The sequence below is a fragment of the Pseudarthrobacter sp. NPDC055928 genome (assembly GCF_042270935.1).
In the GTDB taxonomy this organism is placed as follows: domain Bacteria; phylum Actinomycetota; class Actinomycetes; order Actinomycetales; family Micrococcaceae; genus Arthrobacter.
In genome coordinates this window covers 1-112391 of record NZ_JBHJZH010000010.1, presented here as the reverse complement: position 1 = coordinate 112391, position 112391 = coordinate 1, and the positions used below count along the sequence as shown (strand labels likewise).

The 112391-nt window shown below is 62.9% G+C and carries 107 protein-coding genes, 7 tRNA genes, 2 pseudogenes and 1 riboswitch (1 of these 117 running past the window's edge); of the genes and pseudogenes, 74 read left to right on the top strand and 42 right to left on the bottom strand.

Annotated features, from left to right (window positions below; genetic code table 11):
• The 3 genes in view from ACFC25_RS13830 to ACFC25_RS13820 are tightly spaced (at most 10 nt apart) and all read left to right on the top strand, a layout consistent with a single transcriptional unit that may run on beyond the window.
• Positions 1-699: the 3' portion of an ECF transporter S component gene (locus ACFC25_RS13830; protein WP_376046023.1), read on the top strand. 156 nt of this gene lie to the left of the window's left edge; only the last 699 of its 855 coding nucleotides appear in the window; the start codon falls outside the window, past its left edge; its stop codon occupies positions 697-699.
• 10 nt (positions 700-709) lie between these two features.
• Positions 710-1453 (top strand): energy-coupling factor transporter transmembrane component T, encoded by a 744-nt coding sequence (locus ACFC25_RS13825; protein WP_376046020.1) that lies wholly within the window; start codon positions 710-712, stop codon positions 1451-1453.
• Positions 1454-1455: 2 nt separating this feature from the next.
• Positions 1456-3126 (top strand): ABC transporter ATP-binding protein, encoded by a 1671-nt coding sequence (locus tag ACFC25_RS13820; RefSeq protein WP_376046017.1) that lies wholly within the window; start codon positions 1456-1458, stop codon positions 3124-3126.
• Positions 3127-3179: 53 nt separating this feature from the next.
• Here ACFC25_RS13820 and ACFC25_RS13815 read toward each other — a convergent pair whose 3' ends face one another.
• From ACFC25_RS13815 to ACFC25_RS13775, 9 genes are all read right to left on the bottom strand, one after another.
• Complete coding sequence (locus ACFC25_RS13815) at positions 3180-5354, bottom strand: 3-hydroxyacyl-CoA dehydrogenase NAD-binding domain-containing protein (RefSeq protein WP_376046014.1); 2175 nt, start codon at positions 5352-5354, stop codon at positions 3180-3182.
• The gene (locus ACFC25_RS13810) at positions 5351-6628 is read right to left on the bottom strand and encodes a thiolase family protein (protein WP_376046011.1); all 1278 of its coding nucleotides are present in this window, start codon (positions 6626-6628) and stop codon (positions 5351-5353) included. Before ACFC25_RS13810 ends, ACFC25_RS13815 begins: the two co-directional genes overlap by 4 nt.
• 121 nt (positions 6629-6749) lie before the next feature.
• Complete coding sequence (locus ACFC25_RS13805; protein ID WP_337347823.1) at positions 6750-8096, bottom strand: HRDC domain-containing protein; 1347 nt, start codon at positions 8094-8096, stop codon at positions 6750-6752.
• A 39-nt stretch (positions 8097-8135) separates the two neighbouring features.
• A complete protein-coding gene (locus ACFC25_RS13800) occupies positions 8136-8786 on the bottom strand; it encodes a DUF3000 domain-containing protein (RefSeq protein WP_337347824.1) in 651 nt (216 codons plus the stop codon).
• A gap of 61 nt (positions 8787-8847) precedes the next feature.
• Positions 8848-9954, bottom strand: coding sequence for a low specificity L-threonine aldolase (locus ACFC25_RS13795; protein ID WP_337347860.1), 1107 nt, complete (start codon positions 9952-9954; stop codon positions 8848-8850).
• 30 nt (positions 9955-9984) lie between these two features.
• On the bottom strand, positions 9985-10734 hold the full coding sequence (locus ACFC25_RS13790) for an SDR family oxidoreductase (RefSeq protein WP_376046135.1): 750 nt from the start codon (positions 10732-10734) through the stop codon (positions 9985-9987).
• 14 nt (positions 10735-10748) lie between these two features.
• Positions 10749-12116 carry a DUF6421 family protein gene (locus ACFC25_RS13785; protein WP_376046007.1) on the bottom strand — a complete coding sequence of 456 codons (1368 nt, stop codon included), beginning with the start codon at positions 12114-12116 and terminating at the stop codon, positions 10749-10751.
• A 166-nt stretch (positions 12117-12282) separates the two neighbouring features.
• Entirely contained in the window at positions 12283-12831 is a 549-nt protein-coding gene (msrB, locus tag ACFC25_RS13780; protein WP_376046004.1) for a peptide-methionine (R)-S-oxide reductase MsrB, read from the bottom strand.
• Positions 12832-12845: 14 nt separating this feature from the next.
• Positions 12846-13337, bottom strand: coding sequence for a hypothetical protein (locus ACFC25_RS13775; RefSeq protein ID WP_337347827.1), 492 nt, complete (start codon positions 13335-13337; stop codon positions 12846-12848).
• A gap of 134 nt (positions 13338-13471) precedes the next feature.
• Between ACFC25_RS13775 and ACFC25_RS13770 the strand changes: the two genes are divergently transcribed.
• On the top strand, positions 13472-14758 hold the full coding sequence (locus tag ACFC25_RS13770; RefSeq protein ID WP_376046001.1) for an alpha/beta hydrolase family protein: 1287 nt from the start codon (positions 13472-13474) through the stop codon (positions 14756-14758).
• Positions 14759-14845: 87 nt separating this feature from the next.
• Here the strand turns inward: ACFC25_RS13770 and ybaK are convergent, their stop codons facing one another.
• The 3 genes from ybaK to ACFC25_RS13755 are packed head-to-tail and all read right to left on the bottom strand — an operon-like array spanning position 14846 to position 16742.
• Positions 14846-15343: a Cys-tRNA(Pro) deacylase gene (gene ybaK, locus ACFC25_RS13765; RefSeq protein ID WP_337351425.1), complete on the bottom strand. Its 498-nt coding sequence runs from the start codon at positions 15341-15343 to the stop codon at positions 14846-14848.
• 15 nt (positions 15344-15358) lie between these two features.
• A complete protein-coding gene (locus ACFC25_RS13760; protein WP_376045997.1) occupies positions 15359-15820 on the bottom strand; it encodes a SufE family protein in 462 nt (153 codons plus the stop codon).
• Positions 15821-15830: 10 nt separating this feature from the next.
• A complete protein-coding gene (locus tag ACFC25_RS13755) occupies positions 15831-16742 on the bottom strand; it encodes a sulfurtransferase (protein ID WP_337351423.1) in 912 nt (303 codons plus the stop codon).
• A gap of 219 nt (positions 16743-16961) precedes the next feature.
• Here ACFC25_RS13755 and zapE point away from each other — a divergent pair, with 219 nt between their 5' ends.
• Positions 16962-17999 (top strand): cell division protein ZapE, encoded by a 1038-nt coding sequence (gene zapE / locus ACFC25_RS13750; protein ID WP_337347862.1) that lies wholly within the window; start codon positions 16962-16964, stop codon positions 17997-17999.
• Here the strand turns inward: zapE and ACFC25_RS13745 are convergent.
• The 7 genes from ACFC25_RS13745 to ACFC25_RS13715 all read right to left on the bottom strand — a co-directional run bounded on the left by ACFC25_RS13745 (position 17996) and on the right by ACFC25_RS13715 (position 20351).
• Positions 17996-19225 carry a benzoate/H(+) symporter BenE family transporter gene (locus tag ACFC25_RS13745; protein ID WP_376045994.1) on the bottom strand — a complete coding sequence of 410 codons (1230 nt, stop codon included), beginning with the start codon at positions 19223-19225 and terminating at the stop codon, positions 17996-17998. The two genes, zapE and ACFC25_RS13745, sit on opposite strands and share 4 nt — an antisense overlap.
• A gap of 131 nt (positions 19226-19356) precedes the next feature.
• Positions 19357-19620 carry an antitoxin gene (locus ACFC25_RS13740; protein WP_337351421.1) on the bottom strand — a complete coding sequence of 88 codons (264 nt, stop codon included), beginning with the start codon at positions 19618-19620 and terminating at the stop codon, positions 19357-19359.
• Between the two features lie 177 nt (positions 19621-19797).
• A tRNA-Val gene (locus ACFC25_RS13735) sits at positions 19798-19869 on the bottom strand.
• A gap of 46 nt (positions 19870-19915) precedes the next feature.
• Positions 19916-19988 (bottom strand) — tRNA-Gly (locus ACFC25_RS13730).
• 56 nt (positions 19989-20044) lie between these two features.
• Positions 20045-20119: transfer RNA gene (locus tag ACFC25_RS13725), tRNA-Val, on the bottom strand.
• A gap of 40 nt (positions 20120-20159) precedes the next feature.
• Positions 20160-20230: transfer RNA gene (locus ACFC25_RS13720), tRNA-Cys, on the bottom strand.
• Between the two features lie 48 nt (positions 20231-20278).
• Positions 20279-20351: transfer RNA gene (locus ACFC25_RS13715), tRNA-Gly, on the bottom strand.
• A 237-nt stretch (positions 20352-20588) separates the two neighbouring features.
• Here ACFC25_RS13715 and ACFC25_RS13710 point away from each other — a divergent pair.
• From ACFC25_RS13710 to hisF, 14 genes are all read left to right on the top strand, one after another.
• A tRNA-Val gene (locus tag ACFC25_RS13710) sits at positions 20589-20660 on the top strand.
• A gap of 104 nt (positions 20661-20764) precedes the next feature.
• Positions 20765-21622 carry a cytochrome gene (locus ACFC25_RS13705; protein ID WP_376045991.1) on the top strand — a complete coding sequence of 286 codons (858 nt, stop codon included), beginning with the start codon at positions 20765-20767 and terminating at the stop codon, positions 21620-21622.
• A gap of 64 nt (positions 21623-21686) precedes the next feature.
• Positions 21687-22289, top strand: coding sequence for a peptide deformylase (gene def, locus ACFC25_RS13700; RefSeq protein ID WP_376045988.1), 603 nt, complete (start codon positions 21687-21689; stop codon positions 22287-22289).
• Entirely contained in the window at positions 22286-23206 is a 921-nt protein-coding gene (gene fmt, locus ACFC25_RS13695; RefSeq protein ID WP_376045985.1) for a methionyl-tRNA formyltransferase, read from the top strand. The genes def and fmt overlap by 4 nt, the downstream gene beginning before the upstream one ends.
• Complete coding sequence (locus ACFC25_RS13690) at positions 23203-24753, top strand: RsmB/NOP family class I SAM-dependent RNA methyltransferase (RefSeq protein WP_376045982.1); 1551 nt, start codon at positions 23203-23205, stop codon at positions 24751-24753. Before fmt ends, ACFC25_RS13690 begins: the two co-directional genes overlap by 4 nt.
• 19 nt (positions 24754-24772) lie before the next feature.
• Entirely contained in the window at positions 24773-25453 is a 681-nt protein-coding gene (gene rpe / locus ACFC25_RS13685) for a ribulose-phosphate 3-epimerase (protein ID WP_337347863.1), read from the top strand.
• Positions 25454-25493: 40 nt separating this feature from the next.
• A riboswitch (FMN riboswitch) is annotated at positions 25494-25646 on the top strand.
• A gap of 174 nt (positions 25647-25820) precedes the next feature.
• A complete protein-coding gene (ribD, locus tag ACFC25_RS13680; protein WP_376045979.1) occupies positions 25821-26969 on the top strand; it encodes a bifunctional diaminohydroxyphosphoribosylaminopyrimidine deaminase/5-amino-6-(5-phosphoribosylamino)uracil reductase RibD in 1149 nt (382 codons plus the stop codon).
• Entirely contained in the window at positions 26969-27604 is a 636-nt protein-coding gene (locus tag ACFC25_RS13675; RefSeq protein ID WP_376045976.1) for a riboflavin synthase, read from the top strand. Before ribD ends, ACFC25_RS13675 begins: the two co-directional genes overlap by 1 nt.
• Positions 27601-28311, top strand: a complete 711-nt coding sequence (gene ribB / locus ACFC25_RS13670; RefSeq protein ID WP_376045973.1) for a 3,4-dihydroxy-2-butanone-4-phosphate synthase — start codon at positions 27601-27603, stop codon at positions 28309-28311. Before ACFC25_RS13675 ends, ribB begins: the two co-directional genes overlap by 4 nt.
• Positions 28308-29051 carry a GTP cyclohydrolase II gene (gene ribA / locus ACFC25_RS13665; protein ID WP_376045970.1) on the top strand — a complete coding sequence of 248 codons (744 nt, stop codon included), beginning with the start codon at positions 28308-28310 and terminating at the stop codon, positions 29049-29051. The genes ribB and ribA overlap by 4 nt, the downstream gene beginning before the upstream one ends.
• A gap of 18 nt (positions 29052-29069) precedes the next feature.
• The gene (ribH, locus tag ACFC25_RS13660; protein ID WP_337347842.1) at positions 29070-29555 is read left to right on the top strand and encodes a 6,7-dimethyl-8-ribityllumazine synthase; all 486 of its coding nucleotides are present in this window, start codon (positions 29070-29072) and stop codon (positions 29553-29555) included.
• 96 nt (positions 29556-29651) lie between these two features.
• Positions 29652-29915 carry a phosphoribosyl-ATP diphosphatase gene (locus ACFC25_RS13655; protein ID WP_028270786.1) on the top strand — a complete coding sequence of 88 codons (264 nt, stop codon included), beginning with the start codon at positions 29652-29654 and terminating at the stop codon, positions 29913-29915.
• A 92-nt stretch (positions 29916-30007) separates the two neighbouring features.
• The gene (gene hisG / locus ACFC25_RS13650; protein WP_337347843.1) at positions 30008-30868 is read left to right on the top strand and encodes an ATP phosphoribosyltransferase; all 861 of its coding nucleotides are present in this window, start codon (positions 30008-30010) and stop codon (positions 30866-30868) included.
• Between the two features lie 54 nt (positions 30869-30922).
• The gene (gene hisF, locus ACFC25_RS13645; RefSeq protein ID WP_337347844.1) at positions 30923-31699 is read left to right on the top strand and encodes an imidazole glycerol phosphate synthase subunit HisF; all 777 of its coding nucleotides are present in this window, start codon (positions 30923-30925) and stop codon (positions 31697-31699) included.
• A 54-nt stretch (positions 31700-31753) separates the two neighbouring features.
• Here hisF and ACFC25_RS13640 read toward each other — a convergent pair whose 3' ends face one another.
• Entirely contained in the window at positions 31754-32398 is a 645-nt protein-coding gene (locus ACFC25_RS13640; RefSeq protein WP_337347845.1) for a TIGR03085 family metal-binding protein, read from the bottom strand.
• 112 nt (positions 32399-32510) lie between these two features.
• Here ACFC25_RS13640 and hisI point away from each other — a divergent pair, with 112 nt between their 5' ends.
• The 11 genes from hisI (at position 32511) to pyk (ending at position 47679) form a co-directional block, all read left to right on the top strand.
• Positions 32511-32903, top strand: a complete 393-nt coding sequence (hisI, locus tag ACFC25_RS13635; RefSeq protein WP_337347846.1) for a phosphoribosyl-AMP cyclohydrolase — start codon at positions 32511-32513, stop codon at positions 32901-32903.
• A 119-nt stretch (positions 32904-33022) separates the two neighbouring features.
• Positions 33023-34600 carry an anthranilate synthase component I gene (locus tag ACFC25_RS13630; RefSeq protein WP_376045964.1) on the top strand — a complete coding sequence of 526 codons (1578 nt, stop codon included), beginning with the start codon at positions 33023-33025 and terminating at the stop codon, positions 34598-34600.
• Positions 34600-35235 carry a Trp biosynthesis-associated membrane protein gene (locus ACFC25_RS13625; protein WP_376045961.1) on the top strand — a complete coding sequence of 212 codons (636 nt, stop codon included), beginning with the start codon at positions 34600-34602 and terminating at the stop codon, positions 35233-35235. Before ACFC25_RS13630 ends, ACFC25_RS13625 begins: the two co-directional genes overlap by 1 nt.
• A 71-nt stretch (positions 35236-35306) precedes the next feature.
• Complete coding sequence (locus tag ACFC25_RS13620) at positions 35307-35594, top strand: HGxxPAAW family protein (RefSeq protein ID WP_337347849.1); 288 nt, start codon at positions 35307-35309, stop codon at positions 35592-35594.
• Complete coding sequence (gene trpC / locus ACFC25_RS13615) at positions 35594-36415, top strand: indole-3-glycerol phosphate synthase TrpC (protein ID WP_376045958.1); 822 nt, start codon at positions 35594-35596, stop codon at positions 36413-36415. The genes ACFC25_RS13620 and trpC overlap by 1 nt, the downstream gene beginning before the upstream one ends.
• Before the next feature lie 93 nt (positions 36416-36508).
• On the top strand, positions 36509-37831 hold the full coding sequence (gene trpB / locus ACFC25_RS13610) for a tryptophan synthase subunit beta (RefSeq protein ID WP_376046131.1): 1323 nt from the start codon (positions 36509-36511) through the stop codon (positions 37829-37831).
• Positions 37828-38640, top strand: coding sequence for a tryptophan synthase subunit alpha (trpA, locus tag ACFC25_RS13605; protein ID WP_376045955.1), 813 nt, complete (start codon positions 37828-37830; stop codon positions 38638-38640). The genes trpB and trpA overlap by 4 nt, the downstream gene beginning before the upstream one ends.
• A gap of 5 nt (positions 38641-38645) precedes the next feature.
• Positions 38646-39788: a prolipoprotein diacylglyceryl transferase gene (gene lgt / locus ACFC25_RS13600; protein WP_337349203.1), complete on the top strand. Its 1143-nt coding sequence runs from the start codon at positions 38646-38648 to the stop codon at positions 39786-39788.
• Positions 39789-40052: 264 nt separating this feature from the next.
• Positions 40053-44666, top strand: a complete 4614-nt coding sequence (gltB, locus tag ACFC25_RS13595; RefSeq protein ID WP_337349202.1) for a glutamate synthase large subunit — start codon at positions 40053-40055, stop codon at positions 44664-44666.
• A complete protein-coding gene (locus tag ACFC25_RS13590) occupies positions 44659-46116 on the top strand; it encodes a glutamate synthase subunit beta (RefSeq protein ID WP_337349201.1) in 1458 nt (485 codons plus the stop codon). The genes gltB and ACFC25_RS13590 overlap by 8 nt, the downstream gene beginning before the upstream one ends.
• Before the next feature lie 72 nt (positions 46117-46188).
• Positions 46189-47679, top strand: coding sequence for a pyruvate kinase (gene pyk, locus ACFC25_RS13585; RefSeq protein ID WP_376045950.1), 1491 nt, complete (start codon positions 46189-46191; stop codon positions 47677-47679).
• A 135-nt stretch (positions 47680-47814) separates the two neighbouring features.
• On the opposite strand, the gene ACFC25_RS13580 is transcribed toward pyk, so the two are convergent.
• Positions 47815-48420 carry an ANTAR domain-containing response regulator gene (locus ACFC25_RS13580; protein WP_066285573.1) on the bottom strand — a complete coding sequence of 202 codons (606 nt, stop codon included), beginning with the start codon at positions 48418-48420 and terminating at the stop codon, positions 47815-47817.
• 204 nt (positions 48421-48624) lie between these two features.
• Between ACFC25_RS13580 and ACFC25_RS13575 the strand changes: the two genes are divergently transcribed.
• The 6 genes from ACFC25_RS13575 (at position 48625) to ACFC25_RS13550 (ending at position 54360) form a co-directional block, all read left to right on the top strand.
• Positions 48625-48706 (top strand) — tRNA-Leu (locus ACFC25_RS13575).
• Positions 48707-48793: 87 nt separating this feature from the next.
• On the top strand, positions 48794-49924 hold the full coding sequence (locus tag ACFC25_RS13570; RefSeq protein ID WP_376045947.1) for a tyrosine-type recombinase/integrase: 1131 nt from the start codon (positions 48794-48796) through the stop codon (positions 49922-49924).
• Between the two features lie 88 nt (positions 49925-50012).
• Positions 50013-50324: a hypothetical protein gene (locus ACFC25_RS13565; protein ID WP_376045945.1), complete on the top strand. Its 312-nt coding sequence runs from the start codon at positions 50013-50015 to the stop codon at positions 50322-50324.
• A gap of 179 nt (positions 50325-50503) precedes the next feature.
• On the top strand, positions 50504-51217 hold the full coding sequence (locus tag ACFC25_RS13560; protein WP_376045943.1) for an HNH endonuclease family protein: 714 nt from the start codon (positions 50504-50506) through the stop codon (positions 51215-51217).
• 815 nt (positions 51218-52032) lie between these two features.
• Entirely contained in the window at positions 52033-53919 is a 1887-nt protein-coding gene (locus tag ACFC25_RS13555; RefSeq protein ID WP_376045940.1) for an ATP-dependent endonuclease, read from the top strand.
• Between the two features lie 294 nt (positions 53920-54213).
• Positions 54214-54360, top strand: coding sequence for a hypothetical protein (locus ACFC25_RS13550; protein WP_376045937.1), 147 nt, complete (start codon positions 54214-54216; stop codon positions 54358-54360).
• 197 nt (positions 54361-54557) lie between these two features.
• On the opposite strand, the gene ACFC25_RS13545 is transcribed toward ACFC25_RS13550, so the two are convergent.
• A complete protein-coding gene (locus ACFC25_RS13545) occupies positions 54558-55907 on the bottom strand; it encodes a competence protein CoiA (RefSeq protein WP_376045934.1) in 1350 nt (449 codons plus the stop codon).
• 350 nt (positions 55908-56257) lie between these two features.
• Between ACFC25_RS13545 and ACFC25_RS13540 the strand changes: the two genes are divergently transcribed.
• Positions 56258-57022 carry an NYN domain-containing protein gene (locus ACFC25_RS13540; protein ID WP_376045931.1) on the top strand — a complete coding sequence of 255 codons (765 nt, stop codon included), beginning with the start codon at positions 56258-56260 and terminating at the stop codon, positions 57020-57022.
• A 272-nt stretch (positions 57023-57294) separates the two neighbouring features.
• Here ACFC25_RS13540 and ACFC25_RS13535 read toward each other — a convergent pair whose 3' ends face one another.
• Positions 57295-57780: a recombinase family protein gene (locus ACFC25_RS13535; RefSeq protein WP_376045929.1), complete on the bottom strand. Its 486-nt coding sequence runs from the start codon at positions 57778-57780 to the stop codon at positions 57295-57297.
• Between the two features lie 265 nt (positions 57781-58045).
• Here ACFC25_RS13535 and ACFC25_RS13530 point away from each other — a divergent pair, with 265 nt between their 5' ends.
• The gene (locus ACFC25_RS13530) at positions 58046-58573 is read left to right on the top strand and encodes a hypothetical protein (RefSeq protein WP_376045926.1); all 528 of its coding nucleotides are present in this window, start codon (positions 58046-58048) and stop codon (positions 58571-58573) included.
• 500 nt (positions 58574-59073) lie between these two features.
• On the opposite strand, the gene ACFC25_RS13525 is transcribed toward ACFC25_RS13530, so the two are convergent.
• Entirely contained in the window at positions 59074-59778 is a 705-nt protein-coding gene (locus tag ACFC25_RS13525; RefSeq protein ID WP_376045923.1) for a hypothetical protein, read from the bottom strand.
• Between the two features lie 251 nt (positions 59779-60029).
• Here ACFC25_RS13525 and ACFC25_RS13520 point away from each other — a divergent pair, with 251 nt between their 5' ends.
• Together ACFC25_RS13520 and ACFC25_RS13515 are read left to right on the top strand one after the other, a co-directional pair.
• The gene (locus ACFC25_RS13520; RefSeq protein WP_376045920.1) at positions 60030-60350 is read left to right on the top strand and encodes an Lsr2 family protein; all 321 of its coding nucleotides are present in this window, start codon (positions 60030-60032) and stop codon (positions 60348-60350) included.
• A gap of 438 nt (positions 60351-60788) precedes the next feature.
• Positions 60789-61274: a hypothetical protein gene (locus tag ACFC25_RS13515; RefSeq protein WP_376045918.1), complete on the top strand. Its 486-nt coding sequence runs from the start codon at positions 60789-60791 to the stop codon at positions 61272-61274.
• Between the two features lie 6 nt (positions 61275-61280).
• Here the strand turns inward: ACFC25_RS13515 and ACFC25_RS13510 are convergent, their stop codons facing one another.
• On the bottom strand, positions 61281-61535 hold the full coding sequence (locus tag ACFC25_RS13510; RefSeq protein ID WP_376045914.1) for a hypothetical protein: 255 nt from the start codon (positions 61533-61535) through the stop codon (positions 61281-61283).
• A gap of 765 nt (positions 61536-62300) precedes the next feature.
• Here ACFC25_RS13510 and ACFC25_RS13505 point away from each other — a divergent pair.
• From ACFC25_RS13505 to ACFC25_RS13490, 4 genes are all read left to right on the top strand, one after another.
• On the top strand, positions 62301-62789 hold the full coding sequence (locus ACFC25_RS13505) for a hypothetical protein (RefSeq protein WP_376045912.1): 489 nt from the start codon (positions 62301-62303) through the stop codon (positions 62787-62789).
• Positions 62786-63823: a hypothetical protein gene (locus ACFC25_RS13500; RefSeq protein ID WP_376045911.1), complete on the top strand. Its 1038-nt coding sequence runs from the start codon at positions 62786-62788 to the stop codon at positions 63821-63823. Before ACFC25_RS13505 ends, ACFC25_RS13500 begins: the two co-directional genes overlap by 4 nt.
• 163 nt (positions 63824-63986) lie before the next feature.
• Positions 63987-64256 (top strand): hypothetical protein, encoded by a 270-nt coding sequence (locus ACFC25_RS13495; protein ID WP_376045908.1) that lies wholly within the window; start codon positions 63987-63989, stop codon positions 64254-64256.
• 277 nt (positions 64257-64533) lie between these two features.
• Positions 64534-65418: an alpha/beta hydrolase family protein gene (locus ACFC25_RS13490; RefSeq protein WP_376045906.1), complete on the top strand. Its 885-nt coding sequence runs from the start codon at positions 64534-64536 to the stop codon at positions 65416-65418.
• Here the strand turns inward: ACFC25_RS13490 and ACFC25_RS13485 are convergent.
• Positions 65310-65633 (bottom strand): helix-turn-helix domain-containing protein, encoded by a 324-nt coding sequence (locus ACFC25_RS13485; RefSeq protein ID WP_376046128.1) that lies wholly within the window; start codon positions 65631-65633, stop codon positions 65310-65312. The two genes, ACFC25_RS13490 and ACFC25_RS13485, sit on opposite strands and share 109 nt — an antisense overlap.
• Before the next feature lie 209 nt (positions 65634-65842).
• Here ACFC25_RS13485 and ACFC25_RS13480 point away from each other — a divergent pair, with 209 nt between their 5' ends.
• Positions 65843-66352 carry a hypothetical protein gene (locus ACFC25_RS13480; RefSeq protein WP_376045903.1) on the top strand — a complete coding sequence of 170 codons (510 nt, stop codon included), beginning with the start codon at positions 65843-65845 and terminating at the stop codon, positions 66350-66352.
• Between the two features lie 31 nt (positions 66353-66383).
• Here the strand turns inward: ACFC25_RS13480 and ACFC25_RS13475 are convergent, their stop codons facing one another.
• On the bottom strand, positions 66384-66707 hold the full coding sequence (locus ACFC25_RS13475) for an ArsR/SmtB family transcription factor (RefSeq protein WP_376045900.1): 324 nt from the start codon (positions 66705-66707) through the stop codon (positions 66384-66386).
• A 185-nt stretch (positions 66708-66892) separates the two neighbouring features.
• On the opposite strand from ACFC25_RS13475, the gene ACFC25_RS13470 reads away from it, so the two are divergent.
• Both ACFC25_RS13470 and ACFC25_RS13465 read left to right on the top strand, forming a co-directional pair.
• Positions 66893-67792, top strand: a complete 900-nt coding sequence (locus ACFC25_RS13470) for a hypothetical protein (protein ID WP_376045898.1) — start codon at positions 66893-66895, stop codon at positions 67790-67792.
• A gap of 748 nt (positions 67793-68540) precedes the next feature.
• Positions 68541-69662 (top strand): C40 family peptidase, encoded by a 1122-nt coding sequence (locus tag ACFC25_RS13465; RefSeq protein WP_376045895.1) that lies wholly within the window; start codon positions 68541-68543, stop codon positions 69660-69662.
• Positions 69663-69938: 276 nt separating this feature from the next.
• On the opposite strand, the gene ACFC25_RS13460 is transcribed toward ACFC25_RS13465, so the two are convergent.
• On the bottom strand, positions 69939-71072 hold the full coding sequence (locus tag ACFC25_RS13460) for a hypothetical protein (RefSeq protein ID WP_376045892.1): 1134 nt from the start codon (positions 71070-71072) through the stop codon (positions 69939-69941).
• A gap of 85 nt (positions 71073-71157) precedes the next feature.
• On the opposite strand from ACFC25_RS13460, the gene ACFC25_RS13455 reads away from it, so the two are divergent.
• The 11 genes from ACFC25_RS13455 (at position 71158) to ACFC25_RS13405 (ending at position 81945) form a co-directional block, all read left to right on the top strand.
• Positions 71158-71757: an HIRAN domain-containing protein gene (locus tag ACFC25_RS13455; protein WP_376045889.1), complete on the top strand. Its 600-nt coding sequence runs from the start codon at positions 71158-71160 to the stop codon at positions 71755-71757.
• Entirely contained in the window at positions 71754-72356 is a 603-nt protein-coding gene (locus tag ACFC25_RS13450) for a hypothetical protein (protein ID WP_376045887.1), read from the top strand. Before ACFC25_RS13455 ends, ACFC25_RS13450 begins: the two co-directional genes overlap by 4 nt.
• 243 nt (positions 72357-72599) lie before the next feature.
• Positions 72600-72764 carry a DUF2326 domain-containing protein gene (locus ACFC25_RS13445; RefSeq protein WP_376045885.1) on the top strand — a complete coding sequence of 55 codons (165 nt, stop codon included), beginning with the start codon at positions 72600-72602 and terminating at the stop codon, positions 72762-72764.
• Between the two features lie 460 nt (positions 72765-73224).
• A complete protein-coding gene (locus ACFC25_RS13440; RefSeq protein ID WP_376045882.1) occupies positions 73225-73512 on the top strand; it encodes a hypothetical protein in 288 nt (95 codons plus the stop codon).
• A 3-nt stretch (positions 73513-73515) separates the two neighbouring features.
• Positions 73516-74889, top strand: coding sequence for a type IV secretion system protein (locus ACFC25_RS13435; protein WP_376045879.1), 1374 nt, complete (start codon positions 73516-73518; stop codon positions 74887-74889).
• A complete protein-coding gene (locus ACFC25_RS13430) occupies positions 74882-76378 on the top strand; it encodes an SCO6880 family protein (RefSeq protein ID WP_376045876.1) in 1497 nt (498 codons plus the stop codon). The genes ACFC25_RS13435 and ACFC25_RS13430 overlap by 8 nt, the downstream gene beginning before the upstream one ends.
• Before the next feature lie 227 nt (positions 76379-76605).
• On the top strand, positions 76606-77820 hold the full coding sequence (locus ACFC25_RS13425) for an ATP-binding protein (RefSeq protein ID WP_376045874.1): 1215 nt from the start codon (positions 76606-76608) through the stop codon (positions 77818-77820).
• Positions 77821-78011: 191 nt separating this feature from the next.
• The gene (locus ACFC25_RS13420) at positions 78012-79640 is read left to right on the top strand and encodes a type IV secretory system conjugative DNA transfer family protein (protein WP_376046125.1); all 1629 of its coding nucleotides are present in this window, start codon (positions 78012-78014) and stop codon (positions 79638-79640) included.
• Complete coding sequence (locus ACFC25_RS13415) at positions 79627-80139, top strand: hypothetical protein (RefSeq protein ID WP_376045871.1); 513 nt, start codon at positions 79627-79629, stop codon at positions 80137-80139. The genes ACFC25_RS13420 and ACFC25_RS13415 overlap by 14 nt, the downstream gene beginning before the upstream one ends.
• 162 nt (positions 80140-80301) lie before the next feature.
• Positions 80302-81384: an ArdC-like ssDNA-binding domain-containing protein gene (locus ACFC25_RS13410; RefSeq protein WP_376045868.1), complete on the top strand. Its 1083-nt coding sequence runs from the start codon at positions 80302-80304 to the stop codon at positions 81382-81384.
• Positions 81385-81441: 57 nt separating this feature from the next.
• Positions 81442-81945, top strand: a complete 504-nt coding sequence (locus ACFC25_RS13405) for a single-stranded DNA-binding protein (protein WP_376045865.1) — start codon at positions 81442-81444, stop codon at positions 81943-81945.
• A gap of 477 nt (positions 81946-82422) precedes the next feature.
• Here the strand turns inward: ACFC25_RS13405 and ACFC25_RS13400 are convergent, their stop codons facing one another.
• The 5 genes from ACFC25_RS13400 to ACFC25_RS13380 form a co-directional block, all read right to left on the bottom strand.
• Positions 82423-82566 (bottom strand): hypothetical protein, encoded by a 144-nt coding sequence (locus tag ACFC25_RS13400; RefSeq protein ID WP_376045863.1) that lies wholly within the window; start codon positions 82564-82566, stop codon positions 82423-82425.
• Positions 82567-82630: 64 nt separating this feature from the next.
• On the bottom strand, positions 82631-83161 hold the full coding sequence (locus tag ACFC25_RS13395) for a hypothetical protein (protein ID WP_376045861.1): 531 nt from the start codon (positions 83159-83161) through the stop codon (positions 82631-82633).
• A gap of 21 nt (positions 83162-83182) precedes the next feature.
• Positions 83183-86785: a MobF family relaxase gene (mobF, locus tag ACFC25_RS13390; RefSeq protein WP_376045858.1), complete on the bottom strand. Its 3603-nt coding sequence runs from the start codon at positions 86783-86785 to the stop codon at positions 83183-83185.
• A complete protein-coding gene (locus ACFC25_RS13385) occupies positions 86743-87150 on the bottom strand; it encodes a hypothetical protein (protein ID WP_376045856.1) in 408 nt (135 codons plus the stop codon). The genes mobF and ACFC25_RS13385 overlap by 43 nt, the downstream gene beginning before the upstream one ends.
• Before the next feature lie 710 nt (positions 87151-87860).
• On the bottom strand, positions 87861-89111 hold the full coding sequence (locus tag ACFC25_RS13380) for an FAD-dependent oxidoreductase (protein WP_376045853.1): 1251 nt from the start codon (positions 89109-89111) through the stop codon (positions 87861-87863).
• An 86-nt stretch (positions 89112-89197) separates the two neighbouring features.
• On the opposite strand from ACFC25_RS13380, the gene ACFC25_RS13375 reads away from it, so the two are divergent.
• The 4 genes from ACFC25_RS13375 (at position 89198) to ACFC25_RS13360 (ending at position 92813) form a co-directional block, all read left to right on the top strand.
• Complete coding sequence (locus ACFC25_RS13375; RefSeq protein ID WP_376045850.1) at positions 89198-89986, top strand: IclR family transcriptional regulator; 789 nt, start codon at positions 89198-89200, stop codon at positions 89984-89986.
• 117 nt (positions 89987-90103) lie between these two features.
• Complete coding sequence (locus tag ACFC25_RS13370; RefSeq protein ID WP_376045846.1) at positions 90104-91234, top strand: cupin domain-containing protein; 1131 nt, start codon at positions 90104-90106, stop codon at positions 91232-91234.
• The gene (locus ACFC25_RS13365; protein ID WP_376045844.1) at positions 91234-92058 is read left to right on the top strand and encodes a fumarylacetoacetate hydrolase family protein; all 825 of its coding nucleotides are present in this window, start codon (positions 91234-91236) and stop codon (positions 92056-92058) included. The genes ACFC25_RS13370 and ACFC25_RS13365 overlap by 1 nt, the downstream gene beginning before the upstream one ends.
• Positions 92058-92813 carry a maleylpyruvate isomerase family mycothiol-dependent enzyme gene (locus tag ACFC25_RS13360; protein WP_376045841.1) on the top strand — a complete coding sequence of 252 codons (756 nt, stop codon included), beginning with the start codon at positions 92058-92060 and terminating at the stop codon, positions 92811-92813. The genes ACFC25_RS13365 and ACFC25_RS13360 overlap by 1 nt, the downstream gene beginning before the upstream one ends.
• Before the next feature lie 540 nt (positions 92814-93353).
• On the opposite strand, the gene ACFC25_RS13355 is transcribed toward ACFC25_RS13360, so the two are convergent.
• A complete protein-coding gene (locus ACFC25_RS13355; protein WP_376046144.1) occupies positions 93354-93524 on the bottom strand; it encodes a hypothetical protein in 171 nt (56 codons plus the stop codon).
• Positions 93461-94024, bottom strand: coding sequence for an alpha/beta hydrolase (locus ACFC25_RS13350; RefSeq protein ID WP_376046122.1), 564 nt, complete (start codon positions 94022-94024; stop codon positions 93461-93463). The genes ACFC25_RS13355 and ACFC25_RS13350 overlap by 64 nt, the downstream gene beginning before the upstream one ends.
• A 442-nt stretch (positions 94025-94466) precedes the next feature.
• Here ACFC25_RS13350 and ACFC25_RS13345 point away from each other — a divergent pair, with 442 nt between their 5' ends.
• From ACFC25_RS13345 to ACFC25_RS13335, 3 genes and pseudogenes are all read left to right on the top strand, one after another.
• Positions 94467-94790, top strand: coding sequence for an ArsR/SmtB family transcription factor (locus ACFC25_RS13345; RefSeq protein WP_376045838.1), 324 nt, complete (start codon positions 94467-94469; stop codon positions 94788-94790).
• A 47-nt stretch (positions 94791-94837) separates the two neighbouring features.
• Entirely contained in the window at positions 94838-95914 is a 1077-nt protein-coding gene (locus ACFC25_RS13340; RefSeq protein WP_376045835.1) for an NADH:flavin oxidoreductase, read from the top strand.
• A 306-nt stretch (positions 95915-96220) separates the two neighbouring features.
• Positions 96221-97164 (top strand): annotated as a pseudogene (locus ACFC25_RS13335) (IS481 family transposase).
• A 30-nt stretch (positions 97165-97194) separates the two neighbouring features.
• On the opposite strand, the gene ACFC25_RS13330 reads toward ACFC25_RS13335, so the two are convergent.
• The 3 genes from ACFC25_RS13330 to ACFC25_RS13320 form a co-directional block, all read right to left on the bottom strand.
• Entirely contained in the window at positions 97195-97500 is a 306-nt protein-coding gene (locus tag ACFC25_RS13330; RefSeq protein ID WP_376045832.1) for an EthD family reductase, read from the bottom strand.
• Positions 97501-97589: 89 nt separating this feature from the next.
• Positions 97590-99038 (bottom strand): dihydrolipoyl dehydrogenase family protein, encoded by a 1449-nt coding sequence (locus ACFC25_RS13325; protein WP_376045829.1) that lies wholly within the window; start codon positions 99036-99038, stop codon positions 97590-97592.
• Entirely contained in the window at positions 99038-99607 is a 570-nt protein-coding gene (locus ACFC25_RS13320; RefSeq protein ID WP_376045826.1) for a hypothetical protein, read from the bottom strand. Before ACFC25_RS13320 ends, ACFC25_RS13325 begins: the two co-directional genes overlap by 1 nt.
• Positions 99608-99749: 142 nt before the next feature.
• Here ACFC25_RS13320 and ACFC25_RS13315 point away from each other — a divergent pair.
• Positions 99750-99848: pseudogene (locus tag ACFC25_RS13315) on the top strand (TetR/AcrR family transcriptional regulator); the annotation flags it as partial.
• A 3-nt stretch (positions 99849-99851) separates the two neighbouring features.
• Positions 99852-100322: a TetR/AcrR family transcriptional regulator gene (locus ACFC25_RS13310; protein ID WP_376046141.1), complete on the top strand. Its 471-nt coding sequence runs from the start codon at positions 99852-99854 to the stop codon at positions 100320-100322.
• A gap of 359 nt (positions 100323-100681) precedes the next feature.
• On the opposite strand, the gene ACFC25_RS13305 is transcribed toward ACFC25_RS13310, so the two are convergent.
• On the bottom strand, positions 100682-101005 hold the full coding sequence (locus tag ACFC25_RS13305; RefSeq protein WP_376045824.1) for a hypothetical protein: 324 nt from the start codon (positions 101003-101005) through the stop codon (positions 100682-100684).
• A 384-nt stretch (positions 101006-101389) separates the two neighbouring features.
• Positions 101390-102262 (bottom strand): alpha/beta fold hydrolase, encoded by an 873-nt coding sequence (locus ACFC25_RS13300; protein ID WP_376045822.1) that lies wholly within the window; start codon positions 102260-102262, stop codon positions 101390-101392.
• 130 nt (positions 102263-102392) lie between these two features.
• On the opposite strand from ACFC25_RS13300, the gene ACFC25_RS13295 reads away from it, so the two are divergent.
• Positions 102393-103205 carry a sugar phosphate isomerase/epimerase family protein gene (locus tag ACFC25_RS13295; protein ID WP_376045820.1) on the top strand — a complete coding sequence of 271 codons (813 nt, stop codon included), beginning with the start codon at positions 102393-102395 and terminating at the stop codon, positions 103203-103205.
• A 580-nt stretch (positions 103206-103785) separates the two neighbouring features.
• Here the strand turns inward: ACFC25_RS13295 and ACFC25_RS13290 are convergent.
• Entirely contained in the window at positions 103786-104628 is an 843-nt protein-coding gene (locus ACFC25_RS13290) for a sugar phosphate isomerase/epimerase family protein (protein WP_376045818.1), read from the bottom strand.
• 398 nt (positions 104629-105026) lie between these two features.
• Between ACFC25_RS13290 and ACFC25_RS13285 the strand changes: the two genes are divergently transcribed.
• The 5 genes from ACFC25_RS13285 (at position 105027) to ACFC25_RS13265 (ending at position 109570) form a co-directional block, all read left to right on the top strand.
• Positions 105027-105797: an IclR family transcriptional regulator gene (locus ACFC25_RS13285; protein WP_376045815.1), complete on the top strand. Its 771-nt coding sequence runs from the start codon at positions 105027-105029 to the stop codon at positions 105795-105797.
• A gap of 251 nt (positions 105798-106048) precedes the next feature.
• Positions 106049-106843: an ABC transporter permease gene (locus ACFC25_RS13280; RefSeq protein WP_376045812.1), complete on the top strand. Its 795-nt coding sequence runs from the start codon at positions 106049-106051 to the stop codon at positions 106841-106843.
• The gene (locus ACFC25_RS13275; protein ID WP_376045809.1) at positions 106840-107613 is read left to right on the top strand and encodes an ABC transporter permease; all 774 of its coding nucleotides are present in this window, start codon (positions 106840-106842) and stop codon (positions 107611-107613) included. Before ACFC25_RS13280 ends, ACFC25_RS13275 begins: the two co-directional genes overlap by 4 nt.
• Positions 107614-108453: an ABC transporter ATP-binding protein gene (locus ACFC25_RS13270; RefSeq protein WP_376045806.1), complete on the top strand. Its 840-nt coding sequence runs from the start codon at positions 107614-107616 to the stop codon at positions 108451-108453.
• Between the two features lie 388 nt (positions 108454-108841).
• Complete coding sequence (locus ACFC25_RS13265; protein ID WP_376045803.1) at positions 108842-109570, top strand: alpha/beta fold hydrolase; 729 nt, start codon at positions 108842-108844, stop codon at positions 109568-109570.
• Positions 109571-109836: 266 nt separating this feature from the next.
• Here ACFC25_RS13265 and ACFC25_RS13260 read toward each other — a convergent pair whose 3' ends face one another.
• Positions 109837-110658 carry an alpha/beta fold hydrolase gene (locus ACFC25_RS13260; protein ID WP_376045800.1) on the bottom strand — a complete coding sequence of 274 codons (822 nt, stop codon included), beginning with the start codon at positions 110656-110658 and terminating at the stop codon, positions 109837-109839.
• A gap of 301 nt (positions 110659-110959) precedes the next feature.
• On the opposite strand from ACFC25_RS13260, the gene ACFC25_RS13255 reads away from it, so the two are divergent.
• Positions 110960-111934: an ABC transporter substrate-binding protein gene (locus ACFC25_RS13255; RefSeq protein WP_376045797.1), complete on the top strand. Its 975-nt coding sequence runs from the start codon at positions 110960-110962 to the stop codon at positions 111932-111934.
• Positions 111935-112391 lie beyond the last annotated feature (457 nt).

Below are 112391 nucleotides of genomic sequence, written 5' to 3'. Positions count from 1 at the left end.
TCGGCCCTGATCGCGCTCTCCGGGTTCCTTGCCGGGGCCATCCTGCTGATTGTTGCCGTCCTGCCCACGCTGCCCGTCTCCACGCTGGTACTGATTCCCGTTGCGCTGGTGCTGAACATTGTGCTGGGCCAGTTTGTAGGCAGCACACTGGTGCCGTTCTATCTTGACGCCATCGGCACGGTCCTCATCGCGGTCCTGGCTGGACCGGCAGCCGGAGCCGCCACAGGCGCGCTGAGCAGTATCGTCTGGTCCTTCTTCAATCCGACTGTCCTCCCGTTTGCTGCCGGCGCCGCCCTGATCGGCTGCCTGGCAGGCCTTGCCGCCCGGTATGGACTGTTCCGCCGCTTTTACCTGGCACCGGTGGCCGGTTTCCTGACCGGGATCATCGGGGGTGTTGTCTCCGCGCCCATTGCCGCCTTTGTCTTCGGCGGCACGTCGGGGCTGGCGACCGGCGCCATCGTGAGCGCCTTCCGCTCTATGGGAGACACGCTCCTGGCCGCCATTACCAAGCAGGCCCTGATCTCGGATCCCATGGACAAGGCCATCGTCTTCACCCTGGTGGCCATCCTGGTGTATGCCCTGCCTCGCCGTACACGCCTGCAGTTCCCCTTCGTGACGCGCCACCGCGTGTTGGCGGGCCACGGAACCGGCCGGCCCGCCAGAGAGACCGCCGGCGCACCTACGGACCAGGCCTCCTGACCCTGCCCTGATGCAACTCCACCCGTTTACATCGCTGGCCGCCGCCGGCAGCACGGCAGTGCTGACGACGGCGGCAGCGAGCCTGCCGCTGTCCCTCGCCGTGATTGCCGCAGCAGCGTGCTTGTCGGTCGCCGGGGGAGTGGAACGCCGGATGGCGGCGGCTGCTGCGGGAATTCTGGTTCCCCTCGTGTTGTCGCTCTTCATCCTGCATGGACTGTTCTTTCCCGAAGGCGCTGCCGTCCTGGCGCAATGGGGACCGGCGCGGGTCACCGTGGAAGGGCTGCAGTTTGCCCTCGACCGGGCCACCCAGCTCTCCGCGTCAGTGCTCGTGCTGCTGTTGTGCTCCTTTACCATCAGCGTTCCGGACTTGGTCGCCTCATTGTCCGCCCGGGGCGTTCATGCCCGTTTCGCGTTTGTGCTGGCCTCCACCCTGACCCTGCTGCCGGCCATCACCACACGGCTGGGCAGGATCAGGCATGCCCAGGAGGCCCGCGGCCTGGTCATCACAGGGGGCGTTTTCCGGCGAATGACAGCTTTCCGGTGGCAGGCAGTGCCGCTGGTCCTGTCATTGGTGGACGAGGCCGGCACCCGGGCGGCTGCACTGGAAGCCCGTGGCTTCGGCGGACCCGGGGCGCGCACCAGTTACCGTGAGGTGCCCGATCCGCCGTTCCAGCGCCGGCTGCGCCTGGTCCTCCTGCTCGCGGCCGCTGCGGCAACAGTAGTCCGCCTCGGGCAGTCATGGGTGGGTTCTTGAGGATGGCGGAAAGCTCCACCCCCGTACTGGCTGCGGGGATAGAAACATTCATTTATCCCGGCGATACGGAACCCGTCCTCGCCGGTGTGGACCTTTCCCTCGGTGCAGGCACACTGACGGCAGTGCTGGGCGGCTCCGGCAGCGGCAAATCAACACTGGGACGCCTGATTGCCGGGTGGCTGCTTCCCGGCAATGGTGGGAGCCTGACGGGATTCCTCGACCTTGGCGGTACGAGGCTGCAGTTCACGGGAGAAGCTGATCCACGAATCAACCCCGGCACGTGGGGCCGCGTGGTGGGCTTCGTGCCGCAGGACGCCGTGGCGGCCCTCTCCAGCGTCCGCGCAACGGTTGCCGAAGAGTTGGCCTTCGGGTTGGAAAACGTGGGAATGGATCGGGCCGGAATGGCCGCCGCCGTTGGGCGCACGGCGTCAAGGGTCGGCCTGGACCACCTGCTGGACAAGGACCCCGCAAGGCTTTCCGGCGGCGAACTGCGCCGCCTGGCCATCGGATGCGCCGTCATTTCCGGGCCTGCCGTGCTGGTGATGGACGAGCCGTTCGCTTCCCTTGACCGGGAAGGAGCCGAAAGTTTGGCGCTCCTGGTGCGGAACCTTGTGAAGGACGGCACCGCCGTCGTGGTCCTGAGCCAGAGGTTGGACGATTTGCTGCTCGACGCCGACACCTGGGTGCTGCTCAGCGGAGGTACGGTGGCGATAACGGGCACGCCCGCCCAAGTCGCCGGCTCCGGAGAGTTGGCAACGGCCGGCGTAGTGAGCCCGAGGCCGGGGACGGGGGCCAGTGTCCTGCCGGTCCCGGAAGCACTGGGAAACGGTGCTCGTGGCCTTGATGTACGTGTCGCTGGTGCCACCGTTCTCAGTGCCTCTGCCCTTGGAGCAATGGTGCCCTGCCCGCCCGCGGTCGAACTGCGTGGCGTCTCGTTCAGCTACCGCCAACAACGCCGGCGCTGGCTCAAAACAGAGCCGGACCCCGCCGCGGCAGTGGTCCTTCAGAACCTCAACATGGAAGTACGCGCCGGCGAGATCGTTGCTGTCACCGGAGCGAACGGCGCCGGAAAGTCCACACTGCTGCGGCACCTCAACGGCCTGCTCCAGCCCACGGCCGGGACGGTCCTGGTCAAGGGGCAGGACATCGCCGGGCACCCAACGGGAAGGGTGTCCGGCGACGTCGGGCTCCTCTTCCAGCAGCCCCGGGACCAGCTGTTCGAGCGCACCGTGGAACGGGAAGTCCGCTTTGGCGTGGAACGGTGGCCGGTCCGCCGGAAACCAGCCCGCCAGCCAGTCTTTAGATGGACGGCCGCGCAGGGAGCCGCCGCGAGGCACTGCCATGACTCAGCAACCGAGCGGGCCGTCTCTGAGGCCCTCGCCGCCGTCGGCCTGGATCACCTCGCCGGCCGGCATCCGGCAGAACTTCCCGCGTCCCACCAGCGCCTGCTGGCCCTGGCCACCGTGCTGGCCAGGCGCCCGTCTGTCCTTGCCCTGGACGAACCGACCGTAGCCCTGGACGGCCATGGACTGGCGGTCCTGGACCGCGTGGTCCGGTGTGCCGCCGCGGAGGGCGCCGCCGTCGTGCTGGTCACACACGACCTCGAGTACGCGCGGTCCCTCGCGCATCGGCTGGTGCACCTGGAGTCCGGCCGCGCGCTGACCTCCCAGTGATCCCGGGCCAGATCCCGGCTCCCTGACGCCTTGGCCGGTTCCGGACGGGCAGGCTACGCGCTTGCTGGCGCCGCGGAACGGGATGCGGTGCCCGGTGCGAGGAACCGCTTGCCGTTCACCCGTTCGGAGGCGCCAACCCGGTCCAGGTACGGGGTGATGCCGCCCAGGAACATGGGCCAGCCCGCGCCGAGGATCATGCAGAGGTCGATGTCCTCCGGACCTGCCACCACGCCTTCTTCCAGCATCAGGCCGATTTCCTCGGCCAGGGCATCCTGGACCCGGTGCAGCACCTCGTCTCCGGTGGACGGCGAGGTACCGAACGACATCAGCGACAGGGTGGAGTCCGGGATTTCCTGCGTTCCGTCGGCCGCGGGGGCCCACAGCGACTTCACGCCGTTGTCGATCAGCTTCTTCAGGTTTGCGGACACCGGAAAGCGGTCGCCGAAAGCGGCGTGCAGGGACTCCTGGACGTGCTGCGCCACCGGCAGGCCCACCATGGCGCCCAAGGTGAACGGCGTCATCGGCAGGCCCATGGGCCGCAGGGCGTTGTCGGCAACCTCTGCCGGGGTGCCCTCGTCAAAGGCGGCCGTCACTTCGCCCATCAGCCGCAGCAGGATCCGGTTGACCACAAAGGCGGGGGCGTCCTTGACCAGCACAGCCGTCTTCTTCAAGCCCTTGGCGAGCTCGAAGGCGGTGGCCAGCACGGCGTCGTCTGTCCTGGGAGCCCGTACGATCTCCAGCAGCGGCATAACAGCCACCGGGTTGAAGAAATGGAATCCTACGAGCCGCTCCGGGTGTTCAAGATCAGCAGCCATGTCAGTCACGGACAAAGACGACGTATTGGTGGCCAGGATGCAGTCAGGCGAGACGATCGCCTCCACCTCGGCGAACACCTGCTTCTTGACGTTCAGCTCTTCGAAGACGGCCTCGATCACAAAGTCGGCGTCAGCAAAGGTGTCCTTGGAAACGGAGCCCGACACCAGCGCCTTAGTGCGGTTCGCGGCGTCCGGGCTGATCCGCTTTTTGCCGAGGAGTTTATCCACCTCGGCATGGACATAGCCAACACCCTTGTCCACGCGGGCCTGGTCGATGTCGGTCATCACTACCGGAACCTTGAGCTGGCGCGCGAACAGGAGCGCCAGTTGGCTTGCCATGAGGCCTGCGCCCACCACACCGATCTTCGTGACCGGGCGTGCCAGCTTCCGGTCCGGGGCACCTGCCGGGCGCTTGGAACGCTTCTGGACCAGGTCCAGGAAGGCGTACACGGTGGCGCGGAATTCGTCGGTCTGCATCAGCACGGCAAGGGTTTGGCATTCCAGCTCCGCGGACTCTGCCTGCGTCATAGTGCGGTTGGCTTCCAGGATGTCCAGGACCTTGGCCGGTGCCGGGGACGCGTTGGACGTCTTGGCCTCCACGAACGCCCTGCCGGCCCTAACGGCTGCGGCCCAGCGTGCGGCAACTTCGGGATCGGAGGGGTCGACGGCGTTCGGCCGCTCCGGGACCACCCCACCTGTGATGACCTTGGCTGCCCATGCGAGGGACTGCTCCAGGAAGTCCGCCGGTTCGAAGAGGGCGTCTGCGATGCCGAACCGGAAAGCCTCCGGCCCGGTGAGGGTCCGGTTGTTGCTGAGCGGGTTCTCGATCATCACCTTGACGGCGTTCTCGGGCCCGGTGAGCCGTGGCAGGATGTAGACGCCGCCCCAGCCGGGGACCAGGCCGAGCACAGCTTCAGGAAGCGCCAGCGCCCCCGCGCCGGTGGACACGGTGCGGTAGGTGGACTGCAGGGCGATCTCCAGGCCGCCGCCAAGGGCCACACCATTGATGAACGCGAAGCTGGGGACACCGAGGTTGGCGAGGGTGGCGTAGACGTCGTGTCCAAGCTGGGCCATCCACAGGCCATGCTCCCTGTTCTCCAAAGACTTCACGGCGGAAAGGTCCGCCCCGGCAACAAGGAAGTACGGCTTGCCGGTCACGCCCACGCCCACAATCTCGCCCCGGGCGGCCCGCTCCTTTAATCCCTCCAGGACTATCCCGAGTTCCACCAGTGTGTTGGGCCCAAGGGTGGTGGGTTTGGAGTGGTCCAGGCCGTTGTCCAACGTGATCAGGGCAAACGTCCCGGGGCTGGACGTGCCGGGGGCAGTTGGCAGTTCGATGTCCCGGACGTAGGAGTGCGTCACGGTTTCGTCGGGGAAAAGTTCGGCAAGCGTGGTGAAATCGGCGGCGCTCATGCTGCGGCTCCTTCGGTAGTGGCGTCGGTCTGCTGCGGGGCTGCGGTTCCGCTGTATTGGGCGTGGTGCGGGTTTTCCCAGATGACCGTGGCGCCCATGCCCAGGCCGATGCACATCGTGGTGATGCCGTAGCGCACGGAGGGGTCCTCCTGGAACTGCCGTGCGAGCTGGTTCATCAGCCGCACGCCGGAGGAGGCCAGCGGATGGCCCACCGCAATGGCGCCGCCGTACCGGTTGACGCGAGGGTCGTCGTCGGAAATCCCGAAATGGTCCAGGAAGCTCAGGACCTGCACGGCGAAAGCCTCGTTGATTTCGAAGAGTCCGATGTCGTCGATGGTGAGCCCGGCGTTCTTCAGGGCCTTCTCGGTGGCGGGGACGGGTCCGATGCCCATGACTTCGGGTTCGACGCCTGCATACGCGTAGCTGACCAGGCGCATCTTCACGGGCAGCCCAAGCTCTGCGGCTGCTTCGGAAGAAGCCAGGAGCGCAGCCGTGGCGCCATCATTCAAGCCCGCTGCGTTGCCTGCCGTGACCCGGCCGTGGGCCCGGAAAGGCGTGCGCAGGGCGGCCAGGTCCTCGAGCGTGGTGCCTGGCCGGGGTGGCTCATCAACACTGTTCAGGTTCCAGCCTTCGCCCGGCTTGAGTGTTGCCACCGGCACCAGGTCGGGCTGGATCTGGCCCTTGCTGTATGCGGCGGCGAGTTTGTCCTGCGAGGCGACGGCGTAAGCGTCAGTGCGGCCTTTGGTGATGGCGGGAAAGCGGTCGTGCAGGTTCTCTGCGGTGTTTCCCATGTTCAGGGAGGCGGGATCAACGAGCCGCTCGGACATAAAGCGGGGGTTGGGATCGGCACCTGAGCCCATCGGGTGGTTGCCCATATGCTCCACGCCGCCGGCGATCACGACGTCGTAGGCACCGAAGCCGATGCCGCTGGCGGTGGTGGTCACGGCAGTCATGGCGCCAGCGCACATGCGGTCGATGGCGAACCCGGGGACCGTGCGGGGGAGGCCGGCCAGGAGCGCCGCGGTGCGTCCCAAGGTAAGGCCCTGGTCACCGGTCTGCGTGGTGGCGGCCACGGCCACTTCATCTACCCGCTCCGATGGCAGGGACGGATTGCGGCGGAGGAGTTCGCGGATGCATTTGACCATCAGGTCATCGGCGCGGGTTCCGGCGTAGATTCCTTTGTCGCCGGCCCGGCCGAAGGGTGTGCGGACGCCGTCAACAAAGACGACGTCGCGGACAGTGCGCGGATTTCCGCTGCTTCCGTGGTGGCTCACGTATAACTCCTCATCGAGACGTTGGCGCCGGTCAGTGGCCAAGGGGCAGCACTGGTCCGGACGGCAGTGCACCCTATGTTACTCGCCAGTAACTTAGTGTGCAAGGCTCGCTGAGGGGAAGTTACCCGGCTGCCGCGGCTGCCTTCGGCTCCTTCGGTTCTTTGGGCTCCTTGGGCGGCAAGGGCTGGGGATTGCGGAAAGCCGCCGTGATCAGTGGGGCAACCAGCCCGATCTGCCATTCACGGGCGCCCAGGTCGCGGAGTTCCGTGGATACCGATTCTTCGGTGATATCTGCGGGAGGCCGCCAGGCGATCCGGCGCAGGTAGTCCGGTGTCAGGAGGTTTTCCAGCGGAAGGTTCGTTTCTTCCGCCTTCTCCTGCAGCAGTGGCCGTGCCGTGGCCAGCCGGGCGGCAGCCTCCGGATCCCGATCGGCCCAGACGCGAGGCGGCGGCGGGGCGTTGGTGGGCAGGTGCAGCGGGGGGAGGTCCGCCAGGTCACGGGCAGCCGCGATGCAGCGGAGCCAGCGCGGAGCCTCGCGTTGGGCGGCCCTTCCGTGGAAGCCCTTGGTTCCGAGCAGTTGGGGAACTGTGGAAGGCATGGCTTTCGCGGCCGCCACCAGGGCGGAATCCGGAATGAGCCTGCCCGGCGCCACATCGCGTTTCTGCGCCAGCGAATCGCGCTCCAGCCACAGTTCTCGGACCGCGGCGAGTTGGCGCCGGTCACGGATCTGGTGCAGGCCGGAGGTCTTACGCCACGGGTCAACCCGCGGCGGGGCTACGCCGGCAGCCAGGATGGCCGCGAATTCCTGCTCCGCGAATTCGAGCTTTCCGTCGGCCTCCAGCAGTTCGATGAGCTCCTCACGCAGTTCGGTGAGCACCTCCACGTCCAGTGCCGCGTAGCGCAGCCAAGGTTCAGGCAGGGGGCGGGTGGACCAATCGGCGGCGGAATGTTCCTTGGCCAGGCCGAATCCCAGCAGCTGCTCGATCACCGCAGCGAGCCCAACGCGCGGGAGGCCCGCGAGCCGCGCGGCAAGCTCGGTGTCAAAGAGCTTGTCCGGCCACATACCCAGCTCGGAGAGGCACGGCAGGTCCTGGCTGGCTGCGTGCAGGATCCATTCCACCCCGTGGAGGGCATCGTTGATGATGTCCAGGTTCTCGAAGGGCTCAGGATCGATGAGCCAGGTGCCGGAGCCTTCGCGGCGGATCTGGACCAGGAAGGCGCGCTGGCCGTACCGGAAGCCGGAGGCACGCTCGGCATCCACCCCGGCGGGTCCGGTGCCGGCCGCGATGGCGGCGGCGCACCGCTCCAGCCCGGACTGCGTTTCGATGACCAAGGGCACGCCGTCGCGCGGTGCATCAAGGTCGATGACAACGGGGATGGGGCTGTCGAAGCCGTCCACGGTGATGTGGGGAGTAGTGTCAGCAGCCGGAGCGCCGGCTGTGGTGTTATCCGGAATGTGAGGGGTCATGGTGCCTTCAGTTTACCGACAAGGTGGTCCAGGGCCGGACTAGTTCCGGCGCCGGTTCGGCAGCGCCGAGACCCCGTCCGGCAGCGGCGGTAATCCCGCAAACGTGCAGACCATGTCCGACCACGCCTCCAGATGGGCCGTGACGTCAGATGAGGCAGGTGTCCAGGATGCGCGCAGTTCGATGTCGATTGACCCTGGCCGGTCGGCGAGGGTGCCGAAGCTCTCCGAAAGGACGCGGGTGGCGGTGCCGCCGGCGGCACGGTAGGGAGCCTTGTGGTTTTCCAAGGCCTCCACGAGCCAGGTCCAGGCCACGGTGCCCAGCATTTCGTCGTTGCCCATCTCCGGCTCCAGCTGCGCACGGATGTAGGTCACGATCCGGAACTCGCCGTCCCAGACGGCGGAGCCGTCGGGATCGTGCAGCAGGATGAACCGGCCGGTGGCAAGCTCGGTGTCCTCCTCATCTTCCGTCCCCGCCGCGGCGGCGAGTGCCATCGCCGCAGGTCCGTGGAGGGGTGCGGTGGTGCCGGCGGTTCCGGAGGCCATGACCTCCGCGCCCAGCGCCACGGCGAAGGGAGCCAGGCGTGCCGGTGCCGGAATTTCCGCCAGGCGCAGTTCGCTGCGGCATTGTGCTTTCCTGAGGGTTCCCAAGGCGTGGAGAAACTCCGGGGGAACCTGGGCGAGTGCGTTCACCTTCGCAGGTTACGCAACAGCCGGGGACAGGCAGTGCAGGCTCGCCGTCGGCCACCTTTTGCTACGTGGCGGCATTGCCTGCGTTGTAGGCGGCCAGCTCCTGGCGGATTGCGGCCACAAAATCATCAACGTCCTCCTCGCTTGTATCGAAAGAACACATCCACCGGACTTCCCGGGCTGCTTCGTTCCAGTCGTAGAAACGGAAAGATTCCCGAAGCCTGTCCGCTACGCCCTCCGGGAGGACGGCGAACACTCCGTTGGATTCAGTCTTCTGGGTTGGTTGAACCCCCTCGATCTTGTCCACCGCCGCACGCAGGCGGGTGGCCATCGCGTTGGCGTGGGATGCCGAACGGAGCCAGAGGCCATCCTCCAGGAGTGCGATGAACTGGGCGGACATGAACCGCATCTTCGATGCCAGCTGCATGTTCATCTTGCGCAGGTAGACCAGGCCATGGGCGGCCTCCGGGTTCAGGGCCACTACCACTTCACCAAAAAGCAGCCCGTTCTTGGTGCCGCCGAAGGACAGGATGTCCACGCCGGCGTCGCGCGTGAATGCCCTCAGCGGCACCTGCAGGTGTGCCGCGGCGTTGGCAAGCCTTGCCCCGTCCATGTGGAGCTTCATGCCCCGTGCATGGGCGTGGTCGGCGATGGCCCGGACTTCAGCGGGCGTGTAGCAAGTGCCCAGTTCGGTGGTCTGGGTGATGGAGACGGCCAATGGCTGGGCGCGGTGCTCGTCGCCCCAGCCCCACGCCTCGCGGTCGATCAGCTCCGGCGTCAGTTTTCCGTCCGGGGTGGGGACGTGCAGGAGCTTGATCCCGCCAATCCGTTCGGGAGCGCCGTTTTCATCCATGTTGATGTGGGCGGTGGAGGCGCAGATGACGGCGCCCCAGCGGGGCAGCAGGGACTGCAGCGACAGCACGTTGGCGCCCGTCCCGTTGAACACCGGAAAGCTTTCGATGCCAGCGCCGAAATGGTCCTCCAGCAGTCCGTGGAGCCGCGCGGTGTAGTCGTCCTCGCCGTAGGAGACCTGGTGACCGTCGTTGGCGGCCGCGAGGGCGGCGAGGACCTCGGGATGGACGCCCGAGTAGTTGTCCGACGCGAAGCCGCGCACGGACGGGTCATGCAGGCGGCCGGCGGTACGCGCGCCGGAATCGGCTGTGGTTGTCATCGCTTTGTTCACGCTTTCAGTCTAGGGAGGTCAGGTGGCCAGCAGGAGCCTGCGGCCGTTCAGTTCGTGTGCCGGCCGGCTGAACAGGCCAACGACGGCGGCAGCCAGGTCTTCGACGTCGGTGGCCCCGGGGAACTTCCGTTCCGGATGCTGCAGGCGGAGGTCCGCATCAACGAGTGCCTTGACGACAAGTACGACGGCGGCACTCCAGGGGGCAGCGCCCTCCCCTTCAGCGCTGGAGGCGGCGCGGCTGAAGCCTTCTGCCATGGCCATGGTCCAGGTTTCGGCGGCGGCTTTGGCTGCCACGTAACTGGCTGTGGCCGCCGTCGGATTGTCCACGGCCGTGGAGGAGACCATGGCAAACCTGCCTGTTCCGGAGGCGGCAAGGTCGTCGTAGAAGACCCGGGACACATTGCGGAGCGTGGTGATGGCGCCTCGCTCCAGGAAGTCCCAGTCGGCGTCGCTCTGGTCTGCAATGCCCTTCGCGCCGCGCCAGCCGCCCACCAGGTGGATGACGGCGTCCATTCGCCCGGCGGTTTCCGCGACGGAATCCCGGAGGCTCTGGACAGCCGCGAGGTCGGCGAGATCGCACACGAGTGGGGTGACGCCGTCACCCGCCCGACCTGCTGCCGCTTCGATGCGGGCCCGGTCCGAGCCAACGGTGAAGACCCGCTGGCCGGCACGGTGGAGCGCGCCGGCCACGGCGATGCCGGACGCGCCGCTGCCGCCGGTGACCAGCACGTTCAGTGTCGCTTCACTGTCCGGGATGTTTGCCTTCATCGCATCGGCTGCACTCACAGCGCGGAACTGCCAGTGATGCCGGCAGTGGATTCGATGACCGGGCGCATCTTCTTCTCCAGTGCCTCGTAGAACATGGACAGCGGGAATTCGTCATCGAGCACTTGGTCCGTGAGGCCGCGGGGCGCTCCGGCGAGGGGGAGGGCGTCCGGTCCCTTCGCCCAGACGGAGGCCGGGTGCGGGGTGACCGTACCGGAGATCAGCTGGTATGCGGCGAGCCAGTGGGCCATTTTAGGCCGGTCGATGGAGCGCCAGTACAGCTCATCGATCCTGGCCCCGAGGGCGATGACCGCTTCCGCCACTTGGTCCCAGTCGATGCTGAGCCTGCTGTCCGTCCAGTGGAGGACGTGGTGCTGGTGCAGCCAGGCGAACAGCAGCTGGCCGCCCAGTCCGTCGTAGTTGCGGACCCTGCTGCCGGTGATGGCGAAACGGAAGATCCGGTCGAAGATGATGGCGTACTGGACCAGTTTGGCGTGGCGGCGGGCTTCAGGGCCGGCGTCCTCGTCCTTTTCAATCCGGACCGATTCACGGAAGGCCGTGAGGTCGCAGCGGAGCTCCTCGAGGGAGTAGAGGAAAAACGGCATGCGCTGTTTGATCATGAACGGGTCAAAGGGCAGGTCTCCGCGCATGTGGGTCCGGTCGTGGATCAGGTCCCACATCACGAAAGTCGCCTCGGTCAGCTCCTGGTCCTCGAGGAGTTCCGCGGCGCCGGCCGGCAGTTCAAGGCGTGTGATCTCGGCAGCGGCTCGCAGGACACGACGGAACCGGGCGGCCTCGCGGTCGGCAAAGATGGCGCCCCAGGTGAAGGTAGGCGTCTCGCGGACGGCCACCGTCTCCGGGAAGAGGACCGCCGAGTTGGTGTTGTACCCGGGCGTGAAGTCCAGGAAGCGGATGGGCACAAAGAGCCGGTTGGAGTAGTCGCCGGCTTCCAGGGCGGCGATGAACTCCGGCCAGATGACTTCGATCAGCACCGCCTCCACGAGACGGCTGCTGCTGCCGTTCTGGGTGTACATGGGGAAGACCACCAGGTGCTGGAGGCCGTCCTGGCGCTGCTCCTGCGGCTGGAACGACAGCAGCGACGCCAGGAAGTCCGGAATGCCGAAACCGGCGTCGGCCCAGGCCCGGAAGTCGGCGATCACTGCCGCGAGATAGTCGGCGTCGTGGGGGAACCGGGGCACCAGTTCCTCAATGGATTCAACGATCGCTGCGACGTGGACGGCGGCTGCTGCGTGCCCGTCCTGGTCCGGGATGGATCCGTCCTGGGCCTGGAGCAGCTGGAGCGAGGTGGCGGCAGCCTTGAGCCGGAGCCAGCCGGGATTGTCGGCGGAAATCCTCGCGGGGGCCATGATCGTGGTTTCAGTCATTGGAGGCAGCCTTTCTGGGTTGCTTGGGCATCTACGGTGAGCGTAGCAAGCAACCAGACTTCCTAATGCAAAATATGGCTAAGCATAAGAAGTTCTCAGCCTCAGGTGGCGCAAAAGCGCATCCAGCTCCAGCGCCGGCCGTGGCTGGCGCGGGCGTCGCCGCAGTTCAGGACGCTGTACCGGACTGGCCGTCCCCACCATGCTGTTCCGCGCCGTCCTGATCCCCGCCGCCCTGCTCATCCCGGGGCACCAGCTTTAGCGAGACCGAGTTGATGCAGAAGCGCTGGTCCGTCGGCGTGCCATAGCCTTCGCCCTCGAAAACGTGCCCCAGGTGTGAGTCGCAGGTGGCGCAGCGCACCTCAATGCGCTCCATCCCCAGCGTCCGGTCGTGGATGTACCGGACGGTCCCTTCCGCCAGTGGTGCCCAGAAAGAGGGCCAGCCGCAATGCGAATCGAACTTTTCGTTACTGGTGAAGAGTTCAGTGCCGCAGGCCCGGCACTGGTAAACCCCTGAGGTGTGGGTGTCCCAGTATTCGCCGGTATACGGCCGTTCCGTGCCGGCCTCGCGGAGCACGTGGTATTCCTCGGGAGTGAGCTCCTGCCGCCACTGCGCGTCCGACTTCACGCCCGCGCCGGCGGGATGGTCCGCCGGAAGCGTCTCTCGGATGGAATCCGTCGCCTTGTTGCCAAAAATCTTGTTTCCGAAGATGCTCATAGCCTGTTCAACGCTTACGAGTCACCGATAAATCCCGAGCCCGCATAGAGATGCAGGACAGGAATGCCCAACTGGTCCTGCGCCTTGCTGGCCCAGTCGGTGTGGAACGTGTCTGAAACAGCGTGCGGGCGGGTGACCACTACGGCCTGTGTTGCCCCGAGTTCCTTGACCTTCGCGACCAGACCCTTAACCGCCCCGCCGTCCACTACCTCGCCGGTCACTCCGGCCCCGAGTCCCTCGAGGGCGCCCAGGGACACAGCCAGCGTCTCTGATGCCTCCGCCCGTTCCACTGTGGGATCCGGGGCATGGCTGGTCAGCTCCCGGAACGCCTTGGAAATCTCCAGGAGCGACAGATGCTCCAGGAAGTCCACCAGCAGGTGCCTTTCCGTGTTGGCCGGGACCAGCAGCACAAGGCGCGCATCCGCCCCGTTCACCAGCCGTTCTATGTTGACGCGGTCGTCCGCGCCCAGGGGTTCTTCGGTCAGGATGACGATGGGATCGCTCATGCCATCAGCCTAGTCCTGTGCCTGTGCCGCTGCATCCATTTGCCCCGGCGGGCCCCGGCGGGCCCGGCGCTCCGCTGTCCGGGCCAGGAGTGGCGGAATATGGCGCACGGGCCAAGGACGGTAAGAATGGACCCATGGCTTCTTCTACACGGACCCCTGCCCCAAAGGCCACCGTTGCCCCCGCTGCCGACGCCGGGATGTCACTGCGGGCCAAGTGGACCATCGGCGGTGTGATCGGGGGCGGTGCCCTGGCGGGACTGCTGGCCACGGGGTCGTCAGCCCTGGCCCTGTACTTCGCGCGCAGGGTCATTACGCCTGCACCGCGGCGGGCGGCGGACCAGGAAGTGCTGGCTGTCATCCGTGAAGGCGAGGGCCGGCAGGTCATCCTGGCGGCCACCCCGGACACCACCGTGGACGGCGTGTATGGGTTCTTTTTCGACGGCGGCAAGGGCCACGCCCGCATTGGCCGCATCGTGTCGTACTCACCCGCGGAACGCACGGTCCTCCGTGAGGTCGAAGCCGTCTACAGCGGCGACCTCGACAGCGCCCACCGCGGCTGGTGGAGCGGCGCGCTCTATCCGACCCCGGAGGCCGCCGGCCTCCCGTCCGAGGATGTACTGATTGAGGTCGACGGCGGGCAGGCGCCGGCGTGGCTGGTGCGGGCGGGCGGCACATCCCGCACCTGGGCTGTGATGGTGCACGGCAGGGGAGCCACCCGCCAGGAGGCCTTGCGCGCCGTCGGTCCCGCCCTGGAACTGGGTCTGACCAGCCTGCTGGTGTCCTACCGGAATGACGGACTGGCGCCTTCAGCCGACGACGGACGCTATGGACTTGGATCAACAGAATGGCGCGACATCGAAGCCGCCATCGAGTACGCATTGGGAAATGGGGCCGAAGAGATAGTCCTTTTTGGCTGGTCCATGGGAGGCGCTATCTGCCTGCAGACGGCGGATCTGTCCCGGTACCGCCACCTGATCCGGGCCATGGTCCTTGACGCTCCGGTCATCAACTGGGTCAACGTCCTGGCCCACCATGCGGAGATTAACAGGATCCCGTCCCTCGTGGGTCGGTATGGCCAGCTGATGCTCGGCCACCCCTTGGGGCGCCGGCTCACCGGGCTCTCGGCACCGGTGGACCTCAAAGCCATGGACTGGGTGGCCCGGGCTGTTGAACTGCGCACGCCCACCCTGATTGTGCACAGCGTCGACGACGAATACGTGCCCTATGAACCATCCGCCCTGCTGGCCGAACGAAACCCGGAAATGGTCACCTTCGAAACGTTCAACCACGCTCGGCACACCAAGGAATGGAACGTGGATCCCGCCCGCTGGGAGCGCCTCGTCAAGGCGTGGCTCAGGCAGCAGCTGGCGCCGAGGGTCAACCCCGGCCAGACAAGCCTCACGGTTAGCCCAACTAAGTAGCAGCAGATGTCGTTTTGAGGCGTCTAAACGACATCTGCTGCTACCCAGTTGGGGGAGGGCGGGAATTGGCGGAGGACAAAACCGTCCCTAGGGTTTGACCGTTCCGATCGGGGCCGTGATAGCGGATGTGAGCCGGATCAGCTCAGCGGGCGCCAGCTCGATGTCCAGCCCCCGCCGGCCGCCGGAAACCAGCATCGTTTCCAAGGCAACGGCACTGCCGTCGATGACGGTGGGTGAGGGCTGCCGCTGGCCCAGCGGCGAGATTCCGCCGAGTACATAGCCGGTCCGGCGTTCGGCGGACTTGGGATCGGCCATGGTGGCCTTTTTCGCGTCCAGGGCAGCCGCGAAAGCCTTCAGGTCAAGATTGCCGCTGACGGGCACTACTCCCACCGCCAGCCGCCCTTCCACCTCCACCATCAGCGTTTTGAAGACCCTCGCCGGGTCGATTCCCAGGGCTTCGGCAGCTTCGGTGCCATAGCTGGCCGCGGAAGGATCGTGGGTGTACGGGTGCAGCACAAAGGGAACGCCGGCCGCGGTCAGTACCGCGGTGGCCGGCGTTCCCTGCGAAGTGCTTTTGCGCCCCATTAGCCGAGCTGGCTGCTAGCTGTGCAGCCGGGCCGAGGCTGCGACCTTGCGCTTGATGCGGCCCAGCATGGCGGTCATGCCGCGCATCCGCAAGGGTGTGATCGCCCGGGTGAGGCCCAGCAGTTCAGGCATGTCATCCGGAACTGCCAGGATTTCCTCCGCGCTGAGCCCGTCGAGCCCCTCAAGGAGCACCCCGGCGAAGCCCCGCGTGGTGGGGGCTTCAGGCGGCGCCTTGAAGTACAGCCGAAAAGTGTCGGCCGAGCCGGCGTCGTTCTTTTCCGTCTCAATGGTCAGGAACAGTGGCGACTGGCATTCCACCACCTGCTCCAGGAGCTCAGGGTGGTTCTTCAGGCGGTCCGGCAACTCCGGAAGTTCCCGCGAGAACTCGAGCAGCAGCTGCAGCCGCTCGGGCTCCGTGAGGGCCTGGAAGTCGTCCACGATTTCCGCCAACGAGGCGGGCAAGGCATGAGTAGTCATCTACTCCAGCTTACGCCGGGACGGAGCCGCGCTCCGCACCCTTGACGATGGGAACGCGGACGGCGTTGCCCCATTCGGTCCAGGAGCCGTCGTAGTTGCGGACGGTGTCGAAGCCCAGCAGGTACTTCAGGGCGAACCAGGTGTGGCTGGAACGTTCGCCGATCCGGCAGTAGGCCACAACGTCGTCGCCCTCGGTGAGGCCAGCCTCGCCCAGGTACAGGGCTTCGAGCTCATCGCGGCTGCGGTATGTCCCGTCCGCTGCGGCTGCGCGCGCCCAGGGAATGGAGGCTGCGGTGGGGATGTGGCCTCCACGGAGTGCGCCCTCCTCAGGGTAGGCAGGCATGTGCGTGCGCTGTCCGGTGTATTCCTCGGGGGAGCGGACGTCGATCAGCGGCTTGCCGAGGTGTGCCAGCACGTCCTCTTTGAAAGCGCGGATGGGGGCGTCGTTGCGCTCCACCACCGGGTAGTCGCCCGGTGCCGGTGTGGCAGTCTCGGTGGTCAGGTCCCGGCCTTCGGCGATCCACTTGTCGCGGCCGCCGTCCAGCAGGCGGACGTCCTCGTGACCGAACAGGGTGAAGACCCACAGGGCGTAGGCGGCCCACCAGTTGGACTTGTCGCCGTAAATCACTACGGTGCTGTCACGGGAGATGCCCTTGGACGAGGCCAGGGCGGCAAAGGCCTTGCCGTCAACGTAGTCGCGGGTCACTTCGTCGTTGAGGTCGGTGTGCCAGTCGATCTTGACTGCTCCGGGGATATGGCCGGTCTCATAGAGCAGGACGTCCTCATCGGACTCCACAACCACCAGCTTTCCATCGGCCACAGCGCCGCTTTCCAGGGCGGCGGCGAGCCACTCGGTGGAAACCAGGCGCTCAGGGCGGGCATAGGCTGCGAACTTCTCGTTCTGTTCAACTGGGTAGGACAAGGTGATGGCCTTTCATTCAAACGTACGGCGGACCTGCTGGAGGATGCTGGGAACCTGGTTCAACACTAGCCACGGCGGCACACGAAATCCGCTGTTCCGTTAATAGAGGGAAATATGGGCTTCGTCACGCTCCGTGGCTGGCCCGCGCCCGGGGCGGGGAAGGCGTGCTGCATTGCCGGTATCCTTTCTGGGGACAACCCACCAGCAGAACGGACCACCTTGGTACAGATCGAACAGCTTGCCGCCCGCACTCCGGCAGTTTCGGTGGATGAGCTCCTTAAGGGCTTTTATCCTTCACCGCGGTTCGGCCAGGTCTCCTTCGCAAGTTACCGCCCGGACCCCAAGCAGCCGAGCCAGTCCCATGCAGTCCGGGAATTGGAAGGGTTTGCGCAGGGTGTGGGCGCAGGGAACGGTGGCGGCCTTTTCAAGAAGCTTTTTGCCAAGAAGGACACGTCCCGGGCCGGTATCTACCTCGACGGCGGCTTTGGTGTGGGCAAGACCCACTTGCTGGCATCTTTGTGGCACGCCGCGCCGGGGCCTAAGGCTTTTGGCACGTTCGTGGAATACACCAACCTCGTGGGGGCGCTTTCCTTCCGCAAAACGGTGGAGGCGCTCAGCCACTACAAGCTGGTGTGCATCGACGAGTTTGAGCTCGATGATCCGGGCGACACAGTCCTGATGTCCCGGCTGATGCGTGAACTGGCCGACGCCGGCGTCAAGCTGGCTGCAACCTCCAACACCCTGCCGGGCTCGCTGGGTGACGGCCGCTTCGCCGCCGTCGACTTCCAGCGTGAGATCCAGGTTCTGGCGGATCAGTTTGAGGTCATCCGGATCGACGGCGAGGACTTCCGCCACCGGGGCCTGCCCACGCCGCCAGCCCCGCTCAAGAACAGCGAGCTATCCGCCCAGATGAAGGCCGAGTTCGACGGCAAGACCGTGGCGCAGGACGAATTCAGCACGCTGATCGGACACCTTGCCGGCGTGCACCCCAGCCGCTACCGGCAGCTCATCGAAGGCATCGACGGCGTGGTGTGGCGTAACGTCGAAACCATCACCGAGCAAGCCGTTGCCCTGCGGTTCGTAGTACTGGCAGACCGGCTGTATGACAAGGACGTGCCGATCCTGGCCAGCGGGGTTCCCTTTGACAAGCTGTTCACCGACGAGATGATGCACGGCGGGTACACCAAGAAGTACTACCGCGCTGTCTCCCGCCTGACTGCCCTTGCCCGGGAGGGCCAGAACCACGAACCGTCCTAAGGCTGGGGCACGCCCTGCCGCCCACGGTTCTTCAGAAGTGAACGTACCAGCAGGCCGGCTGCCAGTGCCCAGAAAGCGGCGCCGATGCCCGCGAAGCTGAGGCCGGACGCTGCAACCAGGAACGTGATGGACGCCGCGATCCGTTCCTCCGCCACTGCCAGCGCGGAGGACACCGAAACCGCCAGCGTCCCGATCAGGGCCAGCCCGGCAACAGCCTCCAGCAGGCCCGGGGGAGCGGCGCTCACCACCGTGACCAGGGCTGCAGAAAACAGGGCCAGGACTACATAGGCCAGGCCCGACGTGAAAGCAGCGATCCAGCGGCGGCTCGTGTCTTCGCCCGCTTCCTTACCTGCGGCCAGCGCAGCGCTGAGGGCGGCCAGGTTCATCGCGTGGCCGCCGAAGGGTGCACTGAGCATGGTTCCGGCGCCGGTCACCAGCATGGACGGCGCCCACGGTGTGGCGTAGCCGAAGGACTTCAATACAGCGACGCCAGGGATGTTCTGCGATGCCATGGTCACGATGAAAAGCGGCAGTGCGATGCCGGCGACGGCCTGCAGGCTGAAAGACGGCATGGTCCAGACGGGCGCTGGCAGGAATCCGCCCTCGAGGTTTCCCGCGCCTCCGGTTACCAGGTGGACGGCAATCACCGCCAGGGCAACCGCGAGTGAGGCGGGCACGGACCATCGCGGTGCGAACCTCATCATCAGCAGCCAGCAGATGATGACGGGAGCGACTTGAAGGGGGTTGGTTCCCAAGGCGGAGAAGGGCGCCAGGCACAGCGACAGCAGTACGCCCGCCAGCATGGCTTGCGCCAAGGACGTGGGGATGCCCGCCAGCAGCCTGCCCAGTGCCGGGATCAGCCCGGTGAGGCAGATGAGTACGCCGGTCACCAGGAAGGCTCCGACGGCGGCCGGCCAGCCGCCGTCGACCGTTCCGGCTCCCGCTAAAAGGGCAGCTCCCGGCGTGGACCACGCGAGCGTAACTGGAACCTTTGAACGCCAGGATAGCCAGAGTACGCCGACGCCGAATATGAGGCTGAGTGCCAGCAGGCCGGATGCTGCCTGGGCAGGACTGGCGCCCACGGCGCGGAGCCCGGCAAGGACCACGGCGAAGGACGACGTGAACCCCACCAGTGCCGTCACGATGCCCGCCACGATCGGCTGCGAAAGGGGGCGGGACCGGCCGGTGGCAGCGTCCGGGCTGATGGCTGGTGCGGGCTTTGGCATATCTGGCAGGTTACCGGCTCGTGCGCGGATGGCCGAAAAGCTGTGCTTAAACGCCAAAGGCGCGGGTGCCGCCTCCCGGCGGGACCCGCGCCCCCTTGACGTGCTAGGGCAAAGCCCTGGCCAAATCCTTTTTACGGAGCCTTGTCGACCGGCGGAACCGGCGGAACCGGGTTGACCGGAGGGACCTGCTCGCTGGCAGGTGCCTGGCCGGGCGTTCCGTTCTTGTCAACGAGCTTGGAAGCGCCATCCTGGATCTTGTCGACGTGACCTGCGTACTTGCCGCCGGTCTTGGTGTCGACGAAATCGCCGGCCTTGTTGATGCCGTCCTTGATGGCCTGCTCGTTGCCATGGATAAGACCTTTAGCCTTGCCCTTAAGATCGTCAATCAGTCCCACGAGCACCTCCCTTCAATCGCGGAGCCAGTTCGCTCCTCCGCAACCGATCCTAGCCCTGTCTCCTGGAGGTGCCAAGGTGCTGTGACAAAACCTGTAAAGTCGCGGCGGACCGGTGGCGACGCAAATTCGCAGAATCCGGGCAACAAAAAAGCAGCTCCGGCGGGGGAGCTGCTGCTGTGGGCGATACTGGGATCGAACCAGTGACCTCTTCCGTGTCAGGGAAGCGCGCTACCGCTGCGCCAATCGCCCGGAACCGGAAGACCGGTTTATTGGGATGTTTTCTTGTAAAGAAGAGAGCGGACGACGAGATTCGAACTCGCGACATCCACCTTGGCAAGGTGGTGCTCTACCAGCTGAGCTACGTCCGCGTATGAAGTACGTTCCGGCCGGGCCGTGCGTACTGCATGAAGCAAGTTTCCTTGCTTGGTGGGCGATACTGGGATCGAACCAGTGACCTCTTCCGTGTCAGGGAAGCGCGCTACCGCTGCGCCAATCGCCCATTGCCATCCGGGATTAACCGGAAACCATGGTTTTCACCGAGGTGGGTACGGGATTCGAACCCGTGTATACGGCTTTGCAGGCCGCTGCCTCGCCTCTCGGCCAACCCACCGTGTAAGCGCCGGATCAAAAAGAGCCATTGCCGTGACAGTGTCCTGCGAGCGGACGACGAGATTCGAACTCGCGACATCCACCTTGGCAAGGTGGTGCTCTACCAGCTGAGCTACGTCCGCATTGTTAGCGTGATTCCGTGCCGTTTGGGCATTTCCTCGCGTTCCAACGAGTAAGAACTCTATAGGAGGTTCAGGGATTCTCCAAATCGGCGGCCGCGGACAGTGAGGTGATGCCCCTGGATCCGCGGAATCTAGGGGGATTCGGGAATTACAGGCCTGTAATTAGCAGGGTGCGCGCAGACCCTTGTTGCCCGATTTCCGAATCGGCGCAGGGTGGGCTAGCATTCAAATGCATCGGGGCGATTGGCGCAGTGGTAGCGCGCTTCGTTCACACCGAAGAGGTCACTGGTTCGAACCCAGTATCGCCCACCGATAACAAGGTCCGTTTCCGCTCCTTCGAGCGGAAGCGGACCTTTTTTATGTCCGGCTACTGTGCCTGCCATTCTGTCAGCCCCTTGTGAAAGAGTCTTTGTATGACTGATCCGCTTCTTGCCCATGCCACCGAATATGGCCGCATGTACGCGCGCTCCACGTCGGAGCCGTTCACTGTCCCGTCCATCACCACGGTGATCGGTCAACAGCCACACGGGCTGGACGGCTGGTTTGGGTACATGGGCGCCAATAGCCTGGCGAAGGATCCGTTGCTGGCTGACTGCCTCGGGAGTCCGGCGAAGATCCGCCAGGCGGTTAACCGGGCAGCGAAGGCCGCCGAAACGTACCGCGATGAGGCCGCCAAGCGCGGAGACCGCGTCCACAACTACTGCGAACAGGTGGCCCTCCGTGCCCTTGGCCGGCCGCACGCCATGAAGGAAACCCGGGAGGCGCTGGCCGCGAACGGGGAGGAAGCCTTCGCCGTGCGGTTCGACGAATGGTGGGAGCTGTACCGGGTGGAGCCCATTGCTCCAGAAATCACCATCTGGAACAAATCAGTCGGTTACGCGGGCACCCTGGACCTGGTGGCGAAGATTAACGGCAGGACCTGCGTGATCGACTACAAGACAAAGGGCACCACCCGGGACGGCACGGTCAAGCCCCTCGACGACAAAGTGGTCATGCAGCTCGTGGCTGGGATGAAGGCCGAGGAAAGCCTGGTGGATCCAGTCGCCGGCGAATGGGAGGCCTGGAAATATGGCGAGGATCCCGTCCTCCTGGCAGTGGCCATCGGTGAAACCGAAGTCCGCCCAGTGCGGGCCAACCCTGAGGTCCTGAAACACCACTGGTGGAAGTTTTGCGCGCTGCGCCGTGTCTGGGAACTCTCCTCAGACACCATCAGTGCTGGAACAGCCTTGCTCCCCATCGCGCCGCCGCCTGTCCCGGCACGGACGGCATAGCCTCCTGCGCACCGCCTAAACTGGATTGGTTCCCCAATCCGCCAACCGTGAGGAAAGACAGCACATGGCCATTCTGAATATCCGCATCATCGGCGATCCTGTGCTCCGCACAGTGGCCGATCCCGTGACGGAGTTCGGGCCGGAGCTGGCCAAGCTGGTGGCAGACATGACCGAAACCATGGAGGACGTCGAGGGCGCCGGGCTCGCGGCGCCGCAGATCGGCGTCAGCCAGCGGGTCTTTACCTACCGCGTCGGCGGGGTGGACGGCCACATCATCAACCCCGTCCTGGAAAACAGTGACGATTACCAGCCGGACCAGGTGGAAGGTTGCCTGTCCATCCCCGGCCTGGGGTTCCCGGTCCGGCGTTTCCGGGCCACCAAGGTCACCGGCGTCGACCTCCACGGCAATCCCGTCACCGTCGAGGGGGAAGGACTGCTGGCCCGCTGCTTCCAGCATGAGACCGACCACCTGGACGGCATCCTCTATACGGACAGGCTGGAGGGTGAGGACCGGAAAAAGGCCCTGCGCTCCATCCGCAACGCCAACTACGAAGCTATTACAGAGCGCACGACGGCGAAGCGGGCTAAAACGGTCGGCTCCAGTTTCGGCGGTGCCAGCTTTGGCGGCACAGGCTTTGGTGCCACGGCATCCGGTGCGGCTGAATGAGGGTACTTTTCGCCGGCACTCCCGCGGTTGCGGTGCCGTCGCTGGATGCCCTCGTCAAGGCAGGCTTTGACATCGTTGCAGTGCTGACCCGCCCGGACGCCCCGGTGGGACGCAAACGCGTGCTGACGCCGTCGCCCGTTGCCCACCGCGCCGCCGAACTTGGCATTGACGTCATCCATGCAGCCAAAGTGGATGCGGACGTGACAGCAAAGATCGCCGCCATCAGCCCGGACGTCGCAGCCATTGTTGCCTACGGCGGACTGATCCCCCCGGCGGCCCTCGAGGTCCCCCGGCACGGCTGGATCAACCTGCACTTCTCGCTGTTGCCTGCCTGGCGCGGTGCCGCCCCCGTGCAGCGTGCGGTGATCGCAGGGGACGACGTCACGGGCGCGGTGACTTTCCAGCTTGAGCGTGGCCTGGATACCGGGCCCGTGTTCGGGACCCTGACCGAAAGCGTTGGCACGGAGGACACTGCCGGGCAACTGCTGGAGCGGCTGTCGCACAGCGGTGCCGTGCTCCTGGCGCAGACCCTCTCCGCCATTGACGCCGGACAGGCTGCCCCCCAACCGCAGCAGGGCGACGTTTCACTCGCCCCCAAGCTGACCTTCGACGACGGCCGGCTGGACTGGAATCAGCCGGCCTTGGCTATCGGCCGGCGTGCCCGAGGGGTCACCCCCGAGCCCGGCGCCTGGACAACACTCGACGGACAGCGGGTCAAGCTGGAGCCAGTCAGGCTCCGGCCGGATGTGGCGGACCTCGCGCCCGGTAGAGCGGTGTTCAGGGACAAGGGCGTTTTGGTGGGCACCGGCTCCCACGCGGTGGAACTCACGCGGATCCAGCCCTCGGGCAAAAAGATGATGGCCGCGGCTGATTGGGCACGCGGCATGGCTTCCCTTGAAAGCGTGGTGTTCGAATGAGTATGTCCGGCGGAACGACAGGCGGCGGCGGTCGGGGCGGCGGCCAAAGAGGCGGCCGTGGTGGCGGCGGAAAACGGGACAGCAGCCAGCGCAACGCCCAGGGCCGCGAACGCAACCGGCCCTCGCAACGGAGCTTCACCGAAAATGCGCCGGCGCAGCGGACCCGCCGGGCAGATCCCGCCCGGCTGGTGGCCTTCGAGGTCCTGCGTGCAGTGGCCGCGGAGGACGCCTACGCCAACCTGGTGCTGCCGTCCCGGATCCGCCACCACGGGCTGGACAAGCGCGATGCCGGTTTCGCCACTGAGCTGAGCTATGGCGCCCTCCGCGGACAGGGCACGTACGACGCCGTCCTTGCCCGCTGCGTCGATAGGCCGCTGGACCAGCTGGATCCCGCCATCCTCGATGCCCTGCGAATCGGCACCCACCAGTTGCTTGCTATGCGCGTGCCAGCCCACGCTGCACTGGACCAGACCGTTGGCCTGGCCCGCGCCGTGATCGGCGCCGGCCCGTCTGCCCTGATCAATGCGGTGCTGCGGAAAGTCACGGCACACACCCTCGACGAATGGCTGGACCTGCTGGTCGCCGGCGAAACCGATGAAACCAAGATCGCTTCGATCAGGCATGCACACCCCGAATGGATCGTCCGCGCGATGCGCCAGGCCTTGGTGGCACACGGGCGGTCCGCCACCGAAATCAATGAACTGCTGGAAGCGGACAACGCGGCTCCCGTGGTCAACCTGGTGGCCCTGCCCGGGCTGGGGAGCCTCGACGAGGCACTCGAAAACGGAGCCACGCCTGGTGAACTGGTTGAGGGTTCCGCACTTTCCAGCGGCGGCGACCTCGGCAGGCTGGCGTCCGTGCGGGAAGGCACAACCCGAGTCCAGGACGTAGGCTCCCAGCTGGTGGCCCGCGCCTTGGCCGCCGTGGACCTTGAGAACGCCGCCAGCCCGGAATCCTGGCTCGACCTTTGCGCCGGGCCCGGCGGAAAAGCCGCACTCCTGGCCGCCCTGGCCAATGCCCGGGATGCCACGCTCCTTGCGAACGAACCGGCACCGCACCGAGCGAAACTCGTCAGTCAGGCTCTCTCCGCCGTCCCCAGGGACGCCTGGCGCGTCCGTACCGGCGATGGCCGGGATGTCGGCACCGAGCAGGCAGAATCATTTGACCGCGTCCTGGTGGATGTCCCCTGCAGCGGCCTCGGTGCGCTCCGCCGCCGGCCGGAATCCCGGTGGCGCCGCACCCCCAAGGACCTCGCGGACCTGGGACCCCTGCAGCGCGACCTGCTCAAGTCAGCCCTGGCAGCTGTCCGCCCAGGCGGCGTGGTGGCCTACGTGACCTGCTCGCCGCACCCTGCCGAAACCACCGCCGTCGTAACCGACGTGATGCGCAAGCGCGAGGACCTGGAGCTCCTGGACGCCGGGGCGGTGCTCGACAGCGTCAGCCTCACCGGCAACCTCGGCGCCGGGCACGGCCTGACTGCCCAGCTCTGGCCCCACGTCCACAGCACGGACGCCATGTTCCTCGCCCTCATCCGTAAGAAGGCCTGAACTCATGAAAGGTTCCCCGATGACGCAATGCTGCATCAACCCGAGCATCCTCTCCGCCGACTTCGTCAACCTTGAAGCCGAGCTGCACCGCATCGGCAACGCTGACGCAGTCCACGTGGACGTGATGGACAACCACTTCGTTCCCAACCTCACTATCGGGCTGCCGGTGGTCCAGCGGATCCAGGCCGTCAGCCCCGTTCCGCTCGACGCCCACCTCATGATCGCCGATGCCGACCGCTGGGCCCCGGGTTTCGCCGACGCAGGCCTCGCCTCCGTCACTTTCCACGCCGAGGCATCCATCGCTCCCATCAAACTGGCGCGCGAACTGAGGGCCCGGGGCTCCAAGGCAGGTATGGCACTGCGGCCGGGCACGCCGGTGGAGCCCTACCTGGACATGTTGGCCGAACTGGACATGCTGCTCATCATGACCGTTGAGCCCGGCTTCGGCGGACAGGCGTTCCTGGACTTGACGCTCCCCAAGATCCGCCGGGCGAGAGCTGCCATCGACGGCTCAGGGATCGACGTGGCCATCCAGGTGGACGGCGGCATCACCGAGGAAACCATCACCCGTGCAGCCGAAGCGGGAGCCAACGTCTTTGTTGCCGGCTCCGCGGTTTACGGCGCAGAGGACCCTGCAGAGGCGATCGAACGGCTGCGCAAGGCGGGCAGCCAAACGTTACGCGCTGGGTCCCCGGAATAGTCAGCCCACCTTCATGGTTGTGGCAGAATAGCAACACACAATACGTGCTCCGGGGTCGGTGTAAGTCCGAACCGGCGGTGACAGTCCGCGACCCGCGAGCCGGCGCTTTCCCACCAGGGAGGGAACCGGCGGACGGTTGAACCGGTGAAATTCCGGTACCGACAGTTAAAGTCTGGATGAGAGAAGCACGTACAGCTGTATCTGCGGCGTCATTTGATGCCGCAGCGTTCTGCTGTCGTATACCCCCGGAGCCATCGCGGTTCTAGAGGGAAGGAACGACACCACATATGAACCCCTTGCGATGGCTCTTCGACGCCCTGACACCTCACGGCGTGGAATCCAAAGCCACCGGGCCGGCGGTCGCGCCATGACCGCGCCCACAAAGCAGCAACCCCTGGCCTCCGGGGAAGAAGCAGTGACGGCCTTCAGCCCGGCGGAAACGCAAGCCATGGACGCTGCCCTTGAAGCAGCCCTGCGCGGGCCCAGGGGCGCCAACCCCCTGGTGGGAGCCGTCGTCGTTGACGCCGAAGGCCGGCACCTGGCGACGGGCTTCCACCGCGGCGCCGGGACGGCCCACGCCGAGGCCGACGCCATTGCCCAGGCAGCGGCAGCTGGCCTCGACCTGCATGGTGCGACGATGCTGGTCACGCTCGAACCGTGCAACCACGTTGGCCGGACGGGGCCCTGCGCCCAGGCGATCATCGAAGCCGGAATCACGGACGTGATCTACGCCGTGGACGATCCCCACGACCCGGCGGCGGGCGGCGCCACCACGCTCCGGCAGGCGGGCGTCAGGGTGCGCAGCGGCCTGGCCGCGGGGGAGGCCCTCGAACTGAACCGGCAATGGTTCCAGGGTGTTGCCGAAAAGCGGCCGTACGTGACGCTCCACATCGCGCAGACACTCGACAGCCGCATTGCCGCCGAGGACGGGACCAGCCAATGGATCTCCTGCCCCGAATCACTCGCGGACAACCACGGTCTGCGGGGCAGGATCGACGCCATCCTGGTAGGTACCCAGACCGTTCTGATCGACAACCCCCGGCTGACCGCCCGCGACGCGTCCGGCGAGGTTTCCGGCAAGCAGCCCCTGCGCGCCGTGATGGGTCGGCGGGACATTCCGGCGGATGCGGCCATTTGGGGTGCGGACGGCCGGGTGCTGCACGTGCCCACGCGTGATCCCCGTGAAGCGCTCTCGCTGCTGTATGCAGCAGGAATCCGCCACGTCATGGTGGAAGGCGGCTCGCGGATCCTCAGCGCCTTCCTGGCGGCCGGCCTCGTCGACGAGCTGATCGTGTACCTGGCCCCCACGCTGCTGGGTTCAGGCACACCGGCGCTTAATGGGCTCGGCATCACCACTTTGCAGGACGCCCAGCAATGGGACTGGGACCAGTCCGACGGCGGCGCCGTGAGAACCCTGGGCCGGGACCTCCGGCTCCACCTGCGTCCGCACAATACTCAACCTTTGGAACCACAACCGGGCCTTGCGGCCGCGGAACCAGCCTTGGGAGGGCACTGATGTTTACCGGAATAATTGCCGAACAGGGACGGGTCCTCTCCGTCGAACGGGACGGCGACACCAGTGCAACCGTCAGGCTCCACGCCCCGGCCAGCACCGAAGGGCTCGCCTTGGGCGGCTCGATCGCAGTCAACGGCGTCTGCCTGACCGCTACCTCCATCGACGGCAGGGACTTCAGTGTCGACGTCATGGGCGAAACCCTGATCCGGAGCACCATTGGCGAACTCTCCCCGGGTGACTCCGTGAACCTCGAACGCTGCGTCCCGGCCGGCGGTCGGCTGGACGGCCACGTTGTCCAGGGTCATGTCGACGGCGTCGGGCAGCTTCTGGAGCGGGAGCCCCTGGGCAACTGGGAGCGGCTTCGCTTCGGGGTGCCGGGCAACCTTGCCCGCTACATCGCCGAAAAAGGCTCCATCGCCATCGACGGCGTCTCCCTGACAGTCACAGCCGTCAGCGCGGCAGCTGAACCCGAACCCTGGTTCGAAGTGGGGCTCATCCCCACCACACTTGCGGAAACAGGCCTGGGCGCCAAGTCCACCGGCAGCAGGGTCAACCTCGAAGTCGACGTCCTTGCCAAGTACACCGAACGGCTGCTGGCCTTCAGCACCAGCGCAGCCACTGGAGGAAACCTATGAACGGGACCGCACACCTCGAGCCGGTAACCGCCGCAGCACCGGGCCTTGACCCGGTGCAAGACGCCGTTCGTGCCTTGGCGGCCGGCCGGCCGGTGCTGGTGGTCGACAACGAGGACCGCGAAAACGAAGGCGACATCATCTTCGCTGCCCAGCACGCCACCCCCGCACTGATGGGCTGGACCATCCGGTACAGCTCCGGCGTCATCTGCGTCCCGCTGTCCGGGGAACGTGCCGACGCCCTGAAGCTGCCGCCCATGGTCACGGTAAACGAAGATGCGAAGGGCACGGCCTACACGGTGTCCTGCGACGCCGCGGCGGGCGTCAGCACAGGCATCTCGGCGACGGACCGGGCCCTGACTGCCCGTGTCCTTGCGGACCCCGGCGCCGGCCCGGCCTCTGTGACCCGGCCCGGGCATATATTCCCGCTGCGCGCAGTTGAAGGTGGAGTGCGTGAGCGCCCCGGCCATACCGAAGCGGCCGTGGACCTGTGCCGTCTCGCCGGCCTGGAACCCGTGGGTGTGATCGCCGAAGTAGTGTATGACGACGGTGAAATGATGAGGCTGGACGGGCTCCGTACCTTTGCTGCCGAACATGGTTGCCCGCTGATCTCGATCGAGGATCTGGTGGCCTACCTTGAAGCAGGTGGCACGGCGGCCCCCAGCGGCACCCGGGCAGGACGCCCGGGCGAAGAAGAGGAGAAACGATGACGGCGTCCGGGGCTACGGGCAACAGCCAGCACAGCAGCCAGCGCGCGCAGGCGGGTAACGGAAAAGTCCACCATCCGGTCAGCGGCGGGCCCATCGTGCAGCTGCCGACGGCGTTCGGCGACTTCATCGCCCAAGCCTGGACCGATCTCGTCACCGGCGCCGAACACCTCGCAGTGAGTTCCCCCAACCCGCCCATGGACGGCAAGGCTCCCTTGGTCCGGCTCCATTCAGAGTGCCTCACCGGTGACATCTTTGGGTCCTACCGTTGCGACTGCGGCGAGCAGCTGGCCTACGCCCTGGAAATGATTCACGCATACGGCGGCACCCTGCTGTACCTGCGCGGACAGGAAGGCCGGGGGATCGGGCTGGCCAACAAGATCAAGGCGTACGCCCTCCAGGAGGCAGGCTTCGACACCGTGGAAGCCAACGAGCAACTGGGACTGCCAGTGGATGCGCGTTCCTACAGCGCGGCCGCACAGGTCCTGGCGGAGATGGGCCTGCATGAGGTCCGGCTCCTGAGCAACAATCCGGACAAGCTGAACAGGCTCGCCAAGGCGGGCGTGAAGGTAGTGGAGATGGTTCCCACCGAGGTGCCATCGCGCGACCAGAACATCCGCTACCTGCAAACCAAGAAGGACCGCATGGAGCACCGGCTCACGCTGGACACCCATGTGGTGGCGGTGCCCGGCGCCGCCGCCGAATCTTTCCAGACCGAAACTTTCCAGCACGAACAAGACTGAACGGAACCCAACAGACACATGAGTGGCCACGGCGCACCCGAAATCGACCTCACTACCCTCAACCCGGCGGAAACCTCGCAGCTCAGGCTGGCCATCGTTGCCGCCAGCTGGCACACCCAGATCATGGACGGGCTCCTGGACGGTGCGCTCCGCGCCGCCAAGGACGCCGGAATCGGCGAACCCACCGTCCTGCGCGTGCCCGGCAGCTTCGAGCTCCCGGTCGCTGCCGCGCGGCTGGCACCGCACTTCGACGCCGTGGTGGCCCTCGGCGTCGTGATCCGCGGCGGCACGCCGCACTTCGAATACGTCTGCCAGGCGGCGACATCGGGCCTGACCGACGTCAGTGTCGCCACCGGCGTGCCGGTGGGCTTCGGCGTCCTGACCTGCGATACCGAACAGCAGGGCCTCGACCGTGCCGGGCTGCCTGGATCCAGCGAGGATAAAGGCCACGAGGCCGTCACCGCGGCCCTCGCCACCGCCGTCGTGCTCAAGCAGTACAAGTAACACGGTGACGGGTGCGGTGTGTCTTCACTCACACCGCGCCCGTCATGCAACGGCTCAGCAGGCGCCCTCCGGCCCGCAGCAAGTAGGCTGTAGGGCGTGAAGAATTTCGAGACGCTGTTCGCTGAACTGAGTGAGAAGGCAGCCACCCGCCCGGCAGGCTCCCGCACCGTCGCTGAATTGGAGTCCGGAGTCCACGGCATTGGCAAGAAAGTCGTGGAGGAAGCAGCCGAAGTGTGGATGGCTGCCGAGTACGAATCCGATGAAGCCGCGGCCGAGGAAATCTCCCAGCTGCTCTACCACCTGCAGGTTCTGATGCTCGCCAAAGGCCTGACCCTGGAAGACGTCTACAAGCATCTGTAGCCACTGCAGCACCGTCCGGCCACCCCGGCCGGCCCGTGCCTTGCGTGGCCCGTTGCCTGATTCCTAGACTTCCCCAAACAAGAAAGACCCCCATGCTGCGAGTAGCCGTCCCCAACAAAGGCTCCCTGTCCGAAGCCGCCTCCGCCATGCTGTCCGAAGCCGGCTACCGCCAGCGCCGCGACACCCGCGAGCTGGTCATGGTCGACCCGGACAACGACATCGAGTTCTTTTTCCTCCGCCCGCGCGACATCGCCGTCTACGTCGGCCAGGGAACGCTCGACGTCGGCATCACCGGCCGCGACCTCCTGCTGGACGCCGAGGTGGAGGCTGAGGAACTGATGCCCCTCGGCTTCGCCGCCTCCACGTTCCGTTTCGCGGGCCCCGTGGGCGACTTCGCCAGCGTCCAGGAGCTCGAAGGCAAGCGCCTGGCCACCAGCTACGACGGCCTGCTCCGCGGCTACCTCGCCGGACTCGGCATCAAGGCAAAGGTAGTCCGCCTCGACGGCGCCGTTGAATCCTCCGTGCGCCTGGGCGTTGCGGACGCCATCGCCGACGTCGTCGAAACCGGCAACACCCTCAAGGCCGCAGGGATGGAGATCTTCGGGGAACCGATCCTCAAGTCCGAGGCCGTGCTGATCAAGCGCACAGAAGAAGGCGGCTCCGCAAACGGCACCGCGAAGGAAATCGAAGTCCTCATCCGCCGCCTCCAGGGTGTCCTGGTGGCGCGCCAGTATGTCCTGATGGACTACGACATCCGCAAGGAACTGGTGGAGCAAGCCGCAGCCCTGACCCCCGGCCTGGAGTCACCCACCGTCTCGCCGCTGCGCGATTCGGAATGGGTGGCGGTCCGTTCGATGGTGCCCAAGAAGGAAACCAACCGGATCATGGACGAGCTCTACGACCTGGGCGCCCGCGCCATCCTGGTCAGCAGCATCCACGCCTGCCGCATCTGAGCTGCCACCAGGCGGTCGAGCTGCCGCATCCACCCGAGAATTCCAGGAGTACCCATGGCTGTAGCTGTACGAGTCATCCCGTGCCTCGACGTCGACGCCGGCCGCGTCGTCAAGGGCGTCAACTTTGAAGGTCTCCGCGACGCCGGTGACCCTGTGGAGCTGGCGCACCGCTACGACAATGCGGGCGCCGACGAACTGACCTTCCTGGACGTCACCGCGTCCTCCGGCAACCGCGAAACCACGTTCGACGTCGTCCGTCGCACGGCTGAGGAAGTCTTTATCCCGCTGACAGTCGGCGGCGGCGTCCGCGGCGTGGCCGAGGTGGATAAGCTACTTCGTTTCGGCGCCGACAAAGCTTCGATCAACACGGCTGCAGTTGCCCGTCCGGACGTCATCGACGAGATCACCCGCCACTTCGGTTCGCAGGTTTTGGTCCTGTCGGTGGACGCCCGCCGCACCCGCCCCGGATCCCAGCCCACGGCGTCGGGCTTTGAAGTGACTACCCACGGCGGCCGCACGGGCACGGGCATCGACGCCATTGCCTGGGCGAAGGAAGCCGCAGACCGCGGAGTAGGGGAAATCCTGCTGAACTCAATCGACGCCGACGGCACTAAGGACGGCTTCGACCTGGAGCTGATCCGCCTGGTCCGCGCCGCGGTGAAGGTTCCCATCATCGCTTCGGGAGGGGCCGGGGAACCCGCGCACTTTGCCCCGGCCGTTGCCGCCGGAGCCGATGCCGTGCTGGCAGCTTCGATCTTCCACTGGGGCCCCGACGACATGATGTCCCAGGTCAAGCAAGCTATCCGCGAGGCAGGCTTCGAAGTCCGCTAATACAACAAGAACGCGGGGCCCCGTCAAGGGCCCCGCGTTCTTTTGTCATGGTTCTTAGAGGCCCACTTCGGCGGACTGGAGGAGGGCGACGGCGTCTGGCTGGCCTTCGAACGTCACCAGTGCATGGCGTGTGCGGCCGTGGGCGTGCATCAGCAGTTCACCGGGCTCTCCGACGATCGCCACCGATACCGGGGCCCGCTTGGCCACGTGGCGCGGCCCGGAAGGCCGGACCAGGACAATGCCGAGGTCCACGCCGCGGTACAAAATGGCGGCGCGCTTGATCAGTTCGTCCCAGAGGGCCTCGGAATACGCTTCGTCGAGTTGCCGGGGGGCCCAGCGGTCCACGGCGCGGCGGATGTCCTCCGTGTGCACGAAGTACTCAATCAGGTTGGAGCTTTCGTCCAGCGCCTTGATGTTCATGGGTGACAGCGCCGGGGGGCCGGCCCGGAAGGTGTTCACCAGGCTGGTGTAGTCATCTGCGGTCTTCAGCTTCGCGGCCAGCTTGGCGGTGGCTTTGTCCGAGGCCTTCGACAGGCTTTTGATGATGAGGCCCAGCCCCACGGCCGCCTTGCGTTCGCGGAGGTAAAGATGCGCGGCAAGGTCCCTGGTGCGCCAGCCTTTGCAAAGGGTAGGGGCATCAGGGCCGGCCGCCAGCAGGGTTTCGGCCAGGACTTCTCGGGACGGGTCGACGAAATGCATCACTTGTGAAACTAGCACGACACCGGGGGAGTTGGGCAGCAGAACCGCCACCCCGAATGTGCAGTTGTTCACACTCCGGCCGGGCCTGTGCAAAGGCACTAGACTTGGTCTGATGTCTGAGCAGCCCGCCTCCGCCCCAGCCCCTGGTTCACCCCTGCCCACTGCCGTCGCCGCTGCGCTGAAGCGGGACAGCGCCGGGCTGGTGGCCGCCGTTGTACAGCAGTTCGATACGAATGAGGTGCTGATGCTCGGCTGGATGGACGACGAAGCCCTGCACCGCACGATGACCAGCGGCCGGGTCACGTTCTATTCGCGCTCCCGCCAGGAATATTGGCGCAAAGGCGACACGTCCGGCCACGTCCAGTGGGTCAAGTCCGTTGCCATGGACTGCGACGGCGATGCACTCCTCGTGCGCGTGGACCAGGTTGGCGCCGCGTGCCACACAGGCACCCGCACCTGCTTCGACGGCAGGGGCCTCGAAGTCCAGACCGGAACGGCCGCCTGACCACCTTCCCGGGAGACAACCCGGGGCGGGAGTCCGGCCCGGATCCCACATACTTTCGGCAGCATACAACTGACGCCCTCCACCCGGCGTCGAAGAAGAACAGGCGGAAAAGCATAGCCATGCAGGACCTTGGAATCATCAGTCCGGGCCTCGAAGAGTTCCGCGAACTCGCAGGCAGCAGCCGTGTCATTCCCGTCCGCCTCAAGGTTCTGGCGGACGCGGAGACACCCATTGGCCTCTACCGGAAGCTCGCCCAGGGCCAGCCCGGAACGTTCCTGATGGAATCCGCGGCGGTCGGCGGGACCTGGTCCCGCTACTCGTTCATCGGTGCCAGGTCGCGCGCCACGCTCACCACGAAGGACGGCCAGGCCCACTGGCTCGGACAGCCGCCGGTGGGTGTGCCTGTGGACGGCAATCCCGTGGACGCCATCCGCGACACCATCGACGCCCTCCGCACTGACCGGTTTGACGGGCTGCCGCCATTTACGTCGGGCCTGGTGGGCTTCCTGGGCTGGGAAACGGTACGGCACTGGGAACGGCTGACCAGCCCGCCCGAAGACGACCTGCAACTGCCCGAAATGGCGCTGAACCTGGTCACGGACATGGCAGTGCATGACAACGTGGACGGCACCGTCCTCCTCATTGCCAATGCGATCAACTTCGACGACAGCTCCGAACGCGTGGACGAGGCCTGGCACGACGCCGTGGCCCGGGTCAAGGCCATGCTGTCGCAGATCAGCACACCCGTGGCCCAGCCTGTTTCCGTCCTGGAGCCCGCCGCCCTGGATTTTGCCTCCAGCGTGCAGGAACGCTGGGACGAAACCGACTACCTCGCAGCCCTGGACCGCGGCAAGGAAGCGATCGTCGACGGCGAAGTCTTCCAGGTGGTGATCTCCCGACGCTTCGAGATGGAGTGCGGCGCCTCGCCCCTGGACGTCTACCGGGTGCTCAGGAACACCAACCCCAGCCCGTACATGTACATCTTCAGCCTTGAGGACGCAGACGGCCGCGAGTACTCGATCGTTGGTTCCTCACCAGAGGCGCTGGTGACCGTGACGGGCGAGGAAGTCATCACCCACCCGATCGCCGGCTCACGCCCCCGTGGCAAGACAGTCGAGGGCGACAAGGCGCTGGCCGAGGAACTGCTCGCCGACCAGAAGGAACGCGCCGAGCACCTTATGCTGGTGGACCTGTCCCGCAACGACCTCTCCAAGGTCTGCGTCGCCGGGACAGTGGACGTCACCCAGTTCATGGAGGTGGAGCGGTTCAGCCACATCATGCACCTCGTCTCCACCGTAGTGGGCAAGCTGTCGCCGAAAGCCAAGGCCTACGACGTCCTGAAAGCCACCTTCCCGGCAGGCACCCTGTCCGGCGCCCCGAAACCGCGGGCACTGCGCCTGCTCGACGAACTGGAACCCCACCGGCGCGGCATCTATGGCGGCGTGGTGGGCTACCTGGACTTCGCCGGTGACATGGACATGGCCATCGCCATCCGCTCGGCGCTGCTCCGCGAAGGACGTGCCTACGTCCAGGCGGGCGGTGGCATTGTGGCGGACTCCGTCAACCCCACCGAAGCGCTGGAAACGGTGAACAAGGCCGCGGCCCCGCTCCGGGCAGTCCACACCGCCGGTTCCCTGCACAACATTTCAGCCGAGACCATTCCCGATGCCGGACCTACCACGCAGGCGGGCGCCTGATGCCGGTTCCGGACGTCGCCGCCGGCAACCCCTCCCAAGCCGCAGGAACTCCGGCCTGGGCCCGGAAGTCCACGCTGGTGCTGCTGGTCGCAGTACTGGCCCTGGCGGTGTTCGGCACCACAACGCAGACCTGGATCTCGGTCACCCTGGACCCGGACCAGGTGGGCCAAGCCGGCAATGCCCAGGCGGCCCTGCAGGTGCAGGGAAGCAAGGCCGCCACCGCCGTCACGGCACTGGCACTTGTTGCCCTTGCCGGAGGACTGGCTGCGGCCATCGCCGGACGGATCGCGCGGTGGATCATCACGGCGATCATCGTGCTGGCCTCCGCCGGCATCGTCGGGGCGGCAGCCACCGTGCTGGCTGACCCGCTGGCCGCGGCACAGGGCTCCATCGCCGCCGCCACCGGCGTTAGCGGAAGCAGCGCCGAAGTGAGTGTCACCGCATTTCCGGCGATCGCCGTCGTCGTCGGTATCCTGCTGGCGCTCGTCGCCCTGCTGATCGTCCCGGCAGGCCGGCACTGGAAGGCACGCACAAAATACGACGCGCGGGCCACGGGCAGCGGGGCAGCCGCCGCAGGGCCGGTGGACGAGATCGACAGCTGGGACCGGCTTTCACGCGGCGACGACCCCACCTGAGGGCACCCGATAACGGGGTCCCGGCCAAAAAATGGCAGAATGTAAGCAGTATTGATCCTGAGGAGATTCACATGAGCAAAGCACCCGCGTCCGCGTCCAAGTCCGCCACGGAATCCGCTGTCCACCACGGCGTTGACCACAGCCAGGAACTCGGCCACGGCAACAGCCCGGCAGCCTGGACCTGCGTGATCGTGATGCTGGTCGGCGCGCTGGTCTGCTCCATCGCCTTCGTTATCGCAAACACCCCGATCTTCATCGCCGGCGCAGCCGTCATGGTCCTCGGCCTGATCCTGGGTTACGTTATGCGCAAGGCAGGCTACGGCGTCGAAGGCAGCAAGCTGAAGAACTCCGGCCACTGATGGCGACTGTTCTCGATGACATCAACGCCGGTGTCAGGGAGGATATGGAGGCCAGGAAGCGCCTTGTTTCCCTCGCGGAACTGAAGGACCTGGCCTCTGCCGCTGCCCCCGCGCGTGACGCCTGGGCGGCCCTCGATGGACCGTCGGCCCGTCGGGACCAGCTGAAGGTCATCGCCGAAATCAAGCGCCGCAGCCCCTCCAAAGGCGACCTGGCCGCGATTGTGGATCCGGCCTCGCTCGCTGCGCAGTACGCCGACGGCGGTGCCGCCGTCATCAGCGTCCTCACCGAACAGCGCCGCTTCAACGGCTCCCTCGCGGATCTGGACGCCGTCCGCGCCCGGGTGGAGGTTCCACTGCTGCGCAAGGACTTCACCCTCGACGAGTACCAGATCTGGGAAGCCCGTGCCCACGGCGCGGACCTGATCCTGCTCATCGTCGCGGCACTTTCGGACAGCCAGCTCCAGGAATACAGCGCGCTCAGCCGGGAACTCGGGATGAACGTGCTGGTTGAGACGCACACGGAAGAGGAAATCGAACGCGCGGTAGCGGCGCAGGCGCGCATCATCGGCGTGAACGTTCGCAACCTCAAAACGCTCGACGTCGACCGTTCGCTGTTCGCCTCCCTCGTCGGCATGATTCCGGCCGAGGCCCTGGTCATCGCCGAATCCGGTGTACGTGGCGTCGATGACGTCACCCACTACGCCGCCAGTGGCGCCAACGCCATCCTGGTGGGCGAAGCCTTGGTGAGCGACTCAACCCCGCGTGAGCGGATCGCCGAATTTACCGCGGCAGGCGCCGCAGCCATCGCCGCACGCGCCTAGCAGCGGCGGCCCCATCCCAGCCCGGTTGCCCAGGCGGCCATGGGATGCCGCATGACAACTATTTAGTGAAAAGTGAACAGGATGGTGAGACTGATGGCCGAAGCGCCGACAGCCGGCTCTGACGAAGGCTCGGTGGATGCATTCCTGCAGGGCGGCTCCCTCAAGCACGCCCCGGGACCCTACTTCGGCTCCTACGGAGGCCGGTGGATGCCCGAGTCACTGATCGCGGCCCTGGACGAGCTTGAGGACACGTTCGAAAAAGCCAAGGCTGATCCGGATTTCATCGCCCAGATCGCCGAGCTGAACAAGAATTACTCCGGCCGGCCGTCCCTCCTGACCGAGGCCAAGCGCTTTGCCGAGCACGCCGGGGGAGTGCGGATCTTCCTCAAGCGCGAGGACCTGAACCACACCGGCTCGCACAAGATCAACAACGTCCTTGGCCAGGCCCTCCTGGCAAAGCGCATGGGCAAGACCCGCGTCATCGCCGAGACCGGCGCAGGCCAGCACGGCGTGGCCAGCGCCACTGCCGCGGCACTGCTTGGGCTGGAATGCGTTGTCTACATGGGCGCGGAAGACTGCCGCCGGCAGGCACTGAACGTGGCCCGGATGGAACTCCTCGGCGCCACCGTGATCCCCGTAACCAACGGTTCGCAGACCCTCAAGGACGCCATCAACGAGGCACTCCGCGACTGGGTTGCCAACGTCGGCAATACCCACTACCTGCTGGGTACGGCCGCCGGAGCGCACCCGTTCCCGGCCATGGTCCGCTACTTCCATGAGGTAATCGGCGAGGAAGCCCGGGCCCAGATCATTGAGCAGGCCGGCCGCCTTCCCGACGCCGTCTGCGCCTGCATCGGCGGCGGCTCCAACGCGATCGGCATCTTCCACGGCTTCCTCGACGACCCCTCCGTGAAGATCTACGGCTTTGAGGCAGGCGGCGACGGCGTCGAAACCGGACGGCACGCGGCGACCATCACCCTGGGCAAGCCCGGAGTGCTCCACGGCGCCCGCTCCTACCTCATGCAGGACGACGACGGCCAGACCATCGAGTCCCACTCCATTTCCGCAGGCCTGGACTACCCGGGTGTTGGCCCGGAGCACTCCTACCTCGCCGACATCGGACGCGTCAGCTACGAGCCCATCACGGACAGCGAAGCCATGGAGGCCTTCCGCCTTCTCTGCCGCACCGAAGGCATCATCCCCGCGATCGAGTCCTCGCACGCCCTCGCCGGCGCCATCAAGGTGGGCCAGCGGCTCGCCGCTGAGGTCGGCGCCGCCGGGGCAGCAGACAAGATCGTGATCGTGAACCTTTCCGGCCGCGGTGACAAGGATGTGGCCACCGCAGCAGAGTGGTTCGACCTGCTGGACAAGGACTCCGCAGAGGCCGCTATCGGCAAGGAAGGGGAGCAGCTGTGACCGGCGCTCAGGACATCACCAGCACCAGCAAATCGGCAGTCGCCATCGACAAGGCCCGCGCAGAAGGACGGGCGGCCCTGATCGGCTACCTTCCTGCCGGGTACCCCACCGTTGAGGACACCATCGCCGCCGGCATCGCCCTGGCCCGGAACGGTGCCGACCTCATCGAGATCGGCATCCCGTACTCGGACCCGGTCATGGACGGTCCTGTCATCCAGGCTGCCACCACGGAAGCCCTGGCCAACGGATTCGCCGTCCGCCAGGTCTTCGACGTCGTGGCCGGCATCACCAGCCAGACCGACGCCGCCGTGCTGGTCATGACCTACTGGAACCCGGTAGTCCGGATGGGCGTGGACGAGTTCTCACGCCGCCTCGCCGAAGCCGGGGGAGCCGGCCTGATCACACCGGACCTCATCCCGGACGAGGCCGCCGAATGGATGGAAGCATCCGACAAGTACGGCCTGGACCGGGTGTTCCTGGTAGCGCCTTCGTCCTCCACCGAACGCATGAAGCGCACGGTGGAGGCGAGCCGAGGTTTTGTGTACGCCGTCTCGATCATGGGCGTTACGGGTGCCCGGTCCTCGGTCAGTTCGGCTGCCAAGGGCGTTGTGGCTGCGGCGAAGGAAGCCGGCGCCGAGCGCGTCTGCGTTGGCCTGGGAGTCTCGAACGCGGAGCAGGTGGCCGAGATCGCCGCCTATGCCGACGGCGTGATCGTGGGCACGGCCCTCGTGTCCGCCATCAGGGACGGCGGCGTTGACGCCGTTGCGAAGCTGACCAAAGACCTCAGTACCGGATTGACCAGGAAGTAGCCCCGATGCAGACCCTCCTCCACGCCGCGGCCATGGTGCCGGCCAGCATCCCGAGTCCGGACTGGTCCGGCTTCGACATCCCGCTGCCGTGGGGTTCGCTGCGCATCCACGCCTACGCCTTGTGCATCCTGGCGGGCATCATCGTGGGCCTGTGGCTCACGTCCGTCCGCTGGGCGCGGCGGGGAGCGCCGGAGGGCAGCGTCTGGGACATCGTCATCTGGGCCATCCCGTTTGGCATCATCGGCGGACGGCTCTACCACGTGGTGTCCTCCCCGGATGCCTACTTTGGTCCCGGGTTCGACGGCACAGGAGACCTCTGGCTGATCCCGCAGATCCAGCGCGGCGGGTTGGGAATCTGGGGCGCAGTTGTCCTGGGCGTGGTGGGCGCCTGGATCGGCTGCCGCCGGTCGGGTGTGAAGCTCACGGCGTTCCTGGACGCAGCAGCTCCAGGGCTGCTGCTGGCGCAGGCCGTCGGCCGCTGGGGAAACTACTTCAACCAGGAACTGTTCGGTGGGCCTACCACGCTGCCGTGGGGCCTGCAGGTCGATGCGGATAACGCCAACTTCCCAGCCGGGATGGCTGCCGAGACCCTGTTCCACCCGACGTTCCTGTACGAGTCGCTGTGGAACATCGCGGGCGTGCTGATCCTCCTGGCCCTGGACCGAAAGTTCCACTTCCGCCGCGGCCGGCTCTTCTGGGCCTACGCCATGTACTACACCCTGGGCCGGGTCTGGATTGAAGCCATGCGGATTGATGACGCTGAGCGGATCAACCTCTTCGGCATCACCGCGCGCCTGAATGTCTGGACCAGCATCCTGGTCTTCGTGGTGGCGCTGGTGGTCTTCGTCCTCTTGGGAATGAAGGGCAAACCCGTGCCGGACAGCGTCTACCTGGATGGCCGGGGTCCCGCTGCCGAGGGCCCGGAAGATGGCAACGAACCGGTCCGTGATACGGACCCTGTTGTCTCAGATAGTGAAGCGCGTGATAATCTCCCTGATAACCAAAGCGGTTCTGTGCGCCCTTCCACCCCAACGGAAGTGGAGCAGGAGACTTCGGCAGGCAGGCATTCCGTTACGGATTCGCCGGCAGCCGGGACCTCCGGCAGCAAAGCCACAGGAACCGCGCCGGAAGCTGGCAGTACCAAGTAGCAAGCCGGCAAGCAGGGTCGCAGAGCCACCGCTCGCAGCGCCCAACAAACCACAGCGTCGTGGCATCGGGACAGCCCGGACCAGCATAGAGCTGCTGGCCGGTCAAGCCCGGGTCGGGGGCCTGCGTAACTGTTAGTTCAGCAGGTCGTGCTGACCTACAATTTCCAGTAACTAACACTTTGTTGTGCCCATCACTTCCGGCGCCGACGAGTGGGGCCAACGGTGTCCCTTCCATACGCACGATCAGGAGGAAGGACGTCTCCCATGAGCCAAACTCTTCACACTCCCAGCTGGTCCGAACCGGACCAGCCTGAGGCTGCCATGTCGCCGTTCAAGCGCTTTGCGGCCCTGCCGGAGGCCCGTGGCCTGTACAACCCGGAGCAGGAGAAGGACGCCTGCGGTCTTGCGATCATCGCCACCCTGCGCGGCGAGCCCGGCTACGATATCGTCGACGCCGCCCTGACCGCCCTGCGCAACCTCGAGCACCGCGGTGCAGTGGGCGCCGACGAGGGCACCGGTGACGGCGCGGGCCTGCTGATGCAGATCCCCGACGAGTTCTTCCGTGCCGTCACTGAATTCGAACTTCCCGCGCCCGGCCAGTACGTGGCCGGTACCGCCTTCCTGCCTGCTGAGCAGCGCGAAGCCGATGCCGCCAAGGCAGGCATCGAGGGCCTCGCCGCCGACGAAGGCCTGACTGTGCTGGGATGGCGTGAGGTCCCCATCGTCGCTGACCTCGTCGGTGCCATGGCGCGTGCCTGCATGCCCTACTTCTCGCAGCCCTTCCTGGCCTCGGCTACTGGCGAGGAGTTGGACCGCAACGAGCTGGATTCCCGCGCCTGGCGGATCCGCAAGCGCGCCCAGAACAAGTACGGCGTGTACTTCCCGTCGCTGTCTTCCCGGACCATCGTCTACAAGGGCATGCTCACCACCGCCCAGTTGGAGCCGTTCTACCCTGACCTCTCGGACAAGCGGTTCAAGACCAAGCTGGCGATCGTCCACTCACGCTTCTCCACCAACACGTTCCCGTCCTGGCCGCTTGCCCAGCCGTTCCGTACCATCGCCCACAACGGTGAAATCAACACCGTCAAGGGCAACCGGAACTGGATGCGCGCCCGCCAGTCCCAGCTCGCCAACCCGCTGTTGGGGGATTCGCCCGAAGAGCTGTACCCGATCTGCACTCCCGGTGCATCCGACTCCGCGTCCTTCGACGAAGTAGCCGAACTGCTGTGGCTCTCCGGCCGCCCCATCACGCACTCGATCATGATGATGATCCCCGAGGCCTGGGAAAACCACGCCACGATGGATCCGGCACGGCGTGCGTTCTACGAGTACCACTCCCTGCTCATGGAACCGTGGGACGGCCCGGCCGCCGTGTCCTTCACCGACGGTAACCTGGTAGGCGCCACCCTGGACCGCAACGGCCTGCGCCCGGGACGCTACTGGATCACCGAAGATGGCCTGATTGTCTTCGCCTCGGAGGTCGGCGTGATCGACGTCGAAGCCTCCAAGGTGGTCAAGAAGGGCCGTGTTTCGCCGGGCAAGATGTTCCTGGTGGACACCGACGCCGGCCGGATCATCGACGACGAAGAGGTCAAGGCAGAGGTGGCTGCGGCCAACCCCTGGGCCGAGTGGGTCAAGGACAACCTGATCGACCTCAACGACCTCCCCGAGCGCGAGCATGTGGTCCACACGGCCGCGTCGGTGAACATCCGCCAGCGGACCTTCGGCTACACCACTGAAGAGCTCAAGATCCTGCTCGGCCCGATGGCCCGTACTGGTGCCGAGCCCCTGGGCGCCATGGGCTCCGATACGCCAGTGGCTGTGCTGTCCAAGCGCCCCCGCCTGCTGTTCGACTACTTTGTGCAGTCCTTCGCGCAGGTGACCAACCCGCCACTGGATGCCATCCGTGAAGAGCTGGTCACGTCGCTGACGTGTGCCATCGGCCCGAACGGCAACCTGCTGGACACCAAGCAGGTCCGCCAGCCGCAGGTTTCCTTGCCGTTCCCGGTGATCAACAACGACCAGCTCGCCAAGATCGCCAACATCGAAACGCCCGACGGCGACCGCGTGGCCATGAAGGTCCGTGGCCTTTACCGCCCCGAGGGGGGCGAGAACGCCCTGCGTGCCCGGCTCACCGAGATCTGCGAGCAGGTGTCCGGTGCGATCAACCGCGGCGTGCAGTACGTTGTGCTGTCCGACCGCGACTCGAACGCGCAGTGGGCTCCGATTCCTTCGTTGCTGCTGGTCAGTGCCGTGCACCACCACCTGCTGCGCAGTGCCAACCGCACCAAGACCGCCCTGGTGGTCGAGGCCGGCGACGTCCGCGAGACACACCACGTGGCTGTCCTGATTGGTTACGGCGCGTCCGCCGTGAACCCGTACCTTGCCATGGAATCCGTGGAACAGCTGATCACCTCCGGGGATGTTGTTGGGGTCACGCCGCAGGACGGCGTCTACAACCTGATCAAGGGCCTCGGCAAGGGCGTCCTGAAGATCATGTCCAAGATGGGCATCTCCACCGTGGCCTCCTACACCGGCGCCCAAACGTTCGAAGCCCTGGGCCTCGGACAGGAACTGGTGGACGAATTCTTTGCCGGCACGCACTCCCAGCTGGGCGGCGTGGGCCTGGACGTCATCGCCGCAGAGGTTTCCGCGCGGCACCAGATGGCCTACCCCGAAGGCGGCATCGAGCTGCCGCACCGCCCACTCCTGGGCGGCGGCGAATACCAGTGGCGCCGCGATGGCGAGCCGCACCTGTTCAACCCGGAGACGGTCTTCCGCCTGCAGCACGCCACGCGTGAGCGCCGGTACGACATCTTCAAGGCCTACACCAAGGGCGTGGATGACCAGTCCGAGAACCTGATGACTCTTCGTGGGCTCCTCAAGTTCAAGAACGACCGTCCCGCCGTGCCGTTGGAAGAGGTCGAGCCGGTCTCCAGCATCGTCAAGCGGTTCTCCACTGGCGCCATGAGCTACGGGTCCATCTCCAAGGAAGCCCACGAGACCCTTGCGATTGCCATGAACCAGCTGGGCGGCAAGTCCAACACCGGTGAAGGCGGCGAGGACGTTGACCGTCTGCTGGACCCGAAGCGCCGCTCTGCCGTCAAGCAGATCGCATCAGGCCGGTTCGGGGTCACCAGCCTTTACCTGAGCAACGCCGACGACATCCAGATCAAGATGGCGCAGGGTGCCAAGCCCGGCGAAGGCGGCCAGCTGATGGCGCAGAAGGTGTACCCCTGGGTTGCCCGGACGCGCCACTCGACTCCCGGCGTCGGACTCATTTCCCCGCCTCCGCACCACGACATCTACTCCATTGAGGACCTCGCGCAGCTCATCTACGATGCGAAGCGCGCCAACCCCTCGGCCCGTGTGCACGTCAAGCTCGTCTCCGAAGTGGGGATCGGCACGGTAGCTGCCGGTGTCACCAAAGCCAAGGCCGACGTCGTACTCGTCTCAGGCCATGACGGCGGCACGGGTGCCTCCCCGCTGAACTCGCTGAAGCATGCGGGTGTGCCGTGGGAGCTGGGTCTCGCAGAGACCCAGCAGACCCTGATGCTCAATGGCCTGCGTGACCGCGTCGTGGTGCAGGTGGACGGCCAGCTCAAGACCGGCCGCGACGTTGTTATCGCCGCCCTGCTTGGTGGCGAGGAGTTCGGTTTCGCCACGGCACCGCTGGTGGTGGAAGGCTGCATCATGATGCGCGTCTGCCACCTGGACACCTGCCCTGTGGGTGTTGCGACGCAGAACCCCGAGCTCCGTGCCCGGTTCACCGGCAAGCCCGAGTTTGTGGTCAACTTCTTCGAGTTCCTGGCCGAGGAAGTCCGTGAAATCCTCGCGGAGCTTGGTTTCCGGAGCATCGAGGAGGCGATCGGCCACGCCGAGGTGCTGGACGCCCGTGAGGCGATCAACCACTGGAAGGCCGACGGCCTGGACCTGGACCCGATCCTGCACGGACTCGAGTTCGACGACGACGCACCCCTGCGCAACCTGACCTCGCAGAACCACGAGCTGGACAAGCACTTCGACCAGCGACTGATCACGATGGCCACCGAGGCGTTGACCGACCGCAGCCCGGTGAAGATCGCCGTGGACGTCATCAATACCGACCGCTCGGTGGGCACCATGCTGGGCCACGTTGTGACCAAGACGTTCAGCACCGACCTGCTGGCCACTGACACGATCGACATCACGCTGACCGGAACCGCGGGACAGTCGCTGGGCGCCTTCCTGCCCGCCGGCATCACGTTGCGCCTGTTCGGCGATTCGAACGACTACGTGGGCAAGGGCCTGTCCGGTGGACGGATCATCGTCCGCCCGGACCGCACCAACGTGTTCAAGGCCGAAAGCAACGTCATTGCCGGCAACGTGATCGGCTACGGCGCCACCAGCGGTGAGCTGTTCCTGCGCGGCCAGGTGGGCGAACGCTTCCTGGTCCGCAACTCCGGCGCCACCGCCGTCGTTGAAGGTATCGGCGACCACGGCTGCGAGTACATGACCGGCGGCCAGACGCTGATCATCGGCCGCACGGGCCGCAATTTCGGCGCCGGCATGTCCGGTGGCACGGCCTACGTGCTGGACCTGCAGACCACCCGCGTGAACAAGGATGCCCTGCAGTCCGGCGAACTCCAGCTCATGGAGCTCGACGCCGAGGACCGCGACATCGTCCACGGCCTGCTGGTCAAGCACGTCGAGGAGACGGAGTCGCTGCACGCCCAGAGGCTGCTCGAGAACTTCGACGACACCGCTGCCCGCATTACCAAAGTCTTGCCGCGCGACTACGCGGCAGTCCTGCAAACCCGTCTCGACGCCATCGAAGAGGGCCTTGACCCCGATGGCGAAGAAGTATGGTCTCGAATCCTGGAGGTGACCGGTGGCTGATCCACGCGGATTTCTGAAAGTACGCCAGCGTGAAACCCAGCCGCGACGCCCGGTTCCGGTCCGCATCATGGACTGGAAGGAAGTTTATGAGGCCCAGGAAAAGGGTGTCCTGAAGGCACAGGCCGGCCGTTGCATGGACTGCGGCGTTCCGTTCTGCCACCAGGGCTGCCCGCTGGGCAACCTGATTCCCGAGTGGAACGACCTCACGTGGCGGGATAAGGGCGAAGAAGCGATTGAGCGCCTCCACGCCACGAATAATTTCCCCGAGTGGACCGGCCGGCTCTGCCCGGCACCCTGTGAGGCGTCCTGCGTGCTGGGGATCAACCAGCCTGCGGTGACCATCAAGCAGGTTGAAGTGTCCATCATCGACGAAGCGTTCGAAAACGGCTGGGTCAACCCGCTGCCCCCGACGCGCCTGACGGGAAAGACCGTTGCCGTCGTCGGCTCCGGCCCAGCCGGCCTTGCTGTGGCACAGCAGCTGACCCGGGTGGGACACACTGTCGCGGTGTATGAGCGCGACGACAAGATTGGCGGGCTCCTCCGGTATGGCATTCCTGACTTCAAGATGGAGAAGGAGCAGGTTGACCGCCGCATCGAGCAGATGAAGGCAGAAGGCACCCGCTTCCGCACCGGCGTCGCCGTGGGCTCCGACGTCACGTGGGAGCAGCTTCGCCGCCGTTACGACGCCGTCGTCATTGCCACCGGTGCCACCGTGCCGCGGAACCTGCCCATCCCGGGCCGCGACCTCGACGGCGTGCACTACGCCATGGACTACCTCGTGCCGGCCAACCGCGTGGTGGCGGGGGAGACCATCGAGAACCAGATCCACGCCAAGGGCAAGCACGTGGTGATCCTGGGCGGCGGCGATACCGGTGCTGACTGCCTGGGCACGGCGCACCGGCATGGCGCAGCGTCGGTGACCACCCTCGCTATCGGCAAGCAGCCGCCGTCGGAACGTGCCGGACACCAGCCCTGGCCGACCTTCCCCACATTGTTCGAAATGGCCAGCGCCCATGAGGAAGGCGGCGAACGCACCTACCTCGCCTCCACCGTGGAGTTTGTGGGCGAAAACGGCAAGCTCACCGGCGTCAAGGTCGCCGAAACTGAATTCGTTGACGGGAAGCGGCTGCCCAAGGCCGGCACCGAACGGATCATCCCGGCCGACCTGGTGTTCCTGTCCCTGGGCTTCACCGGCGCCGAGCCGGCAGGAATCAGCGAGCAGGTCAACGCTGAATTCGACGGTCGCGGCAACGTGTCCCGCGACGGTTACTACATGACCAACACCGAGGGCATCTTCGTGGCCGGAGACGCCGGCCGTGGGCAGTCACTCATTGTGTGGGCCATCGCCGAGGGCCGGGCCTGTGCGGCCGCCGTGGACAAGTTCCTTATGGGCAGCACCATCCTGCCCGCTCCGGTGGCTCCGACGGACCGTGCCATCGCGGTTCTCTGACACCCGTTCCGTTCGCCACGGGTTCACCTCCGCAACAACTTAATCCATGCAGCAAACTACTAGGGTAGGTATATGAGACGCGCAAAAATTGTGGCCACCTTCGGCCCGGCCATCGCAAGCTACGAGAACACCCTTGCGGTACTCGAAGCCGGCGTTGACGTAGCCCGGATGAACATGAGCCACGGCGATTACTCCGTGCATGACAACACCTATGAGAACGTCCGCAAGGCAGCGGCCGACCTGAGCAAGCCGGTGGCTATCATGGCCGACCTGCAGGGTCCGAAGATCCGCCTCGGCCGCTTTGTGGACGGTCCCCACGCCCTCGCCGAGGGTGACACCTTCACTATCACCACTGAAGATGTTCCTGGCACGAAGGACATCTGCTCCACCACGCTGAAGAGCCTCACCGAAGACGTCAACGTGGGCGATGCCCTGCTGATCGACGACGGCAAGGTAGCGCTGCGCGCCATTGAGGTCGACGACGTCAAGGTCGTCGCCACCGTGACCGTGGGCGGTATGGTGTCCAACAACAAGGGCATCAACCTGCCCGGCGTCGCCGTCAACGTTCCGGCGTTGAGTGAGAAGGACGAGGACGACCTCCGCTGGGCCATGCGCCGCGGCGTCGACCTGGTTGCCCTCTCGTTCGTCCGCGACGCGTCCGACATTGTCCGCGTGCACGAGATCATGGACGAAGAGGGCCGCCGTGTGCCGGTCATCGCCAAGATCGAGAAGCCGCAGGCCGTGGACCAGCTCCACGAGATCATCGACGCGTTCGACGCGATCATGGTGGCCCGAGGCGACCTCGGCGTGGAGCTTCCGCTGGAGGAAGTGCCGATCGTTCAGAAGCGCGCTATTGAGCTGGCACGCCGCTGGGCCAAGCCGGTCATCGTGGCGACGCAGGTTCTCGAATCCATGATCGACAACCCGCGCCCCACCCGTGCAGAGGCCTCTGACTGCGCCAACGCCGTGCTCGACGGTGCAGACGCCGTTATGCTTTCCGGCGAGACCAGCGTGGGCAAGTACCCGATCGAAACCGTCAAGGTTATGGCCCGGATCATCGAATCCACCGAGGTCCACGGCCTTGAGCGCGTCCCCCCGCTGGGCACCAAGCCCAAGACCCGTGGCGGCGCCATCACCCGTGCCGCCGTCGAAATCGCCGACCAGCTGGAAGCGAAGTACATCTGTACTTTCACCCAGTCCGGCGATTCCGCACGCCGGCTGTCCCGCCTGCGTCCCATCAAGCCGGTCTTCGCGTTCACCCCGGTGGAGCACGTGTGGAACCAGCTGGCGCTGACCTGGGGCATCCAGCCGGTGCTGGTACCCATGGTGGGCCACACTGACGAGATGACCGCCCAGGTTGACCGCAGCCTGCTGGAAATGGAATTGGTGGACGACGGCGACCTCGTGGTCATCGCTGCCGGTTCCCCTCCCGGAAAGGCTGGCTCCACCAACTCGCTGAAGGTCCACAAGGTGGGCGACCTCGCCGACACCACTGGTCCGGGCGAGGCAGCCGGGAACAAGGAAAAGCTCGGCCCGTGGCCGGAAAAGAAGAAGAAGTCCTAGGCTTCTAGGTAGAACAAAAGGGGAGGATCCTCGCCGGCCGGCGGGGATCCTCCCTTTTTTCGTTGGCCCTCTTTGGCGGTGCGGCCAACGAAAGGACCCCTGCCGGTTGGCAGGGGTCCTTTTCTTGGCTAGGTGCTAGTTGACCTGGTTGATGATGGTCTCGGCAACCTCGCGCATGCTGAGACGGCGGTCCATGGAGGTCTTCTGGATCCAGCGGAAGGCTTCCGGTTCAGTGAGGCCCATTTTGGTGGTCAGCAGGCTCTTGGCGCGCTCTACGAGCTTGCGGGTGGCGAACTGCTCCTGGAGGTCAGAGACCTCACTTTCGAGGGCCTTGATCTCCTCGTGACGGGAGAGTGCGATCTCCAGTGCCGGGATGAGGTCCGCCGGGGTGAACGGCTTGACCACGTAAGCCATGGCGCCGGCGTCGCGGGCCCGCTCCACGAGTTCCTTCTGGCTGAACGCGGTCAGCAGCACAACAGGGGCGATGCGGGCCTTGACGATCTTCTCGGCTGCCGAGATGCCGTCCATCACCGGCATCTTGACGTCCATCAGGACGAGGTCCGGCTTCAGTTCCTCTGCGAGCTGTACGGCCTTCTCGCCGTTGTCCGCCTCGCCTACAACCTCATAGCCCTCACCGCGCAGGATCTCGATTATGTCGAGGCGGATGAGGGTTTCATCTTCAGCCACAATGACGCGGCGCGCCGGCTGGGACGTGGGGTTTGACTCCGTCTGTTCAGTCACGGGATCTCCTTGGAAAGGTACGGCGGGAACATCACTATCTTAGGTGCGCCCGCGGCCGTACTTTGATCTGCATGGTCGTTTGCGGCGTCGGCGGCGCGATTCTGGAATTCAGCCTATCTGCATGTAGAGTAATTCCGCGTACGTGAAGTGATCGCGTTGCTCACAATCAGCTGTGGGCGTACCCTGTTGCTTCATGTATTCCGCGCCCGAGTGGCGGAATTGGCAGACGCGCCGCACTCAAAATGCGGTATCGAAAGGTGTGTGGGTTCGAGTCCCACCTCGGGCACGGTGTTTCCGCAGGTCAAAGGCTTGTTGAGCGGTTGGGTGTGTACAAAACCGCCAAAAGTGTGTACACGAGCGTACCGTTTTGTCTGTGGCAAGCATCAGTACACGCACTAAAAAGGACGGTTCCAAGTCCTATATGGTGCGCTGGCGGGATCCGAAAACTCGGTCCAACCAGGGGCTCACCGTTGGCACCCTTATTGAAGCGGAGACGCTCAAGCGGTTGCTGGACGCCAACGGCCAGTCCTTCGAAATCGCGCAGCACGCCATCCTCACCAACGAGAAGCGTACACCGACCGTTGCCGAAGTCATCCAGGAGCACATCGACCTGCTGATCCGCCCATCCAGCGGAACCACCAAGACTTACCAGACCATGCTGGACCTGCATGTCCGGAACGTCATTGGCCACGTCCCCGTGGACAGGCTCGATTACCGTCTGATCGCCCACTGGGTGAAGTCGATGATGGCGAAGGGCAAGGCGCCGAAGACCATCCATAACGTGCACGGCCTCATTTCGGCCGCTATGAACACTGCAGAGATGCTTGGATACATTGCGAGGAACCCTTGCCGCGGGGTTCAGCTTCCCGGTATTGAAAAGGCCGAGGATGAGGCCATGTTCCTCACCCATGCGGAGTTCAGCCTCATCATGGAAGGAATGGGGGAGCGGTACAAGGCCTTCACCAACTTCCTGGTCATGACGGGTACCCGCTTCGGGGAGGCCACCGCCCTTACCGTGGCCGACGTCGACCTGCTCTCCAAACCGCCAACTGCACGGATCAACAAGGCCTGGAAACGGGACGGCCAGAACCAGTTCTACATTGGGGCGACGAAGACAGGTGCCGGCAAGCGAACCATAGGGTTGAACCCTGCGCTTGTGGAATTGCTGATCCCGTTGGTAGCGAGCAGGCCCGGGAAGGAACTTGTGTTCACGACGCCCAAGGGTGAGCGCATCATCCACAAGCTCTACTGGCACCACTACTGGGTGCCTGCCGTTCGCACCGCCCAGGCAATCGGCCTGACCAAAAACCCCCGCATCCACGACCTCCGCCACACCCACGCGTCCTGGCTGATCCAGGACGGGGTGCCCTTGTTCACCATTTCGCGCCGGCTCGGGCACGCCTCTACCAGGACTACAGAGCAGGTGTACGGGCACTTGATGCCCGAGGCCCTGCAGGCTGGTGCTGACGCGACTGAGCGGTCGATAACGGCCTTTCTCCGCTGACTACGTCTACAGTGCGTCGGCGTGGATGCACAGGGCGAGGCATTGCTCCATCAGGCCTTCGGTCATGTCGGGAAATCCTCCGGAGTGCATGAATCTGAGAAACCTGCACCATTCCTTGGGAGTTGCCGTGGACATCGAATTCTTTGAGCCCGCAGAAGCCGCGGCGCTGATGCGCTGCACAGAGTCCTGGTTGCGTGATGGCGCAACCAGTGGACGCTTCCCTCACGCTTGCTGGGGAAAGGGCAAGATCATCTTCACCTCGGAACACATCCTGGAAATCGCCAGGTTGAGTGAGATCCTCCCCGGCAGCACTGGTTCCTCGCTCTCCGGCACAGGGCCTGTGACGAAGGAAAGGCTCATCGGGACTCGGACCAAAGTCAGACTGGCTACGGCGCGTTGAGTAAGCGTGACGTTTCCCGTGAGGGCGATGGTTCGAACAGTTGAGGCAACCAGTGCACCCGTAGCGGACTCCTCAGAGTACTAATGGCGCGGACGTGTGGCAGGCACCACGGACCCGGTTACCTGCGGCAGGTGGTGGTCAAAGCTAGCGTTGAACAACGACCTGTAACCAGAAGGACCATGAAGACCATCTGTTCTCCCGCCAAAGCCCTGACCGCGATGACCGCGATGATGCTGGCTGGGTCATTAGCAGGTTGTGACGCCGCATCTAACGCTTCCGAACTCATCAAGGCTGCTCCAGACGTCGCCGCCGACGCGCCGGCCCCTGCCGGTGACGCCGCCAAGGCCCTTGTACAGCTGGAGAGCGTTCCGGTGAAGGGTCGCGCCCCGAAGACCGGCTACACCCGGGATGAGTTTGGACCGGCTTGGGCCGATACGGACCGCAACGGCTGCGATACCCGCAACGACATCCTTGCCCGCGACCGGACGAACGAAACGTTCAAGCAAGGCACCAATATCTGCGTGGTCATGACAGGAACCTTGGCCGATAGGTACACCGGCACCACAATTACCTTCACGCGCGGCCAGGACACCAGCTCCGATGTCCAGATCGACCACATCGTGGCCCTCAGTGACGCCTGGCAGAAGGGTGCGCAGCAGCTCAGCGACGATCAACGCAAGGATCTCGCCAACGACCCTCTGAACCTCATGGCTGCCGACGGCCTCACCAACGGCGCTAAAGGCGACAAAGATGCCGCTACATGGCTCCCGCCGAATAAAGCGTTCCGGTGCGAGTACGTCACCCGTCAAACTGCCGTCAAGACCAAATACCGGCTCTGGGTTACGCAAGCCGAGCACGACGCCATCGCCGGCCTTCTTGAAGGCTGCAAATAAGTGCCATCGACGGGGACGTAGCCTTTAGGCGGGGCGCCGATAGCAGTGGTACAAACATTTGATGGCGCTGAAGCGACACGTACAGAAAAGCGTGTACGTGGAGGACGTGGCCGGCTTGTTCAGTCAACGAAACATCTGGGTGTCGAGGTGTACCCGCCAAGGACAAGGCCTCTTCGATCCTGCGCCAGAAGTCTGAACCCGCACAGCACATGGAATAACGCCATCGGTCACCGGGGACCGTGACCGAAAACACCGTGTCACCGGTTTCGGAGATGTGATGGCAAACAATGTGTGGCGTCGCTTGTAAGGAAGGAGATGAGCATGTTTGTCGCGAGGGCTTTTAGTCCTAGTGCTGCGGTCCCTGGACTGAGACGGGCTGGCTCCTTCGTCTGCGGTAGGTGCTATCGGTCGCCGACTGGGTCTTGGCAAGTTGGCCGCCGCATCAGCCCCGTGAAGTGCTTCAAATTTTGCGGCCGACGCCTGCCACTCAGCCTGTTCACAAGCGAGGTTCGCGGCCGTGTTGGATGGACGAGCATGAATAACCGCCATGATGTAATCAACTCCGACAGAGGGAGGAAGTTATGGCGCTCAAAGGCCACGGATTCGAAGTAGTGGGAATAAGTCTCTTCGGGCCGCAGCCCTTGGACTCGGTTCACTTGGACCTCCATGACAAACTAACGGTCCTCTATGGACTGAACGGCAGCGGCAAGACCTCCATTCTTCGTGAGGCAGAAGCTGTCCTCCAAGGCATCGGTCCCACGGAAGTTGGTGGCGCTGCCTCCAGGCGGTCATGCCTACACGTCCGACTCACCCGATTGGACGAGCGCGGTCGCGGCCTTGCTATGTCTCCTTTCGAACGTGCCCTTCTCGATTCTGTCGGCGGGTCGGAATTCGATCCCGGGCGACTGTCCGAAAATTGGGATCGCCGCGAAGCATGGCACATGCTGACGAATGACTTTCTGGGTCAATCGTCCGACTTGCACTCTGACTGGATATGGGACGTACCCCTCCTGGCCCAGCAGACGAGCATTGATCTTTCTCTGGTTCCAAGTGGCACTCTTGCAAGCCCGGCATGGCAGACCTACTTGAGTGCACAGTTGAGCGCGGAACAATGGGCATCGCTGCGTGTGTACAACGAAAAATTTCGAGATGCAATGAGTGCCATGCTGGCGGATCCTGACGTCAAGCATCTAGATCAGATGAGAGGCTTGCGCTCTCCGCTGATCGATTTCGAGGAAACCTTTTGGAACCGCCCCGTCGAAGATGAAGGCCAACTGGAGAGAGACTACCTGTCTCACTGGCCACAGCACTTTTCAATACCGGTGGCGCCGCTTGGCGAGGTGCTAGATGCGCCTGTTCACGTCATTTCTGACAGAGGAACCATTGCCAGCGTCACTGACACCACCAATCGCAAGCTGGTCCAGCTTGCTGAGCAGCACGGCGAGTTGATCGAGATAGCGGACGCTACGACAACAGTTATGAACCCAAGCTTTACGGCGGGTGTGGCGCAACTTGAAAGAGACGCGAACCTGTTTTTGGAGATGACCGGGCCGCACTTCTTTACCTTGGCCCTGGAGCTGAAGTCGCCTAGTGAGTGGTTTGTCGGGGAGGTGCCGGAGTGGACAGCAACGGTGGAGGGCCGAGGCATCTCGATTGGCCGATTGTCGAGCGCTGAACTGCGCTGGGCCCTGGCATCCTTGCAGTGGGCACTGTCCGGGCTTGACGAAAGTCGACCGCAGATCCTCATTATTGATGAGCCGGAGCGGGGGCTTCATCGGATGCGAGAGCGAGAACTTCCTCATATGCTCAACGCCCTTCGTAACAATTCGACGACACTGATGGTTTTAGCAGCCTCGCACGCGCCGGCATTCCTGGACGTGAGAGTGGACGCAGCCCTTCATCATGTGTCTCGCTTACGCGGCTATCCGACCGTTCTTCGCAACGTTGATTTGGGGACAACGTCTCTAACTTCTGAGACCGCTACTAACCTTGGTCTTACCCCCAGCGACCTGCTCCAGTTGACTCGCGTTTTTGTATTGGTGGAAGGTGTGCACGACGAGATCGTGCTCAGCAGACTGATTGGCGAAGACCTTCGTAGGGCAGGTGGTCGAATTTTGCCCATCAATGGGGCAGCCCACGCCCGATCGATCGCCGATGCACGGATCCTGTTCGATGCCACTGATGCCACTGTTGTTTTCGTCATCGATAACGTCAATGGCCCCAAGGCCCTGGAGATTTGGGACAGCGCCACGGGGCTTTATCTCGAGGGAAGGCACAAGCAAGCAAGGGCAGCACTGGCTGAGCTGCTGAGTCAAGGCTCTGGAGGAGAGCTGGTCTGGCTTCACGCGCTGGGGGAGAGAGCCATTGATGCCCGGGTCTTGCACCGAATTCACCCCATTGGCCTATCCAAGCGTGACATACTCTGCTATTTGCCCCCTTCTTGCTTTCTTTCTGGTGAAGCGACGTGGACTCAGCTCGAGGCTGACTTCGATAAGGCTCGTGCCGCGGGCGTTACAAAGGATGACTTCAAGTCATGGTTGCGTAAGGCTCGAGGCGGATCGTTCAGTCGTGAGGACGTCCATAGGGCGGCGGAGGCAGCGGATGAGATACCCGCTGAGTTCGTGGATCTGGCGTTAAAGGTCCAGGAACTGGCCTTGATTGGGGCGCGCGACAAGCTATGGGACCCGAAAACAGGCGACTAGCGAAATATTGCGGCTAACGCCCGGGGTTTGGCCGTATGCGCGCTGCCCCAGCATTGGTTACCGCGTAAGGTGCCACACGGCTGTGCCACGTGTAGTAGTCGGCGGTGACGTGAGCGCAGGATTAGCCGTGCCGCCACCACCACTCCGGGCGCGCCGGGAAGCCACCGGAGGTTGCATCGCGGCGCGCCCCGAATTGAGTCTTCACGAGGCCCGCATAGACTGACTTGGCGTCGAACCATGGGTCCAAAAACCGGAGCTGACGCTGACAATACGAATTTAGAGGAACGGAACACCTTGACGCTCTCGACGACCGAGCCTGGACACCTCATCCGCAACGGTGACGGCACCGTTGCCGGGGCTTGGGGAGGGTTCAACCCGGGCAAGATGGATGAGTGGGCGCCGGTCTTGCCTACAGTCGAGGAAGCCGCCCAGGCTGACTAGCCTTCCGCCAGCACACCGAAGACCCGCCACCAGACCTGAATCCCGTGACGGGTCTTCTTTCGCGCACCCGTGCCGGCCGGCAGTAGTGCTCAATAAGTTCTCGATGGGCCAGCCCTCACGCTATCCAGCGTGGAAGCTTCCGAGACCCGCTCCACTGTACAAGGAGTCGTCAGAAAGCCTGGCTCAGCGGCCACCCCTCAATAGCGCTTCCCTAGCCGCGGTGAAGATCGGTTCTGACACCAGTCGCACTCCTCCTTCGGGGTCCCGTGAATGCGGCACCGCGTGCGAGTAGCGGGCGCGGCGGCCACACGCTTTGGGACAATCGGGGCTGGCGGCTGGGACACAGGCTTTGGGACGACCGGAGCCGCCGGCGGGGATGCTACAGCCGGGCTACCAAGGACCGACCACTTCTCGGATCGTATGCACGAGATGAAGAACTGCCCCATCGTGCTGTCGCAGGATGGGCAGACGAACGCGCTGTAGAGCCTGCCGCTGGCCTTGGTGCGGCGCTTTTCGATGACTGCTTTCGGGACGTCAGGCCTGGCAGCGCTGATCCAGGCGTCGACCGCACGGTGAACCTCGGGGTGGTTTTCGAACCGCTTCTGGTCGACCTCGGACTTGACCTGCAGCCTGGGCATCCCGCCGCCCCAGGCCCAAGTGCGCGCGTCCCAGACCAGCATTGGTTCTTCACAGTCCCAGCAGCATGTGATGCTGCCCCAGACGTATGTGTCTGAATGGGTCCGTACAGTGTGTTGACCGAAGGCCGAGTCAGGCGCGGCGGAGAGGTCGTTCATCGCCTCGATCGCCTGCTTGATCGCTTCCTGCTTCCTGCGCTCAGCCTCTGCTGCAGCGGCCACCGCCTCTGCCGCCGCTCTTTGGGCCTCTGCCTGGGCACGCGGGCTGCCGTGGATCCAGGACGGGCCCTTCTGGAGCAAGGCCTCGACGAAGGCGCCTACACTGTCGCCGGCCATGCCGAAGTTTTGGACGGCTGGCAGGGCGAGCAGCTCGGATGGGTCATCCGGCACCTCAGCCGTTTTACCAAAGCCCGTAACTACAACGGGGACCTTTGTCTCGTGGTACTCCAGTTGCCGGGGGATGAGCCAAATGGGGAACGCTCCGCTGTCGAAGTAGAGCTGGGATCTCGCGAAGTATTTCTCGGGTGTCTGGGATGACAGCTGCACTTCGAATGCGACCCGCCTAGTGAAGTCATCGGACTCTGCCAAGACGTCGATGATCCACTCCCGGGACGGGTGAGGGTGCTCGACGATCGCGTGCCAGCCTGGCACCCGGTCGATGCAAAGCTTCAAAGCTTCCTTCATGGCCAGGTGCTGAGGTGATTCCCCGCCGTGGTCGACCCTGCAGCCGGCCTTTTTATAGTGCGCGAAGTAGCGGGTGACCGGTCCTCGGGTCTTGGCTATAGCACGGACATTGCAGACCGGCATGACCATACGCTTGCGGTCCTCGGATTTCTGAAGCTCCGCCCAGGTCTCAGCGGTGTACGTTGAAGCGTCGGCTCGGCTCCCGTCGAGCATGGCGGTCAGCAGCATGGTCCCCCGTTTCACCCGCCAGCAGCAGCTGGCCCTGCAGGTGATTTCACCACACGCCCCCACCTGTACGGCAACAGACAGTATAGGTGACTCTCCGAAACGCCAACGCTTTCTGCTGGGCCGGCGGTGCTCATGCTGCCGTCCCGATCCACCGCGATGGCATATGGCGGCAGCAGTGAACGTGGGCGGACGCACAGTGTGTTCGGCGTTAGGGGTTTTTGACTCGGACCTTTGCCCCTTCCCGAATCCTCACGAATACGCCACGACGAACAGAGGACACTTGCGCCCAACTGCTGTAGAACTAACTAATGGAGCAGCCAGACAGACCATTAGTCACACACCTACCGCGGGTGGCGGTTCTGGTTGACTGCGACAACGTCAGCTACCGTCGTGGGCATGCCATCCTCGCTGAAGCGCAAACGCACGGGGTGCTTGGGGTAAAGCGGGGGTACGGGGACTGGGGTAGCCCAAACTTGGGTGGCTGGCGGCAGCGGCTAACTGACCTTGCGCTGCAGCCCATACTGCAGATCGCCTATGTGCCGGGCAAGGGCGCGACGGACACGGCGCTGATCATCGACGCCATGGATTTGTTGTACTCCGGGACAGTTGATACTTTCTGCCTCGTCGCGTCAGACAGCGACTACACGCGTCTAGCTATCAGGCTCCGCGAGGCTGGCAAGCGCGTGATTGGTATTGGTGAGAAGAAGACACCATCGGCTTTCAGTAACGCTTGTGACCGCTTCACGTTTTTGGAGCTCCTCGAGGACGAACCGATCTCGGCCCTCGACGAGGAGGAATCGATAGAGGCCGGAACCTTCCAGCCGCTTCCAGTCGGTGACGAGTCGTCCGCGCAAGGTCCCGGAGCCTCCGAGGCTGGCGACTTGCCCGATCTTCACGCGATGCTTCGGGCGGCAGTCACCAGCAAAGTCGAGGATGACGGGTGGTCCCTGCTGTCCAACGTCGGATGGTTTCTGGTCGCTAACTACCCGGCCTTCGACTCACGAAACTACGGCTTTCCACGGCTTGGGCAGCTCGTCAGGTCGTTAAATTACCTGGACATCCAGGAAGAACCAAGGGCGAATGGCAGCTCTCGACTGAAAGTGCGTCTGCGTTAATGAGCCGCAGCACGAAGATCCCTTCCGGTGCAGAACGCCCGCACCCAAGGTAGGGCTTGTCGAAGCAGCATGCGTGTCGGCCGGCTAGATCCCGGCGGCCCTTGTCTCCTTCGGTGAGAGCCAATTTCACTTGCTCAGGACGACCGCCGGCCGGTGGCGGTCCCGGCCAGAGACTAATGCCGAGCCGGAGTTTCTGCCTTTCGACGCTCGGCCTCCGTCGTTATGGACCGGTAGATCGTGGCCTCGCTGACGCCCACAGCCCTTGCCACCTCTTAAACCGTCATCTGTCTGGAATCGTACAGTTCCTGAGCCCTCTGCGTGGCCTTGGGGGATAGGGCCTTGGGCCGACCGCCCTTCCGTCCGCGGGCCCGCCCGGCTAGGGCACTGCGGGTCCGCTCCGATACCTGGCTCAGCTCGAACTGCGCCAGCGCACTAAGCAAATGCAGTGTGAGCGTGCCTTGGGGCGTTGATGTGTCGATCGCCTGCTCAAGTACTCGCAGAGTCACGCCCTTTTCCTGCAGGGACTCGGCTACTTCAAGCAGGTGTTTGATGCTCCGCCCCATTCGGTCCAGGCGGGTGATGGCCAAGGTATCGCCCGGCCGGAGTGCCTTTCTACACGCGTCCCACTCGGGCCGTGATGCGGCCGACCCAGTCATGACGTCCGCGTAGATGACCTCGCAGCCGGCGGCACGCAGATGGGCTTCCTGCGCCTGCAGCGACTGACTCGCCGTGCTGACTCTCGCGTAGCCTATGGTCACCATTCGTGCCTGCCCCTCACATTGGATCTCGACGTGCGTCTCGCAAAACACAACCCCAAGTGAGGGATAGATTCTGCCACAGTTCTGAGAGTACTTGGGGGGTCTGACAGGGGGACTGGAAGGGGCTCGCGGAAAGGATCGTGATTGTGAGAGTTCCTAGATGCACAAGGGAGCGGGAACCAGCGAATACCCATTGTCCACTTCCTGTGCAATGGGTTACCGTAAGAACGTAGCAATCAGAAAGAATCGAAGAGGTGGAGGAATTATGTCTACTAAATGGGTTTTGCTTCCGGTGCCGGAAGAGGACTACGCGGAGCTGAAGCAAATAGTCGAGCACCGACAGCATCAGCGAGGTGAGGTGTCCCACCCCTCACTGGAGGAACTGCGCAGGGACGAACTGGTAGTCGACACGATCAAGCGCGCCGCCTTTGGCAAACACAAGGTTTGGCCGGTCTCTGCGCTCGAACGCTTGGCCAAGGAGTCGACCCTCACCACGCAGCGTTTCGCAAGGGCTATGGACCTGTGCGCGCAGACTCCGGGTAAGGTGTTCTCGACCGAGGACATGTCAGCAAGATTGGGCATCTCAGTAAATGAATGGCGCGACGCGTGCCGCAAACTCGGCGTCCACCTCGAGAAGCACTATCCGGAGGTGCCGCTGGTGGAGCATGGGCGCTGGGCCGGGAAGCCCATGGGGCCGCTAATGGCTATCTCCGGCCGTCACCTGAAGAAGCGGGACCAGCTGTACGTCGGTATCACGGCAGAACAGGCTGAGCGCTGGAACAGCCTCCGCTAGGCCCCTGATTCCGATTAGCGCACGCGGCTGGCTTCCCTTTTTGGTCGGACAGACCCACCGACAACGCAGCAGGTATAAGCCCCTTCCTGTTCGTCATCAATCAACTTCAGCACGAGCTCTTTGATGCGGGTCACATTGTGGTTGTACTCCTGCCCCTCGCCATACGGATCGTGATTTTGAGAGAAACCCGGGAGCTGGAAAAAGTCTCAATGCGGGTGTCCGGCGGGGCCTAATAAAGTGCCCGCGTACTCGGGTCGCAGACTGTCGCCCGGGGGAGGCGCTCGTACCATATTGCGCGACGTCAAAACGATGGGGGCAAGATGTTCAATCATGACGCGGACTATCCGATTGGAGAAGGATCAGGAGTCTAAGCCCCAAAGATGTATCGCTGCGAAATCCCTCTTTGCTCGCCAAAAAACCATGCGATCCTTGGCATCATCCCCAAAAAAACTTGCAGTTAGGCTGCCTCGCGACAGGTTACGTCTTAGCAGTTCCGGCATTTACCTTGCTGGGTATTCCCACTCCCAACCACTAGAAACCATTCCTGCCCCGTCGTAGGCAATGGTGCCGGTTGGCGTAGTGACTTCAAGGATCACGATGCCTGAGGCCTTCTCGCCTTTGCCTAAACTGCTTGGAAGCAATCGAGTAGTGTCTGCCACGCAGTTTTGGCTGGCGATTGTGTCTACCTGGTTCATCCTGGTGCCTGTCGGCGTATAACCCTTCCAGTGGTACGCGGAAAAGCTTGTCATCTCCGGGACGCCGTTGACGCTGACAGCGCCTTTGAAGTCAGCGGTCGTTTCCACGTCCAGCGCAACAGCTAGGGCAATGCCGACAGGCTGCTGTGCGTACGGGGCGTCACAAGTGATTGGTTCAATGGATGTGACTTTGAACCTGAGGGTGGAGGAGTCGATTGTGCTGCCACCGGCCGCGGCTACTTCACCAATTTTCTTAGGAAGATTGCCCCTGGCATTTCTAGCTGGACCCGTCGAGGTCGGGGATGGGGTGGAACTCGGGGAAGGGCCCGCAGTACTTGCCGTTTGAGAATTTGTTGTTGTACTGCCGGCTTCGGAGGAGGCGGGTGCGCCGCAAGCGGCGAGCAAAAGCCCCGAAGCCATCAGGAGCATAGTACCGAGTTTGAAATTCACTAATCCCCCATAAGGTCGGGCAAACAATGTCTTTAGAATATGGCCCATTTGGATGTACATGGGTAGCCGGAGAAATATGACTCTTCGCCCTGTTGCTCCGCTTTCCTACTCAGAGTTCCGTCAGGACAGCACCCCTCCGCCAACGAAGGTGCTGCTCGCCATGTTTTGGCCGCGCTTTGCGGCTTCAATCCAACCCATGAGCCGTTCAGGAACCTCGTCCGCTGGTTCCAGGCTAAGAATGGTCTGACCAGATGTCCCTGATGTCAGTGTTGCTGCGCCTCGCGAGTGTGCTGCTTGGTTAGGATCTTCGGATGGCTAAACGCACTGTGATTGAACTGATTGATGACCTCGATGGATCCGAGGCGACCGAAACTGTCCGTTTTGCACTGGACGGCACCGAATACGAGATTGACCTCATAGAGCAGAACGCAGAAGCGCTCCGGGGCGAACCAAATCGCTTCCTGGAAGCAGCCCGCAAGGAGAATGCCCGCAAGGGCTCAGTTCGCCGCCTCGCGCCGGCGGCAGACACCAAGGCAGTCCGGGCTTGGGCGGGTGCAAACGGTATCGAACTGAATCCCCGCGGCCGCATCAGAGAGGACGTCATGCAGCAATATCTGGCTTCCCTGAGCTAGGGCCCCCTATTTGAGCTACTCCTGGAGCCTCTCCCGTAACAATGGCTGCTGGAGTCCATCAGCGACGACTGAGTAGCCTGACGGCATGAGAGAAGACGTGCCGGGCAACCCGCTGGGAACGTGCTATGGCTGGACCCGTACACGGAGACCACCTACCTGGAGAGCCTGGCCGAGATCTGCCTGATCGAGCTGCTCGTCCGCGAGGACGTCTCAACACCTCGCCCGAAAAGCCCCGGCTGGACACCTCGTCCAACCGGGGTCTTCTTATACCCCGGCGACTGCCCCAGCGCAAGGTGGCGAGCTACCTGCGTCGGCCGCCATAACGCGGGGGAATTTTGGGGTGGCTGTCCCCCTATGCAAGGGTGTCCTCCGGAAATAGCCTTTCCCCACCATGTTCGGGCTGGGCGGAGCCTACAAGATGATTATTGAGGAGACGCAATGGGCCTGTTTGGGAAGAAGAAAGAGCAACTCCCGCCGGAGGTAGAAAGGCAGGATTTCGCCGACGCTATCTCGGGGGCTCCTAGCGATGAGATGAAGTACCTGAATTATGGCCGGGATGAACTGGCCTACCTCGAAGACTACTTTGGGGAGAATATCCCTAATGACGAAACGGTCCTCGCTATCGCCTCAAGCTGCTACCCGACTGCCCGCGTTTCCTTCGGAATTATCGCAACTACCTCGAAGCGGATTATTGCGGCGATCGGCAGTGAGCATAAGAATGGGCAGCTTGTCGGGAACCCCAGGCTGTACGAGTTCCCGATTGCTCACGTGTCCGTCGAGACACAGCCCTGGGGCACGGGGGGATATTTGGCTACCTTCGAGGTAACACGCCAGAGTCCAATCCAGCTGCAGGTGGCCAATGACATGGGGTGGGGGCGCCGCTTCTTTGACACCGTGAATCGGCAGATAACGGCGACCCTATAGGCGCAGTCAGCTACGCCCGGTCATCAGACCGCGGCGGACGAGCCGTGTTCGCGCCGTCTCCCAGTGCCGGCCGACGGCGGCCGCCAATGCCTCACGGCTGGCACCGCGCAGGTACCAGCGGCCCAGCAGGACTCCGTCCTCGTCGTCATCGCGCATAAGGGCGGCGCCGGCCGCCGGGATCTCTACCGCGGACACGGCGGGGCGCTTCGCGCGGTGCAGGACCTCACGAGGGTCCTCCTTGGCCGCCGGGTCGGCGTACACGCCGGACGTGCAATATGCCTGTGACAGATTCGGGGATGTTGCAGCCCGGCCGGTGCCATGGGATCAGGTACTCAAACCTTGGTCAGCTGGCTGAGTCGTGGAGTTGCGTCACTAAGCAAGCTCATGCCCTGCCTACACTCAAGTCTGCTCCCCACGTCGGTTTGGTAGCGAGAGTTGTGCGCGGTCGATTGCCGTTCGTCCACAACTTGGGCGGAGAAAACGACCGTGGGTTCCTTGGCATGTTTGCAGAATGGCTTGGAACCGCTTATTCCAGCTGCCTCGGTCGTTTCATCTTCTTGTTACTGGTGCGAGAAAGCCGGAACCAGGGAGGTCCCCGAGAGCCCACGGTCGCTTGAAGCACTCGCCTCCATGGAGTTGGGGTCGGAAAACATCAAGCGGTGACCAATGCCTGCCGGGACTTCCTCTGCTGCAGAAACTTCTTGTGTATGTTTCGTAGGTTTCACAGGCATCATGTTTACGCGAAAAACTGTCGCCGGCGCCACTAACGCGCCGTTCAGTAGATGGACCTGCAGCAAGTAGGGCACCACTCTGTTCGTTGGGTAGACGCTTTTCTATACGTATCCCTGATGCCGTCGCGAAGATCTGTACGCCTCTATTGAAGTCGTCGGCCGCGGTGGTCCAAGTTGGTGCCCACGCTCTGGACATGTCCAGAGCGGGGGCGTTCAATTGAAGCTGGGCCCTGGCGCCACCGGTGGCTCTATAAACAGCAGTCACACTTGCTGTCCGCTGCAAGGAGGGGGCGGTATGGACCAGCAAAAATCGCAAGAACAGGGGCCAGCTCAGGTTGCGGCCGAGGCATTCGTAGCGCTGCATCTACCGAGCCACCTGACGCTCGAGAGGCTCGTCGCAATTGTGGCTGCACGACGACGGCGTCGAATCGAGATCGAAGCCACGACGATCCTCAACGGCACTTCTGTCTGCGGTCTCTGGCTGTGTACGGATACCCGGGAAATCATTCTGCACGCCGTCACTGACTCAGCACTCCACAGGCAGCAGTTCATCCTTCATGAACTTGGGCATATGATCCTGCGCCACGATGAGTTGGGAATTTCCTCCGACTATGCAGCAAGCCTCTTCCCGAATCTTGACGGAGAGATGGTGTCACGAGCTTTGGCACGGAGCAGCTTCGTCGACGACCTGGAGGCCGCAGCTGAGACTCTCGCAGATCTTCTGGCCGCCGCTATCCGCGACAGCACCCTGGAGCCTAAATCCTTTGAGCAGGTCTTCGGGTGATCCAGGCAGTCACGGCTGCGGTCATCTGGGGCCTCGTTCTGTGCTTGCTGCCCGGCGCGCGCACGAGGAAAGACCACAGCATCCTCGTTGCCGCCGTTGCGATTGCAGCCGCGCTCACCTTGAATGTCGATCCAATATATGTCGCCGGTGATCGAGCCCTCGGCGGCCGTAACATCCTGGATCTTCTCGCGAACATCTTGATGGTCGTGGGAATCTACTTCCTTTCCCAGGCGATCCTCCGGGCCGCAGAGCTCACCGACGCACCTGTGCACAGAGACCGTCGCGGCATCCTAATTTTGGGTCTAGTCTCCGTGGGGCTGGTCCTTGCATTCCTCCGCATCGAAGCACCAGTATCCTCAACGAAATTCATGTTGGATTACGGGGACCAGCCGGCTGCCGCACTCTATTCCGCCATCCAGTTTGTCTATGTCGGGGTGGTAGTAGGCGTCACCGGATACGTGTGCTTTCGATTCCGACGGCGGATGGCCGCTTCCTACTTTCGGGTCGCCTTCAACCTCATCGGCATTGGCTGCTTCCTGGCTGTCGTCGTAGTGTTCTCAGTGTTGGGAATGGACCTAGCCCATCTTCTCGGAGACCTCTCTACCATGCAGCAGTTGGCGGCGATCTACGACGCCAGTTTTGTCGGGGCGATGTTGTTCCTGTGTGCTGGACTGGCCCTGCCACCAGTAGCGCGCCAGATCGTTCAACGAACGCAACAGAGGACTCAAGCTGGCTTACTCGAAGACCTCACGTCCACTTGGGAAAAAGCGACAGCTACCCGCAAGGATGGACGCCTGGCGACGCCCGCTGGAGTCATCGAGCGGGGAGACCCAGAGACGCGGAGGCTTCATCGGATGCTCGTTGAGATCGAGGATGCACTCCTGATGGATCCCGCTGCTGCTAAGTTGCTGGATGAAGCTGATTTCCAAACATTGACTCGAACAGAGAATTATCTAGCTTCCCATAGGGACACGCAGGGTGGTCGAGTTGGCATGGCGCGATGGGGGAGGGGGAAGAGCCCAAGTGGCAAATGATGCCGTAGAACCCTCGGAGTCGCCGCAGGCCAGGCTCGCTCGCAAGATCAATCTCTTGCTGGATTTGTACGAGTCCCGAGGAACAGGGCCCTTGTCCTACAGGGAAGTCAGCGAGGCAATGTCTCAACACGGCACGCCGTTGTCGCGGTCAAGGTGGGCATATATGCGAAGCGGTGATAGCTCCCTGGCTATGGACCAGGATCTGCTGCAAAACCTCGCGGCATTCTTCGGCGTGGATCGCCGATACCTTCTGGATGACTCCGCGGAGATCCCCGAACTAGTGGAAGCTCAGCTCAACCTCCTTAAGTCGATGCGGGAGGCTCGCGTGAAAAATTTCGCAGCTAGGCAATTGCAGGAGTTGTCTCCTGAGACGCTGGCGCGGCTCAGGGAGGTCATTGACGAGCATGTCAGGAGCGAAGATGAAGGCTCCTAAATTGCTGGGCTCACTAGCCCTTGCCGCTGCATGTGCATCTTCAATAACGTTCCTTGGCGCTGCCTACTTTGCGCGCAGGGTGGTGGTGCCGAGCACTTCACGTCGGGAGGATCTTCCCATCAGGCAAGTCTTCTCCGGCGAAGATGGATCCCTGAGGATTGAACTGCCAGCGACCCGATTAACGAGAGCGCCAGGCCGATACAGCTTGTGGTTCGGCAAGGGGAAGGGCCACGCCTGCATAGGGGCTGTAATAGCCGAGGACGCCAGCGGGGGAACGGTGACTCGGCTCGTGGAGCGAGTCGACTCCGGCGACCTACACGCTGCTACGGCCGGCATCTGGAGCGGGTACGCGTACTCCAAACCAGAGCAACTGGGCCTGCCTTTTGAGGACGTGGATATCCAAGTCGACGACGGCGTGGCACCTGCATGGAAATTCGCGCCCACGGCCGGCGGTCCGGCGTCTTCGACCTGGGCCGTTCACGCACACGGAATGGGAGGGAAACGCGCTGGCGTCCTTCGCGGTGTTCCTGTTGCCAGCAGGCTCGGCTGCACATCGCTGGTCGTGTCATTCCGGAACGACGGCGAAGCGCCGCCGTCGAACGATTCCCGGTACTCATTGGGCCAGAATGAGTGGTTGGATGTCGAAGCAGCCATTAGTTACGCCGTGGACCACGGCGCCGAGCGGATCGTATTGTTTGGATGGTCCCTGGGCGGATCGATGGCTCTGCGTGCAGCAAATCTCTCAGCCCACTCTGATCGGGTGATCGGCCTGGTGCTCGTGGCTCCCGTCCTGGATTGGGCCGAGACTCTGACCTCTAACGGGAGTGCCAGTGGATTGCCTAAAGCTATCGCCAGGGCTGGGCTGAGAATGTTGGGCTCGGATGCAGGCCGCTGGGTCACCGGCCTCAATCAATCCATTGACCTCTCCGCGCTGGACTGGGTTACCCGCGCCGGGGACCTCAAGACGCCGACCCTCATATTGCACGGGATCAACGACAAATCAACACCGGTCGCAGCCTCTGAACGATTCGCGGAGCTACGACCCGACCTCGTTCAGTTGGTTCGCTTCGTTGTTCCGGGGCATTCACTCGAGTGGAACGCCGATGCCGAGAAGTGGGAGTCGTCCGTTACGCGGTTCCTGAAGTCGCTGCCTGCGGACTGAAACGTGGCCGCGAAATCCGCAAGCTCCCTTTCGACCATATCCGTCCGCGCTTTATACGTTCCCGAACCGAGGATGACTAGGCCTGCCTCGCATAGAAGACTGAGGTGTTTGCGGACAGTGGAAGCAGACAGGGCGAGGGCTGCAGCGACCTCATCGCAGTCCGCCGGGCCATGGGCGATCAAATAGCGAATGAGGCGGCTTCGCGTCCGGTTCATCAAGATGTTCGCCATGGAGACCACAATCAGGTGACGAGGGAATCTCTTTGCGGCCCACTGTAGACGGGTCTACAGCAAAACGATACGCTCATCCACATACGGATGGAAGGATGAAGGCTCGCATATTGCATGTGGAGTTGGCCAAGGCAATACTGGGCAGCAATTAGTGGCTCGCTGACAATAGCCACGTCTGGTCTGGGAGGTGAATCGTGTCTGGAGACGAAGAAGATCTCAAAGGCGCGGAACTGTCTCCCCAGGCCGAACTTGCACGCCGCCTAAACCTGCTGCTCGACGTCGTCGTTGCAGAGCGAGGACAACCCGTCACGTTCCGCGAAGTCCAGCAAAAGCTGGCGGAAAAGGGCATCAAGCTTTCCAGGGCCCGCTGGTTCTACATGAAAGACGGCACAGGCAGGCTGGTGAGCGACCCGGCGCTGCTAGGCGCCTTGTGCGACATCTTCAATGTGGATCCGGATTATCTGATGGGCAGCGACGCCTCAGATCTGCCCGAGCGCATTGATTCCCAGCTTGAGTTTGTGAAATCTCTCCGCGCTGCGAGGGTGAAGACTTTCGCTGCTCGGACTCTTGGTGACGTGTCGCCCGAGACACTCCGGGCGATCACAGAGTACCTGAACAAGGACATCAGTCGCCGGCCAGAAGGGGAGAGGGCCGAGGCCGGTCCGCAGCTGGACCCCGATGAGGCGCCCGAGCGCGCAGACTAAACGTCGGGCTCATCTCTCCAACCCACTGCGGCTACTTTTCCAGCAAGTACTTAAGGTGAGCGTCGAGCAGTTCCTTGATCCGGACAGGGTTCGCCGAATATCGCGGTGACCGTCCGTGTCTACGCCCAGGCTCGACGTCGACCATCACTACACCTGCCTCTTCGAGTGCGGTCAGATGCTTGGCCACGCTGGGATCGCCAGCGCTGACAGCGGCGACGATGTCCCCGCGCGTCGCCGGTCCACTAGAACTGAGGAACCGAAGAATCTCGTTTCGCGCCCGGTTGCCGAAAGTTGCGACGGCAGCCTCGACGTCGGCCGACCAGGCGGCGTCGTGAGGCTGCGTAATTCTCGGCATAAGGTCATTCTTCACGAAGGTAGCGCAAAAAGTAAGAACCGCACTCTTGACGATACTTTAATTATCTTCGACAATAATTCCTGTAGCTTCTTCTGATCGTTGTTGGATCTCCGTATCCACTAACTGGGTTGCCGTTTGTGCGACTCTGCGAACTACTCGATCTGAACAGTCAAAGCGGTGAAGCCATGGAAATTGAAGCCAAGGCGTATCAATCTACAAAGGGACCAGAGGCGGTCGCTGACGTTGATGTCTCATTGCGAAGCGCACCTCCGCCGGGAGAACCCGTCATCCAGATCGACCGGATCATGGTCGCGGTTGATGGGGTGCACCGTTACGTCACTTCTCGGCTCGCGCGGATCGGGCGATCCTGCGATGTGGACGATGTCATGCAGGACATCCGAGTTGCGGTATGGGACGGGGTTGCGCGGGGACGCTATCGCGAGCTCCCCGGCATCCCCTTTGAAGCCTGGGTCCAGGGTGTCTGCAACAAGATCTGCGCTGCCCATATCCGGCGCGAGCTTAGCCATCAAACGTTGCCCTTGCTTGTTGACTTCACGACGACGGAAAGCTCAGCGGAGCTTCTTGCTGTCGTCCATGCCGGTGCGGCAGGAAACGACGTCGAGAACTATGTTGATCAGGCCTGGGCACACGCCATGCTGGGCCTGGTCCAGCGCAGCGTCAGTGAGGAAACTTGGAGGCTTGCCGTATCCAGCCTTACGGGGCCGAGGCATCACGGACCTCCGTCTCCCAAGGATCGGCGTCGGTGGCATGCCGTAACGGTCGTTCGGCAGACGGCCAAAACGATCAACACGGCATTGAACTGCCACCCCGAACCCGGAGTAGACGTCGACGATCTCTGCCGCTGCGCTGCAAACTGCCTTCCCACAAACGTCCTCCGAAGCGTCGCGGAGACTATTGTCCGTCCAGGACTGCGAGGACTGGACAGGTCCGTTCAGATGGCTGCTCTGGCCTGTGAGCTCGGCGTCACCGAGAGGTACATCGCGGTGAATATCGGATTTGCCCGGCAGTTGTATCAGGCAGCTTGGCGCGTGCTTCAGCACGAAGTGCATCGACCGGCTCTTTAGGTCGTGGTTGTCGTTCACCGGAGTCGGCTGTGAACTGGTTCCGTAGAGTTGGAGTTGGCCGCCGGGAGTGGTTGGCAGCCGGGCTGGTTGCCCTGCTCATTGTTAGTGCAGTCTTCCTACTTTGGTTTTCCGGTGGCTCCAGAGCACCGGTCCCGCCGACCACGTTCCCAACGGCGCCTTCAATTGCGAAGCCATCAGCCACTTCCACGGCGCCAGGCAGTGCGTCCGCTGTTCCTGATGAGGCAGACGTTACGGCGGAGGTAACGCCGGATGGTTTGCCACGCACCCGGGATTACCGCGAGCTCGCTGTAGCGGCAGCCAAGGGAATCTATAGCTGGGACAGCCGTTCGTCGTCGTACTCGGATGTATATGCCAAGGTGCGGTCCTGGTGGGAGTTGCTGCCTGATGGATCCAATCCCTTATCTGTGCTGGTTCGAGAGTTTGAGGGGACGGGCGTGACAGGCGGGACGTTCGCCACCCTGGCAGACCAGTCCGCTCGCCGAAGCGGCACCGCTGAGTCCCTGCTCTGCGATTTCGAGTTGGCCAAAGTTCAGGAGTATCCGGCCCCGTGGGAGGGCCTTCACGTATGCACGGTGACGGTGCAAGTTGTGGACGAGTCTAGTAACGGCAGAAGTGCCTATGCGGCACCCGTCACTGTGATGATTAACTGTCCTCCTGCCATCACCGCTCCAGCTGGTCGCTGCGCCATGGTTGCCTTCTACGCGACCGCAGAGAGAATCGTCTACTAGTGGCTGCACTGGTGGCGGTCGCAGGCCTCATGCGGCGCCGGGCGTTGGTGAAGGCCGTATCGGCCGCCGCTTTCCTTGCTCTGCTTGTTGGCGCCATGGCATTTGCCGGAGGCGTGGCGGCGCTAAGCGGTATGGCGCGCCAACCTGCAGTTGCCTGTACGCCTGCGGGATCCGAGGTGGGCACTCCGCCTGGCGTGGCTGGTGCTGGCTTGGAAGTTCGGAATGCCGGGCGCTTGCTTTACGAGCTGACGCCTCGTCAGGAGAGCGTTGCGCGGACATACATCGCGGTCGGCAAGCAGCTTGGAATACCGCGCTCCGGGCACATCATTGCCATCATGATGGCGCTGCAGGAGTCAAGCCTGCGTATGCTCGCGAACCCCAGCGTGCCGGCTTCCCTGCATTTCCCCAATGACGGGGTTGGACGGGACCACGACTCGATCGGTTCAGCGCAACAGCGTCCGGCGGCAGGCTGGGGGACGGTTGAGCAGCTGATGGACGCCTCTTACAACGCGCGTGCCTTCTTCGGCGGGCCGTCTGGACCAAATCGCGGAAGTCCTCGAGGACTGCTGGACATTCCCGCTTGGCAGGCGATGGACAAGGGACTGGCTGCCCAAGCAGTCCAAGTCTCTGCTTTTCCTGAACTGTATGCGCGCTGGGAGCCGGCGGCCACTGCAATCGTGGCTGCGCTTGAGGGTGGCATTGCTCCTGCCTCCTGTGCAGATTCCTCGCCCGCACCGCAGCCAGGAGCATCTTCCCGTAACTTGAGCCAGCTGCGCCAGGACATCCTGAGGTTCACGCAGGAAGGTTTGGGCGGAAGATATGTGTGGGGCGGCACTGCGTTCAAAGCCTGGGACTGTTCCGGCTATGTGCAGTGGATCTATAGGCAAGCCGGAATCGAGCTGCCCAGAGTAGAACAGTGGCGGGTCGGTGCCCGAACCGAGGATCCTCAACCGGGAGATCTCGTTGTTCAAAATCCGCAGGGACGTGACAACTGGGGCCACGTCGGCATCTACGCGGGCAACGGCATGATGTGGAGTGCTCTCAACCCGGCGGTGGGCACACTGTTGCATCCTGTTAACTGGAATCCCGGCGCGGCCTATTTTGACCTGTTGGAGCGTTGACGAATTCTAGTGCCATCGATACGTCGCTCACCTGCGGCGTCCCGCCTATCGCTGAGACTTGCTATTGACCGCTTGAACCGAACACGTACCGACGGGCAACGCAAGCCAGCTCGATTTCATAGCAGAAAAACTTTCATGGCAGCCTCGGTGCAGCCCGGGCTTCCGGGAGGTTCAACCCTCGCTGGCGGCAGCGGTCGTTTTCGACTGTGCGATGCGCCGCTTAGACGGTGGAGGTTGCGGCCGACATCGGCCAGCCGGTGTCCAATAGTTGACACATCAGGCGGTTTTCTCAACCGTATTCTGCTTCGCCTCCAACGCGTCCAAAAGCCTCACCATCGAGAAGAAGTTCCAAAACATCCATTCGAGGTACTCCTCGCGCTCCTCGCTGAATTGCTTACCGACGCTATGGCGAATGTGATACCTGTTGGCGATGTTGAAGATGTCATCGACATCTCCTTTGGTTGTCTTGCTCTCCAGATATTTCCTCTGCGGCTCCAGTCGCTTGTAGAGAAGGGCCAAGGCGGCTCGCTTGTCGATATTGTTGGCGTTTCGGGCGCGGAACATGCGGATGGCATGTGCAACCTCGTCAGCACGGTTTTCGGCTCGGTTCTCGACTTCTTGGGTCAGGAGCGCGTCCTGCTCCCGGCTGAAGGAGTGGACGAGTCGCCCCCGCTCCTTGCCTACGGAGCCAAGCATTAGCGGCGCCTTGTGCTGACTGAGTAGGGTGTTTACACGCCAGCGGTAGACTGCGCCTCCCGACTCACGGTTGAAGTCTGAGTAGTCGAAACCGCAATTGTTCCAGTTGTGCCATTCAGACTTCCTCGGGCGCTGGGCCTGATCGTTGAAGTACTCGACAAGCGAGTAGACAGTCACGTCCGGTAGATGCTTTGCATCCATTGGCGAAAGAGGCCAGTCGACGGCCTGCTTTGTTGCTCGACGGATTTCCCGTGTAACGTCCATCGACTCAGTCCAGTTGTCGTCCTCGCATATTTTCGGCAGGATTTTTGGAAAGTAGCCCTTCGAAGACATCGTATTCACGAGGTCTATGAAGTCTTCCACGAAGGTGTAGCGGCTGTCCGGTTCAAGGTCGATGTGCCCGCCGGAGTGGCGCTCGGCGAAGTAGACCGGTGGCTGGTAGGGCGCCAGTCTGGCTTCATCGGTGAGGAGGGCCTGAAGCCACGGTCGCACGGGATTGACAGTCGGGGCGGGCACTCCCCATGTTGCGGCGTCCCGTTGGCTGGCCATTTTTGCCGCAAACTCCTCGGCCACGCCTTCATCTTCGAAGGTTTCCCTGAGCAGATGTTGAGTCCAGGGGAGGAGTTCAGTCTCCGAAGCGCTTTGAAGAATGCGGTGCGCTTCCCAGACGAACAGGGTGCGCGGCCACGACAGGCTGTAAACAGGATCACTCACGGAAGTAAGCCTAATCGTTGGAAGAGACATATTGCCGGACAGGGGGAAGCGCGAGGGGCTCCTGACCCGCTGCTACTCTTCCCTCATGGGGATCATGAAGAAGCTGACCGGCTGGCTGAAGGGTGCGGATCACGAAGCCGAGGCGCCGGAGAAACGGGCAGTCGAGCCTGCCGTCGTGGCGCCGGAGCCTTCACGGGAGGTCGTAATACCTGAGACGTTGCTTGTTCCAACCCCGGCGAAGGCGGCGCTGGAAGATAGCAGGCCAGCAATAGCGGAGCCGGTGGCTGAGCCAAAAACGCCAGGCGTAAAGAAGGTCATGCTCGACGAGGCGGGGCTCTCGGTGCTGGACCTCCGCGAGCTAGCGTCCAGCCGCTTCCGGATTGTCGGCTCGGCGTACTGGGTGACCGACTCGGGACGGTACAAGCACGGCGGCAACGATTACTTGTTGGTCCGCGAGCCGAAGAACAAGTGGGACGCCAACGCCGTCGCCGTGTACGGCAAAGGGCGCAAAGTGGGTCACCTGACGGAAGCGAAGGCGGCCGCCCTGGCTCCCATCCTCGATGAGCTTGGCTTCGGCGCCTACCGGGTCGGCGGCACGGCGCCAGCGCCGAACTCGATCCGTATGTGGGTCGACCTCCCGGCCCTGCCAAAGCTCAGGGCCTTTGCTAAGAAGGTAACCAAATGAGTCTTGGGGATTTGTTTACGGCACCGGACTGGGGCACTGTTCCGGACTGGCTGGCGGCTATCGGGACTGTTTCCGCCGTTGTGCTGGCGCTCAGCTTGGCGCGGCGAGATAGCAAGCGACTGGAGACAGAGCGCAAGGAAGCAGTGGCTGATCGTGAGCTATTCCGACAGCAGCAAGTCGCGGAGACTGAAGCAAGGAAGAGAAGTCTCGCCGCGAAGGTCTCGCTTGTTGCAAAAAGGACGACGTTGAGTTTGCAACCGGGCGCTGGCGTACCACGGCAACTGGTCGACTGGAGTGTTCATAACAACGGGGACGAACCGATTTCTATGGTTTCCATCGTCCAACGGTTGCGACCGGAGGCGCCTGGGGCAGATAAAGCTGCCACTGAAATGTGCCACACCTGGCCGATGATTGAGCCGGGCGGCACCCGCGAGTGGCGCACGGACGTTTACCGCGACCCGCAGGACTTTGAGTACCAGCGGGAGGTTCAGTTTACGGACGGGACCGGTCAGCGGTGGCAGCGCAAAGAGTTTGGCGCGCTGCGGACGATCGAACCGGGCGACGACGAAGCTCTCAAATTCATGATGTTTCCTGCCTGAGCGGCGTTAAATGCAAGAAAAGCCCCTCCGCTGAGCCATTGGGGGTTGGCTCGCCGGAGGGGCTTTTGTGTGCGCCGGTGGTCTCGCTCTCCGGCGCCGGGATTGTGTCTAGACGGCTGGGGGAACCGCTTTTGACGCATCAAGACGGCTGAACGGGGAAGGTCATGTGGACTTTAGCGCCGAGATACTCAATGAACAGGACACCGCCACATCACAGGGTCGTGGCAACACTTACAAACGCTGATGTGTATGGCATTTGATCTGGCCGTTCTGTCAGCGCACCTTGGGTCCGGGTTCCCCAGATTCGTCTACCATGACGGCGCATTTGAATCTCTTGATTCGAGAAAAAAGAGAAGCTTGTGGAGGTCTATCGTGAGCATGCCGCCCTCGGTATTCAGATCATCATGACCGCGATCGACTCTGACTTGCCGCCGTCATCGACTGCTGGAGTTCCACTCCTGAATCCGGACGAGGTCGTTCTTACGCTCCACGACGAGGGAACTGCCGGCAGGCTATTCAAGATACCTTCGTGGTGAGGCTTGCAAGCGGGATGCTCAGCTAACCTCGAAACCTAGGACCAACTGTTGGCGTCCTACCCTTGCGCTCGCTCTCTAAATAGGGTGCAGGCTTCCCCGTGTTCTCTAAGTGTGTCGCTCATGCCCTACCCGCGAAACCGAAACCCAGAGTGCCCATCGGCGGCGTCTTAAAAACGACGGGTTGTGAGACGTTGTGTTACTAATCCGTCCCGCTGTCGTGACCAAGGCTCTGCCAATAGTCATGCCAAGAAGTCATGTCGCTCCGTCCCGCCACTTCCATGAACCCGTGAGCTCACCTGCTCACTCCATGGAACACAACGGACGGAGCACCAATGTTTTTCGCAGCGGTGGACCCGGGGATCACCCCGAACGCGAGCTTTCCTTTCCTGGAATCGCTTAAACAGATTGGCGGCGGGATCCTCGTCGGCGCCTTCATCATCATTGCCATCGTGGCCATAATCGGCGCCGCGATGCACCTGGCCGGCAAACTTAGCCAGTCGTCACGCCTTGCCTCGGGCGGCGGCGTGATCCTCCTTTGGACCGGCCCGGTGGCAGCCATTCTCGGCGGCATCAACGGCTACATCCTCTGGTCGCAGACCGCCTTTCCTCTTGGGTTTTAGCTCATGCCTGTTGAGTGCGACCTCAATGGATGGTGGCCGCCCGGCTGCGGTTTGGTGTCACAAGCTAACGACAACGCCATAGGCACAGTCACGTCTCTCTTCGCCAACATCCTCCAGAACATGGCGTCCTGGCTTTGGGCCTTCATCACCGGCGCGTTCACAGTGTCGGACATCGACGACTCCCACTGGCTCTCCATCCGAGGGCTGACGAGCTGGTGGGTGGTCGTCATGATGACGCCTCTCGTCGTCGTGATGATCCTCCAGGTCCTCTCGGGCCTGATCAGCCAGCAGCCAAGACGGATCGGCCGCGCGATGGTCGGTGGGGCTGCCGCCATTCCACTCGTCGGGGCCGCCGTGTATCTCGTCCGGCAACTGACACGGGCGAGTGACCTAGCCTCAGCCGCGCTGCTCCAATCGATTGGTTCTGACCCATACCTCGTGTTCATGAGGCTTTTCGGATTTGAACGGGCACCAGAAGGAAGTGGTCGTGAATGGAACTTGGTCTCGCTGGCACCTGGGACGACAGGGGGCCCAGCCGGTGCCGTCGTCGTGACAGTGATGGCAGTCATTGTCGTGTGGATCCTTGCTTTCATCCTGATGTGCTCGATGATCTTCCGCTCCTTTGCCCTCGTCGTCTTGGCGGCCGTCGCGCCGGTGGCCCTGATGCTGCTGCCCTGGGACAAGACAAAGTCCTGGGCACGCCGCTGGTGCGAGGTGGTCATTGCTTTGGTGTTGGCGAAACCCTTAGCCGCAACCGTCTTGGCCGTTGCGGTGAAGCTCTTTGCAGAGTCCAAGTCCTTTGCCGGTTTGGCTGCCGGAACGGTGGGTATGGCGCTTGCCTGCGGCGCACCTCTCATGGCTCTTCGCTTGGTTAGCTTCGCGGGCGGGGAACTCGCGGCAGCGGCCCAAACGGCCGGTGGTGGCCACGTCCTGTCGCGGAGCAGCAGCATGGCGGCTCGCCAGATCAGTCGGCAGACAGGTGGTCGCCTTACACTCGCTAGCCTGGTAAGTCGCTCCGCAATGACCCGACCAATCAGCTCAAGCCGTAGCATCTTCCCGACACAAGCGTTGACACCCGCTGTCCTCTCCAGGGTGCCCTCGCCCAAGGCTAACGGAGGCCAGTTGGCCCTGAGAACCGGGCAATCGATCGGTGCCCCGAACAGCGTGAACCCACCGGGGTCGCAGCAGGACTTAGTGCGCACAGAACCTCACAGAGCAAGTGGCACTGCCCCAGGACCTATGCGGCAGGCCCCACTCGGCGATGCCGAACCGCGAGCGCATCCCAACGCAAGCCTACCGGCCCCTTCGAGGGTGCAGCCTCCGAAGCCCCATCAACCAAGAATCAACCCTCCGAACGGAGGCACCCCACATGTTTGAAGATGGGCGTGCCCTTGAGGCCGTGAAATTCCCGAGGAACGAGCGCCGCGGATTCTTCCTCGGGCTCAAGTGGTACCAGTTGGTGATCGTTGCAGGGGGAGGGGCGGTCGCCGTCGTGGCTTCTGCAAGTAGAGGGCCGGTGGGCCTTTTCTCCTCCGGCCCCGTATGGCTTGGGCTCATGCTGCTCGGGCTCCTTCAGTATTCCCGTATCCCTTATCCGGTATGGGCGAAACAGTTAGCCGTCTTCTTCTACCGGGCAGCGGCCGGACAAACGCGTTTCCTTGCGAAGCCCCAGGCTCCGCAACTTGTTGGTCGGCTCGCTCTCCCGGGCGGCCTCGGCAACCTGAAGATCCGAACAACGGCCAGCGGTGAGTGCTTCATGGTCGACCGCTACGGCAGGGAGGCAATCGCGGTGTTGCGCTGCAGCACGCGATCCTTTGCACTGCTGGATGCAGATGACAAAGCCTGGGCGGTCCAGGCCTGGTCGCGTGTGCAAGCCGGGATGGCCCAGCGGCCAGGCATGGCCAGGATTGCCGTCCAGGATTACACGGTGCCCTATCCGTCGTCGGCGCTCTGGGAGTTTTACAAGGACAACGCCATGCCGGCACAGGCTGGCGAGAAGGCTGCGTGGGGACAACGCGCGTATGAGGACTTGCTCGGTGCAGCCGGATCAACCATGAGCCATGAACTCCTCGTGGCGGTTGTCCTCGACACCAGCAAGGCTCGACGGCGGATCAGGGAGTCGGGTGGAGGACTAGTTGGCCTGGAACGCGTCCTGCGGCTGGAAGTCGAGGCGATGAAAACGTCGCTCGCTACCCACAGTGTGAAGGTAGAGGAGTGGGTTCGTGAACCCGGACTGCTAGGGATCATTCGTGGTGCATTCGATCCCGCTGCTTCGCCGGCCGCCAAAGCGCCGGTGGCGGCAGCTCCGCCGTCGGACGAGCCGACAAGTGAGGAGATGGATTCCCTCCACCGCCATGGCCCCATGGCAGTCGAGGAACACTGGACCTACCTGCGGACAGACACCGGGTTCCACCAGACCTTCTGGGTTGCTGAGTGGCCGCGCCAGAAAGTGTTTCCGGGCTTCCTGCATCCGCTGATCTATGTGGGCGAATTCCGCCACACGTTCACGGAAGTCATACGGGCAGTGCCTACCGCTGAAGCCCTCCGTGATATCCGCTCCGCTCAGGAGGCCCATGAAACTCGCCGCCGCATCAACGCCCGTTTCGATAGGCCGCTCACCCGCGAGCAAAAGGCTGAGGAAGAAGAAGTGATCCAGAGGGAGGAAGAGATCGTCGCCGGCCATGGTGACGTCCGCCCGGCTGCCTACATCACCGTCACGGCGACCTCGTTGGAGGACTTGGCACGGCATCGCCAGGAACTTGAGTCCGCTGCCGCAGGAGCATTCGTTGAGCTCCGGCTTCTCTACGGACAGCAATGGGCCGCGTTTGTCGCCGGCGGCCTGCCGCTTGGAAGGGGACTGCGTTGAAACAGGCATTGAAAAGCGTCGAGTACCTACCGTCGGGAAAGAACCGAACGGAACGGAAAGCACGACGCCGGCCCGCACCACCCGCTGCATGGTGGGCGAGTGCCGCGGTAGGGGACAAGCAGAGCGATCCCCAGGGGTTTCATCTCGCGGGTGACTGGGGGAGTAACGAACCGAACTCCATGCGGGGTCCCCATCGGTTGCGGCCTGCGCCCCACCGGGCTTCGACCATGACGTTTGCGGCCGCCTACCCATTCCTTACGGAGTCAGGTCTGGGCCACGAGGGAACCTACATCGGCACGGACGTTTTCGGGTCCGGGGCCTTCTCCTACGATCCCTGGATCCTGTACGACAAAGGGATCATCAGCGGCCCCTCCATTGTGGTGATCGGGACGGTCGGCACCGGTAAGTCAATGTGCGGCAAGTCGATGGTGACCCGGTCACTCACCCTAGGGCGAAAGGCAGCCGTCGCATCTGATCCCAAGGGCGAGTGGGTTGCAGTAGCGGAGGCTGTTGGCGGCAAAGTCATTTCCATCGGCCCCGGCCGCCCCGCAAGGGTGAATCCCCTCGACGCCGGTCCCCGTTCCACTGCCCTTACGGAGGCTCAATGGCAAGCGGTGGTGCGGCAACGGCGCCGGTATCTCCTGGGAGCCCTGGTCTCGCTCATGCGGCAGGGGACGCCCCTTCGGCCCGTGGAGCACACGGCCTTGGACATCGCCCTCATGGAAACCATGGCCGAGAACTCGAACCCGACCCTGCCCATGGTGCTGGACCACCTGCTCAAGCCGTCGAAGGAGATGACCGCCCTTGTCGGTACAGATGGAGCAACCGCCGTCAGCCATTCCCTGAGACGTACCGTGTCCGGTGATCTCGAAGGAATGTTCGATGCTCCCTCCACTGTTGCCTTCGACGCTGACGCTCCCATGATGGTGATGGATACCTCGGCGCTGATCGGAGCATCGGAGCAGGCCCTTTCGCTAGCCGCTGCTTGCGGTGCCACGTGGTTGGAAGCCGCCATCACCAACCCCGACGGCGGTAAGCGCCTTGTGGTGTACGACGAGGGGTGGCGGATGCTCGCTGATCCGTACATGTTGGCAAAGATGAGTGAACAGTGGCGGTTGGCCAGAACGTACGGGATCGCAAACCTACTCATCATGCATAAGGTCGCCGACCTCAATGAGATCGGCGACAGTACCAGTGGACACAGGCAGAAAGCCCTGGGCCTGCTGACTGAGGCTGACACCAGGGTCATCTACCGGCAGAAGCACGATGCGATGCGCCTGACCAAGGAAGCGCTCGGCCTGACCGAAGCTGAATGCGAGCATGTTGAGAACCTTCCGAAGGGTGTCGGGCTCTGGAAAGTGGGCAACCGCTCCTTCATCGTTGCCAATCGAGTGACCACTGACGAGCTTGCTGTCTTCGGGACAGACGACAGGATGCTGTGAGACGGCCAGTGAGCTCGCGCGCAGCAGGTGACAATCCATTGGTCAGCGCTGGCCTTGTCGGCGCTGCAGCCTATGTAGGTTTTTGCGTAGTGGTGCAGGCAGCAGCGCACGTGGCCGGCTCTTGGCAGTGCGGCACCTTGCCGCCGTCGCCCTTTAACCCTGCGGCCGCCGTCGGACTTGTCGCCAACAGAATGGAATGGATCCTTGTTCGCCGGACTGAATGTGTGCTCGGCACAGACAGCGTCTGGTGGGTCTTGGCCCCGGCTCTCCTTCTGGTCGCTGCGCTCGCCGTCGGCGCGGTGGTCCTTTGGCGGCGATGGAAGCAATCGGGGGGTTGGCTGCGCCAAGACATCTTGAACCGCGACGGCGTTGCCCGCCGTGCGGAGATTCTTCACGACTTTGGGGCGAGGGCTGTGCGGAAACGAGGAAAGTTCACCCGACCCGGACTTGTGAACCCTACTGTGCAGGACGTGTCGTGGACGCTGGGCCGCTCCCGCGGCGTCACCGTTCATGTCTCTACGGAGGAGTCGATGGTGATACAGGGTGCGCCACGGTCCGGCAAGGGCTTGTACGTTGTCATCAACGCCATTCTTGATGCGCCGGGGGCAGTCGTCACGACATCCACGCGTGCGGACAACCTGGTGGTGACGATGAAGGCACGGGCCTCCGGTGGGCGACCCGTGACCGTCTTTGACCCGCAGGGTATGTCGGGGATTCCGACGTCGCTTCGTTGGTCGCCTGTGCGAGGCTGCGAAGACCCGGACATTGCGACCCGGCGGGCGTTGGTCATTACCGCGGACACCGAGATGAAGGGAGAGAACGCTGCGTGGCAGAAGCGCTCGCTGATCGTCCTTCAATGTCTTCTTCACGCTGCGGCGCTGTGCCGCGAGGGAGTGGCGGCATTCCGGCGCTGGTCATCCAGTCCGGTCCTGGCGCGGGAGGCGCTCGAGGTGTTGGGCCAGGCGGGGGCGGCGCTGGGTTGGCAGGCCGACCTGATGGGGATCCTGGAGGACGATCCGCGGAATACGTCGAACTCGTGGATTGGGGTTTCGGCGGCGGTGGCACCTCTGTCATCACCGAAGGTGCTGGCGGCGCTGAATCCGCAGGATGCCTCTGAGGAGTTCGATCCGAAAGCCTTCATCCGGGAGCGGGGAACCCTGTACCTGATCGGCACTCGGGCTGGAGCCGCAGCCGCCGGGCCGTACCTGTCGGCGCTGATCGATGACATCGACAATGCAGCCCGTGAAATGGCCTTCGTATCACCAGGCGGCCGGCTTGAGCCACCGCTTTCCCTGATCCTGGACGAGATCGCCAACCTCGCCCCTTGGCCCGGGCTGCCGGTGGCGCTGTCCGACGGCGGCGGTATCGGGATCTCAACGCTCGTCGTTTTGCAGTCGTTGTCCCAAGCCCGATCAGGCTGGTCCATCGATGAGGCATCGACCATCTGGGACTCGGCGATCATCAAAGTGATCTTTGGCGGTGGATCCGACGAAAGGGACCTGCGCTCGCTTGCGGGCTTGCTGGGGGAGAGGAGCCTGACCCTCACCACGCGGTCCTGGTCTTCCGCTGGCAGGCAGGACGGGGAGCAGATACGCGAAAGTCCTGTGATTGCTCTGGACGAGATTCGGCGCCTGCCCGCTGGCACCGCGCTCATGCTTGGGCGGCGGACTCGACCGATCCTGCTCGACCTACTCGAGTGGCACAAGAGAAAGGACGCAGGGGAGCTGCGCCGCTTGAAGGCGGAGATGGAGCGCACGTTGGCCGACGGGCACAGGGAACGTCAGCAAAAGACAAAAGGGGCGTCGGATGCGCAGCCATGACCAGACCGAGGAGTTCGATGTCCCGTCTGCTGGCTCCTTCGGGGACGACGAGATCACCGCACAGTTGTTTCGATCCGCTTTTGGTGCTTCAGCGGCTTCCAAGAGCGTGACTCGCCGGTGGCGGGAAATGACTACGGAGCAGTCCCAGGAAGTCTGGGGTTCCCTCTTCTCATGGGTACGATGGCTTGTCGCGACCTATCAGCTGACGACGTCGGTCATTCCTGACTGCTGGTGGCGTCACCCCGAGATTGTGGCTGAGTTGTATGCGCTTCACCGCGCTGAGCTTGCCTCCTACACTCAAGAGGACCCGGGCTTCGGCCCGCTTGCCTTTCACGAAAGGCTGCCGCACGCCGTCGAACGCTTGCGGATGCACACCAGGACTGCCGGGTGTGTGGGGCTGCAGGCACACAAGGAGCCTGCGCCTCGAATCCTGTCTGGTGATGACCCCGACTTTGTTGAGTGGCGGAAGGCTGCTCACCAACTGGTTGCTGACTTCTGAGTCATGTCGCTCTTGCGGTCCTTAACCATGAACGGGTGTCCGCGCAGCGATGCTGCGGTCCAAGAAGCATGAAGGGTGGCTGTCGTGGCCGCTACACCTGAAGTTCCATCTAACATCTTGCCCGACCAGAGCTCTCCGGAAGCCAGCGTCGGCGCTCGCCGCATGACGCCCGAGGAGCGAATCGCCTCATTGATGGATGGCCTGCACTCGATCCTGGAGGAGGCGGTCGAGTCACCTTCACATTGGCAGGTTCTGCTCGATGCCTCAGCCAACTTGTGGCGGTACTCAGGCGGCAACGTCGCCTTGCTCATGATGCAGATGGCGCAGCGGGGTACGGACGAGCCGACGCTCGTCGCAGGGTACAAGGAATGGGAACGACACGGCCGCACAGTCCTTCGGGGCGAGCATGCCCTGTGGGTCATTGCACCTCGGACTGCCCGTGTGCAGCAGATGCTGCTGCCCGACGGTACGCGCCAGCGCATTCCTCTGGGCGCCAAACTTCCCAAGGGTGCTATCGACGAGGGGAAGAAGACCATCATCACGGGTTGGCGCGGACAGGCAGTCTTCGATGTTTCGCAGACCCAGGGGGCTCCGCTGCTTGTTCCCAGGCCGAGTGATGCCCCGACCTTCGACGCGCCGCACCTATGGGAGTCGCTGGCTCGTGTTGCCCGCACGCACGGCTTCTCGATCCAGGTCACCGATGCGCAGTTCGGCCTGACAAGCGGCTTCACTGACTTCGCACAGCGTCAGGTTCAAGTGGGGGGCTGGCTGAACGCGGAGGAGCGCGTCGCCGTCCTGGCGCACGAGCTCGGTCATGTTTTGCTGCACGGGCCGGATGACAAGGTGGGAAAGCTGTATGGGAGCAGTGTGGACCACCGCGGGCTCGCTGAAGTCGAAGCCGAGTCAGTTGCCTACACGGTGTTGAAGGCGCATGGGATAGACCGGGGTCCCCAGTCAGCAAGCTACCTATCCGGCTGGGCTGACGCAGTGATTGAGGCGGAGCATTCAGTCGCGGGCAACGACTCTTCTGCGAAGCAACCCGCCTCGCGGGTGGATATTGCGAAGTCGGTCTTAGGCCGCGTCACGGCGGCAAGCAAGGACATCCTCGAATCCACGAATCCGCCGGGTTTTGGCGGGAAGGTTCCCACTGCTGAAGTCTCGCCCCGGGTGCGGGGCCAGGAATCGTACGTTGGCCTGCAGCAGCCCGGCGGACCATCCCGAGGAGTGGAGATTTCCGGCCCGTAGGGTGACTGCGAAGTGTTGGACGGGAGAGACCCGTCTGCGAAAGAAAGGGCAGAAGATATGAGTACCAAGATTCCGGTCAACATTGCCGGAAACCTCGTGGCGGACCCTGAGCTCACCTACGGTGAGTCCGGGGTTGCGCATACCAAACTGCGCGTAGCGGTGAACCAGCGGATTCAGGGAGCAGACGGAAGCTGGCACGACGGAGACCCGGTCTTCCACAACGTCTCCGCGTTCCGGGCGCTCGCAGAGAACGCTTCGAACTCCCTCAAGAAGGGGGACCCGGTAACGGTGTCGGGTGAACTCGAGTTCCGCGCGTTCGAAAAGGATGGTGAGCGACGGGAAGCCCGTCGGATTGTTGCTGAAACCATCGGTCCTGACCTTCGGTTCGGGACGGCCGCTTACCAGCGCTCCCCGCGGGCGGCAGCCGGTCCGGACGCTGCTGTAGATGCGGGTCTGCAAGCGGCGCCTGAAGCGGCTCAACCTGCTTACAGCATCGCTACGAAAGGTCCGGTGGCCGCACCCCCTTTAGGCGGGCCGGCGCGGGCTGACATAAGCATGTAGCTGACTGCTGCTGGCAGTGTGATGGCCTGATCCTCATTTGGACCAGGCCATCACATTGTCAACGCTCCGCATGTACGCTCAGACGCTTTCGGCCGCTTTAAGACAGCCGGCGGAATTGTCCAGGCTTCACCTGCACCAGGATCGGCAGCGCGAGCTGGACCGGTGCGGCGCCGACCGGCTTGTCGAGAAGATCGTTCATCGACGTCTGTCCTCTCAGCTCCCCTGAGGGATCTCTTTCCATGCCCACGACCCTAGGCACGACCGCGAGCCATGCGTTTCTTCGACACGCACGGCGCTACCCGATGATTACCTGAGCGTCGCCCGGATGGCTGCCAACTACAGCGCACTACTGCCCTTCCACTCATCAGGCTTTACACGCCTGATGCTCGAGGAATGCGCCCAACCCATGTGGTATTTGCCGGAGGTATCCAGCCACTCGATGAGGCCGTACTTGTGGGTCCACCCGACGGCTTTGCCTTAAATTCCGCTGAAGTACACAAGCGGACGCCCATACTTCGGGAAATCTCGGATGGGTGCCGGGTCGTCTATCGGCCGGCTTGCTTCGGCGTCCATGCGCATCATCATTCGCTCGACATCTTCAGGGGAGCCGGACTTGATCATGAAGCTATTTTAGAACATATGTTCGAATGTTTGTATCGCCGGAGCGTCGTGACAGTACATGCGACTAGGTGTTTCGGCCCTCAGCGGGGGCCCAAGCTAAGCAGTCGCCGGCTCGAATGAAATACGTCTCTGGCCAGGGTGTGCTGGGCATTACTTGAGTGGGGTCGGGGGCAATGAGCAGGACGGATCCTGGCCATAGTGGTTCGGGTAATGCTTCTATCCAGGCACGTTGAACGTGGTTGAAGCGGTTCCACATGATGGTGACCCACGCGCCGGTGGGTTGCACCGCGTCGACGCTGAGGAGGGTCACCTCTGTCGTGGTCCCGCTGGCCAGCTTAGCGTTGTCAAAGGATCGCCATCTGTTTGCCGCGTTGGCCAGCCAGGTCCGCCGTCGGGCGGATCTTTTCCCCCATAACAGCGCCAGCACAAGAACAGTTGCCAGCAACAAGCTGCCAACGATGACCTTCATCACGAGAGGAAGTTCCGTGGCGGCCAAGGCTATGAATGAGAAGACAAAGACTATGAAGACAACCGCGCTGGCTATCACTAGTCCGGTTGTCGCTACCTTGGGTCTTACCGCCGGATTGACGACCATTCGCATTACCTCCTTACCAGATTAGAGCTGCCAGCCGGCACTTGTAAGGACGACTTGCTGAGAACGGGCTGAATCCACAAGCGAACCATCTAATTGATTCGTGCCACGGCGATGAGCATTGTTGATTGCTGCATTGATTCGTTCACGCTGGCACCGTTGTTCCCATTCGTAATCCGCCGGAGACGGGCCGAGGGGGAGGGGAGAGTCCGGCAGCGCCCACCTGTCGCGAAAGACGGCAACGTCGCGGACCAGCTGCCACGTTTCGCCGCTGGTGCTATCTCCGACGGCTTCGAGCAGAGCACGTTTCCACTCAGGATCGGCTGTCAGCGCTGCCATGCTCACGGTCTCCGTCCTTTGGGAGATACGTTCCCTGACCTGCTGAATCATCGCCGCTAGGTCAGGGCGCGGAATGGTGAGCTTTTCAACCAGAGGTTCCCCAACCGGCGTCGTCCTTCCTTTCATGAACCGGCGTAGGCGCACGCTGAGGACAGCGCAGCGATCATTGGCACTGCTAGTTTCCTGGCAGAACTGGCTCAGCATGCGCTCGGTACCCTGCCGGCTGACGGCTGTGGCTTTCCGCCATGCCGCGACAGCTGCGCCCCACGACGGAGATTGTTCGAATTCCTGCGAGGCGCCAGGGGCACGTTCGTCCAACTGCTGCCTAAGATCCAGTCCTGCCGCGATCTGCGCGAGATAGTCATACTCCGCATAAAGCCGCTCAAGGCTGTCCGACTTCCTACGCTCCACGTCATGAACCTCGTGGGCAGTCCGTTCGGCGCCCTCAGCCGCCAGCACCTCTCCAAGCATGCCCTGCCATGAGAGCTGCAGTGATGGATCGACAGCTAAATGGTCGGCGTCGTCACCTTCACTGACGTAGGCAAAGTTGCCGGAACGGCCACGGGTCATGCTCACATACAGCAGCTCGCGCGTGAGCCGGCCCTGAGTGACTACCGTGTGGCCGGTGTCCACGGTAATGCCCTGGGAACGGTGAGCTGTTGTTGCATAGCCCAGCTCGACGGATGACTCCAGATACGCTCCAGGGAGTAGGACAATTGCACCTGTGTCCCGCCGTCGCGCCAGCAGCGAGCTGTCGCGACGACTAACCTCTTCGACATCGAACAGCGTGCCGTTCCTCACGAAATTACCGTCACTGTCCACTAGCTTTCGGTTATTTCCACGGGCGATGACCGTGTCACCGGAACCCGCACGTAGGCCATCGCTGAGCAGCACCGTCTGATCGGGATCAACCTCACCCCGCGCCACTCGATCCGCCTGCGCCCGTTCATTGAGCATGCCGACCGTTTCATTGTCGGCGGCAATGAGGATGGACGACTTGCCTGCCCGGGTATCTGCCTGCCACGCGAGGTACGCCTTGTCAGCCATATCCAGGTAGCTACCGTGCCGGATCCGCCCATGGTGGGCATAGTCGGCGATGGCTGAGTAGTCACCCTTCCGAAGCTTCAGCGATGCTGTGCGCTCCCACTCCTCATGGAATCTCCAGATCGTGCTCAGCCGTGTTGCCTTACCCTTCCGGTCCAGCCAGCCAAGTACGCCGCCGGCGTCGATGGCGTCCAGCTGTCCCGGGTCCCCCACCAGCAGAATCTTGGCGCCGGCGTCCTGCGCCTGCTGTACGAGAGCCGCCAGCTGGAAAGTCGAGACCATTGATGCTTCATCGATGATGATGAGCTGATCCGCATGGAAGCACCAGCGTTGCTGGACGGCAGTGAGCCGCGCAGCCTCCTGTGCTAACTTGATGCTCCAGCGCTCGCCGACAGGAGCCGTGTTCAGTTGCGACTGCACATTGAAGAAGCGCCCGGCCCTTGAATTAGCCCCCTGGCCGGCCGACTCGTGCAGCCACTTGGTGACGTTCTCCGTTGCCATAGCGAGTTCGCGACCCAGCACTTCCGCGCTGGCAGCTGCAGGGGCGAGCCCAACAACGCTGCCGGCGCCGTACTCGGCTTCCCATACTGCCTTCACTGCACTCAACGTTGTCGTCTTTCCCGTGCCCGCTGGCCCTACGATGGCGTCGAGCCTGTGGCCGCTCAGGACTACGTCGGCAACGGCGGCACGCTGATCGGAGTGAAGTATGCGGTTCTCGCACTGTTGGAGTTGGTCAAGGAGATCCAGGATGACGTCTGCGCGGACTGCCGGGCCGCCGTCGTCGTCCCTTGCTTCCATGACCGCGCCCTCGCAGGCGAGCGTGGACGTATCGGTGTAGAGGCGTGACCCGTGAAAGTCGAAGACGCTTCGTGGCCCATGCTGGACGTCTGCCTCGGCGCGGGCCGGGACGGTGTACCGGTAATCATTCAGAGGCACGGATTGCTGCTCGGCTGCAGTGGCGATGGCGTCCATGAGCGTGCTCCTGTCCGCCGCCGTGCGGCAACGCACCTGGGCAGAGACGCGTTCGGCTTCCGCAAGGAGATTCCAGCGATTCCAGGTTGAGCGCTTTTGAGCGACCCGCTCACGGGTCGCGGTGGCGACGGCCGTGATCCAGTCAGGGGTCAAATCAGTGAAGGCAAATGGGGCAATTCTGGAGCGGTTGATCGTTGCCGCGATGACGTCGTCCGGTGTGAATCCCTTGGCGGAGGCGCGTGCCTTCCATTCTCTGGATAGCTCGTGCAGGGGAGTGGGGAGCTCGGACTTGGGAACGCGTGTGGCCAGGGTCGCTTGCTGCCGCAGCTTGATGACCGTCGTGGTGGTTGGCGGATGGCCGTGTTCCTCTGTCCACTCCGCGACGAGGCGGTCTGTTTCCACGTTGATCAGCCGGGACCGGTTGGAAAACTCGCGGATGAGGTCCTCATCGATCCCGGTGAGTTGCTGGCTGGGATTGCCCGTGTTGATGACGGGGATGCGGATGTCCGTGTCGCTGCCAAGGTGGCAGTGGAGAGCGTCGAATAGGAGACCGTTGTAGTGTTCGCTGGCAGCGACGGCAGCCTTGTACAGGGTGCGCGAGTCGAGGGTCACCCAGGCGCCGTCGGTGATGCGCTGAATGCGGTTGGCGATGACCAGGTGGGTGTGAAGTTGAGGGTCGCCGGTGCGGGATTCCCAATGGTCGAACGCAGCGGCGATGGCTCCCTGTGTGCCGACGTGGGCGATGCCGTTTCGTCCGGCGCGGGTGTGGATGACCTGCTCTTCCAACCAGGCAAGGGTTGCTTCCACTGCCTGGTGATGGGTGCGCAGGATTTGCTCTTGCATGCTGCGAGGGCTGAGTGCCCAGAGGACTGACACTGACTTCGGCACGCTGAAGGTCAGGTCGAAGCCAACGACGGCGTGCCTCACCCCTGGCGGGCCGGTTTTGTTTGCGACGGCGGTGGGTTGGCTGTGCGGGCGGCCCAGCGGCGCGTTGGTTTCCGGATGCACGGCTAAGTCGAAGACTGCCTTCGCGTCTGTTTCGGTGACGATGTCGCCGGCACCTCTGTTGATGCCTGGCAGTCCGCTGCCGATCCACCGGCCTTCGGGCGTCCCGGCTTTCATGTAGTAGGTGGTGGCGTCCGGGGGAGTGGCGGTGAGGTCATCCATCATCGTGGTCTTGAACAGATAGCGCAGACCTGACTGTGCCGAAAGGCGTGCGATGGACATCGTCATGGCCGCCCCGCTCTTGCCTGGCGCTTGGATGGATGCCATCCGCGGCGGTTAAGGATGTCCAGCGTTGCGGGGTCCAGGGCGACACCTTTTGCGTTCGCAAGCGAGACCAGCCATGCTGCGAGATGCGCGAGGTCCTGCACGTTGGTTCTCTGGGCGCGCTTCAGCCGGGCTACTTCGAGCTGGAGGACATTGTTGCTTTGACGCTGCTCGGAGTTCTCGGCCTCAAGCCGATCAATCTCACAGGACTGGGAGCGGAGCTTGGACTGGAGAATCTCGACACGGCGCTGATAGATCCTTGTCTTAGTTGCCAGCTGGCGCTGCAAAGCCTTCAACTCGTCCTGGGGAACTAGGGCGCCAGCGTCAGCCTCTACCGGCAGCGCAGGACGATGGGCAGTTCGACGCATCCGGTGCCGCTTCCTGTTGCCGCAGCGCGTGGAACAGAAGCGCTGACTTTTGCGGGAAGGCTCGAAGCTGCCCGCGCACTCTTCGCAAATCTTGACGGTCACGAACGTTCATAAGATCGAGGTCCGGTTTCGACATGACCAGACGTGGGCTGTCCTCACGCTGATGACCTTGAATGCCAGAGGTGTGAGGGGTTCATCGGTCTCGACGCTGGGCGCGTGGAGGATGAGGTGGACCGCTGAATAGTGCCACAGCCTGTGGCACTATTGCCGCAGATCTGAGGACGGGCAAGGCACTGACAGGGGGAGCCCGGTGCAGCTTGGATTCTTGATTGTCCAAATGGCATCTGGACAATTGCGCAACACGCTGTTGCACAATTGCCAGGCACCCGCCGGCACAAGCTCAGCAACAGGGACGGCAGTCAGGTTTGAACCTAAGACTCTTCACTGGGCATGTGCAGAAACCTGCTTTCGCACCCTATTCTGACGGTCTTTTCAGCGTTTCCTGACGTCAGGTTGGGGCGTACTTCAACCAGCTCTATAAGAAAGAAGTGCCAGCCCGTAGTCAGCCGAATGTCTTGCCACCTTCTAAATCCGGCGGGGATGGGATGAACAGTAAGTGCAGACACGTGCTGAAGTGACGCCACGAATGTAGTGGCAGGTGAGATGGGGTGTTGGGTGTTTGTCATTGCCCATCCCACCTGCGGTTTCTCTTAGACGGCAGACGCTGTGGCTGACCTGTTGGTGCTCGGAGTAGGAACGCCGGGGGCGTCTTGTCCATAGAGCCAGTCGCAGTACTGGTAGTTGCCGTCGCCGCGGCTCTTGAACAACAGGTTTCGCAGCACCCGGCTGACTCCTGATACGTGCCAGGATTCACCCCAGACGCGGGCGGTTCGCTGCACTCTTGCCGTACGGGCTGCGCGAGCCTCATTGAAGCTCTCGAGGGCATGTTCCCAGGCATCGTTGTTGATTCCGTCGGCCGTGAAGACTGTGTTTCGGGTGACGTCCTGCAGGACCGCTGCGTCTTCGAGTGCCTGGCAGGCTCCCTGTGCAAGGTACTGCAGCATTGGGTGGGCTGAATCTCCAATGAGGGTCATCCGCCCATTGACCCAGTTTTCGATTGGGTCCCGGTCGTACATCGGCCAACGCATTCCTGTTCCCAAATTTTGCAGTGCGTTTCGGACGGCCGGTACGCAGTCCTTGTAGGCCTCTTCGAGTTCATCGACGCCGCCGTACTGCTCCTCCCCACGCTCGAAGGACGGGGATTTGAAGACCGCGACCGTGTTGAGGAGTTTACCTTTGCGTAGCGGGTACTGAACCAGGTGGCAGTCCGGTCCCAGGTAGACGATCACGTCTTCCAGGTCCGCAGTTGGGGTTTCCGGGGTAATCGGAACAGTCCCGCGGTAGGCAACGTATGCTGACGAAACCGGTCCGTCATCGGCGACCGACTGACGCAGTGTGGACTTGAGGCCGTCAGCGCCCAGAACGGCATCGGCCTCGAAGACAGCCCCGTCAGCGGCATAAGCCCGCGCCCGGCCGCCTTCGGTCTCGACCCGTTCAATCTTGACGTTGTTCTGAAGCTTGACGCCGGACTCCTGGCAGGCTTCCAAAAGTATCCGGTGGAGGTCACTGCGATGGATCACGACATATGGCGCACCGTATCGCTGCTCAAAGTCGCCGCCAAGGGTTTGGCGCGTTAGCTCTTCTCCGCTTACGGCGTCGCGGAACACTAAATGCTTGGGCTGTACGCCAATTTCCAGGGCCTTCTCGAGCAAGCCCCAGCGCTTCAGGGTGCGGGTGGCATTGGGGGCCATTTGCAGGCCGGCGCCAACCTCGCCGAATTCCGGGGCCACTTCAACCAAGGTGACGTCGGCCCCGTTTTCGCGGAGCGCCAGCGCTCCGGCAAGTCCCGCCATCCCGCCACCAACGACGAGAACATCTGTGGAAGATGAAATTTCAGACAAGAGGTACTCCTCCAGGGGTTGTGGTTCGCTGTGATGCTGGGATTAGCATCGTTCGTTGCCGTGCAGCACAGCAATATAATTCTGATATGCAGAATCCAGGGATTCAGAAAAAACCGATGTATCCGATCGAGGCGGTGGACAACGCCTTGCGTCTGCTCCAGTTGCTGCGTGACGGTGGAAGCCTTCGGCTCAAAGACGCAGCGGCCGAGCTTGGCGTAGCACCTTCCACAGCCCATCGGCTCCTGGCCATGTTGGTGTACAGGGGGTTTGCGGTCCAGGACGAATCCCGGATGTACTACCCTGGCGCAGCCATTGGCGCCGGGCCCGCGGGTCTGGGCTGGACCCGTCTGCTGCGTACGGTCGCCCAGCCGCACATGGAGGTCTTGTCCGGCAGGATCAATGAGACCGTCAACCTGATGGTCCGGGTGGGCACGAAAGTCCGGTTCCTGAGCACCGTCGAGGGTACCAACGCCCTGCGTGTTGGGGACCGGCAGGGCAGCGTGATGCCTGCCAGTAAGGCGTCCGGCGGCAAGGCCATCCTCGCGGAGCTGGACCCTGAGATGGTCAGGAAGCTCTTCAGCAGCCCGACAGCGGAAATATCGGGGGACAGCATCCCGGCTAAGGAATACCCGGCGTTTACACGCGAGCTTGACGTTGTTCGCCAGCGCGGGTTTGCCGCCAACTTTGAAGGTACTGAAGAGGGAATCAGCGCCCTGGGCATGGCCCTTCACAACGGCAAAGGCGAAGTGGTGGGTGCCCTGAGCGTCGCCACCCCTGTGGCCCGCTTCCGGCCCCTTTTCGATCAGGGCCTCGTGCCGATAATGACTGAGACAAGACGGCAGCTTGAGATCGACATTGCTGCCAACCCGGCTTAAGCCCCACAAGCCTCGACAGAGGTACATAATTCTTCTAGGCAGAATAATCTTTTCGGCACTCGACGCCCTCCCTTACGGTGACACTAACCACTGCACTTCGCCCTTGAGGAGGCCCCTGTGTCCATCAGTGCCGAAAACACCACGCACGAGTCGGTTGCCGCCGGGCAGGCCCTGCCGGAGCCGACCCCGGAAGAGGCTGCCCAGCTCGAGCAGCTGTACCGGGACTTCGACAAGGAAAACGTGATCCCGCTGTGGACCGAAATCGGCGACCTGATGCCGATGGTCCCCACCCCCAAGGCAGTCCCGCATGTGTGGCGCTGGAACGACCTGTATCCGCTGGCCGCCCGGGCCGGCGATTTGGTTCCCGTGGGCCGCGGCGGCGAACGGCGGGCGATTGCCCTGGCAAACCCGGGCCTGGGGGGCACCGCCTATGCGACGCCGACGCTGTGGGCTGCGATCCAGTACCTAGGCGGCCGGGAAACCGCCCCGGAACACCGCCACTCGCAGAACGCGTTCCGCTTCGTCGTCGAGGGCGAAGGCGTCTGGACCGTGGTGAACGGTGACCCGGTTCGGATGTCCCGCGGCGACTTCCTGCTGACCCCGGGCTGGAACTTCCACGGCCATCACAATGACACCGATGAGCCCATGGCCTGGATCGACGGGCTGGACATCCCGTTCGTGCACTACGCCGACGCCGGCTTCTTCGAATTCGGCACCGAACGCGTCACCGACGAGGCCACCCCGGACATTTCCCGCTCGGAGCGGCTCTGGGCCCACCCCGGCCTGCGCCCGCTGTCGGGACTGGATGACACCACCAGCTCACCAATTGCCGCGTACCGCTGGGAACACACGGATGCCGCACTGCGCGAGCAGCTGCTCCTGGAGGACGAAGGCCACCCCGCCACCGTCTCGCAGGGCCACGCCGCGGTCCGGTTCACCAACCCCACCACCGGCGGCGACGTGATGCCGACTATCCGCGCCGAATTCCACCGCCTCCGCGCCGGCGCCGCCACCGAGACCCTGCACGAGGTGGGCTCGAGTGTCTGGCAGGTCTTCGAAGGCACCGGATCCGTGACCCTGAACGGCGAAACCAAGCAACTGGCCAAGGGTGATCTCTTTGTCGTTCCGTCCTGGGCCGCCTGGTCGCTGCAGGCCGGGACTGAGTTTGACCTTTTCCGCTTCAGCGACGCCCCCATTTTCGAACGGTTGAACTTCAACCGGACCTACATCGAAGGACGCACCAAGTAATGAGACTCCTCACCCTCCGCACCCCCGACGGAACAAAGGCCGTACGCCAGGACGGCGGCACCCTTACCGAGATCGACGGCTTCACAGACGTCGGGGCACTCCTCAAGGACTCTGCCTGGGAAGAGAAGGCCGCCGCCGCGTCAGGCGCCACCCACGCGTTAGAGGGCGCCGACCTGGCACCGGTCGTTCCCGTGCCGGGCAAGATCATCTGCGTGGGCCACAACTACCGCAACCACATTAAGGAAATGGGTCGGGAAGTTCCCGAGCACCCTACGCTGTTCGCAAAGTATGCCGAGTCCCTGATCGGGCCCAATGATGACCTGTCCCTGCCCCAGGAATCAGACGCTGTCGACTGGGAAGCCGAGCTTGCCGTCGTCATCGGCACGACGGGGCGCCGGATCACCGAAGCCGACGCCCCTGCCCACATCGCCGGGTACTCGGTCCTAAACGACGTGTCCATGCGGGACTACCAGTTCCGCACCATCCAGTGGCTGCAGGGCAAGACCTGGGAAAAGTCCACCCCCTTCGGCCCCGCCCTGGTCACCAAAGAAGAATTCACTGCGGGTCCGCTCATGACTTCGGAGGTGGACGGCGAGGTCCAGCAAAGCACCCCCACGTCAGACCTGGTCTTCACCCCTGAGTTCCTGGTCTCCTACATCTCCACCATCATCACGCTGAACCCGGGCGACGTGATCGCCACCGGAACCCCCGGCGGTGTGGGCCATGCCCAGGACCCCAAGCGCTACCTGCAGGAAGGCCAGCTGCTCATTACGACCATCGAGGGCCTGGGCCAGCTTAAGAACCATGTGGTCAAGGAAGCCTGATGGTTGCCCGCTCCGACAAGACAACCGACCCGCGCCTGCAGGAAGAACTCCTGCAGGCGCGTCGGGGCACGGCGTTCTTCGCCCGCAAGCTCAACGAACTCTCCGACGCGGAACTCGACAGAGCCTCGCTTCTCCCGGGCTGGACCCGCCGCCACGTAATCGCTCATATTGGTTACAACGCCCGCGCCATCTCACGTCTGGTCAAGTGGGCAGCTACAGGGGTGGAGAACCCCATGTATACCTCCAAGGAGATCCGTGACCACGAGATAGATTTCGGGGCCACTCTGACCCCGATCGCGCTGCGGAATCTCTTTGACCACGCTGCCATCCACTTGAACGTCGAATGGCGCGACCTTCCCTCAGACGCCTGGCACCACAAGGTCAAGACGATTCAAGGACGGTTGGTTCCGGCCGAAGAAACTATCTGGATGCGCACGCGCGAAGTCTGGGTCCACGCCGTCGACCTCGACAATGGTGCCTCCTTTAAGGACATCCCCGCCCCTGTGCTCAACCGGCTGCTCCAAGACATCACCGGCGCATGGGCCTCGCGTGGAACGGACAAGGACCTGATAGGCAGGGTCAATGACTACCCGGAACTGTCCTTCGGCGACAAAGAGGCACGTACACCAGTGCAAATTTCCGGATCCCTTGCGGACCTGGCCTGCTGGGCCACCGGACGAGGGACAGCGGGCGTCACCGCCAGCCAAAGCGGCAAGATATTCGCTGTGACTCCCGTTGCACCTACCTGGATATAGGCCGCCAACCGTGCCCGACCTCACTGGCATTGCTCGAGCTGGAACGGCTGGGCAGGTTCAGATTTCTGAACCACGGTGACGGATCCAAGCGTGTCGTTAGCTGTCCACGGCTGGAGTCAGGTTATCCACGGCGGGGGATTTGGGGCCGTTGGGGGAGCTCCCAGCCGAAGTAGCGGTGGGTAACCTATGAGAGGTGTCCCTGGTTGTGGACGGGAGAGCCCACTTCTCCCAGCTGGACCGAGTCCCGGCCATTTCTGCCTTCTTGGCAGAGTCGGGAGTGAACTTGGGTCAGGTTGGGATGTGCTTCAGTCTGGACGATCGCCTTCGCTAGAGCGGTCTCTGAGGATGTCGCAAATCTCCACTTCATGGCTGTCAGTGGCGCCAGTGGGGCATTCCGTGGTCCAACGACAACGTGCGGGGCCATCAGTGATAGCGCAATGTTGTGGAACCAGATGGCACTGTGTGAGAGGACTTGTTCGTGAAGTAGAGCCGCGAACGGGCGCGAGTAGAACGGGCAAGCCGAAAGCGCAGCTGCTGCCGCTAAATGTTGCGTATCGGTAGGTCATGCCGGCGCAGGAACTCGGCGGTGAATTGTGCAGTGGCACCCGGGGCGTCCATCATGACATCGTGCGTGGCGTTCGGCACGACTACGTGGTGGATGTTCTCGTCCTGGTTGGAGCGGATTTTTGGGAGCAGGTCGTCGAAGAACACTGATGCTGCTCCGAGGGCGACGCCGTTGGGGGGGTCGTGCCAAGCTGGGCGAGCGAGGTGTCCTCTACTGGGACAGAACCGACCCGTGGGTCGCACCGCATGCGCCACTGCCGCTGGTACGGTTCCACGCTCGCATATACGACATGCGCGGCCAGGTCGGCGGGCCTGCTCTTCTTGCGCGGGATCACCGCTGCCTCAGCTTCCTCGCAAGAGGAGAAAAGCTGCGGTGGGCGGATCACCGGGACTGCACTCTGAATTTTGCGCGGGCTGGAACCGATGGCCTCGAGGAGGATGACTGTTTGAGCTTGGAGGCCAGTGGCAACGGCGCGGCAGACGAGGGCGCCGCCAAGGGAGTGGCCGACCAGCGCCAGCCTTTCGGGGAACAGGTATTCCGCCGCCACAGTGACTTCCTCAGCCCATGTGTCGAAGGAATATGAGGGTCTCCAGTCGCTCCTGCCGTGCCCGGAGAGGTCGATTGTTCCCACGGGGCGATCTGCCATGAGTTCGGTGACCATCGGAGCTCACCAAGAGGCGTTGGCCGACCCACCGTGCACAGGGAGCACCGGACAGCTTTCCAGTGCCGATTCGGTTACTGGCTTGAGGTCAGGAGGATTGCAGCATCACCCGGTGCCAAATCGCGCCAATTCGCGACTTCTAGATGTAGGAGTATCGGCGATTCCAGTCTGTACGTCATTTTCAGACTCGCCGGTTCATAGGGCATTCGGTATGCATGCTACGGCTTCAGCTTCTACGGCAGCGCCATAATGCAGTTCTTTGACGCCGACGACAGCCTTGGTGGGGCAATGGCCCCGACCCAATGTTACGTAAATGCGGACCTGCACAAGGTCTTCCCGTGATGCTACGACGTCCGTCGTAGTACGATTAGAAGCGTAATAACGTCCACTACGATCGGAACAGGTAACGAGGTAAAGGAAGGGTTTCATGCGCACGTTGGAACACCCGGATCGGAATTCCATCTCGCTGGATGGTGTGTTGTTTGCACTGAGCGACCCTACGCGTCGAAAAATCGTCCGCCAATTGGCGGACGGGCCGCCTGCGCAATACTGTAGCCAGTTCGCGCTGCCGATTTCCCTGTCCACGCAGACGCATCACTTTCGAGTTCTACGGGAAGCCGGCGTGATTGAACAGCGATATCAGGGCACGGCAATTGTAGCTGCGCTCCGTTCAGAGGATTTGACCACACGGGTGCCCGGACTATTAGAAGCAATCCTTGCCGCCGAGCGTGCAGAGAACCCGCCGAACTGAATACCTCTGCCTGTTATCGACTTACACCGAGAGGGAATGATAACTCGATGTCACTCCTGGAACCCTTACGCCTTGCCCACGGACCTGAATTGAAGAACCGCTTGCTTCTAGCTCCAATGACGAACAATCAGAGCAACCCCGACGGGACCGCATCCCTTGACGACCTATCTTGGATCCGCCTCGTTGCCGCCGGCGGCTATTCAATGATCATGACTGCCGGCGCAAATGTGCAGCGCAACGGAAAATCGTTCCCCGGTCAGCCAGGAATATACGATGACCGACATCTAGACGGATTGACCGAGATCGCCTCGATTATCCGCGGCGCTGGCAGCATCTCCTCGGTGCAGTTGCATCACGGAGGCGTGCGTAGCCTCGGTGGGGAGTACGGGCAACCCTACGCAATGTCCCCGGCAACCGGTGCCCGTCAGATGAGCACGGCCGAAGTAGAGCAACTGCGTGACGACTTTATTGCCGCAGCAGTCCGTGCAAAGCGGGCGGGCTTCGACGGAGCGGAGATTCATGGAGCCTTCGGCTGGATTATTTCCATGTCGTTGTCGCCCATCGCGAACCGACGAACCGACAAGTATGGCGGCGACTTGGAGGGACGATCCCGACTGCTCTTCGAGATCCTCCATGGCATACGCCAAGAGACCGGTCCTGACTTTCAGATTGGGCTACGTTTATCTACCGAACGGTACGGTACCTCGTTGCGCGATTTGCGCGACCTGGCGGAGGAAGCGATGCGCCGTGAAGCGATCGACTACCTCGATCTAGCCCCTTGGGACGTTAACGCCATTGCTGTCGAACCAGAATTTGAGAATCGACCAGTCCTCAGCATTTTCACCGAACTGGATCGCAAACAAACGCGGATAGGTGCTAGTGGGAAGGTGATGACTGGAGCGCAAGCCTCCAGTGTGCTGAAGGCTGGCTGTGACTTTGTCATGCTCGGGCGAGCTGCGCTACTCGAACCCGACGCGCCACGCCTCTTCGCTAAAGACCCTCACCACCAGGGACCTGAAACGCCTGTCCTGTACCAGTACCTGCGCGAGCAAGGCTTAAGCAATGCCTTCGTCGACTATCTCCTTATGGACCATCCCGCCCTAGTGGCCCGAGGCTGGTTGTAAACCTCTCTTGGTGGATAAGAAAAGGATCTCGTGCGGCGCTAAGGGTCGTTGCCCTAGCATGCGTGATCCGTTCACGAAACGCCTGCCCGCAGAATCCAAGGATTCCGCTAATTCCGGTATCGTGCCAACAGAGGTCAACCCTAAAAATAGATTGCTCGAGTGGGGATTCTGGGAGCTAGCTGTACTGCCCAAGGACGTTGGTTGGGTGAAAGTGAAGACTCGCTGGAGTCGTTGACACATGGGTGAGGACCTCCGGTTGCACAGTGGAGTCGCTCAGACAACCGTTGAGGCGACCAGGAGGTCCTCATGTCCCACGCTAATGCCGCATTGACTCCACGCCAACGTTTACGCGTTGCGCGCCTGGTCATTGACTAAGGGTGGCCGGTATCCCGGGCTGCCGAAGAGTCCAATTGCTCGTGGCCCACGACCAACCGCTGGGCGCAGCGCTATGCCGCAATGGGTGAGGCGGGCATGACAGACAGATGCTCGCGCCCGCACCGAGTGGCGAACCTGGACGCCGCAGCAGCTCGTACGCAAGGTCGTGCACCTGCGCTGGAAGCAAAGGCTGGGTCCATCGCGATCGGAGCGAGGCTTGCCATGCCAGCTTCCACGGTCCTGGTTCGGTGCCGGGTGAACCGGCTGCATCATGCGGATAAGCGCACTGGCGAAGTTATCCGCCGGTACGAACTCGACAAACCGGGGGGCGATGATCCACGTCGATGTCAAGAAGCTCGGCAACATCCCGGACGGGCCGTGCCAAGACCCCGGGAAAGCCGTCGAGCGGCCACCGTCATCCGCTGATCGGCACCGCCTACCTGCACACGGTCATCGACGACCACTCAGGGGTCGCCTACGCCGAGATCCATGGCGACGAAACAGCTGCCACCGCCGTGGGAGTGCTGAGACGGGCCGTGTCCTGGTTCGCCCTCCACGGCGTCACCGTCGAGAGGGTCCTGTCCGGCAACGGATCCGCCTACAAGTCGAACCTCTGGCGGGACGCCTGCCGGGAGCTGAACATCAAGGCCAAGAAAACCCGACCCTACCACCCGCAAACAAAAGGCAAGATCGAACGGTTCCACCGAACCCTCGCCGACGGATGGGCGTTCACGCGCTTCTACGCCACCGAATCGGCCCGCAGAAACGCGCTCCTGGCATGGCTGCACCCCTACAATCACCACAGGCCCCACACCGCAATCGGAGGCCAACCGCCCATCGGTCGCTTAACCAACCTGCCTGGGCACTACAGCTAGCCCCGCATCACATTCTCGGTAACTTAGTGGTTAATGCTGCTCAACTTCCGAGAAGAGCCCAGTAAAGGGGGTTCCAATGGTTACGAGCTGATGGAAGAACCCCGCCGCAGCGGGGGCTTCTACTGCAGCTGATGCGTCATCGTAGGTCTCGAAATATAGGTCCATGGTTCGGTGGGCGGGGGTGGGGGTGCCGTCTTCTTTTGGCCAGACTTTGGCCTCTTCGAGTCGTTGCAGTTTAGGGATCTCTCGCGCGAGTCGGGGAAGGTGGTGGTACGCCTCCTCAAAGGATTTCGGGTCCGTGGGGTTCTCTATGATGATAGTGATCTTCGTAGTCATGACAACTTCTTTCAGTCCGCGTTGGTATTGGTGCTGCCAGGATGTTTTGGGCTTGCTCATTCTGCGGGAGCGGGGGACAGCCTAATTTGCTACGACGATCGTCGGCCAGCGGTCTCTAGGAGGCGGAGCCAGACTTCACTGGTAGTGGGGTAGGCAGGAACAGCGTGCCAGAGCCGTTCCAGCGGGATTTCGCCAACGATGGCTATGGTGGCGGCATGAACGAGCTCGCTGACGTCCGGGCCCACCGCGGTGAACCCGACGATGGTGTTCGTGCGTTCGTTGATGAGGATGCTTGCCCGGCCGGTGTAGTCGTCGGCGTGCAATGCTGCCCCGGCGACGGCACTGAGATCATATTCGACTATCCGCACCTGCAGACCCGCGGCTTGCGCCGCCTTAGTGGTAAGGCCAACGGAGGCGATTTCCGGATCAGTGAACACTACCTGTGCCACAGCAAGTTCGTCCGCGGTAGAAGCGTGCCGCCCCCACGGGGAATAATCGACGGGCCGGCCAGTGGCCCTGGCCACCAGCGCATCACCCAAGGCACGGGCTTGATACTTACCTTGATGGGTCAGGAGGGCCCGGCGGTTGACGTCACCGGCTGCGTACAACCATCCTTCGTGGGTAGACACACCGTCCGGGGCGGTCAATTGCAACGTGTCATCGACGTTCAGCCAGTTTCCTGAGGTCAGGCCGATCTGGTCGAGTCCGAGGTCCTCAGTGTTGGGCTTACGGCCGGTGGCGACGAGGACTTCATCTGCTTCAATGACGGCGCCGTCTGCCAGGGAGATGTGGACTGTTCCTTTGCTGTTGCGGGTGACCTTTGTGGGTTCTGCGCCGATCATGACCTGGACACCTCTGTCACGGAGGGATGCAATAACGTGTTCTGCGGCGTATGGTTCGACATTCGGGAGCACCCGGTCGCGGGCGATGAAAGTGACAGCTGAACCGAGTGCGTTGTAGGCCGTTGCCATTTCGGCTCCTACGACTCCTCCGCCGATGATCGCGAGCCGATCGGGGACAGTGCTCGCAGACACTGCCTCACGGCTGGTCCAAGGTTTCACGTCCGCGAGCCCGGCGATGGGCGGGAGGGCGGCGCTGGTGCCTGTAGCGATGACCACCGCCTGGCGCGCGTTAAGGGTGAGCTCTGTTCCATCCTCGCCGGTCACTGAGACGCTTTTTGGTGCAGTTATACGTCCGTGCCCTCGGACAAGGCTAATTCCGGCTTCGTTTAGCCAGGCGACTTGGCCGTCGTCCTGCCAGTTCGAGGCGAACCGGTCGCGACGGGCTAGAACGGCTTTGGCGTCGAGGTCACCGGTTACTGCGGCGGCAGCACCGGGTAAGCGCTGGACAGCGCGGAGGGCAGCGGCGTCACGGAGCAACGCTTTGGTGGGCATGCAAGCCCAATACGAGCATTCACCGCCGACGAGTTCCCTCTCGATGATCGCCGCGGTGAGACCGCCTTGGACCACTCGGTCAGCCACATTTTCCCCGACAGGGCCCGCGCCGATGATTATGACGTCGTATTCCGTGGTGTTCATCAGTTTCCGCCCTTTTCAGCGCGGCGCAGGCGCAGGGCCGAGAGCAGGAAGAACACCCCGCCCAGGGCGGCGTACCCCGCGAGGCTGGTCAACGATGCCTTCGGACCCCCCGACTGCAAGATGAAGCCTGTGCCGGCGAGCACGGAGATGCCCCCGCTAAGAATCATCGGCCACTGCCCACCCAGGGCACGTCGGCTGGCCCCAACAATCAGTTGCACGATCCCGGCGGTGATTGCCCACGCGCCCCACACGACAAGCACCGCGGGAAGACCTGAGAAAACTGCGACGGCAAGCCCGATGACTGTGAGCAGGCTGAGGGCCATGTTGACGTACAGGGCCGACGCGGGTTTAGTCGCGCGGGACGACCGGTGGTCGACGACGGCTGCTGCAAGGTCGAAGGCGGGGTAGAGCAGGAGAAGGCTAATGCTAAACGGGTTGAGTGTGGAGGCGGAAAAGGCCAGAAACCCGGCCCAGACAACCGCGAATCCGAATCGCACAAAGTAGAGCTGTCGAAGTGCGGACGGAATGGTTGGTGCCACAGTAACGCTTGTACTCATAAGAATGCTCACTTCGGTAGGATTTCGAACCAATTGGTGTGGATAGAACGTTCGGTCTAGTAAGACTGCAGCACGCCGCCCGTCATGTCAAGACCGATCGTTCTGTCTGCTAAGTTTGAATCTAGTTTTCATGGGTTGAAATGGAGGTAACAAGATGTCCGAGGCCCGATCCCGATTGCTGACTACGGCTTCTCGGCTCTTTTACAGCGAGGGTATTCATGCAGTGGGCGTAGATAGGGTCATCACGGAGGCACAGGTGACTCGCGCCACGCTGTACAAGCATTTTCCGGGCAAGGACGACCTCATCGTTGCCTATCTACGGCAGGCCGACGAGGCCATCCGAACCCGCATCAGCGCGGTGTGCAGTCAGGACCTAAACCCTGACGATGCAATTCGGGCCATCAGTCGGTCCATTGCGGACGATATTCAGCGACCCGGCTTCCGGGGCTGCGCATTCCTCAATGCCGCAGCCGAATACCCTGACCCCACGCACCCCATCCACCAAGCCGTCCTTGAACACCGGCAATGGTTCCTGAAAACGATGACCGAACTCTTCACCCACACCGGCAAGACCGACCCGGAACCGGCCGCCCGACACTTCATCATGCTAAGAGACGGGGCCATGAGCGCCGGCTGCCTGACGGATCCGGCACCGATCCGCGAGACATTTGTCCGCGGCATTGAGGGCTTGCTGACATACCGCAGCCACCTGAAAACCAAACTGTAGAACGAGCCCCCAACCCGCCACCCAGGTACGAGGGGTGGAAAGCGGCACGTCTCCAGACGCGGTCTCCGCGAGGCGTAGCTACGGCGCGGCAATCGCCGTAACTAGCCGCACGCAGATACCGCCCCTGCACAGAGGAACTACCTAGCCCGTAATCGCCGCCACCATTTACGCCGAAGAACGGAAAGGATGGGACCTTCACCACCCATGCCCCGCGATCGCTGGTCCCTTTGTACTAGGAGATTAAGAACTCCCATCGGTCCGAGTGTTCGTGAGTGGAATTGCCTGCATAGAGGTGGTGGCTACTGCCTGCAGGGTCTCGCGGCTTGCGCCTGCGCATCCCAGAACTTCCATTCCCCTAGTCACTGGAACGAAATACGTTGCGAGGGATTGAACGTTCGCGTGGGCCGCGATCTCGCCGCTTTCTGAGTTGTGCCGCATGGCACTTCGTGGTCGACAAGTACGGTGTACTTGCCGTCATCGCGTTGTATAACAAGGATTCCCTGCCCGCGTTCAAGAGCGGCGGGTATGAGCTTGCTGATGGCACGGTTAAGCTTCTCGTCTCTGCTTCGGGGATCCTCCAGAGCGATGACTTCAAGGGAAAGAAGCGCCGGGCTTGGGAGCACTCCGCCGCCCATGAGCGAGAAGACATCGCTGGCTTCCGGTTTATGCAACTTGTAGGACACAAGTCCTCCTTTGCTAGGTCGATCGGTGTGAATAGTCGACCTGCCGGCTTATGTGGTTGTAGACCGGATCATACGACCGGCTTGCAGTCTTCTCGTCTGGTAGAGCGGAAGCTTCCACCCGACTGCATATGAGGTTGAGTCCAGGGGCCTGCCCTGCAAGGAATTCAAGGGCCGGCCGAGGGTGTCAGATTAGGGCCTGCCCTAATCTGACGAACAGTTCTATCCCGCTCCCCGGACAGTACGGGCCCGGCCCGGTTGATGCCGGCGGCGGTCCACCTGTACTCCGGGGGCGACGGCAGTGCTCGGATTTCTGAGCTCTGGTTACCCCGCGGAAACCGCAGCCGTCGCTGCTGGGGCCCCGGCGGTGGTGAAGGGCAACAGCGACTAGCGTTCCTTGGTCTCCCGGCTCCAGAAGCTGAGCAGCGCCTCTACCAGTTCGCGCGGCCGTTCCTCCGGTACGTAGTGCCCGCAATCAAGCACAATTCCCTCAAGATCGGCGGCCAATGAGGTGAAGGTGTCGTACATGAGGCTGCCAACGCTGTGGGCGGCCCCCACAGTCAACATCGGGACGGTGATTGGTAAGGACCCACGCCGCAAAGCCTCCACTCGACCGGTATCGCTAAATACCTCGCGGTAGTACTCGAAGCCGGCGTGTTTGCGGGCCGGGTCGCTGAAAAGCCTGACGTATTCGTCGAGCGCTTCCGGCTCGATTGAGCCCGGCACCGTCGACTTGTGCCGAAAGGACCATTCAAGGTACTCCCGCTCGTGGCCGCTCATCAATATCTCCGGCAGTTCGGGCAAGCGATTGAGTCCGAAGTGCCAGGCGCGGATGTTAGTCGCGTCGTTGGGGTAACCGTTAGGTTCTGCCATCACGCCAGGGATGGCCGCGTCAATAAGTGCAAGACTCCGAATGCGATCGGGGGTAAGAACGGCAACCGCATGGCTGATCCAGCTCCCCACATCATGGCCTACCAATTCGACGCGGTTGGTTAGGCCGAGAGAGTCTATGAACTCTGCGATCTCCCCAGCCACGGTCGAGAGGTCATAACCAGAAGAAGGGGTAGAGCTGTCACCGAAACCGCGGGGGTCGAGAGCGTAAACAAGTCTCCCTGCGTTCACCAGCGGCGGTATGACACGCCGCCATGCGAGGCGGCTCTGCGGCCAGCCAGCGATCAGCAGGACAGGAGGCAAAGGGCTGGAGGCCTCTCCGGAAACCGTCGCCACCAGACGCGTACCTCCCGATTCGAACACGTGCATCTCATAGCTCCTGTCGCGTGGGAAGGTTTATCGTCACGAAATTACCCTTAGTGCAGCTGTCCCACGTCGAACAATATTGCCGGGCGAAAATAAATCGCTTGCATAGCCTCAACTTTTCTATCGTGAGGGCATGGCTTATTCCCTCACCCTTTGCGCAATGAACCTCCCCGACGTGCGGTTTGATACCCGCGTGCGGCTAGCCCAAAACGCAGGATTCTCGTCCATCGGACTCTCAATAGCGCAGTACCGCAGGGCGCGGGAGGACGGGTTCACGGATGATCAGATGCGAACCCTCCTGAGCGAAGCAGGAATTCACCTGGACGAGGTCGAGGGACCTTGGGACTGGCTAACGGGGGAGGGGTCGTCGGCAAAAGACACCGAGCTGGTGCTGCACATAGTGCGCAAATTGAACTGCCGCCAGATCACTGCTGTGCAGTTTCACCCAGCTTCGTCATCGTCCGCGCTAGTCACTGCGGCCCAGTCCCTATGTGATTCAGCAGCCCAGCTGGGTGCCAGGGTCGGAATCGAATTCCTTCCGTTCAGCCTGCTCCCAAGCCTCAGCGACGCGTGGAGGCTTGTTCACGAAGTAGACCGAGAGAACTGCGGCCTCGTGCTCGACGCCTGGCACTTCGCGCGCACCACCGGGTGGCAGAGCACGCTAGAGACAATTCCAGCCGAACGTCTATACGCCATTCAACTCTGCGATGCCGCAGACATTCCCAGCGACGATCTTCGCGAGGAGGCAAGGCACCGCCGTCTCCTGCCAGGGCAAATCTCGATCGAGATCCTGCGGAAATTGCGAGGGCTGGGCTTCAGCGGGCGACTCTCAACGGAAGTGTGGTCAGATGAACTCTTTCGCAGCGATCCCGAACTGGCTGTGCCGGCGCTCCACAAGGCCACCGTGGAAGCATTGCGGGCTGCCGACTGGCCGGAAGACGACTAGATGTACTGTCCCGGGTTGGTTGGTGACACGGGTTTTGAATTGACGCAATAAGAGGACCTCCGGGTGCTGCGGGGTCCTGGTCAAGAGCGAACACCAACCAGGAGGTCCTCGTGCTCGACAGCACGGCGTTTGGCTCGTACGTGGCGTCTGCAGCCTACCCTCTGCATAGGTCGACGGCTGGCCTTTGCTCCGTGCCGCTGAAAGTGCGATGTTTCTATCCCTATCGCCGCGCGCTGATCACGCCGCTCCCGGGCTTGGTGTCGCTGCTTGGAAGACTGCATGCGGGAACGGAAGGTACCGAGCCGTTTGTTTTGCGGCGGCGGGTGAAGCGGGGTGCGTGCCCCAAATGGCATACCAGCTTCATCTAGTATCCCCGGGGTCCACCCCATCCTGGACACCACTGTGCCGTTCAACGATCCGGTCACTGGATAAGCGGGACTGTCGCCAGTACGAATATGCATTGCGTGGACATGAAATAGCTTCGCGGATCTCCAACGGCAGACGGCAGCGGATCCACGGACGAGTGCGGACAAATGCACTCACTCTCCAAACAGGTCGCCAACCAACGGGGCTAGTGCATCTAGCTCACCTGATCTGCAGTCGCCTCAAACTCTTTCAGCGCCCGCTTCAGCAGCCGCTGCGTGCTTAACATAGCCTCCTCAGCCACCAGCATGAGCGGCAGCAGTTCGAGCGCGTCGGAGATTGGCTCGATAGAGAGCGGCACTGGCTCCTCCGCCGCAACTGCTATGGCCTGGAGGAATCCAAGCGAGTTCAGGTCGCCCGCGCCGGGATAGGTCCGACGGTGCCGGGCTTCTTCCACGAGGGAAGGCGTGACTTCCCGCTGGATGACGTCGGAAAGTTGCACCACGGCGACGTGCGAGAGTGCATCGGCTGTTAACTCTTCGAAGGCGGATCCCGAGCGAAAGAAATGCAGGATATCGAGCACAATTTTCGCGTTCGGGGCAGCAGTGGATTCCACGAGTTCCAGCGCCCTGGTGAAACTCGGTATCGAGTTGTAGGGCATGAACTCGTAGGCAACGGGCAGCGGCGCTAGTTGTGCGCAGACCGATGCGAACTCGTCACCCACGGCTGCGGCCTCGGCACCCCAGGCCGCCACATGCACGCGATCAGGTTGCAGGATTGATGCCAACTCTACGACTAACGCGTTCGCGTGTCGGGCTGGGCCCCCATCGCCTAGCCGGATGAGCTCGAGCTCACCGACGCGCAGCCCGGCGTCGCGGATTGCCGCGGCAATTTCCTCGAAAGCGATCCCACGTTCCAGGGCTGCAATGCACTGCCCCACCGTGATTCCAACCGATTCGAATCCGGCATTGCGCGCCGCCGAGAGGACCGACGGAAGGTTTCTATCGCGGAAAGTGATTGCTCCGAGGGTAATAGTTGAGAAGGGTGGGTGTGTAGTCATACCACCACTATCCCGGCTTATGGGTGCCCTCGCCGCAACAACATATCGCTCAGCGGAAAGTTCTTACAGCCTTCCTCAGCTTGCCGGGGAGCGACAGAAGTCACCAACATCGAGGCCATGTCATGGTCGCCGGGGCCGGAGGAGCGAGTGGTTGGCGAAATGATCGCTTTTGAACCAAGACATCACGATCACTGCCGCCACAACTACTTCCGCCGCTCAGTGGCCCCGCATTGCATCATCAATGCCAAAAATAGGAAGGGGACCGGCGATAGCGGGCCAACTGAAGAATTCCGGAGTAGCATGGCGGTTACCTTTTCGCCCAGCAAGACGGATCACGGCGCCATCGACGTAAGACTGCCAACCTGAACAAGAGGGGCAATTATGACTGGTGGGGAGACATGAGCGGGAATGCAGCGGAAGCGGGTCGCACGACGGCCAGTCGAGTATTGGCTATTCTTGGGGCCTTCTCGCCGGCGTCCAGATCGCTCAACCTCGCCCAGCTATCAGAGAACAGCGGGTTGCCCGTGCCCACTGCCCATCGGCTCGCCGCCGAGCTCCTCGAGTGGGGGGCGCTGGAACGCACCGAGACCGGGCGATACCGCATCGGAATGCGCTTGTGGGAGGTGGGTTCACTCGCTCCCGCCCCGCAAAGTTTGCGCACTATCGCGCTTCCTTTTATGCAAGACCTATACGAGGCCACGCATGAGAATGTGCAGCTCGCTGTTCGAGGAGGCGACCGTGTTGTTTATGTTGAGGCAATCTCGGGACGGCGTTCGATCGGAACCGCCAGTCAGATCGGTGGTGATTTGCCAATGCATGCGACCGGAGTAGGAAAGGTGGTGCTGGCATTTTCTGAGCCGGAGCTGCTTAGCCATGTCCTAAGCCAGAGCCTTCCTTCATTGACGCCGTTCACGATTACAAGTCGCGCTGCGATTGCGGAGGTCATTCAAAAGGTTCGAACCGAGCACGTTGCCTTCTCAAGGGAGGAAATGACCGTGGGGGTCAGCGCAGTCGCCTCTCCCATCCTCGCTGCAGATGGCTCGCTGATCGCCGCATTGTCCATCGTGGCCCGAGCATCGGTGAACCTGAACGCCCTGGCGCCTGCAGTACGTACAGCGGCCATCAGCATCGGGCGGCGAAGCGGCGCGCGCCTACGACATGACGAATGATCTGAACGCGCCGTACCTGTGGCTCATTTTCGCCCGGTGGAAGATTAGCAGCGCGGCGGGGGTTGAGTTCGTAAAGTCGTATCAATGACCGGACTTACCGGCCTCACGCGGTCGAACAAACTCTTCGACCCCGAAAACTGGAGAAGCAATGAAGCTTTCATACACTGCCGGCGGCCTGGCGCGAATGGCCGAAAGGCTACCCGTGCAGGACGAAATCGCAGCGAAGTCTGTCAGCGGTAACGGGCCAAACCATGACTAGGGAATACTCCTACTCCCGCCTTCCCCGATCGGTGCAGGGACTTGTCGGCGTCGCGGCGTTCATTGTTGTACTGCAGCTCGTACCGCTCAGCGGTATAGTCTCACCCGCCTATCTGCCCCCGTTTACCACCGTCGCGGCTACCCTTGGGCAACAGCTCTCGGACTCCAGCTTCTGGTCGGCTTTCGGATCGACAGTGCAGGCATGGGGACTAGGCCTCGGTATCGCCCTGACGATCGGCATCGTGCTGGGCTTCCTACTCGGGTTGGTGCCGGTGCTGCAGGACTTCACGGCAACCACCATTGAGTTCTTACGTCCCATTCCATCAGTCGCATTGATCCCCATCGTCGTGCTGCTTTACGGCACGTCGATCGGCTCAACCCTCGTGCTCGTGGTCTATGCCTCCCTGTGGCCGATCCTCCTACAAGTGCTCTACGGCATTAGAGATGTCGACCCGGTTGCGGCCGAGACTGCACGCTCCTATCGCTTCCGGCGTGGTTCGGTGCTCGCCAACCTCGTCTGGCCTTCGGCACTGCCTTATGTGATGACAGGCGTGCGGCTGTCTGCATCCATCGCGCTGGTGCTCACGCTCACCGCGGAGCTGATCATTGGAAACCCGGGACTAGGTAGCGCGATTGCCACCGCCCAGTCGAGCGGCGCCGTCGCCAAGATGTACGCGCTCACCCTCGTAGCAGGATTATTTGGCGTGCTGGTAAATATCGGGGCCCGAGTGATCGAGCGGCGCGTGCTCGCCTGGCACACCTCCATCAGATCAGAGGTATCCAAATGAAAGTCTTCACGAGAGTCCTTCCCGCCATCGCGTTGCCGGCTTTGTTGGTGGCAATCTGGTGGGTCTTCTCGGCCGGGAGCACGAACCCCTACTTCCCGCCGCTCAGCAGCATCCTTGAGGTGTTCCCGGCGACCTGGGGTCCAGACAGATTAGTTGAGGACGTGCTGCCAAGCCTCATACGACTAGTTCTTGGATACGGTCTTGTCGTGTTTGTCGGGGTTTTGGGTGGAACAGCCCTCGGTCGATTGCCGTCGCTGTACGCCACCCTTAACCCCGTGTTGGAGTTCTTCAGGGCTTTGCCGGCCCCGGTGCTGATTCCTGCGCTGATCCTGATTGCCGGAATCGGTGACGGCATGAAGATCCTGGTCATTGCCCTCGGGTGTCTGTGGCCAATCCTGCTGAATACGGTCGCGGGTGTGCGAGCAGTCGACGAGGTCGTTCTCGACACCGCACGCTGCTACGGTTACCGTCGCGGCTCGGTGCTCATGCGCGTCATCCTGCCCTCCGCCAGTCCTCAGATCATCGCCGGGATGCGACAGTCGCTATCGATCGGAATCATACTGGTCGTGATCAGCGAAATGTTCGCCTCTTCGAACGGTCTGGGCTTCACCGTGGTGCAGTTCCAACGAGGATTCGCAATTCCGCAGATGTGGACAGGCATCATCGTGCTGGGTCTTTTCGGCGTGATCCTCTCCCTGCTTTTCAAGCTGTTCGAGCGCCAGGCCTTGGCTTGGTACCTCGGCCTGCGCCAATCCGAACGAGGAAGATAGATGACTATGAATTCAACCATGCTCGATGTACGGGCGCTGAACAAGATCTACGGTTCCGGTCCGAAACAGCTGGAAGCGATCCGCGATCTGACCTTCACTATTGGTAAGGGAGAACTCGTTTGCATCGTGGGACCCTCCGGCGCTGGTAAGACGACGCTGCTGAAGTGCATCGCCGGGCTGCTACGACCCACGGCAGGGAGCGTGGTGCTTGAGGGCGCGCCCGTGACGGGGCCGCCGCCCGGGATGGCGGTGGTGTTTCAGGAGTACGGCCGGAGCCTGTTCCCGTGGATGACGGTTCGGCAGAACGTCGAGCAGCCGCTGAAAGAGCGCCGCATCCCGCGTGCTGAGCGTACGCAGCGGGTCGACGACGCTCTCGCTGCGGTAAGTCTCGCGGACGTGCCGGACTCCTACCCGTGGCAGTTGTCGGGTGGAATGCAGCAGCGAGTCGCGATCGCCCGCGCAGTTGCCTCCGAACCCCACGTGCTGCTGATGGACGAGCCGTTCGCAGCGGTCGATGCCCAGACCCGCGCCGACCTGGAAGACCTCGTGCGTACGCTCTGGCGCCGGCTCAACATGACGATTCTCTTCATCACCCACGACATCGATGAGTCGGTCTACCTCGCCGAGCGCGTTCTTGTACTCTCGGGGCGGCCTACTGTTGTCATGGAGGACGTCCATATCGACCTCCCTGAGAGCCGCAGTCAGCTTGAGACACGCTCGACAGCCCGCTTCGCAGAGCTGCGCACGCACGTGTATTCGCTCATTCAACGCGCCAAGGCGCACGCGCAGGACCAGCCTCAAAAGACACCGGGGGCGAATCCTGAAAGGGCGGTCGTGTAGTGAGGCTGACAGCGTGTGTCGAATGGCGCCTCGGGGACCGCGTTCCGGAGAGTCGCTCAGGGTACAGGTGCACAGCGGCCCATTTATAAGGCATATCGCTTCCGTTCGCGCCGCATACCGTTACTGAGTGCTGCCAGTAGGAACCGGCCGGGGCCCCATGGCCAATTTGGCACGGGGTCCGCAGTGCTTCTCTTTACCCGGATGCGCATGTTTCCCCGCCGACCCCCCAAAAGGGGAGTAGCCGCAAGCTTGGTGCATTGTCGAGTGTGGATGCAGCGCGGTCCGGATCGCCCGGAGCGCGCATCGGGACATTGGCGACCCAACGTCAACCTCGCTCAGCCGAATACGAGTTTTAGTGCAGTTCTTTATACAGACTTGAAGGGGTAGCATGACGACATTCGTTCTCGTCCACGGGTCCTGGCACGACGGTTCTGCGTGGCAGCCGGTTATTGAGGCGCTCGAAGCGGCAGGCCACTCCGCCTTCGGGCCCACGCTCGCCGGACACGGCGCTGGGGCAGATAAGAACGTCAACCACGACGACTGTGTTTGGTCAATCATTAACTACATCACTGAGCACGACTTGAACGACTTCGTGCTGGTCGGTCACAGCTTTGGCGGAACAGTCATCGCCCGGGTTGCTGAAGAAATTCCCGATCGCATCCGCCGCCTCGTGTTCTGGAGTGCCTTCGTTCTGCCCGCGGGTACATCGCTAAGAGATGAGCTTCCGCCTCACTACCGTACGAGGTTCGATCAGATGGCGAGCGAGTCGGCCGATCACACGGTGGACGTGGTGAGCTTCGATCTCTGGCGCGAGTCATTCATCGGGGATGCGGATCTCGAGGCGGCCCAGGCATCATTCAAGACCTTGTCACCTGAGCCGTACCAGCCCTTCAAAGACCTCCTCGACCTGACACGCTTTTATCAGCTAACGACCCCGAGGAGCTACCTCGTCGGGACCGAAGACATCGCTATACCGCCGGGCGAGGACTCTTGGCACCCACGCCATTCGTCGCGTCTGGGAAATTACCGGCTCGTGCAGATGCCCGGTAGCCACGAGCTCTTGTTCTCGAATCCGGTCGGACTGGCCGGCAAGATCGTCGAAGCGGGCCGGGACTGACCAGCAGCTCGAACTAAGGGGGCCGGATCGTCAAGTTGTACTGTTCAACAAAAGGTGGAGTGGCCAAATAGGATTCTAAGCCGCGAGGGCCTGGGCACGGTATTGCATCGTGCTCAGGCCCTTCAGTGCTGTTGAGATCACCTGGCGTTGTCCCTCCGATAGTAAACTGCCCTCATACATGAAAGTGCTCCCCGAAAGTTAGAACTGCATTCTCAGTCCAACATTCGGGGAGCACCTCAAGCGGCGGCCCGGCCCCCTTGATTACATCATCGCGCGAGAAATGGCTCGAGCAGGTCCAGGAATTCCGTGGGACGCTCTTCGGCAACCCAATGCCCGCAGTTTTCGATCGAGCCTCCCGAGACGTCTAAACAGAATTCTTCCAGCATGCTCACCATTTTGGATCCCCACCTCTTATCTCCACCGACCGCGAGAACCGGCATCCGTAGTGGGTTTCGAGCGAAGGCGCGGTTGTCGGTTGCGTCCTGCGGAAAGGCTCTGTACCACTCGAGCATTCCCCGGGTGCTTCCTGGTTGGGCCATAGCCTGCGCGAACAGGGCGATATCTTCGGTCGTTAGACCGTCCTGATTGTAAATCCGTTCTCTGATCAGGCTCTCGATGTACTGGAACTCCCGTCCATAAATGAGGAGCTCAGGCAGGTCCCTTTTCATATGGAATGCAAAGTGCCACAGCAACGGATCAACCAGGGCGTTATCCCAGAAGCTCACCCCCGGAATCGGAACATCTACGATTGCCAACCGCTCAACCGAATCAGGGAAAGCTGCTGCCCAGGCGAAAGCAACCATGCCTCCAATGTCATGGCCCACAACGGAGACACGACCGAAACCAAGCTTCTGACGGAGGACATCAAGCTCACCAGCCATCGACACCTTGTCGTAGCCGCCGACGGGCTTGTCCGACTGGCCCGCCCCCTTAAGGTCAACCGCGACGACCGTGTGCTGCTGCGCCAGGGGCGTCATAATATGCCGCCACTCCCGCCATGTTTGCGGAAATCCATGAAGCAGGAATACCGGGCTACCAGTGCCGCCGACCACGGAATGCAGTTGCACTCCGCCTCCGACGTCGGTCATGTGGTGTTGAAAACTAGAATAGTGGGGGTCTACGTTCATTCGAATCTGTCCTCCTCGACCAGATTGACCGGAGACGAATCGTTCGTTGCGGTCGAGTCGAGGGTAGGACGATTACCGCCCGTTCGCTGCCAGTCTTTCGCTGGGTGAGATCCTGTTGGAGCGGGAAAGCGCAAAAAATGGGCTCCCTAGGGGACTCAACTTCATCTCGCTCAGTGGAATGTCTGCATGTTTTCGGGTCTCCACATGAGTAGCTTGTAGGACCTGTCGTGCTAAGCTGCCCGACTTAAGAATTGGAGAAGCAATGAAGCTTTCACAGATCCACCGCCGTGCTCGAAGTGTCGCATTAGCCGTTGCTGCATTACTAACTGTCGGGGCCTTGGGCGGCTGCTCCGGGTCAAGTTCCGGTGCAGGGAATGCCGGGGCCGGCGTTCAGGACATAAAGGTCGGTGTCCTGACCAGCCTCGATGTCGCTCCCATCTATCTTGGGAAGGAGAAGGGCTTTTTCGCTGAGGAAGGACTGAACGTAACCTTCGAAATCGCTCAAGGTGGCGCCGCCCTGATCCCTGCGGTTGTCACCGGCCAGTACCAATTCGGGTTCAGCAACATTGTGTCGCTGATGGTCGCCCGCGATAAAGGCCTTCCCCTCCAGATCGTGCAAGCCGGAAGCCAGTCAACCAACGCTACTCCCGACTTCTCCGCGATTCTCGTTGCGGGAAACAGCCCGATGCAGACTGCGAAAGACCTCGAGGGCAAGACAGTTGCGTTGAATACCCTGGGCGCGAACGGCGAGCTTACCGTCCGCCAATCAGTACGAAAGGCCGGCGGTGATCCCGCCAAGGTGAATTTCGTGGAGCTCACTTATCCCGATATGGTGCCGGCTATAACGAGCGGGAAAATCGACGCGGGCTTCTCGGTGGAGCCATTCGTCACCCTGGAGGAAGGCGCGGGCAACCGGGTGTTGTCGTGGAACTTTCTTGACGTCGGTTCCAACACCGTGGTGGGCGAGTATTTCACCACTGAGACCACCGACCCGAAGGTGGTGGAAAAGTTCGTGGCGGCTATGAAGAAGTCGCAGACATATGCTCAGGAACATCCTGATGAGGTGCGTGCAATCATCCCCACCTTTTCGGATATGGATCCGGAGCTGATCAAGAAGGTCGTGCTCCCCGTCTACCCTGAAGATGTCAACCTTGAGTCTGCACAGACCATGGCAGATCTGGCGCTTCAGGACGGGTTCGTCAAGAAACCGGTGGACTTGGGCGCACTTGTGAGGTGAGGTGACTTTATAAGTCCGTACCTTGGATAACTAGCACGGTCGAGTGCAACTGTCGCTGCCGTAACCGGCAGCGCAGGTGTGTTCGGTCAGGCCATTCTATTCGATAACGGACTCAGGGGGTGCTCCTGGTGTCCACGCAGTAGGCGCATAAGTTGGACAGAGATGTCCGCACGGCTCGGTGTAGCCGCACCGATAATCACTAGGCACCTACCAAGATGCTGTGATCTGCGATGGGCTAACTAGGGGCGCTGCTCGGCACAGTAGGTCGGTTCTCGGCCGCGAAACAAGGAATGACCTGGGCCGCCCAGTCGCCCCAGAGTATGGCCTAGGCAAGAATCGGCTGCGGTCCGTGTGGCATTGGAGATCCTCGCGGTCGCTATTAAGGGACTCAGGAGTCGCGCGAAGGCAGACCCCTTGGCCAGCGCACCTCGTCTCCCGTCTCCCATTCGTGACCGTA

What these genes read in the sequence shown, in the direction of transcription:
- ACFC25_RS13295 (WP_376045820.1), top strand. Translation starts at nt 102,393, where the DNA reads ATGGCTTATTCCCTCACCCTTTGCGCAATGAACCTCCCCGACGTGCGG.
- ACFC25_RS13365 (WP_376045844.1), top strand. Translation starts at nt 91,234, where the DNA reads ATGAGACTCCTCACCCTCCGCACCCCCGACGGAACAAAGGCCGTACGC.
- ACFC25_RS13350 (WP_376046122.1), bottom strand. Translation starts at nt 94,024, where the DNA reads ATGGCAGATCGCCCCGTGGGAACAATCGACCTCTCCGGGCACGGCAGG.
- ACFC25_RS13675 (WP_376045976.1), top strand. Translation starts at nt 26,969, where the DNA reads ATGTTTACCGGAATAATTGCCGAACAGGGACGGGTCCTCTCCGTCGAA.
- ribH (WP_337347842.1), top strand. Translation starts at nt 29,070, where the DNA reads ATGAGTGGCCACGGCGCACCCGAAATCGACCTCACTACCCTCAACCCG.
- ACFC25_RS13790 (WP_376046135.1), bottom strand. Translation starts at nt 10,734, where the DNA reads ATGAAGGCAAACATCCCGGACAGTGAAGCGACACTGAACGTGCTGGTC.
- ACFC25_RS13815 (WP_376046014.1), bottom strand. Translation starts at nt 5,354, where the DNA reads ATGAGCGCCGCCGATTTCACCACGCTTGCCGAACTTTTCCCCGACGAA.
- ACFC25_RS13485 (WP_376046128.1), bottom strand. Translation starts at nt 65,633, where the DNA reads ATGAACCGGACGCGAAGCCGCCTCATTCGCTATTTGATCGCCCATGGC.
- ACFC25_RS13270 (WP_376045806.1), top strand. Translation starts at nt 107,614, where the DNA reads ATGACTATGAATTCAACCATGCTCGATGTACGGGCGCTGAACAAGATC.
- ACFC25_RS13640 (WP_337347845.1), bottom strand. Translation starts at nt 32,398, where the DNA reads ATGCATTTCGTCGACCCGTCCCGAGAAGTCCTGGCCGAAACCCTGCTG.
- hisF (WP_337347844.1), top strand. Translation starts at nt 30,923, where the DNA reads ATGGCTGTAGCTGTACGAGTCATCCCGTGCCTCGACGTCGACGCCGGC.
- trpC (WP_376045958.1), top strand. Translation starts at nt 35,594, where the DNA reads ATGGCGACTGTTCTCGATGACATCAACGCCGGTGTCAGGGAGGATATG.
- ACFC25_RS13470 (WP_376045898.1), top strand. Translation starts at nt 66,893, where the DNA reads ATGGAAATTGAAGCCAAGGCGTATCAATCTACAAAGGGACCAGAGGCG.
- ACFC25_RS13705 (WP_376045991.1), top strand. Translation starts at nt 20,765, where the DNA reads ATGACTGATCCGCTTCTTGCCCATGCCACCGAATATGGCCGCATGTAC.
- ACFC25_RS13290 (WP_376045818.1), bottom strand. Translation starts at nt 104,628, where the DNA reads ATGACTACACACCCACCCTTCTCAACTATTACCCTCGGAGCAATCACT.
- ACFC25_RS13400 (WP_376045863.1), bottom strand. Translation starts at nt 82,566, where the DNA reads ATGATCAAGTCCGGCTCCCCTGAAGATGTCGAGCGAATGATGATGCGC.
- trpB (WP_376046131.1), top strand. Translation starts at nt 36,509, where the DNA reads ATGGCCGAAGCGCCGACAGCCGGCTCTGACGAAGGCTCGGTGGATGCA.
- ACFC25_RS13385 (WP_376045856.1), bottom strand. Translation starts at nt 87,150, where the DNA reads ATGCGTCGAACTGCCCATCGTCCTGCGCTGCCGGTAGAGGCTGACGCT.
- ACFC25_RS13545 (WP_376045934.1), bottom strand. Translation starts at nt 55,907, where the DNA reads ATGCTGCTGACCGCCATGCTCGACGGGAGCCGAGCCGACGCTTCAACG.
- ACFC25_RS13775 (WP_337347827.1), bottom strand. Translation starts at nt 13,337, where the DNA reads ATGAGCGATCCCATCGTCATCCTGACCGAAGAACCCCTGGGCGCGGAC.
- ACFC25_RS13345 (WP_376045838.1), top strand. Translation starts at nt 94,467, where the DNA reads ATGCGCACGTTGGAACACCCGGATCGGAATTCCATCTCGCTGGATGGT.
- ACFC25_RS13375 (WP_376045850.1), top strand. Translation starts at nt 89,198, where the DNA reads ATGCAGAATCCAGGGATTCAGAAAAAACCGATGTATCCGATCGAGGCG.
- ACFC25_RS13410 (WP_376045868.1), top strand. Translation starts at nt 80,302, where the DNA reads ATGACGCCCGAGGAGCGAATCGCCTCATTGATGGATGGCCTGCACTCG.
- ACFC25_RS13330 (WP_376045832.1), bottom strand. Translation starts at nt 97,500, where the DNA reads ATGACTACGAAGATCACTATCATCATAGAGAACCCCACGGACCCGAAA.
- ACFC25_RS13440 (WP_376045882.1), top strand. Translation starts at nt 73,225, where the DNA reads ATGTTTTTCGCAGCGGTGGACCCGGGGATCACCCCGAACGCGAGCTTT.
- ACFC25_RS13760 (WP_376045997.1), bottom strand. Translation starts at nt 15,820, where the DNA reads ATGACTACTCATGCCTTGCCCGCCTCGTTGGCGGAAATCGTGGACGAC.
- fmt (WP_376045985.1), top strand. Translation starts at nt 22,286, where the DNA reads ATGAGGGTACTTTTCGCCGGCACTCCCGCGGTTGCGGTGCCGTCGCTG.
- ACFC25_RS13420 (WP_376046125.1), top strand. Translation starts at nt 78,012, where the DNA reads ATGGAATGGATCCTTGTTCGCCGGACTGAATGTGTGCTCGGCACAGAC.
- ACFC25_RS13405 (WP_376045865.1), top strand. Translation starts at nt 81,442, where the DNA reads ATGAGTACCAAGATTCCGGTCAACATTGCCGGAAACCTCGTGGCGGAC.
- ACFC25_RS13805 (WP_337347823.1), bottom strand. Translation starts at nt 8,096, where the DNA reads ATGACCCCTCACATTCCGGATAACACCACAGCCGGCGCTCCGGCTGCT.
- ACFC25_RS13455 (WP_376045889.1), top strand. Translation starts at nt 71,158, where the DNA reads ATGGGGATCATGAAGAAGCTGACCGGCTGGCTGAAGGGTGCGGATCAC.
- ybaK (WP_337351425.1), bottom strand. Translation starts at nt 15,343, where the DNA reads ATGGGGCGCAAAAGCACTTCGCAGGGAACGCCGGCCACCGCGGTACTG.
- ACFC25_RS13820 (WP_376046017.1), top strand. Translation starts at nt 1,456, where the DNA reads ATGGCGGAAAGCTCCACCCCCGTACTGGCTGCGGGGATAGAAACATTC.
- ACFC25_RS13560 (WP_376045943.1), top strand. Translation starts at nt 50,504, where the DNA reads ATGAAGACCATCTGTTCTCCCGCCAAAGCCCTGACCGCGATGACCGCG.
- ACFC25_RS13450 (WP_376045887.1), top strand. Translation starts at nt 71,754, where the DNA reads ATGAGTCTTGGGGATTTGTTTACGGCACCGGACTGGGGCACTGTTCCG.
- ACFC25_RS13495 (WP_376045908.1), top strand. Translation starts at nt 63,987, where the DNA reads ATGCGAAGCGGTGATAGCTCCCTGGCTATGGACCAGGATCTGCTGCAA.
- msrB (WP_376046004.1), bottom strand. Translation starts at nt 12,831, where the DNA reads ATGAGCATCTTCGGAAACAAGATTTTTGGCAACAAGGCGACGGATTCC.
- ACFC25_RS13565 (WP_376045945.1), top strand. Translation starts at nt 50,013, where the DNA reads ATGAATCTGAGAAACCTGCACCATTCCTTGGGAGTTGCCGTGGACATC.
- ACFC25_RS13690 (WP_376045982.1), top strand. Translation starts at nt 23,203, where the DNA reads ATGAGTATGTCCGGCGGAACGACAGGCGGCGGCGGTCGGGGCGGCGGC.
- ACFC25_RS13445 (WP_376045885.1), top strand. Translation starts at nt 72,600, where the DNA reads ATGTGTATGGCATTTGATCTGGCCGTTCTGTCAGCGCACCTTGGGTCC.
- ACFC25_RS13300 (WP_376045822.1), bottom strand. Translation starts at nt 102,262, where the DNA reads ATGCACGTGTTCGAATCGGGAGGTACGCGTCTGGTGGCGACGGTTTCC.
- ACFC25_RS13520 (WP_376045920.1), top strand. Translation starts at nt 60,030, where the DNA reads ATGGCTAAACGCACTGTGATTGAACTGATTGATGACCTCGATGGATCC.
- ACFC25_RS13265 (WP_376045803.1), top strand. Translation starts at nt 108,842, where the DNA reads ATGACGACATTCGTTCTCGTCCACGGGTCCTGGCACGACGGTTCTGCG.
- ACFC25_RS13515 (WP_376045918.1), top strand. Translation starts at nt 60,789, where the DNA reads ATGGGCCTGTTTGGGAAGAAGAAAGAGCAACTCCCGCCGGAGGTAGAA.
- hisI (WP_337347846.1), top strand. Translation starts at nt 32,511, where the DNA reads ATGTCTGAGCAGCCCGCCTCCGCCCCAGCCCCTGGTTCACCCCTGCCC.
- ACFC25_RS13625 (WP_376045961.1), top strand. Translation starts at nt 34,600, where the DNA reads ATGCCGGTTCCGGACGTCGCCGCCGGCAACCCCTCCCAAGCCGCAGGA.
- ACFC25_RS13395 (WP_376045861.1), bottom strand. Translation starts at nt 83,161, where the DNA reads ATGGTCGTCAATCCGGCGGTAAGACCCAAGGTAGCGACAACCGGACTA.
- ACFC25_RS13795 (WP_337347860.1), bottom strand. Translation starts at nt 9,954, where the DNA reads ATGACAACCACAGCCGATTCCGGCGCGCGTACCGCCGGCCGCCTGCAT.
- ACFC25_RS13435 (WP_376045879.1), top strand. Translation starts at nt 73,516, where the DNA reads ATGCCTGTTGAGTGCGACCTCAATGGATGGTGGCCGCCCGGCTGCGGT.
- gltB (WP_337349202.1), top strand. Translation starts at nt 40,053, where the DNA reads ATGAGCCAAACTCTTCACACTCCCAGCTGGTCCGAACCGGACCAGCCT.
- hisG (WP_337347843.1), top strand. Translation starts at nt 30,008, where the DNA reads ATGCTGCGAGTAGCCGTCCCCAACAAAGGCTCCCTGTCCGAAGCCGCC.
- pyk (WP_376045950.1), top strand. Translation starts at nt 46,189, where the DNA reads ATGAGACGCGCAAAAATTGTGGCCACCTTCGGCCCGGCCATCGCAAGC.
- ACFC25_RS13280 (WP_376045812.1), top strand. Translation starts at nt 106,049, where the DNA reads ATGACTAGGGAATACTCCTACTCCCGCCTTCCCCGATCGGTGCAGGGA.
- ACFC25_RS13525 (WP_376045923.1), bottom strand. Translation starts at nt 59,778, where the DNA reads ATGTACATCCAAATGGGCCATATTCTAAAGACATTGTTTGCCCGACCT.
- ACFC25_RS13415 (WP_376045871.1), top strand. Translation starts at nt 79,627, where the DNA reads ATGCGCAGCCATGACCAGACCGAGGAGTTCGATGTCCCGTCTGCTGGC.
- ACFC25_RS13260 (WP_376045800.1), bottom strand. Translation starts at nt 110,658, where the DNA reads ATGACCGACGTCGGAGGCGGAGTGCAACTGCATTCCGTGGTCGGCGGC.
- mobF (WP_376045858.1), bottom strand. Translation starts at nt 86,785, where the DNA reads ATGGCATCCATCCAAGCGCCAGGCAAGAGCGGGGCGGCCATGACGATG.
- ACFC25_RS13425 (WP_376045874.1), top strand. Translation starts at nt 76,606, where the DNA reads ATGACGTTTGCGGCCGCCTACCCATTCCTTACGGAGTCAGGTCTGGGC.
- ACFC25_RS13325 (WP_376045829.1), bottom strand. Translation starts at nt 99,038, where the DNA reads ATGAACACCACGGAATACGACGTCATAATCATCGGCGCGGGCCCTGTC.
- ACFC25_RS13745 (WP_376045994.1), bottom strand. Translation starts at nt 19,225, where the DNA reads ATGCCAAAGCCCGCACCAGCCATCAGCCCGGACGCTGCCACCGGCCGG.
- rpe (WP_337347863.1), top strand. Translation starts at nt 24,773, where the DNA reads ATGACGCAATGCTGCATCAACCCGAGCATCCTCTCCGCCGACTTCGTC.
- ACFC25_RS13630 (WP_376045964.1), top strand. Translation starts at nt 33,023, where the DNA reads ATGCAGGACCTTGGAATCATCAGTCCGGGCCTCGAAGAGTTCCGCGAA.
- ACFC25_RS13430 (WP_376045876.1), top strand. Translation starts at nt 74,882, where the DNA reads ATGTTTGAAGATGGGCGTGCCCTTGAGGCCGTGAAATTCCCGAGGAAC.
- ribA (WP_376045970.1), top strand. Translation starts at nt 28,308, where the DNA reads ATGACGGCGTCCGGGGCTACGGGCAACAGCCAGCACAGCAGCCAGCGC.
- ACFC25_RS13285 (WP_376045815.1), top strand. Translation starts at nt 105,027, where the DNA reads ATGAGCGGGAATGCAGCGGAAGCGGGTCGCACGACGGCCAGTCGAGTA.
- ribD (WP_376045979.1), top strand. Translation starts at nt 25,821, where the DNA reads ATGACCGCGCCCACAAAGCAGCAACCCCTGGCCTCCGGGGAAGAAGCA.
- ACFC25_RS13825 (WP_376046020.1), top strand. Translation starts at nt 710, where the DNA reads ATGCAACTCCACCCGTTTACATCGCTGGCCGCCGCCGGCAGCACGGCA.
- ACFC25_RS13340 (WP_376045835.1), top strand. Translation starts at nt 94,838, where the DNA reads ATGTCACTCCTGGAACCCTTACGCCTTGCCCACGGACCTGAATTGAAG.
- ACFC25_RS13255 (WP_376045797.1), top strand. Translation starts at nt 110,960, where the DNA reads ATGAAGCTTTCACAGATCCACCGCCGTGCTCGAAGTGTCGCATTAGCC.
- def (WP_376045988.1), top strand. Translation starts at nt 21,687, where the DNA reads ATGGCCATTCTGAATATCCGCATCATCGGCGATCCTGTGCTCCGCACA.
- ACFC25_RS13620 (WP_337347849.1), top strand. Translation starts at nt 35,307, where the DNA reads ATGAGCAAAGCACCCGCGTCCGCGTCCAAGTCCGCCACGGAATCCGCT.
- ACFC25_RS13770 (WP_376046001.1), top strand. Translation starts at nt 13,472, where the DNA reads ATGGCTTCTTCTACACGGACCCCTGCCCCAAAGGCCACCGTTGCCCCC.
- ACFC25_RS13505 (WP_376045912.1), top strand. Translation starts at nt 62,301, where the DNA reads ATGGACCAGCAAAAATCGCAAGAACAGGGGCCAGCTCAGGTTGCGGCC.
- ribB (WP_376045973.1), top strand. Translation starts at nt 27,601, where the DNA reads ATGAACGGGACCGCACACCTCGAGCCGGTAACCGCCGCAGCACCGGGC.
- lgt (WP_337349203.1), top strand. Translation starts at nt 38,646, where the DNA reads ATGCAGACCCTCCTCCACGCCGCGGCCATGGTGCCGGCCAGCATCCCG.
- ACFC25_RS13530 (WP_376045926.1), top strand. Translation starts at nt 58,046, where the DNA reads ATGTCTACTAAATGGGTTTTGCTTCCGGTGCCGGAAGAGGACTACGCG.
- ACFC25_RS13275 (WP_376045809.1), top strand. Translation starts at nt 106,840, where the DNA reads ATGAAAGTCTTCACGAGAGTCCTTCCCGCCATCGCGTTGCCGGCTTTG.
- ACFC25_RS13785 (WP_376046007.1), bottom strand. Translation starts at nt 12,116, where the DNA reads ATGACTGAAACCACGATCATGGCCCCCGCGAGGATTTCCGCCGACAAT.
- ACFC25_RS13475 (WP_376045900.1), bottom strand. Translation starts at nt 66,707, where the DNA reads ATGCCGAGAATTACGCAGCCTCACGACGCCGCCTGGTCGGCCGACGTC.
- ACFC25_RS13360 (WP_376045841.1), top strand. Translation starts at nt 92,058, where the DNA reads ATGGTTGCCCGCTCCGACAAGACAACCGACCCGCGCCTGCAGGAAGAA.